Source organism: Flavobacteriaceae bacterium (assembly GCA_014075215.1).
Lineage (GTDB): Bacteria > Bacteroidota > Bacteroidia > Flavobacteriales > Flavobacteriaceae > Polaribacter.
Genome location: CP046177.1, coordinates 173,015 through 288,357 on the forward strand (window position 1 = coordinate 173,015; position 115,343 = coordinate 288,357).

Sequence of the window (115,343 nt, forward strand, 5' to 3'; positions counted from 1 at the left end):
CTTTTCCAACACTAACAGACAAAGCCAAAGAAGTTAATGTATCGACGGAAATGAGCGGAATACCCAATACAAAAGCAAGCCCCTTTGCTGCCGAAACACCAATTCTAAGACCGGTGTATGAGCCGGGGCCTTTACTTATGGCTATGGCATCTATATCTTTAAAAGTACCGTTGCCCTTTGATACTACTTCCAAAATAAACGGATGCAATTTTTCCGCATGCGAATAGTTCACATCCGTTACTTCTTTTACTTCAATTACAACACCGTTTACAGCAATACTTACCGAACAGTTTTTAGTAGCAGTCTCAATATTTAAAATGGTAGTCAATATAAAAACAGATAGGTTAACAAAGATTATAATACCGGAGACCTTTGCAAAATAGTGATATATTCCGTATTTGGATTGATTTGACTTCAAATTTCTTCTTTCTCGAAAATTTTAAATCCTCAAAACCAACAGGTTATTCCGGTTGAAAATTTTCTTCGGGTGTCGAACTTTTTTGTCAAATCAATTCAAAGGTCTCACTGTTTAAAGTTACAAAGTTTGAGAGTTTCAAGTTCAAATTGACATCAAGTAAACTTTTCACTTTGTAACTTTTTCAATTCAACAGACTTGAGATACTGAAGTCAGTTTATTTTCCATTAAAAAAATTCATGGTATTATGTATTCCGTCAGTGCCAAAAGAAATGATTGCTTTTGTCGCTACGGACAAGCGCTCTATCAATCGGATCTCTTCATCTTTTGTCCATGTCCCCAGCACAAAATCAATTTGCCTCCCTTTCGGATAATCACCTCCTATCCCAAATCGGAAACGGGCATATTGCTGTGTATTTAATTTCTCCTGGATATCTTTTAGCCCGTTATGCCCTCCGGAACTTCCTTTAGCCTTGATTCTAATGGTTCCAAAATCAATATGGATATCATCTGTAATGACCAATATATTTTCCAATGAAATTTTTTCTTTCCCCATCCAATAAGTAATCGCTTTTCCGCTTAAGTTCATATATGTACTTGGCTTTAATAGTATAAAACTTCTTCCTTTAAAACGAAAACGAGTGATATCGCCCAGTTTATGAGATTCAAATGTGGCCTCGTGTTCTTCTGCCAAAGCCTCTACAATGCGGAACCCGATATTATGACGCGTATGGGTATATTTTTCGCTAATATTTCCTAATCCTATGATCAAAAGCTTTTTCATAAACTTTTCCGTATTCTTTTTTGAATTTTTAAAAAAGATGTTGCGCAAATGCATTACACAAAAGTAATAAAATAAAAAAGCGTCACATGTGTAACGCTTTTTTCGGTTTTTTTATACTAATTTGTATTATTCTGTTGTAGCCGCTTCAGTTTCTGTAGCTTCCTCCTCTTTAGAAGCATTACGGGAAGTTCTTACCTGTACGACTACTGTATTTTCCGGATGCATAAATGTATAAGCATCATTCATTAGCTCGGTAATAAATAATTTGTTTCCAATGTTTAGCCTGGAAATATCCGCATTTATAAAATCGGGTAGATTGGCAGGCAATGCCTTTACTCTTAGTTTACGATTTGTGAAACGTAAAGACCCTCCGTTTAAAACACCCGGTGAAGTCCCTACTAATTTTACGGGAATATTCATCGTAATTTCTTTATCGTCAAATAACTGATAAAAATCTACATGCAAAATTTTATCCGAAACCGGATGAAATTGAATATCTTGCATAATAACCGGGAGCTTTTCTCCGTCAATGTCAATCGTTGCAGTATATACATTTGGAGTATAAACTAAACTTTTGAACGCTTTTTCTTCTGCCGAAAAATGAACCGGTTTATCTCCTCCGTATAAAACGCAAGGAACCATACCAGCATTACGTAAGGCTTTGGTAGCTACTTTGCCCACGCTTTCTCTTTTTGATCCTTTGATTGTAATTGATTTCATTACTTACGTATACTTATTTACATTAAAAATTGATCGCTAATGGATGTATTTTCCTGAACTTTTTGCATCACATCAGCAAATAAAAGGGCGCAAGATACAACTTTTATTTTAGAAGTACTCTTTTTTAACGGTATGGTATCCGAGACAATTAATTCAGTCAGTTTCGAGTTTTCTATCTTCTGATAGGCATCTCCGGATAATATAGCATGTGTACATATCGCACGCACACTCAAAGCTCCTCTTTCTATCATTAAATACGCGGCTTTGGTTAGCGTTCCTCCGGTATCGATCATATCGTCAACCAGAATGACATTTTTGCCTTTAACCTCTCCTATGAGTTCCATATGAGAAATGACATTGGCTTTTTTACGTTGTTTATAGCAGATAACTACATCGGAATGCAAATATTTGGAATATGCATAAGCTCTTTTTGAACCTCCCATATCCGGAGATGCAATGGTTAAATTTTTTAAATTCAGGTTATTTATATACGGCATAAAAATAGTCGATGCATATAAGTGATCTACAGGTTTTTCAAAAAAACCCTGAATCTGATCTGCGTGTAAATCCATTGTCATAATTCTGGTAGCTCCGGCAGCTTGCAATAAATTAGCTACCAGTTTTGCTCCGATAGCCACTCTGGGCTTGTCTTTTCTGTCCTGGCGAGCCCATCCAAAATAAGGGATCACTGCCGTAATGTGTCTTGCTGATGCCCTTTTTGACGCATCTAACACCAATAGCATCTCCATAAGGTTATCTGCATTCGGAAATGTAGAACCTATAATAAAAACCCTGCGCCCTCTTACGGATTCTTCCAGGGCAGGCTGAAATTCTCCGTCACTGAAATGAGAGGTTTTTACCTTTCCTAATTCCACACCGTACGCTTTGGCAATTTTTTCTGCCAACTCCCTGCTGTGCTTGCATGCAAAAAGTTTTGGAGATAATTGATGTAATCCCATGTAGTTGTATCTTTTTTACCGGTTGTAACTAAACAGGTAAAAATAAAATTATTTTATGAGTTTGATTGGTAATTAAACCACTTATATCCAAAAGAATATGAAAATAATCCAATCTTGCTATGAAAATTCCAAATTCCATCGCTAAAAATACTCGGCGTAACTAAGCCTGTGTTTTTTAACTTGAACTTTGAAATTTTCCTCACACAATCTTTAGACCACTTTAATATTCTTTTTAGTATTAAATCGAAATCGTTTTCGTTTTTTTTTGTCCGAAATAAGTAATATTAAGTATTTTTACATCTGTAAAACAGATGAAAAAAATTAAAAAAATAGCGGTCATGACCTCCGGAGGAGATGCTCCGGGAATGAATGCTGCCATACGTTCGGTAGTGAGGACTTGCGCCTACTACAGAACAGAATGTATGGGTATATACAGAGGATATCAGGGAATGATTGAAGGAGATTTTTTACCACTGACAGCAAGAAGTGTCAACAATATCATCCACAAAGGAGGTACCATTCTTAAATCTGCCCGCTCTGAAAAATTCAGAACCAAAGAAGGAAGAAAAAAGGCTTATGGCCATTTGTTAGAAAACAATATCCGGGCTTTAGTAGTAATTGGCGGTGACGGTTCCTTTACAGGTGGAGTTATTTTTAACCGGGAATACAAGTTCCCGATTATTGGGATTCCCGGAACTATAGATAATGATATTTTCGGATCATCGCACACTCTGGGATATGATACGGCACTAAATACTGCCGTAGAAGCCATTGACAAAATCAGAGATACAGCATCTTCACACAATAGGCTGTTTTTTGTAGAGGTAATGGGTAGAGATGCCGGATTTATAGCACTAAATGCCGGAGTTGGAGCAGGTGCGGAAGAAATTTTAATTCCCGAAGAAGATTTGGGGTTGGACAGAATGCTGGAGTCACTCAAGAAAAGCAGAAGAGCGGGGAAATCATCGAGCATTGTTGTAGTAGCTGAAGGAGACAGATCCGGAAAAAATGTATATGAACTGGCAGATTACGTAGAAAAAAACTTACCGGAATATGATGTAAGAGTCTCAGTATTAGGGCATATGCAACGAGGAGGAAGCCCTTCCTGTTTTGACAGGGTTTTGGCAAGCAGGCTAGGTGTAAAAGCCGTAGAATTAATTTTAGATCATAAAACCAATTTAATGGTTGGCTTAAAAGATAATAAGGTGATTGCTACCGATCTGGAAGAAGCAATAAAAGGAGGCCATACTATTAATATGGAATTATTGAGAGTTTCTGATATCATGACAACATAAAATATAAACCAACTAAAGAAAACACTACACAATGATTAAAATAGGAATAAACGGATTCGGAAGAATAGGAAGGCTTGCTCTTAGATCAGCAATAAGCCGTGAAAACATGAAAGTTGTTGCCATTAACGACCTGTTGGATGTAGATTACCTGGCATACTTATTAAAATACGATTCGGTACACGGGCGTTTTCAGGGAGATGTAGCAGTAAAAGACGGAAAACTCGTAGTAAACGGTAAAGCGATCAGAGTAACTGCAGAAAGAAATCCCGAAAATTTAGCTTGGGATGCAGTGGGAGCAGATTATGTGGTTGAATCTACAGGTTTTTTCTTGACAAAAGAAAAAGCAGGCTTACACATAAAAGGAGGTGCAAAAAAAGTGATTATTTCTGCGCCGTCTAAAGATGCGAATATGTTTGTGATGGGTGTAAACCACACTACACTAGCTGCCGACGAAGATATTTTTTCAAATGCCTCATGTACTACAAACTGCCTGGCACCGTTAGCAAAAGTGATTCATGAAAACTTTGAACTGGAAGAAGGACTAATGACTACGGTACATGCGGCAACATCCGGGCAGGGAATTGTAGACAGCCCGAACGGGAACAGAAGAAGAGGACGGTCGGTATTAAACAATATTATTCCTGCAACTACAGGGGCCGCTAAAGCAGTAACCAAAGTAATTCCCGCACTGGAAGGAAGACTAACAGGAATGGCCGTAAGGGTTCCTTTGGCAGACGTATCGTTAGTGGATTTGACTTTTAGAACCGAAAAAACAACTTCTTTGGAAGCTATTTTAGCAGCTCTGAAAAATGCCTCGGAAAACGAACTAAAAGGAATTTTAGGCTATACGGAAGATGAGGTAGTTTCACAAGATTTTGTATCTGACACCCGGACTTCCATTGTGGACGCAAAAGCTAGCTTGGCATTAAATGGGAATTTCTTTAAGATAATCTCCTGGTATGACAATGAATTTGGTTATGCCACCAAGATTATAGACCTTTTAGAATATTCAGCATCTCTTTAATATTATGAGGCCTTTACAGAATTTATTTGACAAAAAAGTTCGACACCCGAAGAACATTTTCAACCGGAATAACCGGTTGGTTTTGAGGATTTAAAATTTTCGAGAAGGAAGAAATTTGAAGCCAAGTCAATTTCAATACGAAATATATCACTATTTTGCAAAGGTCTCATTATGGTTCCAGATTCCGGGTTTGAAAATTTCGGGAAAATCGAATTAATTTGAAATTTTCACAGATTGGACTACTTTATGATGCTTTTGGGTATCATTTTATATATCCTTATATAAATACGATGCTTTTTAAACTCTTTAATTAATTGATAACGATCAGATAAAAGACTCAAATTCTCATCGGAAACATTATATACATTTGCATGTAAGGCATATGTATGCGGTTGATTAAAACCTACAAAAGAGCGTTGGTCTTCAACCAAATCAATATCTGTAAATCGGCTCAGATTTGGAAAAAAAGAAGCCACATCTTTGATGTCAATTCGGTTGTCTTCCAAATAAGCAATTGCCTGATGCCTTAGTTCATAATAAGGCAGATGTGCTATGGTAGCATCCCACCCTTGAGATATTCTTTGCGGATATATCCAAAAACTTCCGGTAGTAATTGTTAATATCCATATCGCTAAGACTACTTTTCTAAGTGATTCTTTGATATGATTTAAAAATAATAAATGAGCAACGAGTAAGGTAGCAATCAAAAAGACAGGCAATAAATATCTATGAGCAGATAAATTTTTTGCCCAAAGCATATTTACGGTCATAAAAAGAGTCAGAATAACCGTAAAAAAAAGTAACATTGTTGTCTTTTTGTCTTTTCTTTTTTGTTTTACGTACTGTATAAAAAGAATCAATCCTATCATAAAAACCCCCGTATTCTATGATAAAAACAAGTAAAAGTTGAGATATTATTTTTACTAATTTATGCAGCAAATTTAAAAGTATCTACATAGGGTGTTTGTCGTTTGACAACGGCAAACACTCTTGCTATTAATTTGTTTCTAATAATGTTAACGGTACTCATTTTACTTTTGCCTTGTTTTATTCTTTTATGATAGTATAATTTCATTTCTGGGTTATGTTGTATAGCAGAAATAGCGCACATATTAATAATTGCTTTCAATTTTTTATTAGCCAAATGAGAGACTTTTGTACGTCCTTTAATACTAGTTCCAGATTGGTAAGGAAAAGGAGCAACACCACAATAAGAGGCAAACTTTCTCCAGTTTTCAAATTTTGAAAAATTGTCAGTAAACACAATCATCATTATAGCAGTTTGCATTCCTATACCTTTAACACTAGTAACAAGTTTATAGGTTTCTTTTAACATTATATTTTGGTCAATAATAGCTTGCATTTGAGTATTAATCTTGTGTATTTGTTTGGTTAGTTCTGCAATCATTTTTTGTTGAACGTCAAAGATTATTTTATACTCTTTTGCTTTATAAATTCTTTTTTGTTCTTTCAAAGTAACTTTAAAACCAGCTCTTTGTTTGTTAAGTTTTGTCCTTAAAGATAAGAGACTTTTTAGTTGTAATATACTTCTTTTAGGTAGCTTACTGGGTTTAAGTTCTTCTTTTAATCGATACCCATATAGAGCAATGCGTTTGGCATCAATTTGGTCATCCTTTCCACGAGCAATACCAATAGATCTTTTAATTTCTAAACCAGAAGCTATGAAAAAAGATAATTTTTGTTCAGTTAAAGACACAGATAATAAATGAGAGTACATTCCTGTATGTTCAAATACAAACATGGTTTCTTCTTTAGAGAAAGACGAATTTTTAAAACTCCACTTTAGCATTAATTTAAATCCAGATTTACTGTTCTCAAACTGTTGAACAATTTGTTTAGAATAGATACAAACATCAATTAATAATTTACTGACATCGATTCCGATAATTTCATTTGTTTTCATAATTTTGTAATTAGATATTAATAATAGTTACTTAAACTAAGACCTTTAATAAGGGCAGAAACTGAAATTCTATATGGTTCTAAGTAACTTTTAAAAAGAACGGAGACTAATACGGGGGATGGCTCTAAAAAGCTAGCTGGCCGCTAAAGTTCACTCCGTTCTTTTGTGTTTTTGGTTATCAACAAAATAAGAGTTATTAACAAAGAAAAAAAGAAGCAAAAAAAGAAATTTCATCATAACTATTATGTTTTTATTTTAAGTAATTATTTCTATTTGCTAATCTAAAGGCTTTTCCATAGTCTAAAAACCTCCAGATCAAGATAGCAACATTCTTTAAAAACCCTGAAAAATCAACTCTTTCAAAGGCATCGGCCCAAGGAGAATTTGCATGATATCCTATCCAGCCCTTTGCCGTATAATGATACACATTAAAAACAATAAATATCAAAATTGCGGGAGTATAGATCCAAGCTCTTTTAAAAAGGTTCGGAATGAGTATCCTGATATTTTTACTGAATAATTTATTTGCATATCCATCTAATATAAACAAACAAACAGCAATCATCATACCTCTCATACTTGTTAAAAATAAACAAGCAATGGCGCATGAAATCAACCACTTGTTGTTGCTTAACACCGCATTAGCAGCCATCAGAAAGAAAAAAACCAACGGCACATCAGGAGAAACCAACGTTATTTGTCCCAAAAGGGTAGGCGTTAAAAGGATGAGTAGTGTAGTAATTCCTACGTTTTCTTTGGGAACAAATTTTTTAACCAGCAGAACGGTTTGCCAAAACAACCCGACAATAAAAGGTAAAATAGCCAGATGGCTGACAAATAAGGTTTTGTCAAACAGCTTCCAAAATAATGCAATATGACAGCCAAATGCAGGAATATGCCCACTATCTATTTCGTCAGGCAATAAGATAGCCGAAAAATTATTTTCGTAAAAAACCCGGGCATGCTTTGATCCTAACTGAACGGTATCCCAAAAAAAACTGTTTTGACAACTAACTGCCCATAACACGATAAGAAGTACAAGGCTAAAAAATATGGCTATTTTATTTAGAATATCTTTTCTCATGCGGAAGAAACCTTTTGGAAAAGACTATTTTTCAGGTTCATTTTTTTGGATAGAAAATATTGAAAAGAAGTTTTTAAAACCCCTAAGCCATACGTAATACTTCTGTTAAAATTGATAGAGGAGGCCTCTTTAAAATACTTTGTCGGGCAGCTGACCTCTCCAATTGAAAACCCTGCAAAACATATTTGAGCAAGCATTTGATTATCGAAAACAAAATCATTCGAATTCTTTTGATAGTTTATTCCTTCCAGTACTTTTCGGGAAAAAGCCCTGTACCCTGTATGGTATTCTGACATCTTTTGATTCATTAAAATATTCTGAATAAATGTCAAAACCCTGTTAAAGAAATATTTATACAAAGGCATTCCTCCTTTTAACGCTCCTTTCCCCAGTATCCTGGAACCGATTACAACATCGTATACTCCATTTGCAATCATATAGGCCATTGCCGGAAGGATTCTTGGAGTATACTGATAATCAGGATGCAACATAACAATAATATCTGTATTCAACTCCAAGGCTTTATGATAACATGTTTTTTGATTGGCTCCGTAGCCTCTGTTCTTTTCGTGTTTTATAACATGATCGATACCTATTTCCTTTGCAAGCTCAAACGTGTTGTCTGTGCTGAAATCGTCAACTAAAATAACAGTATCTACAATGTCTTTCGGAATTTCTTCATATGTTTTTCGCAGCGTTTTAGTTGCATTATATGCCGGTAGAATAACACTGATTTTTTTTCCATGAATCATTTACGATGATTTGACAGCAATCATACTGATTTCAACATTCACAAATTTAGGTAAGTTCGCAACTTCTACGGTTTCTCTGGCAGGTGCAGTTGCTTCATCAAAATAGCGTGCATAAACACTGTTGATTTCTGAAAAATGATGCATATCCGAAATAAAAATAGATGTTTTTGCCACATGTTCAAAAGTCATTTCAGCAGCTTCTAACACTGCTTTTAAATTTTTCATGACGAGTTCGGTTTCTTCGGCAATACTATTTCCCAATGCCAATGTTCCGTTTTTCGGGTCAATGGCAATCTGCCCGGAGATATACAAGGTATTTCCGCTTAAAACTGCCTGATTATATGGCCCTATTGGGGCAGGAGCTTTGTCTGTTTGGATAATTTTTTTCATAAATGTAGTTTTAAAATAAAACCCTATCCGGTGGTTGGTTTTTATCCCATTTCAAATCACTTAAAACAGAAGATTTAACACCGATAAAGAAGTTATAAGAAGTATTCGTTCCAAAGGGAACCCAATTAAAATTAAACTTCCAGCTATCCAGATCACGGGAGAAATTAAATCTGGAGAAAGTAAACCCGCCTCCCACAATATCATATCCCGAAGAAAACCCTACATTCCATTTTGGAGAAAGTTCCAGGTTACCACTGAAGATTACCGAATGAATGCTAATCCCAATATTTCTGACACCGTTATTAACATATGTTGCCGTATAAGCCAGGTTTACATTCCAAGGTATTTTGGCCTTGTATAATTCTGTCTTTTTTGTTCCGCCGCCTCTATTTTGAGGGGTATTTGCAAACCTGTTTGTAGGGTTTATATTGGCTCCCAGCACATCCGGGGTGTTTTGATTTCCATTTCCACTATTGTTTTGTTGCTGATCTTTATCCTTTTCATCACTTTCAAAATCTTTATTGGATAATGTATAATTGGCCGTAAGATTTGCACTGGCAATTCTAAAAATTCCCGCATTAAATTTATCAATTCGCTGCCCGTTACTATTTACCTGATAAGGGTCCAGGGAAGCTGCCAGATTTACAGCCATTCTATCTTTGAATAGCCGAGTACCGGCAGTTACACTCACCGGAGACCAACGCAGACTGTCTGCTGCAATATTATAGGATGTGCTAAAGTTTAAATTATTTAAAATAGTAATCTTTTTATCTTCTTCATCACTATCCGGGTCTTTAGGTGCCACTTTCCCTTCAACCACATTATTTATTGAAATTCCAATGGAGTTACTCAGCCCGCTACTAGGCCTTCCATACACTCCTTGCTCAAAAGGAGAATAGGTCAGGATATCCGTAGGATCAGAACTTTGCTGTACGGTTCTGTTATAGATACCTGCAAAATCCGGACGGTAAGAATAGGATATGGAGGGCCTGATAGTATGGCGAATAGATTTTAAACGGCCTTTGCTTTTTTTAAAGTTAAACGTACCGTAAATATTTGTAGATAAGCTTAGCCCCGTAGTATATTCCCTAAAACTTTTAAAACCCCTGATAGTATCTGTCACAGTGCCTCCTACGGTATTGTCAGCATTTACGAGATTCGGATCGTATGTTCTGTTGATATAATCAAAGTTCCACACCTCTTTATAATTGATATTTGGAGAGAGTGTAAAATATTTGAAGACTTTTATATTAGTGCTTGTATTGGTCGTATGCTGCATTCCGGCTTTTGCATTTCTAAACATTTCAGGTTTCAAAAATAAGCTGTCAACGGTATTGATCCTATACTCCCCCTGCATCGTATAATTAAACCCCATTTTTTGAATCGGATTCTTTTTTACCCCTCCTTTTCCGGTAAAAGGATAGATTCTGTCCATCGTTAATTGTAGTGATGGCAACGTCATGGAAATACGTCGAGTATTGGTATTTTGAGAATGTGTTGCCGTAATATTTAAATTGAAAGGGCTTCCTACAAATCTTTTTTGGTAAGAAACAGATGAGTTAAAAGTATTTGTTAAAAATTGCGAATTATTGAATTCATTTAATGATTGCCTGAAATACTGGCTACTCCCTAAGTTTACCGAAGCGGAAAATCTGGAATTAGGGCTTGCTTTTGAATCTTGGTTATGCGCCCATCGGATATTAAAATTAGTAGCTTCGGAAAAATCATCAAATCCTCTGAGGCTTTGAATGATATTTTCAAAACGCACACTAAAATTACCATTAAACTTATATCTGACGACATAATTGGAGTCTCCTCTCAACCCCCAGCTCCCGTTTGTATACAAATCACCGGTAACAGTAAAATCAAAATAATCGTTGATAGCAAAATAATATCCTCCATTCTGTAAAAAAAAACCTTGTTGGCTATTCTCTCCCCAGGAAGGAATAATAAAACCTGAACTCCGTCGTTCTCCTATGGGGAAATAAGCAAATGGTAAAAACAGCGGAGTAGGCACATCGGCAATCACCAAATTACTCATTCCGACAATGATTTTCTTTTTAGGAACCAATTTAGCTCTATCTGTTGAAATATAATAGTCGGGCTTTTCTTTTTCCGAGGTAGTGAATCGAATTTTTCTAATATATATGGTAGAATCATTCACTCTTTTGGTCACTTCTCCGTATGTAGTAATCCCCGGATCTTGTATGGTTTTTAAATTGTAAATCAAAGCCTGTTTAGTCTTAAAATTGTACACTAGTGAGTCTTGCTCAGACTCCTGATCTCCCTGCCTAAATACGGGCCTTTGTAAATAGCCTAAACTATCTTTAATACCTTTTGCATATAGTGTATTTTTTTTATAATCAACAATGATAATACCGGCTTTTAAATCAATATCACCATATACAACATGAGCTTCGTTGTATAAAGTTACTGTTTTCTCTTTTGCATTTTGTACCGTATAATCTTTAGCAGTATGTGTAATAATACTCTGAATAGCTTCTTTGGGTTTGACAGAATCCAAAGCAACGGTGTCTTTCTTTTTTAAAAGCAAACTGTTATTTTTCTGAACCCGGGCAGTATCTTTTTTACCCGGTTTTAGCGTGTCTTTAGTTACTCTGGGAATTGCAACTCCTTGAGGCCTTATATCCTGTGCACTTATTTGCAATCCTACAAAAAGAAATATGATATAAAGTATGTAAGATGGGTTTGATCGCAATATTTTAAATACTATTTTTGTTTACAGGTAAAAATATGGTTCAATAATTGAGCCACCAAATTTGAAAACCTCAAAATTAGTTAAATTTTGTTGATAGCATTTGTACAAAATCATAAATTCCAGATGAATCGCCTTTTTAAAGCCTATGTGTTTTTAGCCTTTTTGAATGCTGGTATTTTACCTGTAATACACACTCAAAATAAGCAATATGTAGTGGTGTTGGATGCCGGCCACGGAGGCAAGGACCCCGGTACTTTAGGCAATGGGTATAAAGAAAAAAATATCGCGCTAGAAGTTACCTTACTTACCAGAAAACTACTGGCAAAATACAAAGACATTAAAGTTATTTATACCAGGAACAAAGATGTGTTTGTAGAATTGCATGACAGAGCCAAAATTGCTAATAAAACAGCAGCAGACCTATTTGTTTCATTACATTGTGATTCACATGCTTCAAATGCTTACGGAGCCGGCACTTTTGTATTGGGTTTGAGGGGTAATAAAGAAAACCTGGAGATTGCTAAAAGAGAAAACAGCGTTATTTTTCTTGAAAAAGATTACGAAAAGAACTACGATTATGACCTGGATTCACCGGAATCCATGATTGGATTATCACTTTTACAAGAAGAAAACTTAGATAAAAGCCTGGAGATTGCCAGCCTGATCCAGAATAATTTAGTACACAATTTAAAGCGCCATGACAGAAAAGTAAGACAAGATAATTTCTTAGTACTGAGAAATACGGTAATGCCCAGTGTGCTAATAGAATTGGGGTTTTTAAGCAATAAAAAAGAAGCACGCTACTTAAACTCCAAAAAAGGACAGGCAGCATTAGCAAACACCATAACCTTGGCAATTCGCAAATACATCGACCGGCTAAAGTTAAACACCATTCAAAATACAACTACAGTAGTAAATGACAACACAGAGATCCCTAAAAAAGGAACTTTAGAGTTTAAGGTTCAGATTGCCTCCGGGAAAAGAAAAATAAGCCCAAAGCCGTATAACTTCAAAGGACTAAAAAATGTAGAACGGGTAAAGGTAGGAAACTACTACAAGTATTATTACGGTACTTTTAAAGGCTACCGGGAAGCTCTGAAATACCATAAAAAAGCAAAAAGAAAGGGCTATACTTCAGCATTTATTACCGCTTTTAAAAATGGTAAAAAAATATCAATAGCAGAAGCTATGAAATTAGCTCTAAATTAAGGTAGAACTACCAAAAATTATTAGTAATATTGTAACAAAACCATCAAAATGTCTAAAGAATTTAAAACAGGCATCGCAGCTATTATCATTATTGGGATGTTTATCTGGGGATTCAATTTTTTAAAAGGACAAAATATTTTTGATGGGAATGCCCGACATTTTTTTGTAGAATATAACAATATACAAGGCCTCGATAAATCCAGCACAGTAACTATTAACGGCCTTCAGGTAGGTAAGGTAACGGACATCAGATTTCACAAAGACATTGCTAAAAAAGGACAATTGGTTGTAAAAATCAGTTTGGATAATGATTTTCAATTTGCTAAAAACAGTATTGCTAAAATACATGCTTCAAGCCTTTTAGGAGGCCAGTCTCTGGCAATCATACCCTCTTATGAAGGAGAAATGGCCGTTTCGGGCGATTATTTACAAGGAACAGTGGAGGCAAATATCTTTTCTTCGGTAGGAGAAAAATTAACACCTTTGCAAGCAAAACTTGAGCACGCAATTGTAAGTACAGATTCCTTGTTTCAGGGAATCAATCAGGTGCTAAAAAAGAAAACAAAAGAGAGTTTAAGTAACAGTATCATAGAATTAGGGCATATTATCACAAGTTTTAGAAAAACAATCAAATCTGTGAATCAGTTGCTGGACTCAAGTAGTGCCAATATTAAAGGAACATTAAAAAACACCGAATTACTCACTGCAAAAATTGTCAAAATTTCAGATACTTTACTGAATGCTAACTTAGGTGTCAGCATCAAAAAAATGGACACTACTTTAACGAATATAAACCTGTTAATAAGTGAATTAAAAAACGGAAAAGGAACCTTAGGAAAGTTGATGACAGATGAGCAAATGTATACCAACCTCACTAAAGCTTCCAAAGAGTTAGAGGAATTATTAAGAGAAATAAAATTAAACCCGAAACGCTTTGTGCATTTTTCATTATTCGGAAAAAAAGCTAGGCCTTATAACGGGAATAATAATAAAAAGAATATAAACAATAAATAACGAGTTGTGGTTGATATTCAACGGCATTTGGATAAAAATTTACAATTTTTCATTAAAGACGTATCGTTAACCCTAAATCTGTCAGGGTAAAAATAATAAAGAACAAATTAACTACTTAAAAACAATATTCAAACTGTATATGATCTATAAAAAGCCGTTAGCTAAAATTGAAGATATCTACTTACTAAAATAAGATACTATGGACAGAGATAAAATAGCAAAATTGATATCGAATAGACTAACCAGAGGCAAAGAATTACTCAAACAACAATATGATAAGTCAAAAAATAAAATAGGTTATTTTTATATTGATAATCTCTTACCTGCAGAAATTGTTAATGAAATTGATAATCAGTTTCCATATCAAAATATAGAAGTGGTTAATTGTATTAAACATATTTGTGGAATAGAAAACCTTCAACCCGATGAGTATCTATATGCCGGTGGAATATCTTCCATGAAGAAAAATCAATTCTTGAACCCTCATTTGGACAATTCTCATGATAAGGATAGAAATAGATGGAGGGTTTTAAATTTACTTTATTATGTTACCCCAAATTGGAATGATGAAAACGGAGGGCATTTAGAATTATGGCCTAACGGTCTAAAGAAAAAGCAAATCACCCTATATTCTAAGTTTAATAGATTAGTTGTTATGGCTACACACCAATTGTCATGGCATTCTGTAAGTCCTGTCTTAGTCGATTCTTATAGAAATTGTGTATCTAATTATTATTTCTCGAATAGTCCATTACGATTGAATGATAAATTCCATGTTACAACTTTTAGAGGGCGACCGGAACAAATAATTACAAATCAAATTTTAAAAACGGACTCATTTTTAAGAATGAGTATCCGAAGACTTTTAAGAAAGGGATTAAGGAAAATCTACATGTATACAAAAAGAAGAATTAACTTTTGCTAACAATGTATCAGTAATAGCAGTTTAGGTGATAAAATAAAAGTATAAAACAAATATCCGTGTAAATCTGAAAAATTAGTGAGTAGAAATCTGTTACTAATCATGTACAAGCCCATTTTGAATATGATATTTACCGGAAGCATACAACTTTATAAAAAATGAGTTCAAGTGTATAATTAACCAAACAAAACGATATATGGGGTATATATCAAATATACTTTTTGCCATACTATTGGTTGCAGGTATAGGCCTTTTTATCATACGTATTCGAAAGCTTATCAGAAATATCAAATTGGGTAAACACACAGGTCCTTTTGATCATACATCTGCTCGATGGAGAAATATGATAATGGTTGCATTGGGGCAGTCTAAAATGGTAAGCCGTCCTGTTGCCGGATTTTTGCATATGATGGTCTACATAGGATTTATCATTATCAATATTGAAGTACTGGAAATTATTGTTGACGGTTTATTGGGAACTCATAGAATATTTCTTCCGTTACTGGGCAAATCGTTTTACGGTTTTCTAATAGGAAACTTTGAAGTGTTGGCGATACTGGTGTTTATTTCAGTTGTTTTCTTTTGGCTAAGGAGAAACGTTGTCAATATAAAGAGGTTTGTGAATAAGGAAATGAAAGGGTGGCCCAAAAATGACGGAAACCTTATTTTGTATTTTGAAATGGTATTGATGCTGTTGTTTATTCTCATGAATGCTACAGACCCCGATTTTCAAAAAATGGCCGGTGGAAACCCCATTAGTCAGTTTGTAGCGCCTTGGTTTTCAGGCCTGCCGTTAGCATCAGTACATCTGATAGAAAGGACTGCTTGGTGGATGCATATTACAGGAATTTTCATCTTTTTAAATTATTTATACTATTCCAAGCACCTGCATATTCTCCTGGCCTTTCCCAATACCTATTACGCAAACTTAAATCCAAAAGGACAATTTACCAATTTGGAATCCGTTACCAAAGAGGTAAAAATGATGATGGATCCGGGTGCAGACCCCTATGCTATGCCTGAAGGAGAAACAGAAAACGAAGTACCGGAAAAATTCGGGGCTAGTGATGTTACTGATTTAAGCAGAGTACAATTACTAAATGCCTATACGTGTACCGAATGTGGGCGATGTACATCTGCCTGCCCTGCCCACCTTACGGGAAAAGCATTATCTCCCAGGTCGATTATGATGAAAACACGCGATCGGCTGGAGGAAGTAGGAAGAAATTTAGATAAAAATAAAGGAGTCTTCAAAGATGACGGTAAACAACTATTGAATGATTATATCACTCCGGAAGAATTGTGGGCTTGTACCAGTTGCAATGCCTGTGTAGAAGAATGCCCGGTAAATATAGATCCGTTATCAATTATTACAGATATGCGCAGATATCTGGTGATGGAACAATCCGCTGCTCCACAGGAATTAAATATGATGATGACAAATATTGAAAATAACGGTGCACCGTGGCAATATAGCCAGCAAGACAGGTTGAACTGGAAAGATGAATAATTGAACCAAACAGGTAAACAAGGCCATCATCAACCTAAATATACTGTAGAGGCCTTTGCAAAATTGATTTGGCAAAAAAGTTCGATGCCCGAAGAACATTTTCAACCGGAGTAACCTGTTGGCTTTGAGGATTTAAAATTTTCGAGAAGGAAGAAATTTGAAGCCAAATCAATTTCAATATAGAATATATCACTATTTTGCAAAGGTTTCTTATATTCGAAATGTTCTCTGTAACTTTTGGAAGCATAAAATTAAGAAGAAATTAAAATAAGTAATTAATAAATAAGTTTATATTTGTATTAAACTATAATGATTAGTTAAATATGGACATCAAAATGCATAATTCTATAAAATTTAATAATCAAAAAATAGAAAATTTAAAAGAAGCTAAGTTGATATTTTTTAGAGCAATTGAAAAATTCTTAAAAAATAACCCTGAAATGTCTACAGAGATAGAAGAATTAAAAAGGGAACTTGAAAAAATCTATTTGACAAAGAAAGCTAATTACGTTCTAGAAAACAAGATACAAGTTTTAAATCAATATCTGGAAAACGCTTTCCATTTTGCATTATCAAAAGACAATGAATTGGGAAAAGGATCTTCTAGTCTCTATTATTTAAAACATTCTAAAAGATTTACATTAAGTGAGTAAAGGTACATCAGAAAGCAACGATACCTCTGAAGAATTGAGCAATATCATTCCAAGTCAACCTCAAAGTAAGATTAAAAATATGCTTGAGGAGATTGAGTTATTAGCACTACATAAAGAACGAGGAAGTGGAATTGACATATCTTCATTTAATGAATCTCAAAAAGATAAGTTGTTAGATATCATGGCTAAAAATGAAGAGAATGCTTTTTCTTTTTATTCAAAGCGTTTAGAAACTGAAAAAGATATTGAAATAAAAAGGTTAGATACTTCAATTGTCAACCAAAAAACATTAAAAATAATTGTGTAATTGGAGGTATAATAGCAATCCCATTAGTTACAGTTCTAATTATGTTCTACAAAGATACTTACTTTGTTCCTTGGCTAACATTTTTAGCTGGTTTAGCTGGTGGAACAGGAATCAGCAAATTATCTAAACATATTTTGCAAGCACCTGAAAAAACTAACTTCGGGGAAGAATAGTAAGTCAGGCTACAGAGAACACAGTATAAACTTAATAAGGTCAAAGATTTAAATCAAAGTTATTTATGTGTTTGTGAAAGTAGTTGTTAAACCGAAAATCATAACACATAAATCCCTTACTAAGTTTATATGAGACCGTTGTAGGCAATATTCACTGACTAACAAACTGAATTATAAACTAAAAATACAACGGAAAAAATTATGAAAACAAGAATTAATCAACTAATCAAAATTGGAATTCTAACTTTCGGCATTTCATTATTCTTTTTTACAGCATGTCAAACTGAAAATGAAGTCATCGAGGAAAATTTGACAGCTGAAAAACAAGATTATTCTGTCAACAAAGTCAGGTTTTCAGAATTTGAAAGTAATACTAAACTTGTAGAGGTACTATCTAAATTAAATAGGATCAAGACTAATTGTTGTGTTTATGCAAAAATTGTAGTTAATCTATAGAGGAAGAATTCTGTGTTTTTGACCCCTCTAAATTGTAATCTAAAGGCTTTGATTTTGGCATTGAAAGATTCTGCCGCTGCATTAGTACTTCTATTAATGAAGTAATTCAATATTGATCTATAGTTAAGCCTGATAGAGTTTGCTATGGTATTAAAAGCCTTGTATGCTGTTTGTTCTACATCTTTATACCAATGCGCTAGTTTTGTATAAGCGACTTGTATTGGATATGCAACAAAAAATGGTACAAAAAGTTAAGCTACATTTTTGATTTGATATAATTTTTCAAATTCGATGATATTTTTGTAACCAAGAGCAGAATGTCTTCTGTATCTGTTGTACCAAGTTTCTATGTATTCAAAGACTTTAATTTGAAGACTTTTGTTGGATATAAACTTATTGTCTATCATTAGTTCTGTTTTGATTGTTTTAAAAAAAGATTCAGCTACTGCATTATCCCAACAGTTTCCTTTTCTACTCATACTGGGTGTTACATGATAACTTTTAAGGATATTAACAAACGCATGAGATGCGTATTGTACACCTCGATCAGAATGAAAAATCATACCTTCACAAGGCATTCTGTTGTTTACAGCCATTCTCCATGCAGCAATGATAGTTTGTCTTGCTTTGAGTCCATTGCTCAAAGACCAACCAATGACTTTACGATCAAACAGGTCAATAATTACCGTTAAGTACAGCCATCCTTGTGCAGGCTTTAAATAGGTAATATCAGAAACCCATTTCTGTGCAGCAGCGGTAGCTTTAAAATCTCTATCCAATACATTATCAGCTACTGGATATTGATGCTTAGAATCTGTCGTGACAACAAATTTCTTTTTACGAACTGCTTTAATCCCGTGTTTTTTCATCAATCGTGCTACCCTAGACCTAGATACTTTAAACCCTTTAGCTTTGAGTTCCTCTGTAATTCTAGGACTTCCATAAGTAGATTTACTTCGCTCACAGATACGGTGAATCTCAGAGAGTAGCATACGATTTTTTCCATCTCTATCTGATGGAACATAATTCTTACTCCTGTAATAACTGTTTCTACTAATTTTAAAAATTTTACACATCTTCCCAACCGGATATTCTCTACTGTAATCTTTGATAAATTTCAATACTTCCGATCGCTCTTGGAGAAGATGCTCACGGCCTTTTTTAAGATATCCCGCTCCATGGTAACATCCTTGAGCTGTTTACGTAATCGCTCTAACTCTTTCTGATCTTCTGTGAGTTGTTTGACGCCATTACCGCTAAAAGCTAAATCAGGACGCTGTTCTAATTCTCTACGCCATCTGTAAATAAGATCTGCACTGATTCCCAATTCCATGGCAATCTGCTTTGTGTTACCTCGTACATTGCTTAATTCTACTGCTTTAATTTTAAACTCTTTACTGTATTTTCTTCGTTTCATATGGTTAAGTTATTTTAGATAAAATTAGCTTAACTCTTTGTCACTCTAAATGTAGCAAGTCCATATTGAGTTTGCTGTGTTGAAGATATTTCTAAGTCCTTGTACGAGCTTAAAAGGGATCAAGACTAATTGTTGTGTTTTAGGCAAAAATTTGTGTTAATCTGAACAGGAAGAATTCTACATTTTTAACACCTCTAAACTGCGCTCTAAAGGCTTTAATCTTAGCATTAAAAGATTCAGCAGAAGCATTTGTACTCCGATTGATAAAATAATTGAGTATTGACCGATAATTTATAGAAATTGTATTTGCTATTGTATTAAAAGCTTTAAAACCAGATTTTTCTACATCATTATACCAATGTGCTAGTTTTGTATATGCAATTTGTATTGATTTAGCTGTATTGAATATATTTCTAAGGCTCTGATTTAAGTTAAAAGCCTTTTGAATATCAGGATATTTTTCAAAAAGTATTTTGCTTCTTAGATATTGATTTTGTGTCCATTTTTCAGGAGATTTATAGAGTAAATATCTACTTCTAGCTAAGAGTTGTTTTCTAGTGTCCCCATTGTCAAATATCTCAGGTTGATACTCTTTACCTTTTGTTTTTGCTAACTTGATTAGGTCATTTTCTAGGTCTATTGCATTCCATCGATGTTTTATTCTAATATCTTGTAGCGCTTCTAGAGCTAGTTTTTGCACATGGAATCTATCAGTTACTTGTATGGCCTTAGGGAAACATGTTTTGGCTATATTTTTCATAGAGTTCGCCATATCTAGTGTAATTTCTTTGACTTTGTTTCTTTTTTTAGAGGATATTTTAAGTAACTGTTCTATAATGGGTTCTATCTTAGTGCCTGCAAAAACCCCTACAATAGCTCCTTTTTTACCTTTGGCTTTTTTATTGGTAATAATGGTGTAGAGTTCTCCTTTAGACAATGCTGTTTCATCAATAGATAAATAAGCACCTATATTTTCAGGAAAAACATGCCACTCTTTAGCATGTTTTTTTTGTTTCCATTGTTTAAACTCACTTAAATAATCACGATATTGACGTCCAAGTTTTTTACCATCAACTCCGTAAAATCTACCTATAGTTCTACAATCACTGGTTTCTCTATCTACTAATTTCTTTTAAAAAAGCAGCGAACTGCTCTGTCATTCGAGTCCCCTGTGCTACTAAATTCCAATCTCTTTGTACAATTTGTTTGGTCTTCCTATCTAACCATCTACGACGTTTAATGTGAAGATATACTGTGTTGCCTCGTAATGGAAAGTCTTGAATGGTAAGCTCTTTATGAAATCCGTGAGCTATCAAGATACGTTCTGATTCTTCTTTGGGAACTATGTTACGTTCTTCAAAATACAAATGCATCACTTCATTTTCAACACTATGTTTTGACAAATCAAAATGTTCAACTAACAACTCTGGTAAAATTAATTTTAGTAAATCTATATAAGTATCCAACCTCCTTTTTTTACAAAGATCACAATACTATTTTAAATTCACACACAACTTTTGAGATTGATCCCTTAAAAGCTGTTTTGATATCAGGATATCTTTTAAAGAGGATGTTAGCTCTTACTCTTTGATCTTCTGTCCAATTACTTGGTGCTTTGTAGAGTAAGTATCTGCTTCTAGCCAAGAGTTGCTTTATGGTATCTCCATTTTCTAATATTTCAGGGTAATATTCTTTGTTATTGGTTTTGGCAAGTTTGATCCGTTCATTTTCTGTATCTATGGCTTCCCATCGATGTTTGATCCTAATTTCTTGAAGTGCTTCTAGAGCTAGTTTCTGTACATGGAATCTATCGGTTACTTGTATGGCTTTGGGGAAACACCGTTTGGCAATCAGCTTCATGGAGTTCGCCATATCTAGGGTAATTTCTCTGACCTTGTTTCTTTTCGCAGATGAGATTTTAAATAGGTGTTTGATAATAGGTTCTGCTTTGGTAGTAGCTATGATCGCCACAATACTTCCTTTCTTTCCTTTAGCTTTTTTATTGGTAACGATGGTGTAGAGTTCTCCTTTTGATAAGGCTACTTCGTCGATAGATAATCGAGTTCCTATATTCTCAGGGAAGATCAACCACTCTTTGGCATGAGACTTTTCCTTCCACTGTTTAAACTCACTCAAATAATCTCGATACTGCCTTTGGAACTTCTTCCCATTCACGCCATAGATTCTTGCAATGGTTTTGCAATCACTCTTCTCAGTATCGACTAATCTCTTTTAAAAAAGCAGCAAACTCACCTGTCATGCGAGTTCCCTGAGCTACTAGATTCCAATCTCTTTGAATGATTTGCCTAGTCTCTTTATCTAACCATCTACGTCGCCTTACGTGAAGATACACAGTGTTTCCACGCAAAGGAAAGTCTTCAATAGTAATCTCTTTGTGGAAACCATGAGCAATTACATTAGGATTTATGACTTCTTTAGGAACAACATTACGCTCTTCAAAATACAAATGAAGTTCCTCATTTCGATGAGTGTGTCTTACCAAATCAAAATGTTCTACGAGCATCTCAGGTAAGATGAATTTTAAAAGGTCTAAGGATAATTCCAATCTCTGTTTTTTTTTACAAAGATCAAAACTTTAATTCAATCCACACAAAACTTTTGACCCTGATCCCTAATTGCTTCGTTTCACTCGCAAAGACACACTTCATTCAATCTTCAATTAACAATTAATCTTCATCTGAACTCACACACAACTTTTGTGACTGATCCATTAAATACTTCTTTTAAAAAGAAAAGGAGCGGTTTGACCAGTCGTTCAAATTCATCTGAACAAATTTATGACTTAAATACTGATGAAGCTATATATATTGAAAATAATGATGGTACTCATCATTCATACACATTTTCCATTGAAACAGAAGATGGGAGTTTTAATATTGAAAACATTGTTTTATCTTCCCGAGAAGATGGAAGTTATAAGGCTTATGATTTTGTTTCAGGTTTGGCAAATCATATTAGGGATTTAATTACTAATAATCCGACTTTAAACTCTGGTCAAATAGCAGATTTAATCAGTTTTCCATAAAATATGAAATATTATAAATTAACTTTTAGTAGTAATGTTAAAGAGGTTGGAAAAATACCTCAGAGTGAAGAATGCTTGATGGGAGATATCCAACAAGACTTTATTCCCTGGGAAGGAAAAATAGATTTTGATTTTAAACTTCCTGAACCCAATCTTGAAAAAAAACAAAACAGACTTCTTATATTAATGTTGTTGCCATACCTTCATTCTTTATAGTAATAGATGATGAATTTTTAAACTTTCTTAGAATTTTTAATATTGGAAATTATCAGGATTGGAAAATAAATACTTGGCTTAATAAAAAAGAGGTAATAGAAAATTACAATTTATTTCTTATAAATGATACAAAACAAGCTGAATATATTGATTTCAAAAAGTCTGAATTCTATTCAAAAAAACTAGGAGATTGGAACAATTCAAGCATTCAAAAACCTGTATTAGTAAAAGATTATGAAGAATATGTTTTTGAAAAAGAAAAATTAAGAAAAGATAAATTAATGCTACTTCATAAAAAAGTTAATTGATTACACTTAATTATGCCACTAATTTAAAAATTCGTATCTTAATATAAAGTTTAGAATTATGAATTTACTACATTTTATTGAACAATTTCCAGATGAGTTTTCCTGTAAATCACATATGAAGTTGGCTCGTTCAAAAGAAGGAGTCATTTGCAAAAAATGTCAATCAAAAAAGCACTATTGGTTAAAGTCTAAATGGATGTGGCAATGTTCTTATTGTGGTTTTAGAACTACTCTACGCAGCGGTACTATGATGGAGAACTCCAATTTACCTATTCGTACTTGGTATCTCGCTATGGCATTTATGACTTTTAGTAAAAAAGGTATTTCTGCTGCCGAATTACAACGTCAGCTCAACCATACACGTTATACCACTATATGGTCTCTTATGCACAGAATACGTTCGGCTATGGGAAAACGAGATAATTTATACGACCTTGAAGATATGATTGAGTTTGATCAAGCTTACTTTACTGTGGCAACAAAAGAATCCGACAGACAAAAGCTTAAAATAGGCAGAGGCAGTCAAAAACAATCTAACGTAGCGGTAATGGCAGAGTCTGTACCTTTAGAAGATTTAAAGACTGGGAAACAATCCAAACAATGTCGTTATTTTAAAATGAAAGTTTTGGATACTCATAAAAAAGAAGAAGTCAACACGCTTATTGATAGTAATTTTGATGATACATGCATTGTTTTTAGCGACAAAAGCACGTCTTATGTAGACATAGGTGATTATGTGGAAGTACACATTACTGAAAAATCAAATAAAGAAACCACTATTACCACACTAAAATCGGTGCATATAGCCATAAGTAATGCAAAACGCACTCTGTTAGGTATTTACCATAAAATTAAAGGAAAATATTTGCAGAATTATCTTGACGAGTTCTGCTATAAACTCAACAGACGCTATTTCGCTGAAAGACTATTTGATAGACTGGTAGTAGCTGTCACTCATCAATACTGGTATAAAAGTGGGTAATCAATAAAAGTTATTTTAGATTTAAGAAAAACAAGTGAAGATATGTTTAGAATAATCAATGCTCCACCCGGAGGTTATTTTGTGTCTGAAAAACTTAAAAATGCAATTGAAGAACATGACTTTACTGGAATGGAATTTAAAAAAATAAGTAACTTAGATAAAGTTGAAGTGATTTATTAATACTGGCTACAACAACGTATAAGCATAATAAGGGTTTAAATAAAAAACTAAATGCAGTTTTGTTACTTGTAAAAGTAGTTTCTAAACCGAAAATAGTAGAGTACAAAACCGAAGTATACCATTAAATAAGAATCATATGAAGGTACTGACAATGGCAGAAATGAAAGCTCAGGGAAAACAACCGGAAGTATTGTTTTGGGTAGGTTCTGCAGGTAGTTATGATGATAGAGCAAAGAAAATTACAAGAGCTTTTGTAAAAGTGTTGCATACGGCCCGTGTAGATTTTGCAGTTTTGGGAACCGAAGAAAGCTCAACAGGGGATGCGGCAAAGAGAGCAGGAAATGAGTTTTTATTTCAAATGCAGGCAATGGCAAATATAGAGGTTTTAAATGCTTATGGGGTGAAAACGATAGTAACTGCAGACCCTCATTCATTTAATACCTTAAAAAATGAATATCCGGGTTTGGGAGGAAAATATAAAGTATATCATCATACACAGTATATTAAAAAATTAATAGATGAAGGTAGACTTTCTCCGGATAGTGTTACCCTAAAAGGAAAAAGAGTGACGTTTCACGATCCCTGCTATTTGGGAAGAGGAAACGGAGAATATGAATCTCCTCGGGACATTATTAAAAAACTGGGAGTGAATTTAATTGAAATGAAACGTACTAAAAGTAAGGCGCTATGCTGTGGTGCCGGAGGAGCACAAATGTTTAAAGAGCCCGAAAAAGGGATTATGGATATCAATATCTTAAGAACTCAGGACGCATTGGAAACAACCCCTGATATTATTGCTACAGGATGCCCCTACTGTAATACAATGATGACAGACGGAGTTAAATTCAATGAGAAAGAGAATCACATCTTAGTAAAAGATGTTGCAGAGCTAATTGCCGAAGCTAATCATTTATAATCGTTATAAAATGCCATACATTAAAGAAGAGGACTTAGTAAAGTTACATTCAGAATTAGACCAGTCAGAAAAGGAGAGAAAAAAATTAAAAAAGGGGTTTATCGACTTAAAATTAAAGTCTAATAAAGCGTTCAAGCAAAACAAAAATGAAAAATGGATACTTCTTTTAGTGTTCATTGCATTTATTATTGCTATCGTGTTCTTGTATATGAATCATACGGAAACAAAAAAGCAAGCTAAAAAAGCTAGCCATCAAACTACTCTTTTATTAGATAGTATTCAGAAATTATCTGCTCAAGATCCCGAGGAAATAGATTCGGATGTGATTTATTTTGTTCAGTTGGGAGTTTATAGAAATTTAGATTTGGAATTTGATCCCGAGCAAGTTACCAATTTTAAAGAACTGGAAAAAGACGGCTTGAAAACGTATTTAATAGGCTCGTTTTTAACATATAACACCGCTCGTAAATTTAAAAACGAAATAAAAAAAATAGGGCTAAAAGATGCTTTTCTGGTAGCATATAATAAAAATAAAGACAGGATACACATTAAGGAAGCACTGGTACTCAGTAATGAAGAAGAATATATTAAAGATTAATGCCTTAACAATAAAAGGCCATGCTAAAAAACTATCTCAAAGCTGCCAGATTAAGAACCCTGCCATTGTCAATAGCCGGAATTATAGTCGGATCTATACTTGGGAATCACGATATATATGCCCCGTCTCATACAAGTGTTAAAACACCTGTTTGGGAATCGTTACTTTTTTGGCTAGCTATACTAACCACGATTGGTTTTCAGATACTTTCCAATTTTGCAAATGACTATGGTGATGGTATTAAAGGAACAGACAATCATAGAGAGGGAGAAGAACGTCTGGTAGCTTCGGGAACCGTCACACCCAAACAAATGAAACGGGCAATAATAGTAACCGCTATTCTTACCATAAGTATTGCTTTATGGCTAATTTATACAGCTTTTGGTAAAAATAATTTTGAGCATTTCATGCTCTTTTTCTTACTGGGAATAGCAGCTATGGTAGCAGCCATTAAATATACGATAGGAAAATCTGCCTATGGATACAGTGGTTACGGAGACTTGTTTGTTTTTTTATTTTTTGGTTTGTTAAGTGTAGCAGGAAGCTATTTCTTATTTGCAAAGGAATTAACGTACACTATTTTTTTGCCTGCGTTTTCTGTCGGACTGTTAAGTGTGGCAGTATTAAACTTAAATAATATGCGAGACAGAAACAACGATCAATTAGCAGGAAAAAATACACTGGTGGTAAAGATGGGACCGGAATTAGCAAAATACTATCACTATTACCTGCTTATAGCCTCCCTGCTATTTGCTTTATTATATACGGCTATTCAATATCAAAATCCAAAACAGTTTTTATTTTTAATTGCTTATATTCCATTAACTGTACATTTCATATTTGTAATAAGAAATAAAGAAGAAAAACGATTAGACGGAGAATTAAAAAAAGTGGCTTTGAGTACTTTTTTATTTGCAATCCTTTTTGGATTAGGCCAGGTTTTGTAACTTTAGAATGCTAAAAATGAGTCCATGAAGACAATAAAAATAATCTTAGGGGTTATTATTTTCTTATCAATCGTTTTTTTTTGCAACGGGTCTGATAGTCAAAGAGATTCATTATACGACACAAATAGCAGTCAACAAGCCATTGAATGAGACCTTTACCATGTTTAACGATACATCTGCTTTGAAAGCGTGGATACCGGAATTGAAAAGCATAGAAATACTAGAAGAAAAACCGGGAAAAACCGGTAGTCGATATAAAGTAGTTGTATTAGATGGAAACGGAAATGACATTACTATGGAAGAAAAAGTTCTTGCCTATATAGCAAATGGGAAAGTTACGTTTCAATTCGATTCCCGGGGAATGTTAAAAACAGACGATTATACATTTACATCCGAAGAAAATAAAACGGTCATTAAAAAAAATACTACTTGCAGGAGTACTTCCTATATTTTTAGTTGTATGATGCCCTATTTTAAAGGAGTATTTAAAAACATAGATCAAGAATATTTAACTAATTTTAAGGCATATGCCGAAAAACAATAGATATGGACATTAATATGGTGAGTTGGTTCGAAATTCCGGTGAATGATATGGATCGCGCAAAAAAATTCTATGAATCAGTATTTCAGGTGGAGCTATCCATAAACGATTTCGGAGGCATTTTAATGGGTTGGTTTCCTCCGGCAGAAGACATTACGGTGTTGGGAATCAGTGGTTCCTTAGTAAAACATGAAACCGAATACATCCCCTCTGCAACACATGGGGCGCTAGTATACTTTAATTCGCAATCCGGAGATATAGACAATGAATTAAGCAGAGTAGAATCGGCAGGAGGACGTATTTTAAAACCGAAAACATTGATTTCCAATGAAATTGGTTATATGGCTGTCATCCTGGATACCGAAGGAAACAGAATAGCATTGTACAATAAATAATGTTGATTGCTGCCAGTTATAAAAAATATACACTGCACTTCAAAATTCCCGGTGGCACTTCAAGAGGAGTACTCACCACCAAAGAAACCTGGTTTATCATCTTGGAGAAACAAGGTAAAAAAGGAATTGGCGAATGTGGAATCCTCAGAACATTAAGTATAGATGACAGACCTGACTATGAAGCTACATTACAATGGGTTTGTAACAACATCCATATCGGATTGGAAGAGTTATTGGAAGAAACCACAGCATTTCCCAGCATCCAGTTTGGTTTGGAACAAGCTTTTTTATCGTTACAAAGCCACCCTACACCCTTTACACTGTTCCCTTCTGATTTTACAAGAGGGAAAGATACCATCCCTACCAACGGATTGATCTGGATGGGAGACAAAGCCTATATGAAATCTCAAATAAAAGAAAAATTAAATGCGGGATTCTCATGTATTAAGATGAAAATAGGAGCTATTGATTTTGATACGGAGTTGTCATTGCTGACATCCATAAGAAAAGAATACACATCTGGCGACATAGAATTGCGGGTAGATGCTAACGGAGCATTTCAACCGAAAAACGCTTTGGAAAAATTAAAAAAACTCTCGGAATTTGACTTGCATTCCATAGAACAACCTATTGCGGCAAACCAATTGGAAGAAATGGCGCTACTATGTGAAAAATCGCCGTTAGCCATTGCTTTAGATGAAGAATTAATAGGCGTTTTTTCCGTAACAAAAAAGAAAAAAATACTACAAACCATAAGACCACAATATATTATTTTAAAACCTAGTTTAATAGGGGGATATAAAGGAAGCATCGAATGGATCACATGGGCTGAAAAGCAGCAAATCAAATGGTGGGTTACAAGTGCCCTGGAAAGCAATGTAGGGCTAAACGCCATTGCGCAATGGACCTATACTCTAAAAACAAATATGCCACAAGGACTGGGAACAGGCAACTTATTTACTAATAATATAGAAAGCCCGTTAGAAGTAAAAAACGGAGTACTAAGGCACCATATAACACGAAGTTGGAATTTTAATATAGGATGTTATGTTTCATACTGACCTACCACACAAACAGCACATTTGGTTTTTCTCCGGTGCTAAATGACAATTAATCCGATAATATTTTTATTTTTGACAAAAATTGACAAAATATGTTGGACACATTTGTTTCAATTGGTGACACTCTAAAAGAAATAAGAGAAACCAAAGGTTTTCATCTTCAAGAAGTTGCTAAAAAAACGGCTATAAATTATACGATATTGAGTCGAATTGAAACAGGAAAGCGACTTCCGACCAAACCCCAAGTTCAAAATTTAGCCACTTTTTATAACTACAGTGAAGGGGAGCTAATAAAACATCTAATTAGGGATCAAGCAAAAAGTTTGTGGAGTAGGTTAATTTTTTAGAGTTTTGGTTTAAAAACTCAAATGCATACACAAGAGCTCCTGAAGCATTTTTTACCCGAAGGTATTTTAGATTACTTTGAACTTAAAGAGGTAAAAGATTCAACGAACAAACTTACTTTGGTTTTAGAAGAAAAACCTATACAACCAGATGAGTTATCTCATCGTAAATTACATTCCAAAGGATTTTACCCAGTAGTAGATATTCAAGATTTTCCAGTACGTAACAAGGCTTGTTTTTTACAAGTAAAACGTAGACGATGGTTAGATGTTGATACCTCAGAAGTATTCTCAAGAGATTGGAATTTGGTAGCAAAGGGAACTCGAATGACAGAAGAGTTCTCTCTTTTTTTAAAGAGGCTTGTTAGATAGTATTCCAGTAAGTTGTAAAAGTTTATCTACCTACTATCACCTTAACGGCAAGCGATTAGAAGAACAATATCGCAATCATTTAAGTAACTTTTTGACTTGGGATCAATTAGCTCATGCCGACCAATGGCTGCTTTTTAAGAAGAATATAGGAACTCATTTAAGTATTGATGAAGTAGCATACTCAAGGCGAGCTCTATACAGTGATTACCAACAAAGCAGGTAAAGGAAAACGAGGCAGTTTAGTAGCCATAGTAGCTACCACACAAAGTGAACGAGTCATAGAAGTGTTAAGGAAAATTCCAAGTAAAGACCGATATTTAGTAGAAGAAATCACTTTGGATATGGCACCTACTATGGAAAAGATTGCTAAAAAAGCCTTTCCTAAAGCTACTCAGGTCACAGACCGATTTCATGTACAAAAACGAGCTTATGATGCCTTGCAAGAAATTCGAATACAGTATAGATGGAAAACCATAGAACAAGAAAATAATGAAATAGCATTGGCTAAAGAAACAGGAAAAAACTTTAAACCGAATATCCTTGACAATGGAGATACTCCCAAACAACTACTAGCTAGAAGTAGGTATTTACTCTTTAAAGCCCCTAACAAATGGACAGCCAAACAAAAATTTAGAGCAGAATTACTCTTTGAAAGATACCCCAACTTGGAACGAGCTTATGAGCTTACTAGAGAACTGGCAACGATTTATCAAAAGACAAAAGACAAGGCGGTAGCATATACAAAACTAGCTAGATGGTATGATAAGGTAGAAAAATCAGAGTTCAGTAAAAGTTTTGGAACAGTAGCTAGATCAATACAAAGTCATTATCGAAGCATCTTAAATTTCTTTGATAATAGAAGTACCAATGCTTCTGCTGAATCTTTTAATGCTAAAATAAAAACTTTTAGACTACAATTTAGAGGCGTAAGATCTGTTCCTTTCTTCCTATTCAGACTATCTAAAATTTATGCGTAAAAATCTAAATCCCACAACTTTTTTGCTTGACCCCTAATTAGCGACAAAATACTGTATGAAGTTCAAAATGAAGATTTTGGACTTGAAGGTTTTCATCTTGCTGAACAAAAAATAAAATACGGACTATCTCTTTTCAATGACTATGACCATCTTGAAAAGTTTGAATTGCACAGTCGAAGATACATAGGAAATAAAGCAAAATTGACTAACTGGATAATGAAAATTATTCAGAATGAAACTTCGGGAACCGACACTTTGGATATGCAACAAAAAATGGTACAAAAAGTTAAGCTACATTTTTGATTTGATATAATTTTTCAAATTCGATGATATTTTTGTAACCAAGAGCAGAATGTCTTCTGTATCTGTTGTACCAAGTTTCTATGTATTCAAAGACTTTAATTTGAAGACTTTTGTTGGATATAAACTTATTGTCTATCATTAGTTCTGTTTTGATTGTTTTAAAAAAAGATTCAGCTACTGCATTATCCCAACAGTTTCCTTTTCTACTCATACTGGGTGTTACATGATAACTTTTAAGGATATTAACAAACGCATGAGATGCGTATTGTACACCTCGATCAGAATGAAAAATCATACCTTCACAAGGCATTCTGTTGTTTACAGCCATTCTCCATGCAGCAATGATAGTTTGTCTTGCTTTGAGTCCATTGCTCAAAGACCAACCAATGACTTTACGATCAAACAGGTCAATAATTACCGTTAAGTACAGCCATCCTTGTGCAGGCTTTAAATAGGTAATATCAGAAACCCATTTCTGTGCAGCAGCGGTAGCTTTAAAATCTCTATCCAATACATTATCAGCTACCGGATATTGATGCTTAGAATCTGTCGTGACAACAAATTTCTTTTTACGAACTGCTTTAATCCCGTGTTTTTTCATCAATCGTGCTACCCTAGACCTAGATACTTTAAACCCTTTAGCTTTGAGTTCCTCTGTAATTCTAGGACTTCCATAAGTAGATTTACTTCGCTCACAGATACGGTGAATCTCAGAGAGTAGCATACGATTTTTTCCATCTCTATCTGATGGAACATAATTCTTACTCCTGTAATAACTGTTTCTACTAATTTTAAAAATTTTACACATCTTCCCAACCGGATATTCTCTACTGTAATCTTTGATAAATTTCAATACTTCCGATCGCTCTTGGAGAAGATGCTCACGGCATTTTTTAAGATATCCCGCTCCATGGTAACATCCTTGAGCTGTTTACGTAATCGCTCTAACTCTTTCTGATCTTCTGTGAGTTGTTTGACGCCATTACCGCTAAAAGCTAAATCAGGACGCTGTTCTAATTCTCTACGCCATCTGTAAATAAGATCTGCACTGATTCCCAATTCCATGGCAATCTGCTTTGTGTTACCTCGTACATTGCTTAATTCTACTGCTTTAATTTTAAACTCTTTACTGTATTTTCTTCGTTTCATATGGTTAAGTTATTTTAGATAAAATTAGCTTAACTCTTTGTCACTCTAAATGTAGCAAGTCCAAAAAATGTAAAGTAAAAGCCAAACAACGATTTGAACATTGGTTTGAGGATACAGAAAAATTGGAATTTAAAAATTTCAATACAGCAATGAACAGTATTAAACATCATTTTAATACCATCTTAAACTTTTTTGACAATAGGAATACAAATGCAAATGCAGAGTCTTTTAATTCAAAAATAAAACTCTTTAGAGCCAATCAAAGAGGCGTAAGAGATACACAATTTTTCCTCTTTAGACTTGAAAAATTATTCGCTTAATACCCATAAAATTTACTTGAGCCATTTTTTGATTGAATCGAAAAATAGTAACTTTATTTTTGAGTGCCTGTTTAGATATTCGGGAAAAATGGATAGAACATTTTTTAAATCTTTTAATTCTTGAACCTTTTGATTCATGAAACACCAAATTCAGTTAAAAATATCCAGATATCCTAACGGCCATTTAATTTTATCTTTTGAAAATAGACATTAGTTTTAAGCGAATTAACACTCTTGCCGTACCTGCATTAATTGCCGGTATTGCCGAACCAATTATATCCATTACCGATACTGCCATTGTAGGGAATATAGCGTTTCATGCCACGGAAAGCCTGGGAGCTGTTGCTATTGTGGGTACGTTTATCTCCATGTTGGTATGGGTTTTCGGACAAATCCGAAGTGCCATATCATCTATTATTTCTCAGTATTTGGGTGCTCATAAATTGGATGAGGTAAAAACATTACCCGCCCAGGCTATCATTCTTGTTGTGAGTGCAAGTATTATTTTGGTGGTGTTTACCTATCCTTTTGCAAGAAACATTTTTTCGCTTTACGGTGCTTCGGATCAGGTTTTGGAATATACTACTGATTACTATAAGATCAGAATCCTTGGTTTTCCTTTTTCTCTGTTTGTATTTGCCGTTTTTGGAACTTTCAGAGGTTTACAAAATACATACTACCCGATGGTGGTTGGAATTTTTGGCGCTTGTATGAATGTAGTATTGGACTGGGTGTTGGTTTATGGTATAGAGGGGTTTATTCCTGCTATGAATATCAAAGGAGCCGCCTATGCCAGTTTTATATCTCAGGTATTAATGGCTGTAGCTTCCGGATATTACTTACTTAAAAAGACAAACATCACACTTACCATTGTATTTCCTTTTAATAAAGAAATAAAACGACTGATCGGAATGGTACTCAACTTATTTGTAAGAACGATTGCTTTGAATGTTGCATTGCTTTTTGCCGTATATAAGGCTACCGGTTATGGAAAAGAATCATTAGCTGCGTATGGTATCGGGATACAATTGTGGTTTTTAGGTGCTTTTATTATTGACGGATATTCCAGTGCCGGAAATATATTATCGGGAAGGATCTTAGGAGCAAAAAAATATAATACTCTTATTGCGCTGAGTAAAAAACTGACAGTGTATGCATTGTATACGGGAATTATCTTAATCATCATTGGATTTTTGTTATATACGCCAATAGGTGCTGTTTTTACAAAAGATCCGCTGGTATTAACTCAGTTTTATGATGTATTTTGGATCATCATCATCATGCAACCTTTTTGTGCTGTCACATTTATTTTTGACGCTATATTTAAAGGAATGGGAAAAATGAGGTTTTTAAGAAACGTATTACTCTTTTCAACTTTTTTTGTTTTTATACCTTCTTTAGTAGTATTAGACAAGTTGGGCTATAAACTCCATGCTGTCTGGTTTACATTTTTTTTATGGGTTTTGGCAAGGGGAATCCCCTTGATTATAAAATTTAGAAGAACGTTTTTACCCCTGATTCAAAAAAGTTAACTTTGGTACACCTTGGCAGCTAATAGGACCAAAGATTGTTCAAATACAGAAATATGGGCAAGGGTTGAGCACGTCTTTGGGTTTATGGAAAAATCATGGACAGTATAAAACCTACGCCAGTATTAAAATAAAACCAGCGTAGGTTTTTTATGTTTTTATGGGCAAAAATTAAATAATAGCCATAAATTTAGTGCGAAGTTCTACTTAAAATAGAAGGTGCACATCAATACTGGCTAGTCCACCATCATTAAAAGCTTTACCAAAATCATCTTTCCCGTCACCGTTAAAATTACCGGATAACCATTTCTGTGTGTCCCAAAATCCGCCTTGCCTGGTAACCAATCTGTTGAAACCAAATCCTGATCCACTGGATAGATGTACGTCGATACTGGCTAGCCCGCTGTCATAAAATACTTTAGCAAAATCATCTTTCCCATCACCGTTAAAATCACCGGATAACCATTTTTGTGCGTCCCAGAATCCGCCTTGCCTGGTAGCCCACCTGCTGAAACTAAAACCTGATCCACCGGATAGGTGTACATCAATACTGGCTAGCCCACCGTCATTAAATACTTTAGCAAAATCATCTTTCCCATCACCGTTAAAATCACCGGACAACCATTGCTGTGTGTTCCAAAATCCGCCTTGCCTGGTAGCCCATCTGCTGAAACTAAAACCTGATCCACTGGATAGGTGTACATCAATACTGGCTAGCCCACCGTCATTAAATACTTTAGCAAAATCATCTTTCCCATCACCGTTAAAATCACCGGACAACCATTGCTGTGTGTTCCAAAATCCGCCTTGCCTGGTAGCCCATCTGCTGAAACTAAAACCTGATCCACTGGATAGGTGTACATCAATACTGGCTAGCCCACCGTCATTAAATACTTTAGCAAAATCATCTTTCCCATCACCGTTAAAATCACCGGACAACCATTGCTGTGTGTTCCAAAATCCGCCTTGCCTGGTAGCCCATCTGCTGAAACTAAAACCTGATCCACTGGATAGGTGTACATCAATACTGGCTAGCCCACCGTCATTAAATACTTTAGCAAAATCATCTTTCCCATCACCGTTAAAATCACCGGACAACCATTGCTGTGTGTTCCAAAATTCCAAAATCCTGATCCTTGGTGTACATGGTAGCCCATCTGCTGAAACTAAAACCTGATCCTGAAACTGGATAGGTGTACGTCAATACTGGCTAGTCCACCGTCATTAAATACTTTAGCAAAATCATCTTTCCCATCACCGTTAAAATCACCGGATAACCATTTTTGTGCATCCCAGAATCCGCCTTGCCTGGTAGCCCATCTGCTGAAACTAAAACCTGATCCGCTGGATAGGTGTACATCAATACTGGCTAGCCCGCCATCATTAAATACTTTAGCAAAATCATCTTTCCCATCACCGTTAAAATCACCGGATAACCATTGCTGTGTATTCCAAAATCCGCCTTGCCTGGTAGCCCATCTATAGTGCATAACTGATGGGTATATAGTTTCTAAAGCTATTTTATCATTGTTATTGAAATTGCCGCTCACCCCACTATGAAAACACGCTAACATAAGAGATGTGCTATCATAACCTGTTGGTGTTCCGGAAATATGGTTAGCACCATCATAACCAACACCCTCACTGGCATTTTGACCACAACTCTGTCGGGAGAACCAATCGGTGTGTCGCAAACCGACACTATGACCAATCTCGTGAGTAATCACATGTTCTATCACATTAACACTAGAGTTCCTTAGACCAAAAATTTGATTCCATTTGTGTGGAGCCCCATTACTACTAGGAAATCCTGCTATTCCACCAGGAGAAGATACAGAGGGATTGTTGTACACTACGATATCTGCATTGGTTGAACTACTAAAAGATAATGTAAATGTGATATTAATGTCAAGAGCATTATAATTTTGCACAGCTAATCCCAAAGCTGTACGTTCTTTAGAAGACAACCCGAAGAAACCACCAGTATAGCCAATAACGGAGATCGTTTTTCCTGCAGTGACTAAATTGTTTGTACTATATTGACGGCCATTCTGCTGTCCTAATTCAAATAAGTGTTTCTCAGAAATTGCGATGTCATTCTCAATAAGTAGTAACTCCTCGGAAGTCCCATCAGGATAGTTAAATACTTTATATTCTACAAAATCAGCGTTGAGATTTAATGAAGTTAACTTGTCCTTGATTTCTTGAGAAACTTATTTTGTCGCCTCTACCTGATTAGATAAGTTCTCTATATTCTCATCTTTAGAACAAGAGATGGCTATAAAAATGATGAATAATAAGGTCAGAAATGTAAATGATAATTTCTTCATAATAAAAAATTTAGGGTTAAGTATATTAACAAAGCTAGAACAAATTATCAAAGAAAGAAATCCCAATTTACAATGAAATTTTTACATCACCATAAGTGGTGAATGGTATTAAAAAACGGATATAAAAATTCTTATGGGTTTCCGTAACGCTTTCATTTTAAATTGATTTTGTATAGCACTGCGGACCTGAACACCAATGAAAACTCCGTGCTGTCCGGGTTACATTTTTTTATGGGTTTTGGCAAGGGGAATCCCCTTGGTTATAAAATTCAGAAGAACGTTTTTACCCCTGATTCAAAAAAGTTAACTTTGGTACGTTCTTAATTCTTGATAAGAATATCACAATAATATGAACGGAAATCTATATACACATATTCAAAATAATGTTGGGATCATTAAATTTGGCCATCCGGCAGGGAATTCTTTTCCAAAAGCACTTTTGGAGAGCTTGACAAATGAGCTTGACAAACTTTCGGATAATGATGCCGTATCCGTTATTATTTTAAAATCCGAAGGAGATAGAACCTTTTGTGCAGGTGCTTCTTTTGACGAGCTTATGGCCATTGAAACTCCCGAACAGGGAATCGCTTTTTTCTCCGGTTTTGCCAATGTCATTAATGCGATGAGGAGCAGTACAAAAATGATGATAGGATGTGTGCAGGGAAAAGCCGTTGGCGGAGGGGTGGGTTTGATAGCCGCATGTGATTATGTGTTTGCTACAAAAGATGCAGCAATTAAACTTTCCGAATTTACAATAGGCATTGGTCCTTTTGTAATTGCTCCTGCCGTAGAACGAAAAATAGGCATTGCAGGCTTATCGGAATTAACTGTTGCCGGGCACGAATGGAAAAGTGCCTATTGGGCAAAAGAAAAAGGATTGTATGCAGCAGTATTTGAAACTCAAAAAGAAATGGAATCCGAAGCAGAAGCCTTGAGTATGAAGCTAGCGTCATATAATCCTGCCTCCTTAGAAGAAATGAAAAAAGTTTTTTGGAAAGGAACCGATAATTGGAACAGCCTGTTGAAAGAAAGAGCGGCAATATCAGGTTCTTTGGTCTTGTCAGACTTTACTAAAAAAGCATTGCAAAAATTTAAAAAATAACCATGAGTACCATACGAATTACCAAACAATTTAATTTCGAAACGGGGCATGCTTTATACGGATATGATGGAAAGTGTAAAAATGTACATGGGCATAGTTATAAATTAGATGTTACTGTTATCGGCACTCCTATAGAGGATACCCACCATGTAAAATATGGAATGGTGATTGACTTCTCCGATTTAAAAAAAATAGTGAAAGAAGAAATTGTCAATGTATTTGATCATGCGACGATTTTCAACAAAAATACGCCACATATAGAACTGGCCAAAGAATTAAAAGATCGCGGTCACCATGTAATTTTAGTTGATTATCAGCCTACCAGTGAAATGATGGTTCTTGATTTTGCTGCAAAAATCAAGAAACGACTTCCGGAAAACATTCAATTGTTTAGTTTAAAACTCCGGGAAACCGAAACTTCATTTGCAGAATGGTTTGCTTCGGACAATAATATATAGTTGTTTGGTTAATCCAAACGAAGTTCTCCGTAGTAGAATTGCAGCACTTTTGTTTTAAAAACAAAATCGTATTTTGATCTGATCAAAGCAGACTCTGCACTTACTAACCTGTTTCTGACCAAATCAAAATCAAATAGAGACATGGCTCCCAAACGATAGCTTTCCTGAGCATTTTTAAATGCTTCCCTTTGTGATTCCAAAGATATTGTAGCTGCTTCATATACTTTTGAAGCAGCTTTGGAATCCAGATAGGCCTGCTCTATGGTTTGCTGTAAATTCAATTTTTGACTCTCCAGGTTTAGCTCGGCAGTACTTTTATTAATAATAGATTTTGCTACTGTATTCTTATTTTGAAATCCGCTAAAAATAGGTATGTTAACAGAAACTCCTACTCCATATTGAAGCCTGTCATTTAATTGATCAAAGAAATTAGCATTCCGTTGCCCCGGGAGTAAATTGTTGAATTGATTAAAATAAGAAGTGCTGGTTGCCAAGTTATAAGAAACAGAAGGTAAAAAGGCCGCTTTTGAAATTTCAATGGATAAATCCGCATTTTCTATAGCTAAAGTCGCATTTTTTATTTGAGGTTGTATTTCCAGTGCCTTTTCATAAACTATATTTGAGTTTTCATATGGTAAATTTGCTGACGGAAATCCGACATTAATCTCTAAAACATCAAAATTTTCATAGGGTACCTGAAGTAACTGAGCTAAATTTAATAACGCCAGGTTTAATGCATTTTGCTGAGTAACAACATTCTGAGCATCATTTGCAGCAGTAGATTGTACATTCAGCAAATCTCCTTTCGGTATTACTCCCGCATCAAACCTGTCTTGGGCGGCATCCACTTGTTTTTTGCTTATTTCTGCCTGTACTTCGGCAACAGCAAGATTTTCTTTTGCAAAAAGAACATTCAGATAACCATTCACTACAAATAGAGAAATGTCATTTTGAATTTTTTCTAAGGTCAATTTACTGGCTTCAACCCCTAATTTTGCCTGTTTATAGGTGTTTAGGTTTCTAAATCCGTTAAAAATAGTACCTCTTGCAGATACACTAAAATTAGTATTGAAGTTATCCGTTGTTGTTAAAATTCCGTTTTGATCCGGAGATAAGCCCGACCTGAAATCGACGTTGTTCGAACCGCTTATATTAGGCAAAAAATTCCCTTTGGCAATCTCAACATCTCTTTCGGCCAGTAAAATATTCAACTGGTTCTGCTGAACCGTGATATTTTTTTTCAATGCTTCATCTACACATTCTTTTAAATTCCATTTTTTTTGTGAGTATCCAAAACTGGCCAGAATTAGTAATGCTATGATTAGAAACTTTTTTTTCATGTTGGTTAGGTGCTTTATACTATTCACTATTATTTTTCTCAAAAAACTAAGCCGATTTTCCGGGCGTTTAGAGTTTGTTTATTCAGTTCTTAACTAGGAATTTTTTAAACCCGAAACTATATGAATCGGTATATAGTTAATACATTATCTTTTAAAGTGGTATGGTTTTAAGACGAGTAAAATTAAAATATGTTACAGATTTGAGCTCTTATTAAAATGTTAATTTTTGATTTTTTTGCGATATTTGTAAAGAAAATAAAAAAGAACTCCAACTAAAACATACGGAAAAGCCATTAAATAGGTAATACCCAGATTGATTCCTTCTGCCATAGGTTGGTCTCCGTTTTCTACCACAGCTTTACACATAGCACACTGGGAATAGGAATCATTAGTGATGAATAAGCAGCTACTAATAAAAAAAACATACTTGTATTTATCCATAATATGGCGATATCATTAGATATACAACCACTCCGGTAATGGCAACATATAACCAGAGCGGAAATGTGATTTTTGCTATTTTTTTATGCTTGGTAAATTGTCCCAATTTTGCTCTCATAAATGTAATTAATACAAAAGGAATGACGACAATTGAGAGTAAAATATGAGAGAGTAGCACAAAATAATAGATGTACTTTACAACACTTTTTCCGCCAAATTCTGTCGGGTCCGAAGTCATATGGTAGGCAACATACATGACTAAAAATACTGTGGAGCATACCAAAGCAGTCATATTGAGCCTTTCATGTATTTTTCTGTTTCCTTTTTTGATTGCTATGACAGCCATGATTAAAAGAATAGCAGTAATTCCATTAATGGTAGCGTAAATAGGAGGTAGAAAATGCAAAGGTGCAACATTAGGAATTTTTACTCTGAACAATATCGCAACAACTATTGGAATTAAAACGGACAACATTATAATTCCTCTTTTATATTGCTTTTCTTGTAATTTATTCATTTAATAATGCTTTAATATCTGTTTTTAATTCTTCTATTTGATCAGCAAAACCACCTTCTTCTATTGCTCTGTAATACAATATGGGGTTTCCATAGGCATCTTTCCTCGATCTTATATATCCTTTTTTATCTATCAAAGCAAATAACCCGGAATGTTCAAACCCTCCGTGACTTTCTTCTCCTTTGCCTGCATATAATTTAAACCCTTTGTTGGACAAAGCATATACAACAGTATCCGGTTTCCCCGTTAACAAATGCCAGTTTTTATAAGTAATTTGATTTCTTGCTGCATATTCTTTTAGTATTGCCGGAGTGTCAATACCCGGAGTAATGGAAATAGAAGCTATTCCAAAAGCATCATTGTTGGCAAATGTGCTTTGTATGGTAACCATCTTACCCTTCATAATAGGACAAATTGTCGGGCAAGTAGAGAAAAAAAACTCCACAACATATACCTTACCCGCAAATGTTTTGTTGGTGATGGTATCTCCATGCTGATTGATAAACTCAAAATCGGGCACTTTATTAAATGTATATAAATCCGAAAGAGCTGCCTTTTTATTTTTTTTAACTTTATTTAATCGATTTTCTTTAACAATATCATTATTCTGATATCTGGTAACTATTTTAGGGATAGCATATATCCCAAATATTAAAATGATAAAAGCCACTCCTACATAAGAATATTTATTCTTCATCTTTATAAAGATTAAATTTCTCTGTTTCTTTTATTCTTTTTCAATGCCAATCTATATTCTGCCAAAACCACTTTCACATCGTCTTTCATTTTGTTGTTTAGTTCAGCAACGGATTGCATGTTGTATCCGAATAACAACCCATATTTAGAATCCTTATCATTCGTTCTTCCTCTTAAGTTCAGATCTTTATCTACAATAAATGCTCTTGAAGAATACTTTGTCGGTGGCAGGGAGGATTTCGTTTGTAAGCTGTTGTACAAAGTATCTATTTGAGCATCTGAAGCCGGGATAAAATTCCACTTTATCATATCGGTAAAATTACCTAAATCTGATTTCAAGGTATGTACAGCAGGCGCACTTTCTTTTGGGTAAATGGCTACGATTTGAAAATCTTTAAAATCATAAAACGGTTTGTATATTTTCTGATTTAAGTTAAAAAAACTCCCTTTTACTTTATCTATATCGTATCCTAAAAAGCAAAGAATACTAATTTTATCTTTCAACCGGATGACATTTGCGGTATCAATATTTGAAATATCGTATATTTTGGGAGTTATCACAGGCAATCTTGTAAAGTTATTTATTCCCGTGGAAAGGAGTAGAAAAAAAACTAACGGAAAGATAAATAGTGTAAATAAAACCGCTTTTTTCTTGGATATTTTTTTCATTATGAAAGCTAAAAAAAGGTGGTAAAACCACCTGAATATTAAAAATATGTTACCACTTTACTAATGGTGCTAAGGTGTCATATAAATAATCTCCCTCGATCAATAACAAGGTTATAAGGTAAATAATTAAAAAAACAGCCGTCCATACCACTGCTCTTCGAAGCCATTTTTTCTCACCTTCCATATGCATAAAAGTCCACGTAATTCCGTATGCTTTTGCCAAAGTAAGAATAATAAATATCCAGTTTAGCCAGCTTGTCCCTAAAAAAATACCTAAGTGTAACCCTTTGGGTTTATAAATCCCAAAAGCTACTTCTACAATTGTAATTATTGACAGAATGCCAAATACAACCCATATTCTTTTTGCATTTGATTCGTGTGCGTGTGCCATCGTCCTATTTTTCTTAATTTTTAAATTATACTAAGTAGAAGAAGGTAAAAACGAATACCCATACTAAATCTACAAAGTGCCAATATAAACCTACTTTTTCTACCATTTCATAGTGTCCTCTTTTTTCATAAGTGCCTAGAATAATATTGAAGAAAATAATGATATTGAAGACGATCCCTGAAAAAACGTGAAACCCGTGAAATCCGGTAATGAAGAAGAAGAAATTAGCAAAAATAGTATTTCCGTATTCATTTACTTCCAAATTCGCCCCTTCTGCCACCAACTTGGCTTTTGCGAGTTCGGATGCTCCTGCTTCTCTTGATAAAATGGTTTTTTGTTTTGTATCTAAATTTATTAATTCCGTTCTGATTTGGACATCGGAATCTGCATTATATGCATTTACAATTTGATCAATGGAATAGTTAGGTATGGTACCTTCCGATTCAAACCACAATCCGTTTTTTCGGGTGTGCTGTACCCTGTGGGCTGTTCTTTCTCCAATGACAAAATCAGACAATGCTATTTGATGCCCATCCTTTACAAATTGTAAGATTTTACCATCAGTAGTTTTTACGGCTCCATAAGAACCTTTGATAAACGTATTCCACTCCCATGCTTGAGAACCCACAAATATTAACCCTCCTATGATAGTAGCAAACATATACCAGGCTACTTTGTTTTTCTTCATCTGATGCCCTGCATCAACAGCTAGTACCATCGTAACCGAAGAAAAGATGAGGATAAATGTCATGAAAGCAACATAGATCATCGGAAAACTGCCATGCGTAAAAGGGACATGAGTAAATACTTCATCAGCAATGGGCCAGGAGTCAATAAACTTATAGCGGGTTAACCCGTAAGCAGCTAAAAAACCCGAAAAAGTCAATGCATCCGATACGATAAAAAACCACATCATCATTTTACCATAACTAGCTCCAAACGGCTTTACGCCACCACCATTCCATGTTTGCTTTTTTTCCGAGTGTACAGCAATGTTTGCTTCCATAAAATTTACGTTAAATATATTTTTAAAATACCTGCCAAAATTAATCAATTTTTATTTCCTGATAAAATAGAAAAAGAGAAATAGAAAAGTCCATAAAGCACCTACAAAATGCCAAAATATTGCCCCAAGCTGAAACCCGAGAAAATCAGCAGCCGTATATTTATGTCTGAAATGATTAAACAATATAACCAACAACACTATGATACCTGCCATTACGTGTAGTGCATGCATTAGACTGATACCAATAAGAAATGAAGCTGAGACGGTGCTCCCTTCCCCTGTAAAATACAAGCCCGCTTCTTTTAACTGATGAAACCCTTCATATTGTTGCCAGATAAACAACAGACCCAGCATAAAAGTAATCGCCAGTAGTATAATAGATTCGGGCCTTTTATTTCTCTTTATAAATAGTTGAGATAGGAATAAAGTAGTACTACTTACGATGATGAGTAGGGTGCTTGTAAAAAATGCTTGGGGCAAATCAAAAGTAACCCAGTCGTCCCGTTTCATACTTATAAGGTATGCACTGGTTAATCCTGCAAAAAACATCACCATACTAATCATGGAAACCCACAGCATCGGTTTTGCGGTTTTTCTTTTTGCTACAGTTAATTCTTCTTCAAGTGTTTCTTTGTTCGCCATAATTAATGTAAAAATTTATCTATCACATATACCACCTGCACCATTGTTATGTAAAAGATACTTGACAGCATCAGTTTTCGGGCTTCCTTATCATGACGAGTTTTGTATAATCGATAGGCATAATACAACATAACTCCTCCAAGTAAGGCAATTATGAATGCGGTCACCGGATATATATAGAATTTTCCTGTTACCTTAAATACGGGCGATACGGATACTACTATCATAATAAACGTGTAGAAAATAATTTGTCTGATAGAACCGGCATCTTTTTTGTTCATTGGCAGCATATTGAATCCGGCTTTTTTATATTCTTCGTATTGTAGCCATCCAATGGCCCAAAAATGTGGAAATTGCCAGAAAAACTGTATCATAAATAAGAAACCTGCTTCAATCCCGAATTGATTTGTGGCAGCTACCCACCCTAGCATGAATGGAATAGCACCCGGAAAGGCGCCTACAAAAACCGTTAATGGCGTTACCGATTTTAAAGGAGTGTAAGCGCAAGTGTATAAAAAAATGGAAATAGCACCAAATAACGCGCTTTTCGGGTTGATTCCATATAAGATAGCTAATCCGACAAGTGTAAAACTTATGGCTATGAAAAAAGCCGTATGAACACTTACCCTGCCGGTGGGCAATGGCCTGTTCATGGTGCGTTTCATCAGCGCATCCGTATCTTTTTCAATAATCTGATTAAAAATATTAGAAGCACCCACCATTAAAAATCCGCCTGTAGCCAATAGAAACAAAACAGAATAATCTATAAAATCTACAGCGAGTAAATACCCTGCCACAGAAGAAAAAACTACACTTAAAGAAAGCCCGACTTTGGTTAGCTGTTTTAAATCTGATAAAAAACTTTTTACGGATGATTTATGTTCGATTCCGGTAATAGAATTCATTTATATAACATTCTTTGCAAAGGTATTTCATAATTATGAAAATACCAATGAACTTATCTTAACTTTTCGTTTTAACCGAAAGTGAACTGAAATTTAACTAGATGAGACACTTTTTGAAAGCGATAGCAGCGCTATAGGTAAGAAGAGTAACAAAATATAGGTGAACTTCAGTCATTTTTTAGGAAATAGAAAAAGTAAAGATGATTTCCATATAGAACCATATGAAAGTTTGTTATCGGAATTATTTCATAAAAGTTGGATCATATGTATTTCAACGTATGAGTTAGAATGGTTTATCTAAACGATATACCTATACTATAAACAATACATTTTATTCATGATTCCTTTATTTTCAGGTTTTTTTCTTAATTTAGTAACCAAGCAAATTTGAATTTACGATGCTACATGTTGTTTTAGTAGTAAGGTCCATATGGACTCTGATAACTGTTTTAGTTACGGCGGTTTCAAAAATACATATACACTCATTGCATAACGATTTTTTATTGCTGAATTATTTTAAATATGGTATACATATAGTATTGTTTATTCCTTTTTTTCTTAACAGTCAGGAATTGCCACCTGTTAATATATATGCTTCCAAAGATTATGGAGCCGGAAATCAAAACTGGTCTATTTCTCAATCGAAAGAAAAATTTATTTATATAGGAAACAATAAAGGATTATTGGAATTTAATGGTGAGATTTGGCGGTTATACACATCACCTAATAAAACTATTATTAGATCCGTAAAAGTAGTGGGCGATAAAATCTTTACCGGATTTTATATGAATTTCGGATATTGGGAAAAAGATGATTTGGGGTCTTTAAATTATACTTCTTTAAGTGAGGAATCCAATATACCACTTATAGAGGATGAACATTTTTGGAATATTATTGAAATGGATGGATGGGTGCTGTTTCAGTCGCTTCAGAGAATTTATTTATATCATTTGGATACCCGGGAATTTAGAATCATTGACGCTGAAAGCACTATCTTAAAGATGATGAAAGTTGACAATACCATTTATTTTTGTAAGCAAGGCAAGGGGATTTATAAAATAGAAAATGGCAGATCGGTATTAATATCCGATCATACTGTTTTTAAAAACAATCCGGTAGTGAATATTTTTAAAAAGCAAGAAGATTTATTGGTATTGACTCAGGATGATGGTTTTTTTATCTTGCAACATAATCAGGCCCTTAAATGGAATACCGATGCTGATCTTATCATTTCAGGCAAAAGTGTTTATAGCAGTATCCAACTGTCTAATGGAGATTTTGTCGTAGGCACGATATCCGATGGTTTTTTTTACCTTGAAAAAAATGGTACTGTTAAATATCATATGAATCAGGCTTCCGGCTTGGGCAATAATACCGTATTGGCTGTTTTTGAAGATGAAGATAACAATATATGGTTGGGTCTGGATAATGGGATAAACAGCATTAATATAACATCTCCTTTTAAAATTTTTAGCAATAAAGACGGGAAGCTAGGTACTATTTACGCCTCAAAAGTATATAAGGGATACTTATATTTAGGGACGAACCAAGGGTTGTTTTATAAAAAGAGTATGTCTGACGATGCTTTTACATTTGTCAAAAATACACAAGGACAGGTTTGGAATTTGACCATCATAGACAATCAGTTATTCTGTGGCCATAACAGAGGTACTTATTTAATAGAAAACAGGAAAGCTATAAAAATTGCAGCTATTGAAGGAACCTGGGGAATTAAAAAAACCTCAAGAGAGACTTTTTTGCAAGGCAACTATAACGGCCTTCATATTTTAGAAAAAAAATCCGGAAAGTGGAGATATAGAAATAAGTTAACCGGATTTGATAATTCCAGTAAACATTTTGAAATGATAGGCAATACGATTTTTGTTGATCATGAGTACAAAGGCGTTTTTAAACTTACAGCAAATGATAGTCTCACAAAAATTCTCAGTGTAGAAAAAGACACTACTGTTGAAAAAGGCATACATTCCAGTCTTATACAGTATCAAAATAAACTTTTATATGCTAATGAAAAAGGCGTTTATGAATACGATTTTTTAAATAATCAGTTTAAAAAAGATGCTCTTTTTAGCTCTTTATATGACGAAAAGAGTTATGATTCGGGAAAATTAATTTTCAATAAAAATAGCCTTTGGGTTTTATCCAAAGAAAATATTTCATATGTTTCTCCCGATCCGTTAAGCAATCATCTCAAAGCACATAAAATTCCTTTAACCGTTAAATCAAAGGAAAGGGGTTACTGGCTATGAGAGTATATCATTGATAGAAGACAACAAATATATTATTGGCAAAACAGACGGGTATATTATGATGGACTTAGATAAATTTACGCCTCCTAAAGAATTTGAGGTTTTTGTGAATCAAATAAAGAACAGCGAACATAATAGTAATGTAAAAACGTATATAGATAAGTCAAAAACATCGACATTTGAAAATCGTCAAAACACCCTCGAAGTTGATTTTAGCGTTCCAAACTATACAAAATTCTCAAAAACAAAGTATTCGTACCGGCTACAAGGAGATTCCGAGCAGTGGAGTCATTGGTCTCACCATTCATATGTACTGTTTGAAAACTTAGCCAGCGGAACATATACGTTTTATGTCAAGGCCAAAATAGGAGATAATCTGAGCTCAAACGTAGCATCATATACATTTGAAATATCAAAAAAATGGTATGCATCCAACCCGATGATGCTGTTTTATGCGTTTTGTATTTTGGTTTTTTCCTTTTCTATGCATACGAGTTATAAAAAATACTACAAAAAGCAGGAAGCTAAATTATTGAGTAAAAAACAAAAAGAAATTGAACTAAAAGAACTTGAGGCAACACAAGAAATTATGAAATTGAAAAATGAAAAGCTTTTGACAGATATCGAAAATAAAAACAAAGAACTGGCAAGTTCTACGATGAGCATGATTAAGAAAAACGAATTTTTGAATGATATAAAGAAAGAGTTACAAAAAGAAGAAGGACGAAATATTAGCAATGTTGTAAGAATAATTGATAAAAACTTAAACAATACAAATGATTGGAAAATGTTTCAGGAAGCATTCAACAACGCTGATAAAGATTTCTTAAAAAAGATGAAATCCAAACATGCCAATTTAACCCCTAATGACTTGCGGTTATGCGCATACCTTAGATTAAATCTATCTTCAAAAGAAATAGCACCGCTACTCAATATATCGCCCAGAAGTGTTGAAGTGAAACGATATCGATTACGTAAAAAGATGAATTTAGGTCATGGCTCCGGCCTAACTAGCTATATCTTAGAAATATAGAGGCACAACATGCGTTTGTCATACCTATACAAAAACACAACAATAAAGTTCTTGATGTCTTTTAAAATATCGTAAAACCCAGTAATAAAGGGGTTTTTCCGTGTTTTTTTGTGTTTTTAGGACTGTATGTTTTTTGTAAAGCACTTATTTAACAATTTGATATTGAAGATATTTATATTTTTATGGAAATGATAAAACTAAAATTTAAATATGAGAGGCCTCATTCTATCAACCTTGTTTACATTGAGTTCATTTTTTGTCTCAGCGCAAAATATAACGGTGAAAGGTGTAGTTAAAGATGCAAAAACAGGAGAACCACTTCCCGGAGTAAATATTGCTGTTAAGAATACTTCAAAAGGGGATATTACCGACCTTGACGGAAATTATACCATTGCTAATGTTCCCAGAGGTGCTGTTTTAGTATTTAGCTATTTGGGATACGTAACCAAAGAAGTAACTGTGGATAGTACTACAATTAACGTATCTCTGGAAGAAAGTGCGGAAAAATTGGATGAAATAGTTGTCATCGGGTATGGAACACAGCGAAAAAAAGAAGTGACAGGAGCTGTTTCCGTGGTTTCCAGTGAAACGATTGAAGATTTAAAGCCGGTAAGAATAGAGCAAGCACTGCAAGGGCAGGTGGCTGGTGTCAATATTACCTCAGCTTCCGGTGCTCCGGGAGCGGCTTCCAACATTAGAATCCGGGGAATTTCTACGAATGGAAATAACAATCCTCTGATATTAGTAGATGGGAATCCGATTGAAGACTTAAGTGTGCTAAACCCTGCGGATATAGCATCTATCAGTGTATTAAAAGATGCAACAGCAGGTATTTATGGTGTTAGAGGAGCGAACGGTGTGATATTGATTACTACAAAATCAGGAAGAAAAAATACCGATTATAAAATTATATTCAATTCTTACATAGGATTCCAACAAACCACAAGGGAGATACCACTGTTAAATGCAACGGAATATGCATTATTGGCAAACGAAGCCTATGCGGCAAACGGACAGGCACTGCCTTTTACGGATGTAACCTCACTTGGACAGGGAACAGACTGGCAAAAAGAAGTGTTTAAAACAGCACCCATTTCCAGTGCAGATGTAACTATTAATAAAGGAACCAAAAAATCTACCTATTCTTTGGGAGTATCATTTTTAACACAAGATGGTATTGTTGGGGAAACAAAAGCAAATTTTAACAGGAGAAACGTAAAATTCAATTTCAGTACTGACATTTTAGATAATTTAAAATTTACATCTTCCTCTCTATATATTAACACCAATAGTAAAGGTATTATCCAAAACACAATAGGCTCCATATTGTACAACGCATTAAACATGCCTCCAACCACTCCGGTTAGAAATGATACCGGTGAATTTTCCACGCCTCCCCCCATAGGAGTGGGTATAGAAGTGGCAAATCCGCTTGCGCAAATAGATGATGCACATAACAGAGTCTGGGTAGATAAATTTTCAGGAAGCCATGCTCTAAATTATCAGTTTTCAGATCATTTGAGCGCAGAATCCAGAATTCAATTTAACTATGCAACCGTTCAGGGAAATACATTTACTCCTATCATTAATTACGGAGCAGGAAATGTATTCAATAATGAAAGGCCATCTTTTAATGTTTTTAAGACTGTGTTTAAAGACTATACATTTGATGCTTTTGTGAAGTATGAAAGAACTTTTAATGATATTCATGAAATCAAAGTATTATTGGGAACTTCGGTTTTTAGATCACAAGGAATTAATAAAAGGAATATAACGAGTTTGGATGTTACGGGAACGGATTTAAACTCATCCGGCCTGAATGGGAGTATCATTGACAATCTAGCGTTAAGTAATCAACCCAGGGAATTTTTTGATAGTAGGTTACTTTCCTACTTTTCAAGATTTCAATATAGCTATGACAATAAATATTTGTTTTCTGCTGTGATAAGGAGGGATGGTTCGTCAAATTTTGCCCCTCGAAACAAGTTTGGTTATTTCCCATCAGGATCAATTGGGTGGATAGCCTCTAATGAAGACTTTTTAAAAGGTTCCAATACGATTAACTTTTTAAAACTAAGAGCTAGTTACGGTATTATAGGAAATGACAGGATTCCCAGTTTTAGGTTCGTATCATTAGTATCCGGTGAAGGTGTATATGTATTCAATGACCAAATAACATTTGGTACGGCTCTGGGGGCCATATCAAACCCGGAAATTAAATGGGAAAAAAACAAACCTTTGGATATCGGGTTAGATATAGGGCTGTTTAATAAGGTTGATATTACCTTAGACTACTTCAATAAAAAAACGGAAGATCTTTTGGTGGAACCCCAGGTTTCCGGAATTTTAGGATCTACTGCACCCGGTTCCGGTCTACCTACTATTAATGCCGGTACTGTGGAGAATAAAGGTTTTGAGTTTTCTATCAGCTATAAAGACCATATAGGAGAAGATTTTAACTTTAATATGAACTACAATTTTACTACATTGGAAAACAACGTTTTGTTTGTAGGCAGTGATTCCGGTTTTCTGGCCGGAGGTTCTTTTGGCATTGGCCAGGATCCGCCTTCGAGAATGGAAGCAGGGTTTCCTATAGGGTACTTTTATGGGTATCGAACAAACGGAATATTCCAAAATCAAACAGAAGTAGATGCCCATGCTACACAAATGAATGCAACTCCGGGAGATTTACGCTTTGTAGATGTTAACGGAGACGGTGTTATTAATACGGATGACAGAACATATATTGGCGATCCCATACCTGATATCACTATGGGACTAAATTTTTCTTTCGATTATAAAAATTTTGATTTTAATATGTATGCCTTTGCATCTGTTGGCAATGAGATTGTAAGGAATTACGAAAGAAACCAGCCGCTCACAAACAGGACTGTATATTATCTGGACAGATGGAGAGGGCAAGGGACAAGTACTACTTTTCCCAGAGTAACTACCGGAGCAACAGGAAACACCTTATTCTCGGATTTTTATGTGGAGGACGGCTCTTTTGTCAGATTACAAAATATTCAGGTAGGATACACACTGAATGAAGAAAGTACTCAAAAAGTAGGTTTTGATAAAGTTAGATTTTATCTGTCAAGTAATAATCTCTTTACCTTAACCAAATACAGAGGTTATGACCCAACCACATCTAATGGAGCTCCCATAGGTGGTGGTATAGATCAAGGGTTTTATCCAAACCCTAAGACATTTTTATTAGGCTTAAATGTTAATTTTTAATAGCAGAACAATGAAAAAATTAAACTTAAAGTTTTTAATTACTTTAATAGTGTTAGTAACAGCTACTACTTCATGTAATGATGATTTTGTTGATGTGCCTTCAACTGCAGAAAATTCCGAAGATTATTTTAACTCGGAAGCAGACTACCGGAATGCGCTCATAGGCGCATACGATTTATTGCAAGCTACTTATGTAAATGTACTATTAGGAGAAATAGCTTCTGACAATACGCTGTGTGGAGGGGAAAATGCAACGGATGTTATTGGTTTTCAGGAGATTGATGACATGATACACACCCCTCAAAACAGTAATTTAAGAGATTTATGGAGTTGGATGTTTGCAGGGGTAAACAGAGCAAATTATATCCTGGAGTTCCAAAATAAAACAGACTTTACAGGTAAGGAACAGGTGCTGGCACAAGCTCGCTTCCTAAGAGCTTATTACTATTTTGAATTGGTTAAATGGTTTGGAGATGTCCCTTTAGTAGTAGACAGAAGGTTCTTATTCGGAGATCAATTTACAGTTGACAGAACTCCCAGGACGCAAGTATATGCACAAATAGAGGCAGATTTAATATATGCCGCAGACAACCTACCTTACACACAAGCAGAAACAGGTAGAATTACCAAGGGTGCAGCTCAGGCACTATTAGGTAAAGCTTATTTATACCAAAATAAGTTTATCGAAGCAGCTACCGTTTTAGAAAACTTAATTCAAAATGGCCCTCATGATTTGGTGGCTACTCCAAACGATATTTTTGAATTGGATGATGAAAATAATATAGAGTCCGTTTTTGAAGTACAATACTCGGAATTAGAAGGAGCCGGCTTTGGTTGTTTGCAATGTAGTGAAGGTAATGTTGCTGTCGGATTCAGTGGGGTTAGAAACTATGTTGCCGAACCTAATACTCCGGGAGATATTTACTCTTCAGGGTTTAGCTTTAATGTACCTGTACAGGAAGTGGTAGATGAATTTGAAGCAGGAGATCTGAGAAAAGATGTAGCTATATTAGATATAGATGCCTGGGCTGCACAAACGGGAATTACTTTTGGTACAGGTTACGAACATACAGGGTATTTTAATAGAAAGTATATTCCAAGAAAAAGATCAGCAAATGCATCGGGAGATAGAAATTTAACAAACCCTAACAACTACAGATCCATTCGTTTTGCGGATGTACTTTTAATGGCTGCCGAAGCCTTCAATAGAAGAAGTACTCCGGACGATGCAAAAGCACAAACATACTTAAACAGAGTACGAAGACGTGCATTTGGAGATATGGCACATGACATTTCGAGTACTGGATCTACCTTAACAAATGCTATTTATCATGAAAGAAGAGTAGAACTAATGGGAGAAGGACACCGGTTTTTCGATTTGGTAAGAACAGGTAGGGCTGCACAGGAGATAGATGGTTTTGTCTCCGGTAAACATGAATTATTCCCCATTCCGGCAATTGAAATCCAATTGGCAGGAAACAGATGGGCGCAAAATCCTAATTATTAAAAATGAAATCATGAAAAGTTTAAAAAATATTTATGTTATTCTTTTATTATTACTAACAGCTATAAGCTGTACCGATGATATAAGAGATACTTCATTTGCCAGTACTATTGAAGCGCCGGGTAATGTAAGTGCTTTATACGATATTACTCAGGATAATACAGGAACAGTGACCATTACGCCAAGTGCAAACGGAGCTACTCAATTTGATATCTATTATGGTGATAGTACAGTAGATCCTGTCAGAATTGCAAATGGTCAAAGCACAAATCATGTATATGCGGAAGGGACGTATGACGTGAGAATTGTAGCATATAACTCAAACAATATTACTACGGAAGCTACTCAGCAATTGGTAGTTTCTTTTAGAGCCCCGGAAAATTTAGTGGTAGTTATAGAAAATGATGCTGCGGTTTCTAAAAAAGTCAACATAACAGCCAATGCGGATTTTGCTGCTATGTTTGATTTTTACTCAGGAGAATCTGCAAGTACCACACCTGATGTTTCAGGAAATATCGGGACAACCATATCATATACATATACAAATGCAGGCACCTATGCTGTTAGAGTGGTAGCTAAAGGTGGAGCCATAGCAACTACGGAATACACAGAAAATTTTGTTGTAACAGAAATTTTACAACCGATAGCTTCCGCAGCTACACCACCTGGAAGAAATGAAACAGATGTCATTTCTATTTTTAGCGGTCCATATACAGATGCCTCTGGCACAGATTACAACCCAAATTGGGGACAAGCTACTGTATATAATGCATTTGATTTAAGTGGTGATGCCATACTTCAGTATAGTAATCTAAATTACCAGGGGATACAGTTTGGCAGTGCCCAAGATGTTTCCAATATGGAATTTTTACATGTAGATGTTTGGACAACAGATGTAACAAGAATAGAAACTTCTTTAATTAGTTTAACAAATGGCGAAAAACCTGTTTGGACAAACCTAACTGCTGATACATGGACAAGTGTAGACATTCCGATTTCAGCATTTACAGATCAGGGATTAACCGTTGCAGATATTCATCAATTGAAATTTGTTGGAGATCCTTCCGGAGGAACCGTCTTTATTGATAATATTTATTTTTGGAAAGCACCTTCAAGTGTATCCACACAATCAGTTGAGGATTTTGAAGGCACACCACCTACATTTACTGTTTTCGGAGGTATTGCAGCTACGGAGGTAGTGGCAAACCCGGATGCTACGGGCACTAATACAACAGCAAATGTTGCGAAACTTACTAAAACAAATGGTGGTGAAGTTTGGGCAGGTACATTTTTTGAAATAGCCTCTCCTTTGGATTTGGTAAACTACAGTAAAATAAGCGTCAAAACCTGGTCGCCGAAAACAGGAGCGCAAGTGAAGCTTAAACTGGAAAATGCAGATGCAAGTATCACTCATGAAGTAGATATCAATACAACAGTATCAAATTCATGGGAAGAACTGATATATGATTTTAGCGCGGCACCAACAGCTGATTATACAAGAGTAGTGATATTCTTTGATTTTGGAAACGCAGGTGATGATTCCGTATATTACTATGACGAAATTAATCTGGTAAACGATTCGGGACCTTCACCCTTGCTGTTTCAGGATTTTGAAGGCTCATCACCTACATTTACTGTTTTCGGAGGTATTGCAGCTACGGAGGTAGTGGCAAATCCGGATGCTACGGGAGCTAATACGACAGCTAATGTAGCAAAACTCACTAAAACCAGTGGTAGTGAGGTTTGGGCAGGTACATTTTTTGAGGTAACTTCTCCTCTGGATTTTACAAACTACAGTAAAATAAGTGTCAAAACCTGGTCGCCGAAAACAGGAGCGCAAGTGAAGCTTAAACTGGAAAATGCAGATGCAAGTATCACTCATGAAGTAGATATCAATACAACAGTATCAAATTCATGGGAAGAACTGATATATGATTTTAGCGCGGCACCAACAGCTGATTATACAAGAGTAGTGATATTCTTTGATTTTGGAAACGCAGGTGATGATTCCGTATATTACTATGACGAGCTAACGCTTACAAATTAAGGATAAGAATTTTAAAATACAATTATGAAAAAATTAAAAAATATAATACGTTTGATTGCTGCAGTTCCGATCTTATTCATGGGCTGTCAGGACAATAATTTTACATTTGGCGATATTGTAACACCGTCTAATATTCAAATAACGGCTACTATTGTAGGAGCGGACGCAGCGAATCCTAATGGAGATGGTTCGGGAACTGTTCATTTTTCGGCAACGGCGGACAATGCAGTATCTTTTAAATATGTATACAATGGAATAGAACAAGTTGCACCGTCGGGAAGAATAACCTATAATTTTAGCGTTTTGGGGCTAAACACACACACGGTAACGGTAGTTGCTTCCGGAACAGCAGGCGTAACTTCAAGTGCATCTATACAGGTACAGGTATTAGCAACTTACGAGCCTCCGGCAGACTTAAAAACAAAATTATATGATTTTGATCCGGCGAATCCTACGGCAGCTTCTTCAAGAACATGGAGAATAAAATCTGAAAAAGCCGGGCATTTTGGATTAGGGCCTGTGGGAGGAACTACACCTTCGGAATGGTACGGTGCCGGTCCGAATGAAAAAGTAGGAGTTGGGATGTATGATGATCGCTTTGTTTTTAATTCCGATGGAACATATATGCATATTACAAACAATACAAATGATGCATCCGGAACGGATACTTCTGGAACAATTTTTGGTCGTAACCCACATATAGTTAACGATTTAGGATCAAACACAGGCGTTATAAATGGTGCCGATATAGAAAACTATGTATATAGCGATTATTCAGAAACGTGGTCATTAACAGCTCCTGGAGGTGTTGAAACATTAAGTCTTACGGGACTAGGTTTTATTGGATATTATACTGGAGGAAATCATACATATCAAATTTTTGATCGAAGTGTAGCTAATGAATTACTGTTACGAACTACCGATGCTGCTGGTGAATTTGACTGGTGGTTTATTATTACATCGGATTAGTGAAATCTCTTAAATACTATACTTATAGAAAATCACATTTTAAGTCGAGACCATGAAAAAAAGTAATTTACTACCCCTAACTTTCCTTATATTACTATTTGTAGTTTCATGCGCTACGAAGATAGACCCGGAAACATACAAAAACCCAAACGCTCCTGTTGAAGATCGGGTAAATTCACTCCTGTCTGTAATGACATTAGAAGAAAAAGTGGGGCAAATGAACCAATACAATGGTTTTTGGGATTTAACAGGCCCGGCTCCCGGTAGTGGTGATGCAGCTAAAAAATATGAGCACCTGAAAAAAGGCCGGGTAGGATCAATGCTAAATGTAAGAGGGGTTCAAAATGTAAGAAAAGTACAAAAGATCGCGGTCGAAGAATCCGGGTTAGGCATTCCTTTGATCATAGGCTTTGATGTAATTCACGGGTATAAAACACAATCACCCATACCCTTGGCAGAATCTGCCAGTTGGGATTTGGAAGCTATTAAGAGATCTGCCAGGATGGCTGCTGTGGAGGCCTCTGCAGCAGGAATTAACTGGACATTTGCACCTATGATCGATATTTCCAGAGATGCCCGATGGGGGAGAGTCATGGAAGGAGCAGGGGAAGACACCTATTTGGGAAGTAAAATAGCTGCGGCCAGAGTACGAGGATTTCAGGGCAGTGACCTGAGTCGGCATAATACTATTGCAGCTTGTGCAAAACATTTTGCAGCATACGGCTTTGCAGCATCAGGAAAAGATTATAATACTGCAGATATAGGAACTTCCACGCTGTACAACACTGTTTTCCCTCCGTTTCAGGCGGCTGTAAAGGCAGACGTAAAAACAGTTATGAACTCTTTTAATGAGATAAATGGAATTCCGGCTACCGGTGATTCGTTCCTGCAAAGAGATATTCTGAAAGGCAAATGGGGATTTGAAGGATTTGTTATTTCAGACTGGGGATCCTTGGCGGAAATGATAGCACATGGATATGCGGAAGACAAAGAACACGCTGCGGAACTGGCTGCTAAAGCAGGATCTGATATGGATATGGAATCTTATGCTTATGTAAATCATTTGGCAGGCCTTGTAAAAGAAGGAAAAGTAAAAGAACCTCTAATAGATGATGCAGTAAAAAGGATTTTGAAGGTTAAATTTGAATTAGGGCTTTTTGAAGACCCTTATAAGTACTGTGATGAAGCCAGGGAAAAGGAAGTTATCGGTAGTAAGCAAATACATGATGCTGCTTTGGATATGGCAAAAAAATCGATTGTTTTGCTTAAAAATGAAGGAAATATATTACCACTTAAAAAGAACGGACAGAAAATTGCACTTATAGGTGCGCTAGCTTCAGATAAGAACAGCCCTTTAGGAAATTGGCGATTGGCTGCAAAAGATGATTCTGCCGTTTCTGTCTTGGAAGGAATGCAATCCTATAAAGGAAATACTTTACTATATGCAGAAGGCGCTAAAGTATCTGTCGGTACTACCAATTTTTTTACTGAAGTAACCATTAATACTACAGATACATCCGGATTTAAAAAGGCTATTTCTGTCGCTAAAAAAGCGGACGTAGTAGTGATGGTTTTAGGAGAAGTAGGTTTCCAGAGCGGAGAAGGAAGAAGCAGAGCCAATTTAGGATTACCAGGTGTTCAGCAAAAATTATTGGAAGTGGTTTATAAGGCAAATAAAAACATCGTGTTAGTATTAAATAACGGAAGACCTTTGGCAATTAATTGGGCAGATGAAAATATTCCTGCTATTCTGGAAGCCTGGCAATTAGGTTCGCAAAGCGGTAATGCTATAGCTCAGGTACTATATGGCGACTATAACCCCAGTGGTAAATTGCCCATGAGTTTTCCAAGAGATGTAGGCCAGATGCCTCTTTATTATAATTATAAAAATACCGGAAGACCGGGACCTAAAAAAGAAGTTTTCTGGACACATTATCAAGATATGGAGAACACTCCTCTGTATCCTTTTGGATATGGCTTGAGTTATACTTCTTTTGAATATTCGAATATCAGTGTACAAAATAATTACACCTCTGATAAGACTGTTAAAATAACAGTTGATATAAAAAATACCGGTAAAACGGATGGTAAAGAGGTAGCTCAATTATATATTCGGGATCTTTTTGCAAGTGTTACAAGGCCGGTAAGAGAATTAAAAGGATTTGAGTTAATCCCTTTAAAAACAGGTGAAACAAAAAAAATCTCTTTTACCTTAACAGATGAAGAGCTTGGTTTTTATGATAATGAAGGTGTGTTTTTAGTAGAACCGGGAACATTTAAAGTATTTGTCGGAGGCAGCTCCTATGCAAGTTTAACATCTGAATTTGAATTAGAATGAAAAAATTAACTTCATTTATTACTATACTATTACCTTTCATTATTTCATGTAGTGAAAAAGAAGTAATTTTTGAAGATCATTTTTCTTCTCAAACTTTAGATGAATCTTCTTGGAACTACGATATAGGAGACGGCTGTCCAAATCTTTGTGGTTGGGGAAACAACGAACGTCAGTTATATACCAAAGAGAATGTATCAGTAAAAAATGGAAATTTGGTGATTACTGCAACTAAAAAAGATACAGCGTATTATTCAGGAAAGATTCACACAAAACAAAAAGTAGCATTTCAATATGGTATCGTAGAAGTAAGAGCAAAACTTCCCTTGGGAAGCGGTTTATGGCCGGCAATTTGGATGCTTGGAAACGATATTGATGAGAACGGGTGGCCAAATTGCGGAGAAATTGATATTATGGAATACGTAGGTAAAGAGCCACATACCTTATATACTTCCTTACATACTCCGGATAGCTTTGGAAATACGATTAACTCCAAAAAGACAATAAAAGAAAATTTAGAAGAAGGATTTCACATATATAAAACAAATTGGACAAAAGATGAAATCTCATTTTACTTGGATGACGAGCTAGTATATACCTTTTCTCCTGAAATAAAGAATATCAAAAATTGGCCTTTTAACAAACCTTTCTATATAGTTCTTAATTTAGCTGTTGGAGGGAATTTTGGAGGCCCGGAGGTAGATGATTCTATTTTTCCTCAAAAATTTATAATTGATTATGTAAAAGTGTATAAAAATTAATTCTAAAAACCATTAAATTTAAATTATGAAGAAAATTACTTATTTATTAATGTTATTAACGGTTGTAGGTTACGCACAGACAACACTTATTGATTTTGAGACAGCGACTACGTGGACCGATTTCGACGGAGGCGTTATGACAACCGAGACAAATCCTTACAATAATTCGGACAATAATTCGGCGAATGTGGGGAAGATGGTAAAAAATGCCGGTCAACCATGGGGAGGAAGTTGGACAGATTTAGGTTCACCTATAGATTTTTCAAGTAATAATGCAGTATCCGTAAAGGTGTATTCACCAAGAGTAGGAGCTAAATTATTATTTAAAGTAGAGAATGAAACAGACGGAGGAGTATTTTTCCAGCAAGAAGCTACTACTACTATGGCAAATGCCTGGGAAACATTGACATATGATTTTTCGTCAGTTAATACTGCCAATAGCTATCAGAAAGTAGTGCTTATTTTTGATAATGGAACTGTCGGAGATGGAAGTGCCAATTTTACATTCTATGTTGATGATATTACCCTATACCTAGATAGTAGTGCACTTAGTCAGATAGATTTGCCAGTAAATTTTGAAGGAAGCACTACAAATTATACGGTAACTGATTTTGGAGGTAATGCATCTATGTTAGTAACGGATCCGGCTAATAGTTCAAATAATGTGATACAATCTGTTAAAACAACCGGAGCTGAGATTTGGGCAGGTACCACAATAGGTACGCCTTCAGGTTTTGCTACGGCAATTCCTTTTACAGCTACAAGTACTAAAATGTCCGTAAAAGTGCGATCACCGTTAGCCTTTAGATTAGCAAATAGAAATAATTACTTAAAATAAAAACATAATAGTTATGATGAAATTTCTTTTTTTGCTTCTTTTTTTCTTTGTTAATAACTCTTATTTTGTTGATAACCAAAAACACAAAAGAACGGAGTGAACTTTAGCGGCCAGCTAGCTTTTTAGAGCCATCCCCCGTATTAGTCTCCGTTCTTTTTAAAAGTTACTTAGAACCATATAGAATTTCAGTTTCTGCCCTTATTAAAGGTCTTAGTTTAAGTAACTATTATTAATATCTAATTACAAAATTATGAAAACAAATGAAATTATCGGAATCGATGTCAGTAAATTATTAATTGATGTTTGTATCTATTCTAAACAAATTGTTCAACAGTTTGAGAACAGTAAATCTGGATTTAAATTAATGCTAAAGTGGAGTTTTAAAAATTCGTCTTTCTCTAAAGAAGAAACCATGTTTGTATTTGAACATACAGGAATGTACTCTCATTTATTATCTGTGTCTTTAACTGAACAAAAATTATCTTTTTTCATAGCTTCTGGTTTAGAAATTAAAAGATCTATTGGTATTGCTCGTGGAAAGGATGACCAAATTGATGCCAAACGCATTGCTCTATATGGGTATCGATTAAAAGAAGAACTTAAACCCAGTAAGCTACCTAAAAGAAGTATATTACAACTAAAAAGTCTCTTATCTTTAAGGACAAAACTTAACAAACAAAGAGCTGGTTTTAAAGTTACTTTGAAAGAACAAAAAAGAATTTATAAAGCAAAAGAGTATAAAATAATCTTTGACGTTCAACAAAAAATGATTGCAGAACTAACCAAACAAATACACAAGATTAATACTCAAATGCAAGCTATTATTGACCAAAATATAATGTTAAAAGAAACCTATAAACTTGTTACTAGTGTTAAAGGTATAGGAATGCAAACTGCTATAATGATGATTGTGTTTACTGACAATTTTTCAAAATTTGAAAACTGGAGAAAGTTTGCCTCTTATTGTGGTGTTGCTCCTTTTCCTTACCAATCTGGAACTAGTATTAAAGGACGTACAAAAGTCTCTCATTTGGCTAATAAAAAATTGAAAGCAATTATTAATATGTGCGCTATTTCTGCTATACAACATAACCCAGAAATGAAATTATACTATCATAAAAGAATAAAACAAGGCAAAAGTAAAATGAGTACCGTTAACATTATTAGAAACAAATTAATAGCAAGAGTGTTTGCCGTTGTCAAACGACAAACACCCTATGTAGATACTTTTAAATTTGCTGCATAAATTAGTAAAAATAATATCTCAACTTTTACTTGTTTTTATCATAGAATACCTTTAAGATCTCCGTATTGTACTGTTGTATGTTTTTCTAAATATTTCATACTACAAAAGTAAGTTTATTCTTTTAGTCTACAAATTTCTGTTTTACTACTTCAAAATTCCACTTATTAAAACCTTGATAATATGCCTCAACCCAAAAGTAAGTAGGATTATTATAATCCTGTTGACAATCAAACTCGCAATAGGTTTTTACCAAGAACCCAAAATTGCCTAAATACCGAAGTAAATATGGCTGATAGTTACCCTGACGAGTTACTTTACAATTTGGCTTTTGGTTAATCTCGTATTGAATAAATTTTTTAGTAGCCCTATATGCTGTTTGTCTCCAATAATTTGAGTATTCAAATTCTTCTAATGTAGGTTCTTTGTGCTTCTTATTATATGCCTTTGGGTCTTTCCATAATTCCAGTAAATCTAATTGAGGTTCTGTATTATTTTGAAAAGCTGAATTATCTGTAACATCTAATTCTTCACCTTCTTTCATTTGCTGTAATTGTTTAATTTTTTTTATCCAATCTTCATTGCTTTGATTTTGTGTTTTAGGTGTTTCAGTTATTGTGTTTTGTTCCTTTTCTAGTATTTGGTTGTGTTGTTGTTTAGGTTTATCATTACAACTTATAAGAAGTAATACTAGAGTAGTTGCTATTGATGTTATTTTAAGTGTTTTCACTAAGTACATGACAAAAATTTAGTCAAGTTCATATTGTTTTGATTTACAGGGTTTAATAGCACAGAAGCGATATAATCTAATCCATATTTGAATATGCTTTTAGCCATTCTTCCATGCTTTTTTATTTTGATAGGCTTAATCTGATGTAAATATATACCAACTTTGTAACACCATACGAAAGCCATCATTACAAACAGTACTAATTTTTCAATACGCTTAATATCTTGCAGGTGTGTGTTTTCAATATCAAAGCCACTGGCTTTCATTGCTTTAAAACACATCTCTATCTGCCATCGTTCTTTGTATTGTTCAAAGGCCTTATCAGGAGCGTTGAACGATACAATGATTAAGAAATCAGGCTTTCCATTTTTTGGGTACAACTTGCATCCGGAAAGGAAACAAAGCTGACCATTAACACGTACAATTTTAGGATAATACACAAACTCATTGATCTTATGTGGATTAAACAAGTGAAATACTTTGATGGTTTTGTTCTTATCAGGAAGCTCTACCTTAAAGTTGTTTCGAATGCGGATATAATATTTGATTCCATTTGTATTCAAGAAATCCAACCAATGATTACCTACAAACTCTCTATCGGCTACAATGGATTTAATAACATCTTTGCCAAAAAGTCTTATGAAACGATTCACAAGATCAATACGCTCCTGACTGTTAGAGTTCCCTGGCTTATCTAACATAGTAAATAACAATGGGAAGGCAACACCTTTATAGACAACTCCCAACTTAAAAATGTTGATGTTGGTCTGACCAAACTTCCAATTGGTCCTATCAATACTCAAGATCAATCCCTCTTGCTTAGGAAGGAGACTAAATATAAGACGAGCGATCAAATCTCCATCCAACGAATAATCAGCAATAAATCTTTGAATACGTCTGAGTGATGACTTCGAATCTACTGAGGTCTCAAAAGCGTTGGCTACCTTTTCAAAGGTAACTGTCTGTACCTTACAGAGGGCGATAATGAAATGTGATATGAGTTTGATTCTTGCCAAATTGATCTTACCTTGGAAATGAGAACTTAAAACTGAATTTAATTCACTACTTTTAGTGGAAGCATTGGTTTTTTTCATTAGAAAAATGAGTGATGTTATTCTTCTAATATACTGAAAATCAATGCTTTATTTTAATTATTTAACATTTAATTTACTGATAATCAATTAATTATATTTTTTGTCATGTACTAAAGTGTTTTCATTATTCTAATTCTTGTATTCCGTAAAAAACTAATGTTTGCCCATTTTTAAACTCATAACCAATACTACCAACAGTATCAACCCATATCTGAAAACAGATAGAATTATCGATGTCAAATTCCATTCCTTTTAACCCTAATAAACTTTCCGTTATTTTGGACTTCTTTATTTTAAATTCAAAGGTATTCCAACTCCTATTTTTAGTTTTGGATTTATAAGAAATCAGGTTTTTGTTGAAGTCGAATGTATGATAACTTACTTCATCATTTGTCTGTAATATATCAACCCCTTTTTCGAGGTCATTACTATTACTAACAAATTTAAAAATAGGTTTCTCATTACTTCCCGTCTTGTTTTTTGACGATGAGGTCTTATTGGTTTGAGTGCATCCAATTAGTGTAGTAAGGATAATAATACCAAAGACTATAATCTTTTTTGTATTAGTGTGGTTCATTTGCTTTTCTCATTAATTTCAACCCAGTACCTAAGTTGAGTGATTAACAAAAAATAAGGCATGGTACTAAAGTCCACTCCTTGGACGAGGTACTGGTATACCTATCAAGTAAAGCGAACTAAGCCCATGCCCATAAGGAACACGGGCATTAGTTCATCCTTTCTACTTGATTGATTGAAAATTATCAGTTTTCGTCCAAGTTATTAGATGACTAATGCCTATCTGCGTATTTTATGTAAAGAACGTTTATATCGTTATTCTATATCTTTTGTTTTCTGATTGTATTCCAAATATAATGGATTTCGATTAATCTAAATCTGTATTAAGTAATTTTAATAGTTCCTTTTTTTCATCATCAGTAAAATTATTTCTTATGTATGTGCTAAATGAACTTGGAGTTTTTTCAAGTTTTATTCGTTGCCGTTTAAACCCTCCTTCAATCATTGCTTTGTACACAGATAATTCTTTAGACATGACTTTTTCAAATAAATCTAATCGATGTTTTTCTAACACTTCTAGACTTCTTTGTTTATCCGTCTTTCTTACCCTTTTTATGTCTATATCTAATTCTAATTGTACACTTTTTTGTCTTCCAAGTTCTAATTCTACTTCTGTAAACCCTGAACAAATTTCTTCTATATCTTTAAAATCCATTTGCAAGCCCCAAGGTCTTACTGTTTCTACAAAGTCAGGAAAATAATTAAACTCTTTAGGTTCTAATTCATTTGGAGCAGGGTCTCTATTTTTCCAGTCTTCTGATTTAATAATATTTAATATCAATCTTGGTATATGGGTTTCCCTAAATTTGTGTTCCTTTAATTCTTCTTGAACTTGTTCTATTAAATTTTCCATTTTATTGGCTTTTTAATTTCTCGTATAACTCTTTAGATAGTTCTAATTTTTTCTTGTATTCATCTAAAGTAAAAATAAGGCTATTTTTTTTACCTACAGATTTATTTAATTTTGAATGTATGTCTCTATACTCTAAACCAAAATCAAAATGAATACGCCCAACCATTTTATGGACTAATTTTTTATATCTGTCTTTTTCATCCGTTATTGTTTCTATTTTATGAGGTCGTCTTTCCTCTAATGAAGGTTGCTGACCTGCAATATTTAAAATATCTTTCCACATGCTTAATACCTTATCTTTTGTAACATCGTATTTAGTAGCTAATATTGTAGCTTCTACATCTTCAGTTTGAGAGAAAAGTGCACCTCCATATACATTTCCACTATTTTCACTTGTAGAGCTTAAAACTATATCTTCTATGCTAATTTGAGTTGGCTTTCCACCAATACCCCCTATATGCTCTTCTTCAACGGAATCTATTTCATATCGAATATGTCTTAATTCTTCTTCAATAAATGTAGCATTGTCAATCAATGGTTTATATTCTGGAATGTACATATAACATACATCTGAATTATTTTTAAAATGTACTGGATTTCTAACACCTCGCCCCATAACTTGAACAAACCTAACTCTTGTAGTAACATTTGAAGCATAAACAATAGCCCTTATTCTAGAAATATCTACTCCCTCAGAAACCATATTAATTGAAATAATCCACGTTTTATAACTTTCTTTAAAACGCTCTATTTTTCTATTGGAATCTTTATCATCACTTGTAACCAATTCAGCAAAATCAACCCCGTATTTATTATATATTCTCTCGTATAATGCTTTAGCATCTGCTATGGAATTACAAACAATCAAACCTGCATAGTTTTCATTGCGGTTGGTATTAATCTCATTTAACTGTTGATTAGCCTTTTCAAATGTTTGATATACATAACAATCTCCCTCTGGGCGTACTTTAATTGCATTATTATAAATATTTTTTATTTCAGATGCAGGGTCTTCATTTTTTAATCTTTCATAACCATTTACAGTTTCAACTGTTGACGAATTTCGTTGAAATATTACAGGACAGCAGACTTTATCTTTAACACTTTCAGCATATCCATAAGAATAATCATATTGTAATTCGTATTTTCTATCGCCAATTTTTTTATATGTAACAAAAGGTATTTCTGCATTATCATTTCTGTCTGGAGTACCACTCAATAGTAACACAAAACCTGCTTCGTCTCCAATTTCTCTAATTGCATTGCCCCAAGATTTATCGTCACCTGCATGATGAACCTCATCAACTATTAGAACAACTCTTTGATTTACATATTTTTTTAGAATTTCTAGGTTTAATGGGTTAAGACTTTGAAAGGTAATACTAATGCCATTACAATCTCTTGGCCACGCGTACTTAAATTGATAACCATGGTCTACTCTGATGTTAAAAAATTTCTGAAAAGTAACACTCCAATTCTTTTTAATATTTTCTGTAGGACTAATAACAATTACAGAGTCAAACTCCCCAGATTTTAATAGATAATTAAAAGTATAGCTTGAAAACATAGTCTTTCCCGAGCCAACTCCAGCAACTGCTAAAAAAGAATTTCCGCCTCCTTTTCGTACCTTAATTAATTTTGCAAAACAATCTTGTTGCCATTTTCTTAATTCAATTTCTTTTTGATTTCTCATTTTATTTGATTTTAATAAATTACACTTTGGGCATAAGGCTTGTCCATTAGAAATGTGTGTAATACCGTATTTAGAAAATGGAGTAATGTGATCAGCATGCCAATTTGTTGGTAAAGAAGTACCACAATTTTGACATAAACCCTCAGAAAGAACAAAGAGAGCTTTTTTTTGCTTTGAATTAAAATATCTCATATTTACTAACCGCCTTTCACTTTTTTAGTGACCATCAGCCTTATGGGCTAAAGATAGTAAAAATTATTGAATATCAGATGATTCGTTTTATCGCATACCAGGGCAGAATCATACTTTGTGATACAAAGTAAGTTTTCCAACAAAATCCGCTAATTTTTGTAAATTTTCAAAAATCTCAAAGATTTTTATTAGTGAAATAGCATGTTTTAGACATTTAGAAGAGAAAAATTTGTGTATTTGTAGTAAAAATAAAAGTATGATTTTGCCCTGTATCGCATACGTAAAAATTATCGTATTTAAAAAGGCACTTAGTGTATATAGTAAAACACAACTCTCAAAAATTACTGGGGGACAGATAAATCTAAAAAATTAAATCTTTTACAGACCTAATTTTAATATCTAATTCCCTTACTAGATTCTTTTCTAGTGTATTTTTACTGACTTCTTTTAATAATTCCTTTACGACAGATTTCATTTTACTACGTTTACTTCTAGGGTTTATAACATCAAAATCTAAATCGGATATAATATTTATTACCTTATCAAATCCCAGTTTATCTATACCATGATATGAAAGGTACTGATACAGTCCACTATGTCTATACAATAAATGAACTGGGTCTTTACCTATTGATAATTTATTAACCTTATGATAATCTTTTAACCAAAGTTCCTTCAACTTATTTTGAACAGTATCGTCAAATAAAGATTTTAAATATACTTGCTCTAAATTAAATCGCTGCTTTAAATTCTTTTTAAGCCTTATTTCGTAGCGTAGAATGTTTTTATTATGATATTCGATAGGTATTGAGTAAAACACCTCTTTATTCCCATTTTTTAACTCTTTTATTTTATCATAAAAAATTAATGATTTTGAAGCCCATTTTGTAAAAAATGTGACAGAATCTTTATAACGATTAGTTTCAAGTCGAGGAAAAGAAATTAAAGAACTAATATATTCATGAACTGAATAATCTACCTCAATATTATATCCATAATCAACTCTAGTCAATATTGCCTTTTTCATGTTCACATTAATATTGTCTGAAAGCATATTAACAGCTTCTTTAATTGTCTTTCTGTTTAAATGAAGAAGATTATTACCAAAGTGAAATTTAGACAAAGAACCATTAAAATAAAGTTTATAAGGTTTGTAGTTTTCATTAAGTATAAAAGTAATCTTCATATTTGAAAGATTTAGTGAAGCTGTATAACCACTATCAGATGTAGATATCTTGGCTTCGCTAATTAACTCCTTAAAATTTGAGTTCTCTTTTGGTTTTATGTCTAAATACCCCTTTATTGTATCAATCATAAGTGTTTCCTTTTTATGGAAATTAGTATAGCTTATTATACCGAGTTATATATTCAATAATTTTCATAACGATTTGTTTTTAAGGTTCAACAAATTGTTAGCCACCATTGTTTCAATATCGTCTGTAGATTGAATACGGTTTTTCAAAATGAAATTCTCTAAATCTCTACGCTTAATAAAAATGAGTTTTCCTGAAGGTTTGGAATAAGGAATTTGATTAGAAGTAATCAATTTTTGCATATAAGAGTAACTTACTCCTATTACAAAAGATGCTTCTTTAATTGTATAGATGCGTTTACGATAGAGATGACTTTTTTTGATTTCTCTTTTGAGGCTTCTTATCTCACGAACTAGTTGTGCAATTCTTGCCATAATGAATAATTTAAAAGCTATTATGGCACAAATCTCTTACATAATAGAAGTTTAATTGATAAGTATTAAGGTAGTGGGATAGTAGTACTTATTTCATCTATTATGTCATTTGTAATGTATTCAAATGCTTTGTGCTTATCTTCACTTAAAGCTTTACTCAGTTGGTTATTTTTAAATGGTTCTCCATTTTTATTGATAAAATGATGAATTACTAATTGATGTCTAAATCGTTTAGTTTCATTATTTAGATAGTTGTTTTCAATCAATAAATCGATTAAATTCGTTATCTGAAACTCAGTTCCGAGCCATTGAATTTTTTTATCCCATTGGTTCTCAAAATGAAATTTAAAATCATCATTTTTTTCATCAATTAGTTTGTTTTTAATTAACACTTTGTATAGGAAATTGATAAATTCTTTTTTGTTTAAATCAGGGTTAAGTAAAAAGGATTTTTTTCTATTTATTCTTAATGGATTAGTGGTATCATTATTATTTTCAATTTTTGAAAGTTTTGTATCAATAATTCTTTTCAACTTAATTAACCTCAACTGAAAATCATAATACTTTTCATCTTTATGTTCGATTTTAAGCAGGAGTTCAATTATATCATTTTCATATTGTTCGAAATACTCATCATAAAACCATTCACCAGAAATTCTATCTCTATGACCACCACCATAGAAATCATCTAACACCAAATAACTAAAATGAGTTTCAAAATTGTGTAGTATTCTATCCTCAAAATATTCAACCTTTTTCTTTACTTCTTGTAGTTCTATAATATAAAATTCTAAATTTACCATACTATTAACGGCTTTTTGTTTTTCCTCGTCAATAACTTTTGCATACACTAAAGTACTTTTTATATCTTTATGCCCCATAAGTTTTGAGATAGTAAAAATATTAACTCCAGCAGTAACTAGTAATGTTGCAAAAGTGTGCCTTGCACAATGAAAATGTACTTTTTTATCAATCCCAGTCAGTTTAATAAGTTTCTTAACTGTCCTATTCATTGAACTAATATGGTCTGAAAGATTGAATACAAATTCTTCATTGTGAGTTTGTTTGTTTAAAATATTCCGAGCGTTATTATTTAAAGGTATATAAACCGTATTCTTAGTTTTATTTTGTATTAATTGTATTCTGTTATCCTTAATGTTAGACCATTTCAAATTTTTAATATCCGATGCCCTAAGCCCACTATAACAACTAAATAAAAAAGCATTCTTTGAATCGTTGTCCCAAAAATCGGTAGAAATTATTTTTTGTATTTCATCCTTTGTTAAAAATACAATTTCGGTTTCTTTCTTTTTAGGTCTTTCAATAAATCTAATAGGATTTTCAACAATGATTTTTTCTTTAATAGCTTGATTAAGTGTTGCATTGATTTTATTGGTATAAGTAACAATAGAGTTATTTGCCAACTCTTTACTTTTAAGGTATTCAATGAAATTTTCAATCCAACTAACCGAAATGTTTTCAAAAGTCAATTTTTTGCCTTGAAATTTAATAAGGTGTTTTAAGGTGTTATCCCAAGCTGTTTTTGTCTTTTCACTTTTCTTGTTTCCTAACTTTTCAAAATAGAGTATGAAATTTGCCTTTTGTAATTGCCTTGATACTAAACCATTTTTTGCATTACCCAATTCAATTTCCAATTTTGCTCTTATATTTTCAACTAACCGTTCTTTTTGTTTTCTAACCTCTTTGGTGTCGGTTGTATTAAAGGTTACTTCTTTTATGGTTTCCCTTACTCGTTTTCCGTTTAAGGTATAATCTAATTGTTTTCTATAAGGTCTATTCTTACGAGAGTTATTTTTATTCCCAATATACTTTGTTCTTAAATTTACTGACATATCATTAGGTTTAGTTTTCTAAATTTAAAAGATAAATTCTACTCAAGTGACAGATACGTGACACTTTTTTGTAACAATCTGCTATAATATGCAACAAAAATAGGTTGCCGAATGACAACCTATAGTAAGTATGAAGTGAGTACTTATTTAATACTCATCTTTAAAGTTTATAATATTAAAACACTAAATAACCTCTACAATTAAGCCATTTTCTGTTTTGGAAACTTTAGCTAAGTTATTTTTAGTCAGTTCTTTAATTGCTTTATCCCATTTCTTATTAGATAATTCAGCTTTAACTTTAATGTCACTTAAAGCACTGCCAGAATGTTCTTTTAAAATGCCTAATATCACTTTTGCTTCATCACTAATTGCCACTTGTTTTTTCTCTGGTCTCATTTGCGGAAAAAAAAGCACTTCCTGAATAGACTGATTATTCGTTAAAAACATCACCAACCGATCCATACCAATTCCCATTCCGGAAGTTGGCGGCATTCCATATTCCAAAGCCCGTAGAAAATCATCGTCAATAAATTTGGTAGCCTCATTATCGCCTTTAGCAGCCAGTTGCAGTTGAGCTTCAAAACGTTCTCTCTGATCTATAGGATCATTTAACTCGGAATAAGCATTGGCAATTTCTTTTCCGCATACCATCAGCTCAAAACGCTCTGTTAACTCGGGATGATCTCTATGCTCTTTACATAAAGGGCTCATTTCTTTTGGGTAATCTATAATAAAAGTGGGTTGGATATAATTTTTTTCACATTTTTCACCAAAAATCTCATCAATTAATTTCCCTTTGCCCATCGTATCATCTACCTCGATGTTCATAGATTTTGTAGCTTCGCGGATTTCATCTTCCGTTTTTCCGTTAATATCAAAACCGGTGAAATCCTTAATGGCATCTGCCATCGTAACCCTAGCGTAAGGCGCTTTAAAATCTATTTCATGTGCTCCATAAGTAGCTTTTGAAGTTCCATTTACTGCAATTGCACAATGCTCTAATAATTGCTCGGCAAAATTCATCATCCAGTTATAATCCTTATACGCCACGTAAATTTCCATTGCCGTAAACTCAGGATTATGTGTCTTATCCATTCCTTCATTTCTAAAGTTTTTAGAAAATTCATACACGCCATCAAATCCACCGACAATTAACCTTTTCAAATAGAGCTCATTGGCAATTCTCATATACAGCGGGATTCCTAAAGCGTTGTGATGTGTTACAAAAGGTTTTGCTGCTGCACCACCTGCAATAGGTTGTAAAACAGGAGTTTCTACCTCAAAATAACCGGCATTATTGAAAAAAGTACGCATTGCATTAAACAGCTTGGTTCTTTTAATAAAAACCTCTTTTACATGTGGGTTCACTACCAAATCCGCATACCGTTGCCTGTAACGAAGTTCGGTATCTGTAAAAGCATCAAATACAACACCGTCTTTTTCTTTTGGAAAAGGCAATGGTTTTAATGCTTTACTTAATAAGGTAAAATTTTTAACCAGTACTGTTTTCTCTCCGACTTTAGTGGTAAACAATTCTCCTTCAATACCCACAAAATCCCCTAGGTCTAATAGTTTTTTAAAAACTTCATTGTATTTGGATTTATCTTCCCCCGGACAAATTTCATCACGATTAAAATAAACCTGAATCCTGCCTTTACTGTCCTGCAACTGTGCAAAAGAAGCTTTTCCCTGAATATTAATAGCCATTAACCTTCCTGCAATTACAACGGAGTTTCCTTCTTTAAAAGTTGTTTTTATGGCTTCGGAATTTGTAGTTACCGGGTAAATGCCTGCCGGATACGGATTAATTCCTAAAGCTCTAAGCCTGGAAAGTTTTTTTCTTCTGACAATTTCTTGCTCCGATAACTGCATATCTAATCTGAATATCTTGATAAAGAAACGGCAAAGTTAATCAATTGTAAGAATTGAAGAAGCAAGTAAGATCGGAAAAAAAGTTGCTTTAATTAAAAAAAAGCGTATATTTGCGGGCTACTTATTTTTAACAAGTAGTATTTAGTAGTATTTAGTTGTGTTTAGTGCTTTTCTAAAGTACTGTTGTTTGTTAATCAATAGAAAGCTTCCCTAAAACGGGTTGCTTTTTTATTTTGGATGGGATTAAACGTCATTTAAAAGAAAAGTGTTTTGTGGTCCCAGAATTTTGAGATATACAAGCCGGCAAAAATAAGGCTGACTAAAAATTTTAAGCCTGTAGAAAACAAAAAACCGACAAATGCACCAAAAGCTGCTTTGAAAGCTCTATTTGAATTAGTACTGTCAAACATCATTTCTCCGACAAAAGCCCCGGCGAAAGGTCCGATTATAATTCCCAAAGGCCCGAAAAAGAGTAATCCTATCAGCAAACCTATAGAAGTTCCATAAATTCCATATTTACTTCCGCCAAATTTTTTGGTTCCCAAAGCAGGAATTACATAATCGATAAGCCATATAAAAATGGCAATACCCAAGGTAATTCCCAGGAATACCCAGTTCATTTCTATTACAGAAATCATATGAAAAATTAAAAGTCCGAACCAACTTGTAAGCGGCCCCGGGAGAACAGGTAAAAATGAGCCAATAATTCCTGAAATAATGAGTATAAAGCCTAATAATAGTAGAAAAATATCCATGAAGATTGCTAGTTGTACCTTATATTAACGCAAAAGCAGAAATTTTGTTATCAAAGATTTTAAAAATGTTCTAAATGATTTCTTTTTTTACAGGTTGCTAGCGATTTTATATAACTTTGTTTTTAAGGAATGAATCTGAGGTTATTGACTGCTTACAGCGATGGATAAAAAAATAAAAAAAGTAACCGTACAAAGACGGAGTTATAGTAACGGAAAACTATTGCTGACAGGAGAATATGTTGTTTTAGACGGTGCGGTAGCATTAGCTGTGCCTACTACTTTCGGGCAAGATTTGGTTGTAGAAACAATTGAAAACAAACAGTTGATATGGAGTAGTTTTACCAATAAAGGAGTATGTTGGTTTGAAGCAGTATTTGATGTACCAAAATTGCGATTGGCTACTGCTACATTTAGCTCAAGCCGGGAAGGAAATACTGATTTTATTGCTGAAACATTGCAACATATTTTACAGGAAGCTCAAAAATTAAACCCCTGTTTTTTAAGTTCGGAATACGGGTTTTCAGTAAAAACAACTCTGACGTTTCCGAGAAATTGGGGTCTGGGAAGCTCTTCCACACTCATCAATAATATTGCTCATTGGGCAGAGATAGATGCATATCAATTACTATGGAGTGCATTTTCGGGAAGTGGATACGATATTGCCTGTGCTCAAAACAGTAATCCTCTTTTTTATCAGTTAAAACATCAAAAGCCTGTTGTAAAAAAAGTGAATTTTAATCCGGACTTTAAAGACCAATTGTTTTTTATCCATTTGAATCAGAAGCAAAATAGTAGAGACGGAATTATCCGATATAAAAAAAATGCTGGAAATATTGAAAAAGAAATTCGGAATATTTCGGCAATTTCTTCTGAAATAATTAATACTAAGTCACTTATCGCTTTTTCACAATTAATGGAAGAACACGAACAAATGATCAGTTCTATCGTGAATATAAAACCTGTTAAAGAAAGATTATTTTCCGATTATTTTGGAACCATTAAAAGCCTCGGTGCCTGGGGAGGTGATTTTATATTAGTGACCGGAAATGAAGAGACTCCGGAATATTTTAGAAAAAAAGGCTATAAAACGATTCTTCCTTACAGGGAGATGGTTTTATAATTACTTCGGTAAATTTTAAAGTTGTTTCCGGGGACAACGGTTAGGATAAATATGAATGCGAATAGTCTTATCTTTGTTCAAAAATAAGGACTTTTGAATACGGACCAATTTATTCCAAAAACACTTTCGGAAAGTATTTCCGGATTTAATGTAACTTGGCAGACTCCTAGCAATATTGCATTGGTAAAGTATTGGGGGAAAACAGAACCTCAGATACCAAAAAATGCATCTGTAAGTTTCACTTTGAATAATTGCCATACGATCACAAGTATTGATTTTGTCAAGAAAAAAAAATCGGATTTGGTTCATTTTGAGTTGTACTTTGAAGGGAAGAAAAAAGATGATTTTAAACCAAAAATTGCCACTTTTTTTAAACGAATAACTACCTATTGCCCCTATATCTTTGATTACGAAATGGTCATTCGATCTGAAAACTCATTTCCGCACAGTAGCGGAATTGCCTCTTCGGCAAGTGGTTTAAGTGCTATTGCCATGTGCCTGATGAGCTTGGAAAAGTTACTGACCGGAGAGGGAGCAAGCGAAGATTTTATAAAACGGAAAGCATCATTTTTAGCACGTTTGGGATCGGGAAGTGCCAGCAGAAGTATAGAAGGCCCTGTAGTGGTATGGGGAGAACACCCGGAAATTGAAGGGAGCTCCAATTTGTTTGGAACAAAATTTAATAATGAGGTACATCCTGTTTTTGGCAATTATCAAGATACCATTCTATTGGTAGACACAGGAGAAAAACAGGTAAGCAGTACATTAGGACATAATCTCATGCACAATCATCCTTTTGCCAGGCAGCGTTTTCAGCAGGCAAATGAAAACCTCTCTCAATTAAAACAAATTCTCATACAAGGGAATACAGATGATTTTATTACTCTGGTAGAGAGTGAAGCATTGGCATTGCATGCAATGATGCTAACAAGTGATCCGTATTTTATTTTGATGAAACCCAATACGTTGAAGATTATTAACGAAATATGGGAATACAGAAAAAAACAGGATAGTACCGTTTGTTTTACACTGGATGCAGGAGCTAATGTTCATGTACTATACCCGGAAAATGAAAAAGAGAATATTTTGCAGTTTATTGAAAATCAACTTTCTAAATACTGTAAAAAAAATCAGTATATTTGCGATCATGTAGGTTTAGGTGCTTTGAAAAAATAATTTTTTTGGTTTTAATGAAATTAAAAACAAATGTCTTTTTTATTGTATTTGGGCTGTTGTCCGTAGGTTCTTTTTGTCAGGAAACTATTTGGTTTGATGCAAATTACACCATTACCACAATAGAAAAAGCAACTTATTACAGACCTACTCCAAAGGAAAAAAGAAATAATGTATTGATTATTGATTATTATAAGAACGGTAAAAAATACAGAGAGGGAAAAGCAAAAAGTGTAGTATTAAATAATGAATTATTTCGAGGGGTTGTCACCTATTATTATCCGAATGAAACGATCTTTAAAAAGATTACTTATAAAAAAGGGGTTATAGATGGGGTTTATCAGGAATACTATAAGACAGGCGAATTAAAAGAAAGCGGTAGATACAATAATGGGAAGAAAAACGGAAATTGGAAATTATATAATAAAAGTGGAAAGATAAAGAGTAAAGGCACATACAGAGATGGAGAAAAAGTCGGTATATGGAAAATATTTTATAAAAACGCATACTAAATTGACTCTTAATTATATATAGCGCATTTTGCGCTATTTTTTAGTCGAATAAGGACATATTATGAAAGGACCGTTATTTTATGCTAAAATTTTGCTATTTGGAGAATATGGAATTATAAAGGATTCCAAAGGTTTGGCCATTCCGTATAATTCATACAGAGGCGCTTTAAAATTAGCAGCGAATTTGTCAGGAGAGGCTAAAAAATCTAATGAGAATTTAGTGCGATTTTTTGAATACTTACATCAGTTGGATACAGATGTGGTTTCATTTGATTTTAATGAATTTAAAGCGGATTTAAAACAGGGGTTGTATTTTGATTCCTCTATTCCGCAAGGGTATGGAGTGGGAAGTTCCGGGGCTTTAGTTGCTTCTATTTATGATAAATACGGGCAGGATAAGATAACCGTATTGGAAAACTTAACCAGAGATAAGCTGCTAAAGTTAAAAAAGATTTTTTCCTTAATGGAATCTTTTTTTCACGGTAATAGTTCGGGCTTAGACCCGTTAAACAGCTATTTGAGCTTACCCATTTTAATCAATTCCAAAACCCATATAGAACCGGCCGGAATTCCGTCACAAAAAGAAGGGAAAGGTGCGGTATTCTTACTGGATTCAAAACAAGTAGGAGAGACACAGCCCATGGTAAATATCTTTATGAATAAAATGAAGAATAAAGGTTTTAGGAAAATGTTACATGAAGATTTTGCCACATGTACCGACGCTTGTATAGAAGATTTCTTATACGGAAATGTAAGATCCCTATTCAGCAATGTCAAAAAATTATCAAAAATTGTATTCGCCAATTTTAAGCCTATGATTCCGACACCGATTCACAATATCTGGAAACAAGGCATAGATACGAATGATTATTATTTAAAACTATGCGGTTCCGGAGGAGGAGGTTATGTTTTAGGATTTACCCAAGATTATGAAAAGGCCAAACAAAAACTGCAGGACTACAAACTTGAATTGGTATATAGGTTCTAGTTAAACAGTTGTGATGGCGAATTCTTCTAAGATTTCTTTGCCTTATAAACTATTCAGCCTGCTTTCAGTAGTAAGGGGATACAATATCTTAGTATTGATGCTGGCACAATATCTGGCGGCAATTTTTATATTTTCTCCTGAAAAATCCGTACGAAATGTTGTACTGGATATACATCTTTTTTATATCGTTTTAGCTTCCGTATGTGTAGTAGCTGCAGGCTATATCATCAACAACTTTTACGATGTTAAAGTAGATCAAATAAACAGACCCATTAAATCCAAAATAGATAACTATATAAAACAGGAAACAAAATTATCGCTGTATTTCTTTTTAAATTTTGTAGGATTTTTAGCTGCATATTTAGTATCCTACAGAGCGGCTATCTTCTTTTCGGTATATATTTTTGGGATATGGTTGTATTCTCATAAACTCAAAAAATACCCTTTTACAGGATCTTTGACCGCAACTATTCTGACCATAACACCATTTTTTGCGGTTTTTGTGTACTTTAAAAATTTTTCTAACATTATTTTCATACATGCTGTTTTCTTGTTTTTGGTGATCATGGTAAGAGAATTTATCAAAGATTTGGAAAATATTAAAGGGGCCGTTATTGGAAATTATGATACTTTTCCTGTTGTTTACGGAGAGAAAAAAACAAAGCAATTATCGATATTGCTGTTAGCTTTTACATTCGTTCCGGTTGCCATTTTATTTACCTACCCGGCTATAAGTTATATGAAGTACTATTTTTATTTTGCTGCAGCAGTACTTATGTATGTTGGTTTTTACCTGTGGAAAGCTACTACACGGATTCATTATACCCGACTGCATATCATTTTAAAACTGCTACTGTTAATAGGAATTTTTAGCCTAATATTTATGGATACAAGTTTAATTTTAGAAAAGGTGATCGATCAGCTTGATTGATTTGAATGAAACTTGAGTACCTTTGCAAAAAAATAAAAATGAATTCAAATAAAAACTCGTCGAGAAGACGACAGATACATAAAAGAAACATCTTTCAGAGAGAGAAAAGACATTGGAAACCTGATGAATCTTTAGGAATTAGGTTAAACAAATATATTTCAAATTCCGGGATTTGCTCCCGAAGAGAGGCAGATACCTATATAGAACACGGAAGTGTTACCGTTAATGGAAAATTGATAACGGAAATGGGGTATAAAGTACAGCCAACAGATGTTGTTAAATTTGACGGGAGCATCATATCGCCGGAGCAAAAAAAATACATATTATTGAATAAGCCTAAGAACTATATTACCACGATGGAAGATGAAAGCGGTAGAAAAACAGTTATGGAACTAGTAGCCAATGCAACTCATGAGCGTATCTACCCGGTAGGCAGATTAGATAGGATGACTACAGGGTTATTGTTATTTACGAATGATGGAGAATTAGCCAAAAAATTGACTCACCCTAAACATAACGTTCGTAAACTCTACCATGTTTCTTTGGAAAGAAAATTAGATTTGAAAGATTTACATACCTTAAAAGGAGATGTAATCATTGAAGGGAGAAAAGTATTTATCGATGCCGTTTCTTATATAGAAGGGGAGCAAAAAACAGAGATAGGAATAGAAATCCATTCGGGGAGAAATAGAATTGTCCGTAAAATATTTGAGCATATAGGGTATAAGGTCATAAAATTAGACAGGGTTATTTTTGCAGGCTTAACCAAAAAAAATCTGCCCAGAGGAAGATGGAGGACACTTACCGATCAGGAAATAATCAATTTGCAAATGATGTGATACCGATTAAAGTTGAAAAGTTTACAAACTTTTTCATTTTTTAGGTCACTCCGTTGGTATGGGCCAGACGGACCAGTTGCATATTGGTTTTGGCATCAAAAAGGTCGCGGAGTTTACTCAACCGAGACCTTTGCCGAATTGATTTGACAAAAAAGTTCGACGCCCGAAGAAAATTTTCAACCGGAATAACCTGTTGGTTTTGAGGATTTAAAATTCAAGGTTTCATCTTTCCAAGCCCGGATTTAAGTGTTGATATCGATGTCTCATTTCTCCTCAAAATTTACCTTTAGCCATCTTTTATCATGTTAGTTATACAACAATTTGTTTTACCGTACCGAAGTACTTACAATTCTATTCATATTACCCGGTAGCACCTCACTACTAAGATGCACAATTCTTCAAAATTTGTATGTGTGAAAAACAGAAATAGCTATTTTTTACCACTGCATTTTTAAGGGATACTACTACCTGCAGTATAAATAAATTTTTTAACTCTTAATCCTTTGTTGATGAAATTTTTAACATTTCAAACAAAGAATATTCTAATTTTATATCCTTATTGATATTTGATGAATTGAAAGATTCTTTAATGATTTTTTTTATATTGAACTCGTTTAGACCTTTTGGGTTTAAGCGAAAATTAGAAGTTTTTAGCTCTGTTGAAGGCTTTTTTGAGTTGCATAGCAGTACTACGGAAGGAAAAAAGACAAGAACAGAGCAGAAAACACCCATTTTTTAGCAAATCCAAAAGGTCTAAACGAGTTCATTATTAAACCCAAATGGGTAAAATTTTAAAAGATTTATAGGGTAATTTTAATTTTCTTCTTTAGCTCATTTCCCAGATGATCAACAACTGTTATTACATAGCTCCCTTCTTTAGGTTGAATCCCCAATTCGTGAAACTTTGTAGTCTTCCCCTGATAATGACCATCTATATACCAGAATAAAACAGCATTTTCATCAGAATGAGTAACTTTTAAAACAACATCATTCCTCTGGCCATTAAAATCTTTAGGCAGGTATATTTTGTTTTGATTTTTCGGATATATAAATGCCATTAGCTTTTCATTTACACGCAAACAAGAGTTTTTAAAGTCCGGGAGTTGTTGATAAAAAGGGTTTTTCTTTTTATAATAATATTCCATTACCGGAGGTAAAATAAACCAGGATTTTTGCACAATATCCGTAGCCTTTTCACACGAAGTATTTACCAGGTACTCTCCGGTTTTATTCAGGTGAACTATTTTGTGATATGGACATGGTTTGGAATGTAAACCTGTAATAGAGACATCTGCCGATATTTTCTCTTCACAAAGTTCGGTAGCTCTATATCCGCTTTTGCTGCATACTTCTTCCGTGACCATTTCATTTAGAGGCATATCAAACCATCGGCTTTTTGGAAGTTTATCAAATACTTCAAATAATATGGGAGCTGCTGTTTGAATACCGATCAGTCCGGGTCTTCCTTCCCCGTCTGCATTGCCTACCCAAACACCCACTACATAATCTTTGGAAGTTCCAATAGCCCAGGCATCTCTGTAACCAAAACTTGTTCCTGTTTTCCACGCAATCTCTTTTGAAGAATCAAAATATTCCCAATTCTGATTTGCTCCCGGCCTGTATACCTCTTTCAAGCTCTCAAAAGTAAGGTATATAGATGCTGCATTTATCAAATTTTTTTCCTGCTTTATTTTACCAGGATTCATTTTTTCATCAAAAATATAAGTGGGTTCGCAAAATTCATTGGAGTAGTATCCCAATGTTTCATTATAATGGTTAATAGTAGAGGAAAAAGCAGCGTAGTTTTTACACAAATCCCACAGATTGCTCTCCGCGCCTCCCAGAATTAAAGTAAGGCCATAATGGTCAGGAGGTTGGTTAATATCATGAAAATTTAATTCTTGTAGGTAATGGTGAAATTTATGTAATCCGAATTCTTGTAGCATTTTTACTGCCGGAACATTTAATGAACGGGCAAGTGCTTTTTTTGCGGAAACGGCTCCGGCAAAATCCCGATTAAAATTTTCAGGCTGGTAAGTACCTATTTGTGTAGGTGTATCCGGAATTAAAGTTTCAGGTAAAATAATTCCGTCATCTAACATAGCTCCATATAAAAAGGGCTTTAAAATACTTCCCGTGCTCCTGGGCTTATCAATAATATCCACATCTTTTTGATGTTCTGAAGTTGTGGGCGTATTCCCTATATATGTGAAAACCTGGCGTGTTTTTACATCTAATATCAAAATTGCAGCGTTGTATATTTCATTTTGAGATAATTTTTCATAATGAGCTTTTACTATTTGATTGACTTGCTTCTGTAAGTAATAATCAATAGTGGTTTTTACTACCTTCCCCTCTTTCTTTTTACTGATTTTTTGTAAAAGGTGTGGGGCTATTTGAGGAATAGCATAGGGCTTTGACGGCAGCTTTTCTTGTATGGATAATTGATAGGTCAGAGAATCTATAATGGAGTTCCGCAATAGTTTTTTCAATAGTTGATTTCTCTTCTTTAATAGCTTTTCTTGATTTTTCCCCGGATACATCAAACTCGGTGCATTGGGTAAAATTGCCAATGTTGCAGATTCTGCCCATGACAAATCCCCGGCACTTCTGTTAAAGTAACGCCAGGATGCTGCATCTAACCCAACAATGTTACCTCCAAAAGGAGCATTGTTTGCCCATAAGGATATGATCTTTTCTTTGGACGCTCTAAATTCTAACCGGGTAGCTAAAATAATTTCTTTGAGTTTTTCCATATAGGTTCTGTCAAATTCTTTCCTCGACAATCTGATCACCTGCTGGGTTATGGTACTTCCGCCTCTTTTTATTTCTCTTTGCTTTGCATTTTCTATCAATGCCTTAATGATTGATATGGGATTGAATCCCGGATGCCAATAAAAATATTCATCTTCAAAATGAATTAAACAGTGCCGGAACTTTTTTGGTACTTGTGCGTTTTCCGGAAATCTCCATTGGCCGTCTTTAGCAATTTTTGCACCAAGCAATTTATCTTCTCTACTAAGTATGACCGTAGATGTTGATTCTCGAAATAATTTTTCCGGCAGGCAAAAGGCATACCAAATCATGCCTGCTCCCAAAATAGCTAATTTGATAAAGTGCTTTTTTATGTATCTCTTATTAATCCTCAATTAGTAGTCTTATTGAGCTTTGTCAAACGGAATCCGCTTCCCTGTCAATACTTGTATTCATAGGTATTATGATTCGCACGCTACAACACAGGAATGTTATAATTTTACTTTATAACCGTAACCCATTTTCCTTTACTCCTTGTCAAATAATCATGATCATACATGGCCTCTACTTGTAGTCCGGGTACATAATAAGTACCCAAATAGGATGCATTTAACAAAACGGAAAATGTCTTACTACTGTTTTTTGTTCCTTTTCTCGACAGGTCAAAATAGAAATTCACCCGATCGTCTCTTATATCCGTATACCTGGCCTTACTGTCTGTACCGCCATTATAAGCGGCAAACCTGGTATTAATGATTTCCCAGCCCGAAGGAAAAAATTGTGAAAGAGCGATATCACTCACCTTTTCATTGTTCAAGTTTGTTACCGTAACGGTTGCTTTAAATTCGCGACCTTGTTTCAGTTTACTGATAGTAACGGGTGTTCCGTCGGGCAGGGAATATTGAACATCCGATGATAGTCCCCTGCTTACTGCCAAATCACCTCCCAACGGAAGCTTCCCTTTGGTTATTATACTTACATAAATGGTATTACTTCCCATATTTTTTAGTTTCAACTGATAATCCCCGGTATGGATATTCAGACTTCTTTCAATGATACTTTTTGAGGTTTCGAGTGTTGTTTTTTCTCCTTCAAAATGATATCGAGCTTTGATAGATTTTCCACCGTTTTTAATCATCATTTTCCCCATGACCAGCAAGCTATAAGCCGTTGTTTGTGTACTCATCCATTGATTACCTGACAAATCTTTGGCAATTGATTTCGCTAATTCAAAAGTTTTGGGGTCATCCAATAAAAGCATTGTTTCCAATGCCATGGCTTTATTTCTGGTTACAGAGCCGTAGGTATATTGCGTATCTCTGTCATTAAATTCTATACCGGCTGTATTTGTCAGTTCTTCACTTGCCCGGCCCTGACCGATCAGTGCATAGGCTGCTGCCAGCCTCCATTTGGCTTCATTGGAAAGATCTTTATACTCTCTTAATCTGTTCATCGCTCCCAAATCAGGATTTCCGGACAGTGCTAAAGTGTACAAACGATATGCCTGGTTCATATCTCCCGAATAGCCATCGGGAGCAACTCTCCACTTCCTGGCTGCCTCTTTTTGATAGCGTATCCAATTCTTCTTGAATGAAAAGGGTAGTACATATCCTCTTCTTTCTGCTTCCAGCATAAAATGACCCGCATAAGTAGTTCCCCAATCGTTAGAAGAGATTTCACCCGGCCAATAACTCATGCCTCCATTGGGTCTCTGGAACTCACCTAATCTTTTAATTCCTTCTTTAATATGATTTTCTATATGATTTCTTTTTACCGTAGATAAATCAAACAAATCTGTCATATATAACTGGGGAAAAACACCGGATGTTGTTTGCTCCAAACAACCATGAGGATACTGAATCAAATATTCCAACCGTTTTTCAAAATCAATAGGCGGAATGGATGAAAATTGTAATCTTCCGGAATTACTTCCTGTTGTTCCGAAAGTTGAGAAATCTAACGTTACTTCCTGATGAGCTTGTATTACTTTATTGAGTACTCTTGATGTAACAGGATTAGGGTTTATCACATCGACTTCCACATGGTACTTAGCTGTATTCGCTCCTGACTTTGCTTTAACCAGGATCGTTTGAACTCCTTTTGCTTTGCTTATATCCAAATTAAAGTAAGCCATTTGTTCTCCTGTTTTGCTAAATGCTACAGATGCTTCTTTTTTACCTGTAACTTTAATTCCGCCTGATGTTTGTATGCTTACGGATACATTTTTAATATGATCTTCATTCGCAAAAACGGTAACCGGTAATGTAACTTTCTCTCCCGGGCTTAGCTTTCTGGGTAAAGAGGCTAAAGCCATTAAAGGTTTTTTTACTTTTACGGTTTTATCTGTATTGCCGTATGCTTCGTCATCAGTATTTCCGGCAACGATCATAGCTCTTACGGAACCTATATAATTTGAGAGTTGCAATGTATGTTTATTTTCACCTCCGGGTTTTAAAACAAAAGGCCCTAAGTGTTTTACTACAGGTTTAAAACGGTTGGCTTTTCTATTCTTTGATACCTCTGAAGTACCGTCCCCGCCAATGGCAAATACCTGGTCGATACTTCCGGAATAGGCCCCGAGAACATCATCGTATATATCCCAGGTTCTTACTCCCAGTGCTTCTCTTTTATAGAAGCTTTCATATGGATTTGGTGTTTTAAAGCGCGTAAGATCCAGTAAGCCTTCCTCAACAATCGCCAGTGTATAGGTCATTGGCTTTTGGTTTTTTTCAGAAATGGTTACTGTAAACTCCTTTTCCGGTTCTATAGTATCGGGCATGGAAATTTCAGGCATCAATTTTTTACTGATGTCTTCAACCTTAATGGGAATAGTACCGTACAGCCGAATAGGCAGATCATTTTCTACCCTTGAATGCGGTTGTAACAGCGATATATTGACAAAAAAGTTGGGAATCATATTAGCAGTAATCGGAATTTCAACTACGGTTTTTCCTTTTTTTGTATCTGCCCACAAATGTTTTATTACTTCGTTTCCATTTTCCAAACTTATCAAAGCTTTGCCTATATGTGCGGAAGGCAAGGTGATTTTAGCCGTTTCTCCTACCTGATAGCTTTTCTTATCCGAAGTAAAAACAAGCATTTTAGCTGCTTCTTTAGTATCCGAAGGAGTGTTCTCCCACCAATTATCGTAGAAATACATGACCCTGCCTGTCGCATGTCCGCTTACCGGATCAATTACACGGATGAGGTATCTCCCCCGATCACTTTTCGGAATAGAAATAGTAATATGTGCTTTCCCCTGATGGTCAGTATCAATTTGTAAACTTTTATATGCTTTGTGATAAGCGTCGGAATGATAGCTTGATAAATTATCTCTTCCTGAGTTCCACCACCAGCGCCACTCTAGTTTATACAGTTTGATTTTTACATTCTTTCTCGCAATCGGTTTCCCTTGATCAGACAGTGAAATCACATCGAAACGGTAATTTGTTTTGGTATTATAAGATCCATAAGTGTCTTCTTTGGGTGACTGAAGGCCGACAAATGAAGAATACGGGGCGAATTTTTTTGAAAATGCATCGATCGAAAAGTCTCCTCCGGTCTCAAAAGCTTTCGCCAGAAAATGGATACGTAACATTCCGGGTGCATTTTTTCCTACCGATAGTTTATTTTTGATCTTGGCAAGTCCGGCATCATTTACTTTTCCATCAAAGAGGGTTACTTCTTCGGTTCTGTATTCGCGTGTAGGATCGTGAAATACATATTTTTTGTAACCGTCAAAAACTGTAGAAGTGTGAACAATTTTAGCTTTTATTTGTGCTCTTATATTTCCGGCCGGTGCTCCGTGTAACCAATTTAACTGCAGGTTTCCATTTATTGGCTTATCGTGAGAAAATATCTCTTTGTCAAAATCCAAATGAATTTTTAACCTGTTTGGTTTTACGGCCTCCACATGTAAGTTTTTGGTAAATTGGGCACCTCCGACAGATACTTTCGCCCGATACATTCCCGTAATGCTCTCGACAGATGTCGCAAATGGAAATGCATAAAACCGATTTACATGTTTTGTAATTACTTTTTTATAAACCAACTTTCCATTAGGGTTTATTACTTCTATTTTAACAGGATGTTCTTTTGGGAGCTTATTATTGCTGTCATCCAAAACAAAATTTAAATGAATAGAATCGCCGGGCCTCCAAACTCCTCGTTCGGCATATATATACCCTTTCATCCCTTTTTGTGTTTTAGCTCCCGAAACATCAAATTTGCTCAGAGATAAGGAATTTCCGTCATTAAGTTTGATATATGTAGTATTTCCGGATTTAGTAACCACTGCAAAATAAGCTTCTTTGTCCGAGTCATATCTGGCAATACCTCCTTCATTGGTGGTTAATTGATGAAATTTCTGTTGCTGATAATTATACAAAGAAATTTTGGCCCCACTGACAGGTTGGGCTGTCAGGATATCTGCCACTGCAAAAAAGTAATTATTTGTATGCCCTCTTTTGACAATGACTCCTAAATTGGAAGCAATCAGGTTTTGAGAAATATATGCGTTGTTGTAATAGGCTTTATGGCAAGGGTTATCTCTTTGTTGCCAGTTGTAATAGTAGTTTCTGTATCTGTATAATTTGTTATTCCAGTATTGTTCTTCTTTTTCTTCTTCTCCGTGATACACCTCCGTTAATTCTTCTATTGGTTTCATTTCCGCTCCTTCCTCACATCCATACAAAGAGTATTCTTTTCTGAAGCTCAATTCAACCCTGTATATTGAACCTGCATCTGCTTTAAATAATTTAGACAGATCAATACTATAAGCCTTCCAGTTTTTGGTATGCTCTGATGTATTTTTTATTAATTGAATTGTTTTTTTAGCTACTCTTCTCCCGACTCTTCTAACCTCATTCTTACTATTCAGGTTATTATTCTGGAGAAACTGCAATACATTATCTTGATAAATTTTGATGATGCGAACATCCACCGCTCTGAGGTTTACAGCTTCAAAATTAAATTTCAGATTATCGGAATCAGGTAAAAAATTCCCTGAATTAACTAACTTTACAGCCGGTTTTAATTCCTCAAAAACTAATGAAGTACTAAATTGTTCCTTCAACTTATAACCTCCTGTATTTTCTATTCCCCGAAATACCTCTATAACCGTGTTCCCTGTAACCTGTTCTCCAAAATATACTTTCAACAGGTTTCCATTTACTTCAAATTTTGGATTGCTTATGTTTTTTACAGTTACCAAGCCATTAAAATTTTGGTCTTTTTTTAACGGATCGGAAAAATTGACGGTAATGTATTGCTGGCCTTCCCTAAAGACATTTACACGGGTTACCCGGAAGTTATTTTTTCCGGGAACGACAATAGTATCTTCCCCCGAAACATCTGATTTAATGCCTTTCCCATTCCACGCAATCAATAGGGCATCATCATTTTCAAAGCGTTGTATACTGTCTAACTTGAAATTAAAAAAACGGCCTTCAGGATCAGAATTATCCCATACTATGTTAATATTCTTTTTTCTTTGAGAAGCCTTTACCAGTTTTTTAGCAGCTTCCAATTTTATAATATCGGCAGACTCCAAAGTACCTTCTACAAATTGCCAGTCTTTACTGTAAGACTGTAAGTTATTGACGGAAATAGCAATACCCGGCTTTATCGTTTTACATTGAAAAGTGTAAGTCTTCTTGTCTTTAGGCACTTCTTCAAATACCTTATCCATTTGTATGGTAACAGTATATTCCGTATCAGGTTTTAAAGGAGAACTTGGTAAAAACCGGAGAACATTGCTGTTCTTCAATACCAAATTGCCCGCTACCTCAGGATAAACTGAAAGAATATCTTGAGGAATATGGTCTTCTCCCTTCCATCTTTCAATTGATTTTGTAAAGTACAACTCCAAAGCATCAGAAGTAGAAATAATACCTGTTGTCGTGTAGTTTATGTAATTTCGGTATTTGTATATGTTATCCGGGTTTTTCTTGTTTTTACATGAAAAAACAAAAACGATAAGTAGTGCTGAAATAGCGATTTTTGGCATTGACATAGCTCAAAATTTTTAGTTCCTTGATTAGAAAAATTCTTATTTACGGTTGTAAGTTACTAATTTTTATTGAGAACTCATCTTGAATGTTTTGATATAGTTGTTTCTGATTTTCTTTTACTGCTAACACGTAATCTGCTTTTTTATCGATGATTATCTTTGCTATCTTCTCTTGCCAACCCATTGCCTCTATGGTTACTACTGTATTTTCTAAACAGCGTGCCTTTAGCAATTCTGGAATTGCAGTAATTTCATTTGACTTTTCACTGGTTTTTACTTGACTTGGAACTAAATTTTGTTCACTAGCCCATGCGCTGACAATATGCTAGGGTGATTTCTTACCATAACTTTTTGCTCCTCTGAGGGTTTTATCATCTACTGCAACGACCTCTTTGTCATTCAACTTAGCAAGTTCTTTAACCCAATCTATAAAACAATATTCAAATTGCTTCGGATTGATAGCAGAAAATACTCTGTTGAAAGTGTCGTGAGAGGGGATACCCTTATCTGGTTTGAGAAAGGTTTTGAGAAAATCTTCTTTTTCCAGACCATACTGTTCCATTTCATTCCACGAATCCCCTCCACAAATCACAGAAATAATACCAATAAGGAGGATGTCATTTAAATGGTGTCTTTCCTCAAATCACGACTAGGATCGTCTACTTGACTGAAAATAGTTAATAGTTTATTGTTGTTTTACATTGATGTTAAAATATTGATTACTAGTATAATATACAAATAATCAATCACATAAACAACAATTATTTGATTGAATGTCAAATATTTAAACCGCTCTTTAACATATAGAACCCTATAGAAAAATAAGAATAAAATCTAACTTTCAGAAACTTTTTACGGTGCGTTTGCTCTGATTTTTCAATTCAAAAATTTGGAGATAAAAAATAATTTACATACTTTTGTTTTTGTAATCTGAAGTAAAAAGAGTTGTGGCTTAAAAAAATTGATAGCAATTGTATTTAGTAACCCCGCCTCTAAGTAGATCTTTTTTCATTGTACCGTTTTAACACTGCCTTTTTTTTAGTATCAAACAAAAGGCATAACATATCATTTTAAAATAGTAATTTTATTTTCGGTTTTTACTTTTTATATTGTATTGTGTTATTACAGAGTAATAAAAAGTGAAATTTAGGAAGAAAGGAACATTTTGTAGTCAGTTATAAAAATGTTAAACGAATATCAATGTAAACAGAAGCAAAAAAAATGGTAAATAAATGGATTTTAGTATTTTTAATTTACTAATTATTACCGGTGTAATTAACGGGCTGATCTTTGGAACGGTTGTTTTACTAAACCCAAAATATCAATCGAAACCCAATAGAAATATAACTCAGGTAGCCATATATCTTTCTTTAAATAATTTGTATTATTGGCTAGTTGATACAGGTTATAGTGTCAACATATCTTTTTACGAATATTTGTACGTTCCCTGGAATTTACTAATACTGCCATTTTATATCTATTTTGTTGTTTCCTATTTGAGAATTGAACTCAAAAAAGGAAAATTATTTTTGATTCCTTTTTACGTATTTTTTCTTTTTCATGTCATCATATTAATTAATGATTTAGTACTTGGCGGTTTTTTAAATAAAGAAATCATCCACCTGTGCTACTACATAGAGGAGTATGTTTCAATTTTATATACGGTTTTTCTTATTTATAAAACATTTGAATTAATAAGAAAATATGAAAAAAATGCTGTAAACTCTCTTCATAGTGATGTGGTTATTAGTACAAGATGGTTGAAACAGCTTCTAATAATAGGTGTTATTGTTTGTTCAATATGGGTTTTTTTAACAATGTATAGCCAATATGGAAACCTCAGGCAATTTGATGTTATTGGAAAATATTTTTTATGGCTTTCCATCTCTATTTTAATTTATTGGTTAGGCTATTCTGTTGTTTACCATAACCTTGTCTTTAGACAAAGAACCGATTTAAGAAATACAATTGCGATTAAAGAAAAGAAAACTCCAAAAACCGCATCAAGCCTCAAAATAAATGAAGTTAAAGATTTGATAACAAAGGAACTGCTTTTTTTAAATCCTAATTTCAGCTTAAGTCTTTTATCGGAAAAATCAAACCTAAGTGAAGGATATCTCTCACAATTGTTTAGCGATCATAGTGAAGTTAATTTTTCAAGTTATGTAAACAAACTCAGAATCAGTAAGGCTAAGGAATTTTTAACAAATCCTAAATTTAAGAATTATACGATTGTGTCTATTGGTTTGGAGTCAGGGTTTAACTCTAAATCTGTTTTTTATGACGCCTTTAAAAAATACACGGGAATGACACCTTCCGAATACAGAAAAATGTCCTGATATCTTAGAAACTAAGATAGTAGGATATGGTAATCGTTTTATATTATTTTATTTGTGGCATTACCAACTTTTATTTTATGAACAAATTAAAATTTATTACACTCGCCTTATTTTTACTTAGTACGCTATTTAATTGTACGAAAGATGATAGTTATTTAAGTCAAACTGCCCTAAATTCGAAACTACATATTGAAAAGTTAAATTATGATGAGTTATTGAAAGATAAAGATATAACTCCGGTTTTACAAAAGATAAAAAACAAAGTAAAGCGGAATAAAAACCTTCAGACTCAAATCAATAGAAATGTTACGATTGGTAACGGATTAGTGATTTTGGATGACGAAATAGCAAAAATCACACTCGATAATACCATATCATGGACTTTTATGATAGAAACACCCACACATGAAACTTCAGCTATTGAAAATTTTATGATAAAAAAACATAATGGAGCATTTACATACTTTCTTATAAAATACCGGGAGCGTACGGAAATAAATAATGAATTCTACACTGTAACTCTTGAAGCACTTAACGGAGATGCTCTGGACACCGGCGGTTTGGATCTGTTTTCCAGAGATGCTTTTGACTGGGTTTTTCCGAATGATGGTGGTGGTACGGGTAGTGGTCCTTGTGAAGGTATTTTGGTATATGATCATTGTAATCTGGGAGGCAATCCGGACGGACACTGGCCGGTTTTGCAAAACGACGGGGTTACGTATTGTAGTGGTAGCCCGCTATTGTATATAGATTTTTCACACTGTGAGAACTACGGTGTTCCGGACCCTCCTGTGGGAGACCCGTTGGGAGGAGGTGACGGTTCCAATGGAGATCAGCTTGTTGGAGGAGGTGGAGGAAGCTCCGGTGGTGACGGAGACCCAACGCTTACAACTCTTGTGGGTATCATACATAGTGAAACCCCATGTGATTCCAGACCGGAAGGAGATTTGAATGGGGATTGCCAAATTGACTATTACGAAGCCTGTTTACTAAATGGAAACCCACAAGAAATATGTGAATGTGTCCAAGTAGGTAATAATATAAATGATTGTTTTGATATAGCTTTAAATAGTTATATTGATACACTTACTGATAATGAAATTGCCGAATTTAATTGGTATGAAGATAATCCTTCTCAAAGAGTTGATGTTAAAAAATTAATGAAATGTTTTAAGGATGTAGATCAAAGTTTATTATCGCCTCAAACAACTTATTCTTTAACTATTTTTATTGAACAACCCGTTCCAAATACTGATGAAACGTATAGTGGGACAGATCCAGGTCATACTTTTGTTTCAATGAGTATAAATGATCCAAATTCACCTAATAATAATGTAACTCAAGTTTTTGGGTATTATCCAGCTACTAGTGTAAACCCTCTAATAGGAAATAATACGGCAAATGGGGAATTTAGAGATAATAGTGGGCATAATTATCATGTAAGCGTAACTATCAATTTAAATAATTTAGATTTTTTTAATTTAGTTAATTTTGTTGAAACTTGGAACAACCCTATACCAGGATATGATTTACAAACTAATAATTGTACAGATTTTGGTATTGAATTGGGAAATTTAGCAGGAATGCAATTACCAGATACAACTGGTTCATGGAGTGTAGATATTCCATTAATTGGAGAAGTAGAGTTAGGTTCAGGCAGCAACCCAGGTAATTTAGGGCAAGATGTAAGAAATTTGAATAATTCTAATATCACTGTTAATACTACCTCCGGAAGTCCTGCGCAATCTAGTCAAGGAGAATGTAATTAAAAATAAATATGTAGACATGAAAGTTATATTAATAGGAATAATTTTATTTTGTGCTAGTTGCACACAATTAAAATCAAACAAGATGTATGAAGGCGAGGTATATATAAAGCTAATAGATATTGGCAGTTTATATGGTGCTCCTAAAGAGATGGTTGAGAAGGTTAAGCATGCAACCGCAAAGGATAACACTATTACTGAAGGTAAAAAAGATGAAATTAGAGGATACTTTAAACTTCTTATTAAACACGATTTGTTAGAAAAACCATATTTCAAGATGAAACTTTTTGAAAGTGAAATAGTTAATGTTTTTGTAAATGAAACTAATTATTTAAAAATAAAACCTTTAATAGATAATTTAAATCGAGATGAGGAAAAAATCAAAGTAAAATTTAGGGGTGATAAAAAAGAGAAAGACATTTACTTTGCCAATGAAATAATTTCTATTAATAAAGTTAAAGGTAAAACAGACTGGAAAAAGTAATTCTATACTTTTATATCACTTTCGATGACCGATAGTACTAGCGTATCTATTAATCAGACTATTGGGTTTTATCCAGATCCAGACAATATTCCAAGCATTTCATCCCCATCTACTGGAGGTAGATTTTATGATAATGAACAACATTATTACGATGTAAGTGTATCAAGTGAATTAGATTCTATTCAATTTTCAAGTGTCATAAACGGTTTAAGAAATTTTTCTAATTCACTATATAATTTAAATTCCTTAAATTGTACTGACATTGGAATTCAATCAGCATTAAATGGAGGTATTACATTACCGGATACAACTGGTTCTTGGGGTAATTTTCTATTAGGACAAGGAGCCGGAAGTAATCCAGGGGATCTAGGAGAGGACATAAGAGATATGGCAAATCCCTTAAGCCCTAATCACAATCCTTCTTTAACTATAAAAACAACACCAGGAATTGGGCCAGCCTTTAGATTAGCAAATAGAAATAATTACTTAAAATAAAAACATAATAGTTATGATGAAATTTCTTTTTTTGCTTCTTTTTTTCTTTGTTAATAACTCTTATTTTGTTGATAACCAAAAACACAAAAGAACGGAGTGAACTTTAGCGGCCAGCTAGCTTTTTAGAGCCATCCCCCGTATTAGTCTCCGTTCTTTTTAAAAGTTACTTAGAACCATATAGAATTTCAGTTTCTGCCCTTATTAAAGGTCTTAGTTTAAGTAACTATTATTAATATCTAATTACAAAATTATGAAAACAAATGAAATTATCGGAATCGATGTCAGTAAATTATTAATTGATGTTTGTATCTATTCTAAACAAATTGTTCAACAGTTTGAGAACAGTAAATCTGGATTTAAATTAATGCTAAAGTGGAGTTTTAAAAATTCGTCTTTCTCTAAAGAAGAAACCATGTTTGTATTTGAACATACAGGAATGTACTCTCATTTATTATCTGTGTCTTTAACTGAACAAAAATTATCTTTTTTCATAGCTTCTGGTTTAGAAATTAAAAGATCTATTGGTATTGCTCGTGGAAAGGATGACCAAATTGATGCCAAACGCATTGCTCTATATGGGTATCGATTAAAAGAAGAACTTAAACCCAGTAAGCTACCTAAAAGAAGTATATTACAACTAAAAAGTCTCTTATCTTTAAGGACAAAACTTAACAAACAAAGAGCTGGTTTTAAAGTTACTTTGAAAGAACAAAAAAGAATTTATAAAGCAAAAGAGTATAAAATAATCTTTGACGTTCAACAAAAAATGATTGCAGAACTAACCAAACAAATACACAAGATTAATACTCAAATGCAAGCTATTATTGACCAAAATATAATGTTAAAAGAAACCTATAAACTTGTTACTAGTGTTAAAGGTATAGGAATGCAAACTGCTATAATGATGATTGTGTTTACTGACAATTTTTCAAAATTTGAAAACTGGAGAAAGTTTGCCTCTTATTGTGGTGTTGCTCCTTTTCCTTACCAATCTGGAACTAGTATTAAAGGACGTACAAAAGTCTCTCATTTGGCTAATAAAAAATTGAAAGCAATTATTAATATGTGCGCTATTTCTGCTATACAACATAACCCAGAAATGAAATTATACTATCATAAAAGAATAAAACAAGGCAAAAGTAAAATGAGTACCGTTAACATTATTAGAAACAAATTAATAGCAAGAGTGTTTGCCGTTGTCAAACGACAAACACCCTATGTAGATACTTTTAAATTTGCTGCATAAATTAGTAAAAATAATATCTCAACTTTTACTTGTTTTTATCATAGAATACGAGTAATGGGCCTTGTAATTAAAAATAACTTATTATGAAAATAATTTTAATTCTGATTATTACGGGTCATTATTCATATGTTAATTCACAAAATAATACAGAAATATTAATTATTCCTTCAAAGAGTGTAGGGAACTATATACTAGGAGAAAAACTTAAACACTCATATAATGAACAGGAATTAGAAATCAAGACTCAAGAAGGTATAATAAAAGAAATCATTGTAAAATCTTCAAAATATAGAACAAAAGATGGTTTTGGTGTTGGTACTAAATTTAAGAAAATTAAATCAAGAATGGGAGATACGCAGAAAGAGTTAAAAATGAGTAAAGACAATGTTTCAATAGGTAAAGTAGTTTATGGTTTATTCTATAAAGGGATTTGGTTTATTGATACAAATAAGGATAATGTTGTTGATGGCATCTGGTTGGTAGAATAAATTTTGACACTAGTTTGAAAGAGGGGTAATAAGATAAGGGTAAAACAAATTAAATGATTAGCAACACAAACTTATTAGTAGTACTGAAAAGTATCCTGTTATTGGTAGTATTAAATAGTTTTAGCATACAAGAAAAGACAAGGGTTGCTAATGCACGAATAGAACGAGATTTAAAAAATATTATAAATACTAAAGAACCAAGAAATTATAAAAACATAGCTTCTTTAAATGTTGTTGCAAGCTATATAAAAAATGAATTAAAGAAAGTTTGTGATGCTGTTTTTTTTCAGGTGTACAATATTAATGGTAATGAATATAAAAATGTAATTGGGTCTATTGGAACAACTCATTCTACCAGAATAATAATCGGTGCTCATTATGATGTATTTTGTGAAACACCCGGTGCTGATGATAACGCAAGCGGGGTAGCAGGTTTGTTAGAATTAGCCAGGTTATTAGCTAAAGAAAAATTGAAATACAGAATTGATTTTGTGGCATATATGCTTGAAGAACCCCCTTTTTTTAGAACAAAGAATATGGATAGTTATAAGCATGCCAAGTATTGTATGATAATCATATTGATGTAAAAGGAATGATTTGTTTAGAAAGTATTGGGTATTATAGCGATGCAGATCATTCTCAAAGATTTCCTTTAAAAGAAATGGAGTCAATGTATGGAACAAAAGGGAACTTCATTGCTGTTGTTCAAAATGATAAAAATGAGAAATTTAGTTCTCAAATTGCCAATTTATTGCTCAATCAAAATTTAACAGAAACTGAGCTTTTAAAATCAAATGCTTCTATATCGGGGGTTGATTTTTCCGATCATCTAAATTATTGGAAATTCAATTATGAAGCTGTCATGATTACCAATACAGCTTTTTACAGAAACAAAAATTATCACACGGATAAAGATCTTCTTAAAACGCTCGATTTGAAAAAATTAAATTTAGTTATTTTACAGTTATATAATGCAATAGTAAAATTAAATGAATGAGACCTTTGCCAAAATGAATAGTATAAATGCCCCTATAAGTTATAAAATGAAATAATTTTTTAGAGGTCAGTAGTTAGTTACATATAATTTCACTTTGATAAATTTTATCACTCATGACCATTTTAGTTATTAAGTTATTGAATATTGTGTTTTTGTTTTGCGAGCGATTAATTCTAAAACAAAACTCATTAAAGTATCGGTTTAGATTAAACTCACTTACCCAAGAATAAGTTGTCCTAATCCATGATTTTATTTGATGAATCATCGTATGTAAGGCTTTAAAGTTTAATCCTTTGTCGCTATCAATCTGGGTAATGTTATAGGCTTTTGCAATAGGCCTGTAGCCTTTCCATTTGTGAGTGATTACTTGAGCCTTTCTATCAATATGCTTAATGAACATATATTGCAACGATTGTGCAGAAAAATCTTTGATGTTTAAAGCATACATACGCTTTACTTTGCCCTGGTCTGTGAACTCAACAGCAGTAATAGCCTTCTTTTTCTTAGCATCATAACTACGACCTATCTTGTTTTGCTCATAACCACCCAACACAAATTCATCAACCTGTACATTACCATCCATAGGGTTATTTTCACTAGAAGCCATAGCTTCTCTTACTTTAAGCATAAACAATCGTGCTGTCTTTTCTGTAATACCATAGCGTACACCCATTTGTGTAGCTGATAAACTCTTGGTGGTAGTTGCCATTTCAAAACAGATAAAAAAGGCTTTTCGTACACCAAATCGCACTCTGTGAAAAATGGTGTTAGCCGTTGGGCTTTCTGTATCACCACATTTATTGCATGTTCTTGAAAAGTTCTTACGTACTTGGTAACTGGTATTACCACATTTACGACATACATAACCCTCTTTCCACTTGATTTGACCTAGATATGCTTTGCAATCTACATCTGTTTTAAAGCGTTCAGCGAACTCTAAAAGGTTTTGACCCTTGAAAATTTCCATAAAATCCCTATTTTTATTGACATACAAGTTATGAAATTATCTACTGACCTCTATAATTTTTTATAATTCTATGAAAATAAAAGAAACAAATATTCAAAAAATAATTACCCTAAGTAAAAATAACCCCTCTAATTATATTGTTTTGGAAGATGGTGGAGTAGTGTATAATGGTTATATTTTTAAAGACTATGGGGAATTAGTTGACTACTTTACTTTACACAAAAAAACACTATTGTTTATTGATAATTTAAAACCTTTATAAGTCAGTTTTGAAAGTTCCCGGTAAAGGCTGGGAATACATGGTATATGATGCACTGGATCGTCCTGTTTTGGTACAAGATGCTGTTCAGCGAACCCGTGGCGAGTGGGCTTTTACCAAATACGATGCCTTTGGCAGAGTGGCCTATACGGGAATTTTTTCACATCCTACTCCGGGCAGAGTATTTTGGCAAAACTATGCCAGCTCCGTAAATCACCAATACGAAGTGCGGGTAAATCCGGGAGTGGTAAGAAGAGGTACGCTGATCTACTATACCAGCAGGGCATTTCCTAACGATTTTAAGCAAATCAACACCATCTACTATTATGATGACTATGCTTTTGATAGGGCCGGACTTTCTGTGCCTACTACGGTATATGGCATCGCTACCACTACCAATGTAAAAAGTATGGCTACGGGTGTCAAAGAGCGGGTATTGATAGCCGGGACAGAAAAATGGATCACCGTCTTTACCGGATATGACGATAAGGCAAGGCCCGTATATACGGCAAACAAAAACGAATACCTGAACACTACGGACACCGGGAGGTCTAAGCTGGATTTTAGCGGTAGGGTACTGGAAACCACGCTGCATCATACCTCCAATACTACGGTGAGCATTGTAGAGAGTTTTACTTATGACCACGCCTTTAGATTAGCAAATAGAAATAATTACTTAAAATAAAAACATAATAGTTATGATGAAATTTCTTTTTTTGCTTCTTTTTTTCTTTGTTAATAACTCTTATTTTGTTGATAACCAAAAACACAAAAGAACGGAGTGAACTTTAGCGGCCAGCTAGCTTTTTAGAGCCATCCCCCGTATTAGTCTCCGTTCTTTTTAAAAGTTACTTAGAACCATATAGAATTTCAGTTTCTGCCCTTATTAAAGGTCTTAGTTTAAGTAACTATTATTAATATCTAATTACAAAATTATGAAAACAAATGAAATTATCGGAATCGATGTCAGTAAATTATTAATTGATGTTTGTATCTATTCTAAACAAATTGTTCAACAGTTTGAGAACAGTAAATCTGGATTTAAATTAATGCTAAAGTGGAGTTTTAAAAATTCGTCTTTCTCTAAAGAAGAAACCATGTTTGTATTTGAACATACAGGAATGTACTCTCATTTATTATCTGTGTCTTTAACTGAACAAAAATTATCTTTTTTCATAGCTTCTGGTTTAGAAATTAAAAGATCTATTGGTATTGCTCGTGGAAAGGATGACCAAATTGATGCCAAACGCATTGCTCTATATGGGTATCGATTAAAAGAAGAACTTAAACCCAGTAAGCTACCTAAAAGAAGTATATTACAACTAAAAAGTCTCTTATCTTTAAGGACAAAACTTAACAAACAAAGAGCTGGTTTTAAAGTTACTTTGAAAGAACAAAAAAGAATTTATAAAGCAAAAGAGTATAAAATAATCTTTGACGTTCAACAAAAAATGATTGCAGAACTAACCAAACAAATACACAAGATTAATACTCAAATGCAAGCTATTATTGACCAAAATATAATGTTAAAAGAAACCTATAAACTTGTTACTAGTGTTAAAGGTATAGGAATGCAAACTGCTATAATGATGATTGTGTTTACTGACAATTTTTCAAAATTTGAAAACTGGAGAAAGTTTGCCTCTTATTGTGGTGTTGCTCCTTTTCCTTACCAATCTGGAACTAGTATTAAAGGACGTACAAAAGTCTCTCATTTGGCTAATAAAAAATTGAAAGCAATTATTAATATGTGCGCTATTTCTGCTATACAACATAACCCAGAAATGAAATTATACTATCATAAAAGAATAAAACAAGGCAAAAGTAAAATGAGTACCGTTAACATTATTAGAAACAAATTAATAGCAAGAGTGTTTGCCGTTGTCAAACGACAAACACCCTATGTAGATACTTTTAAATTTGCTGCATAAATTAGTAAAAATAATATCTCAACTTTTACTTGTTTTTATCATAGAATACAGGGGGATTTTGGAAGTGTTGTTGTAGAACTTAGAAAAAAGCAGGGTATATCTCAAACTGATTTAGCCTCTAGGTTGGGTATTCATAAAAACGTACTTGGTAGATACGAACGTAACGAGGTTTTCCCATCCATTGAGATAGCTCGTAAGATTGCCGATATTCTCGATGTAAGTTTAGATTACTTAACAGGCAAAGCAGATGTACAAATGGATAAAAACACTCGTAAGCGCATCTTAGAAGTATCGAAGTTTGAAGAAATTGACAGAGAACATATTTTCTCCGTGATTGATGCTTTTATTGCTAAACGTAAGATTCAGTCTATTTTATAATAAAAAGCCACAACATTTCTGCTGTGGCCTTTCTGCTATGAAAAAGAAAAATTATTTTCTTATATACTCTTTACCATCCCAAAGTAACTTATTCTTATTAAGAATTTTTACATAATCATCGTCCAATCTTTTATAACTTAAAAACCCATAACTTAATTCAGGGATATCAATCTTAAAAACATTAGATTTTCCATTTTTAACATCATAAGGCAAAGTATATACATATCTTGCCTCGAGCTTTTTTATAGAAATATCACTTTTTACTAATATTTCAATTTCAAGTTTATCAATATTTACATTCTCCTTTCGTGATAAAACTATTAAATTACTATTGTATCTTTTACCAAGCATAGAGCTATCAAAATTGATGTCATTAGAAGATATTGAGACTGTATACTCTATTTCTCCCACTCTTTTACTTTGTTGTTTGTAAAAATTCTCAATAGGATTATTAATAATAATAGTTATAGAATCACTTTGAGGTTTAAGTTCCTCGATTACATCCATATTGAGGTAATACGAATCATATATATTTGAGGCATCTCCTAATTCTTCTGGGGTGGATAATATTAATAATGGTAACTTTTTATCTATTTCCCATTTCCCATAAGCAAGGGTATCACAACAATTATAAGGAGGTAAGTGTTCTTGTTTATACGTATCTATTAATACAAAAGAGTTTTCTTTTAAGAATAACTTTATTCCTTTATCGCCTTTTTGTTCATATTCTCCTTTTATTTCACTTTTAGATATAATATCATATTTACTAGCACATGAGTTTAAAATAATAGCTAATACTACAACAAATAAAGAAGTGTAAAAATTTGATTTGTAATTTTCCATAATCTAATTTTTATTTTGTTTTTTCTGTTTCTTACTGTTTTTTATACGCTTTTGTTTTTGTTTCCAAATACGATTGATTATAGGGTAAACCAATGTACCATCATCTTTTCTTAAGTTTCCGATATACTTTAAATCTATACCACTCATATTGCTAACCGAACCAGGTAAAGAACTTGGTTCATAACCATACTGTGCTCTATATCCTAAGATTTCATCTTTAAGACCATTTCCTGAAACAGGTTTTAGTAGATTCTGAGAATTAAATTTTAATCCATTTCTAGATTTTAAAGCTAGCGCAACATGTTTTATCTCATGAACATGTAAAGCATCAGTAGATCCTTGAATACTAATAACCCCATCTTTTCCTTCTTTTACATGATTTGTATCTCCACTATTACTTACTAAATCAAAAACATGATCTTTGTCTGCTCCTAATGCAACTACATCTGATATAGTCCCTTTAAGGCTTTCTGTACGAGATGTTAAGCCATCTATCCTTTTCTTTAATTTAGCTTTTTTCTTATCGCTTAAATCTCCATTATCAAGTTTATATTGAAGTTTTGCTATCTTTCCTGTTACACTTTTTAACCTGTTTTTAACCTTTTCAATAAACCTGTCTGCTTCCTCTTGGTCTTTCCATATCATTCCATCAGGGTCAACAAATTTTACAGGATTGTTTTTAACGTAATGATAAGGGCTAAATTGTCTTTGACTAATTTCAGCAAGTGGGTCTATCTGCATAAATCTACCTAAGTCTGCTTGATAGTTTCTGGCTTCGTAATCATATAGGTTCAGTCCTAAATCTTCATCTATCTCCTTGCCATTATACTTAAACTTCTGTGCAACACTATTTCCATTGGAAGAAACAACATTATTATACCCTTTGTGTTTGAGTCCAAAGAGGAAATAACTACGTGCTTTTAAAACACTTTTTTTTGAGGTTAGTACTTTTTTAGAACTAATTAATTTTGGTTCAGTACTTTGATGATATGTTAATTTTAAACAGCCCAAATTTTTTAAAACCTTTTTGTAAAAAGAATTGTTTCAAAACTACAAAAAAAATATCGTAAGAGAAAAAAAAGGAAACGACCAAAAAAACCGCTTTAAAAAGACCAAAAACAAACTAAAAAAACATCTGAAAAAAGCCCCACCGCAAAGCGGTAAAAAAACCCAATCGCCTTTGGCGGAAAAGCCACAAAAAAACACGCCGTTAGGCGTGTTAAAAGCAATATATAAGCAAAGTGAAGCTAATGATTAAATTCTTCGTTTAAACGGTAGGTTTTCATTCCCCAGTGGTCTGTTCCTATGCAAATCACAGCTTTGTATTGTATCAGCCGATGCAGTACCTTATTGATTAGTTTTTTGCTATGTACGGTATCATAAGCAACCTGCTCGGAAGTAAAATAATCTTGGTCGTAAAAATCCAGTAACTCGCCGTAAAGTTCCCAAATGATTTGACGGTTCTTAAAATCGTTAAAAGTATCTTGGCACAGTGTTTTCATTTTACATCGGTTTTTACTATTTGATAGCGATAATGAACTCCTATTTTACGGCAACGTTTTATTTTGTGTTCGCCTTTAAATTGGTTTAAAAACTGGTTTACAGTACTGCGGTCTATGATTGTTTTGGCAAAAAGTTCTTTCGTTTCAAAAGGTTCAGTAGGAAAATATTTGAGTATTAATATCCATACCTGCTCCTTTTGGTTTATGCGTTTCTTTTTGGGTCTAGCATCCTGTAATTTAAAGAGTTTAAAAGCGGTTAAAAAATCTTCATCATCGGTTTGTAAAACATCGTTTATCAGTTCAGCTCGGTTGGTACTTCGTATCAAAGCAAAGGTTTTAACCCAATCTAAAAACAACAAAGCGTGTTTTTTGTGATAGGTGCTAAAAATTGCGTTTACGTAGTCCGTATTGTGAAACACTACTTTGGTGTTTTCCAGTTCCTCAAACAAAAGCGGAACGGTCTGTAAAAAATCATTTTCTACTACTTTACGCAATTTAAAAACGGCTTTTTCTGTGATTTTTGTAAAATCAAAATTAGCTTCACGTATGCGTGTGTGCGTGTGAGGATTTTGGTTTTGCTGTCCTCCTACTGTTAATCCCTTGTAATTACTAGGTTTTTCAGTAGGAAATGGGCTTTTGGCTAACTGACCGACCGAAAGTGAAAAAGGGAGGGCATTTTGCGGAGTTTCTAGCTTTACATTTTTCATAAAAAAAGGGTTTTAAAAGATTAAAATTAGGCACTAAATAAGGCAAAAAAGCAAAGCGAAAAAGAAAGAGATATGCACAGAAAAAAAAAGACGACAAGCCCTATTCCGTCCTCATTTCAGGGGTTTTTGTGGGGGATTTTTTGTGTTTTTCGTTTGGGTTTTTAGGTTTTTTTGTTGGTGGTTTTTCTTTGACTTTTTTTCGTTTCGTTTTTGGTCTTTTTAAAGCGTTTTTTACGTTAAATTTCATTTTTTTAATGCCCATAGGCAAAAGGACTTTTTTTGACTGGAATAGTCATTTATTTACCAATTTTTAAGCCGATTATTCGGCTTCATCACGCCAAAGTCGAACTCTTTTTTTTGGCTTTTTGTGGTGAGCCACCACAGGCATTTTTTTTGGGTTTTTTTCTTTTCTTTTTTTGCTCTGTTTTGCAGGACAATTTTTGGACTTTTTTAGTGAGCCGACACAGGGAGTTTTTGACAATTATTTGTTTAAATTTTTAAACCTCATTTTTTTTACTCTGCTTTTGTGATTTGACTGCTCTTTTAATTTTGGGCGTTTATTTGCTCTACTTCTTCTAAATATTGACTGTCTTTAGGCTTTTACTTACTAGCAATTACACCATTTTATTGATGCTGATTGCTTGTGGTTCTGCGACTCGTTTTGTAAATTTATTTTTGCCGATTTATTGGCTAAATTGACTTTTATACTCCGAAAATAGGAGTATTTTTTTTTTGCTTTTTTTTACCGCTTTGCGGTGGGGCTTTTTTCTTTTTTTTGCTCTGCTTCGCAGTGCAATTTTTTGAACTTTTTTTAGGGTTTTTAACCCAATTTATTTTCGTTTTTAAACGAACTATTTTTGATATTTCGGAAAACTCAATACAAGTTTTAGGCAGTTCTTATTTGTTCACTTTTTTGTCAATTTAGTATTTGATTTTTAAAAGCAATTTTAAGCCTGTTTTTTGCTCTTTTTTAGCCGTTTTTCGGCTCTCAGATTTAGGGCTTTGTTTCTGTTCTTTTTTGTGTGCTTTTTCCTCTCTTTTTTGCTTTGGTTTTGGGCTGTTTTTGGTTTCGTTTTTCTATGTTTTTCGCCCCCACAAAAACCCCTGAAATGAGGACGGAATAGGGCTTGTCGTCTTTTTTTTTCTGTGCATATCTCTTTCTTTTTCGCTTTGCTTTTTTGCCTTATTTAGTGCCTAATTTTAATCTTTTAAAACCCTTTTTTTATGAAAAATGTAAAGCTAGAAACTCCGCAAAATGCCCTCCCTTTTTCACTTTCGGTCGGTCAGTTAGCCAAAAGCCCATTTCCTACTGAAAAACCTAGTAATTACAAGGGATTAACAGTAGGAGGACAGCAAAACCAAAATCCTCACACGCACACACGCATACGTGAAGCTAATTTTGATTTTACAAAAATCACAGAAAAAGCCGTTTTTAAATTGCGTAAAGTAGTAGAAAATGATTTTTTACAGACCGTTCCGCTTTTGTTTGAGGAACTGGAAAACACCAAAGTAGTGTTTCACAATACGGACTACGTAAACGCAATTTTTAGCACCTATCACAAAAAACACGCTTTGTTGTTTTTAGATTGGGTTAAAACCTTTGCTTTGATACGAAGTACCAACCGAGCTGAACTGATAAACGATGTTTTACAAACCGATGATGAAGATTTTTTAACCGCTTTTAAACTCTTTAAATTACAGGATGCTAGACCCAAAAAGAAACGCATAAACCAAAAGGAGCAGGTATGGATATTAATACTCAAATATTTTCCTACTGAACCTTTTGAAACGAAAGAACTTTTTGCCAAAACAATCATAGACCGCAGTACTGTAAACCAGTTTTTAAACCAATTTAAAGGCGAACACAAAATAAAACGTTGCCGTAAAATAGGAGTTCATTATCGCTATCAAATAGTAAAAACCGATGTAAAATGAAAACACTGTGCCAAGATACTTTTAACGATTTTAAGAACCGTCAAATCATTTGGGAACTTTACGGCGAGTTACTGGATTTTTACGACCAAGATTATTTTACTTCCGAGCAGGTTGCTTATGATACCGTACATAGCAAAAAACTAATCAATAAGGTACTGCATCGGCTGATACAATACAAAGCTGTGATTTGCATAGGAACAGACCACTGGGGAATGAAAACCTACCGTTTAAACGAAGAATTTAATCATTAGCTTCACTTTGCTTATATATTGCTTTTAACACGCCTAACGGCGTGTTTTTTTGTGGCTTTTCCGCCAAAGGCGATTGGGTTTTTTTACCGCTTTGCGGTGGGGCTTTTTTCAGATGTTTTTTTAGTTTGTTTTTGGTCTTTTTAAAGCGGTTTTTTTGGTCGTTTCCTTTTTTTCTCTTACGATATTTTTTTTGTAGTTTTGAAACAATTCTTTTTACAAAAAGGTTTTAAAAAATTTGGGCTGTTTAAAATTAACATATCATCAAAGTACTGAACCAAAATTAATTAGTTCTAAAAAAGTACTAACCTCAAAAAAAAGTGTTTTAAAAGCACGTAGTTATTTCCTCTTTGGACTCAAACACAAAGGGTACAATAATGTTATAACTTCCACAAATCCAGCACAGAATTATAAATACAATCAGGGAACAAAAGGTAAAAATTTCCAAGGAAAAGAAGGGAAGTATTTTAAAGTAGAACGACAAGAAGAATTAGGTCTTAATGTTGATATGACCAAATTCAGAATGTATGATTATGCATTAGGTAGATTCACTAGTATCGACCCGTTAGCTGATGCCAATCCTCAAGAGAGTTGGACTCCTTATCAATACGCTTATAATAACCCTATTAGGTACAATGACCCTTATGGTGATTGTCCTTGGTGTGTTGGAGCTTTAGTAGGAGCTTTAGTCGATGTTGCTATTCAAGCTGTTGAGATTTCGCTTGATGATACTAAATCGGCAAAAGATTTTAGTTGGACATCTGTTGGAATATCTGCTGCTGCAGGAGCTACGGGTGTTGGATTGGCTAGCAAACTGAAAAAAGCAGGAACTATTACTAAATTGGCAATTGAAGCTACTACAGATGCTGCTGCTAGCGCAGGAACACAATTAGCGAAAGATGGGGAGGTTGATGTAGTAGATGTGGCAATTGATGTTGTTGGTGGACAAACTGCTGGAAAAATAGCAGGAGATTTTGCTGAAAGTAAATTCTTAAAATCAGGTAAAGGCAAAAAACTACAAGAGGGAGTAAACCAGCAAAAAAATGCTAAAAGAGGTAAATCAAATACTATTTCAAAATCAAAGGCAGATGTAAAAGGTGCTGAAAATAAATTAACTCGTGCAACAGCAGCTAGAGGTGTTGGTGCTTCTACAGCAGCTTCGGGTGCAGCTTCTACAGCAGTTAGTGAAACAAATAAAAAACTCGATGAGGAAAATAAAAAATGAATTGATTAATTGGATAAAGGATAAAAAGAATTTTCCTTATGTAATATTTTTAGTTATAGGGGTAGCGATGGCTTCTTATAAATATAGTTTTGTATCTGCTGTAATAGGTTTTTTCATAATTATTATATTTGGCTTAATCGTTGGTTTTGTAATTAATAGGTTGATAAAATGAAATCAAAAACCACTCTTCGGAGTGGTTTTTTTATGCTTTTTTAAGAAGCAATAAGATTGCCCCGTATTCTATGATAAAAACAAGTAAAAGTTGAGATATTATTTTTACTAATTTATGCAGCAAATTTAAAAGTATCTACATAGGGTGTTTGTCGTTTGACAACGGCAAACACTCTTGCTATTAATTTGTTTCTAATAATGTTAACGGTACTCATTTTACTTTTGCCTTGTTTTATTCTTTTATGATAGTATAATTTCATTTCTGGGTTATGTTGTATAGCAGAAATAGCGCACATATTAATAATTGCTTTCAATTTTTTATTAGCCAAATGAGAGACTTTTGTACGTCCTTTAATACTAGTTCCAGATTGGTAAGGAAAAGGAGCAACACCACAATAAGAGGCAAACTTTCTCCAGTTTTCAAATTTTGAAAAATTGTCAGTAAACACAATCATCATTATAGCAGTTTGCATTCCTATACCTTTAACACTAGTAACAAGTTTATAGGTTTCTTTTAACATTATATTTTGGTCAATAATAGCTTGCATTTGAGTATTAATCTTGTGTATTTGTTTGGTTAGTTCTGCAATCATTTTTTGTTGAACGTCAAAGATTATTTTATACTCTTTTGCTTTATAAATTCTTTTTTGTTCTTTCAAAGTAACTTTAAAACCAGCTCTTTGTTTGTTAAGTTTTGTCCTTAAAGATAAGAGACTTTTTAGTTGTAATATACTTCTTTTAGGTAGCTTACTGGGTTTAAGTTCTTCTTTTAATCGATACCCATATAGAGCAATGCGTTTGGCATCAATTTGGTCATCCTTTCCACGAGCAATACCAATAGATCTTTTAATTTCTAAACCAGAAGCTATGAAAAAAGATAATTTTTGTTCAGTTAAAGACACAGATAATAAATGAGAGTACATTCCTGTATGTTCAAATACAAACATGGTTTCTTCTTTAGAGAAAGACGAATTTTTAAAACTCCACTTTAGCATTAATTTAAATCCAGATTTACTGTTCTCAAACTGTTGAACAATTTGTTTAGAATAGATACAAACATCAATTAATAATTTACTGACATCGATTCCGATAATTTCATTTGTTTTCATAATTTTGTAATTAGATATTAATAATAGTTACTTAAACTAAGACCTTTAATAAGGGCAGAAACTGAAATTCTATATGGTTCTAAGTAACTTTTAAAAAGAACGGAGACTAATACGGGGGATGGCTCTAAAAAGCTAGCTGGCCGCTAAAGTTCACTCCGTTCTTTTGTGTTTTTGGTTATCAACAAAATAAGAGTTATTAACAAAGAAAAAAAGAAGCAAAAAAAGAAATTTCATCATAACTATTATGTTTTTATTTTAAGTAATTATTTCTATTTGCTAATCTAAAGGCTCGTCCTAGAATGTTACGCAACCGCTACCGCTAGCTTGTAGCTAGTGGCGTTTGTGAGTAAAACAGCGAAAAAAAGCTACTTTAGAGATTAGGGTCATTTTTTTATGCAAATTATTTTTGAATATCTTTTTAATTTTTTACTACTTTAGGATGTAAAATTAAAAACTTATTAACAACTCCCTTTTTCTTCTCTACCCTTTGTTACGCCTACCTTTTCGCCGTTTTTTCTTCCTTTTTATTTTTCGCCCTATTCCGTCCTCATTTCAGGGGTTTTTGTGGGGGCGAAAAACATAGAAAAACGAAACCAAAAACAGCCCAAAACCAAAGCAAAAAAGAGAGGAAAAAGCACACAAAAAAGAACAGAAACAAAGCCCTAAATCTGAGAGCCGAAAAACGGCTAAAAAAGAGCAAAAAACAGGCTTAAAATTGCTTTTAAAAATCAAATACTAAATTGACAAAAAAGTGAACAAATAAGAACTGCCTAAAACTTGTATTGAGTTTTCCGAAATATCAAAAATAGTTCGTTTAAAAACGAAAATAAATTGGGTTAAAAACCCTAAAAAAAGTTCAAAAAATTGCACTGCGAAGCAGAGCAAAAAAAAGAAAAAAGCCCCACCGCAAAGCGGTAAAAAAAAGCAAAAAAAAAATACTCCTATTTTCGGAGTATAAAAGTCAATTTAGCCAATAAATCGGCAAAAATAAATTTACAAAACGAGTCGCAGAACCACAAGCAATCAGCATCAATAAAATGGTGTAATTGCTAGTAAGTAAAAGCCTAAAGACAGTCAATATTTAGAAGAAGTAGAGCAAATAAACGCCCAAAATTAAAAGAGCAGTCAAATCACAAAAGCAGAGTAAAAAAAATGAGGTTTAAAAATTTAAACAAATAATTGTCAAAAACTCCCTGTGTCGGCTCACTAAAAAAGTCCAAAAATTGTCCTGCAAAACAGAGCAAAAAAAGAAAAGAAAAAAACCCAAAAAAAATGCCTGTGGTGGCTCACCACAAAAAGCCAAAAAAAAGAGTTCGACTTTGGCGTGATGAAGCCGAATAATCGGCTTAAAAATTGGTAAATAAATGACTATTCCAGTCAAAAAAAGTCCTTTTGCCTATGGGCATTAAAAAAATGAAATTTAACGTAAAAAACGCTTTAAAAAGACCAAAAACGAAACGAAAAAAAGTCAAAGAAAAACCACCAACAAAAAAACCTAAAAACCCAAACGAAAAACACAAAAAATCCCCCACAAAAACCCCTGAAATGAGGACGGAATAGGGCGAAAAATAAAAAGGAAGAAAAAACGGCGAAAAGGTAGGCGTAACAAAGGGTAGAGAAGAAAAAGGGAGTTGTTAATAAGTTTTTAATTTTACATCCTAAAGTAGTAAAAAATTAAAAAGATATTCAAAAATAATTTGCATAAAAAAATGACCCTAATCTCTAAAGTAGCTTTTTTTCGCTGTTTTACTCACAAACGCCACTAGCTACAAGCTAGCGGTAGCGGTTGCGTAACATTCTAGGACGAGCCTTTAGATTAGCAAATAGAAATAATTACTTAAAATAAAAACATAATAGTTATGATGAAATTTCTTTTTTTGCTTCTTTTTTTCTTTGTTAATAACTCTTATTTTGTTGATAACCAAAAACACAAAAGAACGGAGTGAACTTTAGCGGCCAGCTAGCTTTTTAGAGCCATCCCCCGTATTAGTCTCCGTTCTTTTTAAAAGTTACTTAGAACCATATAGAATTTCAGTTTCTGCCCTTATTAAAGGTCTTAGTTTAAGTAACTATTATTAATATCTAATTACAAAATTATGAAAACAAATGAAATTATCGGAATCGATGTCAGTAAATTATTAATTGATGTTTGTATCTATTCTAAACAAATTGTTCAACAGTTTGAGAACAGTAAATCTGGATTTAAATTAATGCTAAAGTGGAGTTTTAAAAATTCGTCTTTCTCTAAAGAAGAAACCATGTTTGTATTTGAACATACAGGAATGTACTCTCATTTATTATCTGTGTCTTTAACTGAACAAAAATTATCTTTTTTCATAGCTTCTGGTTTAGAAATTAAAAGATCTATTGGTATTGCTCGTGGAAAGGATGACCAAATTGATGCCAAACGCATTGCTCTATATGGGTATCGATTAAAAGAAGAACTTAAACCCAGTAAGCTACCTAAAAGAAGTATATTACAACTAAAAAGTCTCTTATCTTTAAGGACAAAACTTAACAAACAAAGAGCTGGTTTTAAAGTTACTTTGAAAGAACAAAAAAGAATTTATAAAGCAAAAGAGTATAAAATAATCTTTGACGTTCAACAAAAAATGATTGCAGAACTAACCAAACAAATACACAAGATTAATACTCAAATGCAAGCTATTATTGACCAAAATATAATGTTAAAAGAAACCTATAAACTTGTTACTAGTGTTAAAGGTATAGGAATGCAAACTGCTATAATGATGATTGTGTTTACTGACAATTTTTCAAAATTTGAAAACTGGAGAAAGTTTGCCTCTTATTGTGGTGTTGCTCCTTTTCCTTACCAATCTGGAACTAGTATTAAAGGACGTACAAAAGTCTCTCATTTGGCTAATAAAAAATTGAAAGCAATTATTAATATGTGCGCTATTTCTGCTATACAACATAACCCAGAAATGAAATTATACTATCATAAAAGAATAAAACAAGGCAAAAGTAAAATGAGTACCGTTAACATTATTAGAAACAAATTAATAGCAAGAGTGTTTGCCGTTGTCAAACGACAAACACCCTATGTAGATACTTTTAAATTTGCTGCATAAATTAGTAAAAATAATATCTCAACTTTTACTTGTTTTTATCATAGAATACGGGGCAATCTTATTGCTTCTTAAAAAAGCATAAAAAAACCACTCCGAAGAGTGGTTTTTGATTTCATTTTATCAACCTATTAATTACAAAACCAACGATTAAGCCAAATATAATAATTATGAAAAAACCTATTACAGCAGATACAAAACTATATTTATAAGAAGCCATCGCTACCCCTATAACTAAAAATATTACATAAGGAAAATTCTTTTTATCCTTTATCCAATTAATCAATTCATTTTTTATTTTCCTCATCGAGTTTTTTATTTGTTTCACTAACTGCTGTAGAAGCTGCACCCGAAGCTGCTGTAGAAGCACCAACACCTCTAGCTGCTGTTGCACGAGTTAATTTATTTTCAGCACCTTTTACATCTGCCTTTGATTTTGAAATAGTATTTGATTTACCTCTTTTAGCATTTTTTTGCTGGTTTACTCCCTCTTGTAGTTTTTTGCCTTTACCTGATTTTAAGAATTTACTTTCAGCAAAATCTCCTGCTATTTTTCCAGCAGTTTGTCCACCAACAACATCAATTGCCACATCTACTACATCAACCTCCCCATCTTTCGCTAATTGTGTTCCTGCGCTAGCAGCAGCATCTGTAGTAGCTTCAATTGCCAATTTAGTAATAGTTCCTGCTTTTTTCAGTTTGCTAGCCAATCCAACACCCGTAGCTCCTGCAGCAGCAGATATTCCAACAGATGTCCAACTAAAATCTTTTGCCGATTTAGTATCATCAAGCGAAATCTCAACAGCTTGAATAGCAACATCGACTAAAGCTCCTACTAAAGCTCCAACACACCAAGGACAATCACCATAAGGGTCATTGTACCTAATAGGGTTATTATAAGCGTATTGATAAGGAGTCCAACTCTCTTGAGGATTGGCATCAGCTAACGGGTCGATACTAGTGAATCTACCTAATGCATAATCATACATTCTGAATTTGGTCATATCAACATTAAGACCTAATTCTTCTTGTCGTTCTACTTTAAAATACTTCCCTTCTTTTCCTTGGAAATTTTTACCTTTTGTTCCCTGATTGTATTTATAATTCTGTGCTGGATTTGTGGAAGTTATAACATTATTGTACCCTTTGTGTTTGAGTCCAAAGGGATAGTAGCTACCCATCTTTTTTGAGGACTTTTGCTCTTTTTTTGAGTATGCCAACCTTAGAATTGGCTCAGTTTCAATATGTAGTTTTAAACATCCCAAGTGTTACTCTATTCTTAATTTTTTGTTCTTAATCATTCTCTTATCCAATTTTGGCTCATCCCAATTATGTGGAAACTCACGATTACAATATTCAAAAAAACTTCTTTTTCATCCTTATATTTTTGCCCTAATAAAATTTCTAAATAAGTATATAACCTATTCGTAACTTCTTTATTAAATGTCTTCATTTCCATGTCGTTGATTTTAGCAACTTCATTCCATGCTATTTCACCGTAAGGAGTTACCACCTTTACATCTGAATAATCTCCAGTTTTAGACTGCGGGATTTTCCCCTCGTGATAACTTTCAATTACCGTATTTCGAACACACGTTACTGCCATTTTAAGAGCTTCTTCTTTAAATCCTTTAGTCAATGTACTTTCATTAAGGTTTTCTGTCATTGTTAAATAGATTTACGGTTCATTTTACGGTTCATTTTTTTCAAAAACCCTGTAAATCAAGGTTTTTTACGGTTCATTTTCGATTCATTTATCGTCTTGTATTATAGCCTTCCACATCAATAATATATTTTGTAGCTCTACCAACACCTTCTGGTTTTATAATAGAAAGTTCTAGTAATTCTTCAATATCCCTTCTAGCAGTTGCTTTAGATACATTTAATTTATCTTGATATTGACCACTAGTTATGTCTTTATTTTCTTTTATATATTTAATAGCCTCTTTTTGCCTTTCATTAATATCTAATTTGGATATGTATTCTTCATTATATATATCGTTGAATATAGTAATTGAAAAACCGCTAGAATGATTCTCAATTTTAGGCTCTACTAATCCGTGTTTTTCGCATTCTTGATATATCTTTAGGGTACCCCTTCCCCAAGCCTCTATATATCCAGCTTTATAAAATACATTCGCCATCAATTTGTTTCTTGGATGAGATGTATGAGTTTCTTTTAAATCTTCTATTGATAATTTTTTTGTTAACTCTCCTTGATTCCAAATATTAATTCGGTCGTGATACACACTAATAAATACAGGAGTGTTTTCATACTCTCTATGAATAATTGCATTATATAAGACTTCACGAATAGCATCATAAGGATACGGTGGAGTTTCATTTCTATTCATCCCATCGTAACTAATAGGCTTTATAAAATACTTCAAATCAAGTACTTCAAGAACCTTATTTGTCAACTGAAACGCATTACTTTCTACTTCTTCTTGAAATATCAAATCTGTTGCAGATTTACCAAATTTACCTATCTTAACAAATCCACTAAAAGCAACCTTTCTAGGTTTTTTCCCAAACAATAGAATACATGCTCTCGTGTATTTATCATTCACATCTATTAAATCAAGATTTTTTAAAATAGCTTCAGTGTCTTTTGATTCTTCAATAAATGGTAATCGTCCACTACTTTTCGCTCGTTGTATAAAATGGTCAATCGCATCTTGGTCTATGTCTTCTATTGATATATTAGGAACTGTAACTTCTTCCCAATCTTTCCCATCACTCTTTGATATAAAATCATTTAATGAAGTTCCTGTTAATAGCTGATTCGTGCTACCACTACGCATATAGAATTTCCCTTTATATGAAATAGCAGAAGACATCGAATTAACCACAATTTCAATAAAGTGTTTATTATTTTCTTCTTGTAGATTGACATCACAAACAACACCTGTAGTGTCTTTGATTTTGTTAGGAAGCTCGTCCATAAGTTTTTTATACTTATCAACTCCTGTAATCTTTCCACTGTCATCTTTTCCAATATAAAGTACACCGCCATTAGCGTTGGCAAACCCACAAATCCATTGTAGGTATTCGTCTCTCCAAGATTGTTTCCATTCTATGTTCTGTTGTTCAGGCATACCTTTATTCTAATACAGAATTAAAATCAAAGATATAATAATTTTGAAAAGAGAGTGTAGAAATATATGTAGTTTTAAGCGATTATTTTTTTACCAGAATACCATTTATTACTTGTACAACTATTTTAAAATTAGCTTCAGCACTTTCATCTTCAGAAGTTTCATTAGCCAACATCAAAGTAAGAGGATGATTTGAGAAAATTTCGTGTTTTAACAAATACAATTCATTTTCAGAGAGTTTCTTTTGAGTTCCATCTAAAGAATCAGCAACTCGAGTAGCAATAACACAATCTGTGTCTTTTGTCGAACATACTTTTCGAACAATATCTTCTGCTTTAATCATATCTATTCCATAAACGGCTAATTGAACAGCTAAGTCACCCCTAGCTATCATTATACCGTCACTAACATCACATATTTGATTTATATTTTCTAAAGAAGTTTTAGTTTCTATTTTAGCCATTAGCTTGATATCAAAATTTCCTAAAGTTTTAATATAATTTTTTACTTCATTTATAATTTTACTAGAGTTAGCGAACGATATACAAATCCAATCAAGATAATTAAGTACATTAGCCAATAATAATGTTGACAAAGTATCTTGAGATATTATTTGCATTGGTAGTTCCCTATCATACATCCCAACGATATCAATACCTCTTTGATTATATAATATAAATTCATGTAGTGCCTCACAATAATATATTGAGTCTAATTCTTTAATAATTTTAAATTGATTCCAACCATCAGAAACTAAAAGAAAATCTGATTTTACTGATTTATAAATCTCCCCCTTATAAGGAACTACTTTATAATTTTGATGTCTTTTTAAGAAATCTTCATTTAGGTTGTTTTCTGGAACAAAAACAACCTTATCACCATTGTAAATATTAAGTTTATTTTCCTGTGATAATTTGTTTATAGCACTTATTCTGACTTTTGGACCTGATAAATCTAATGCTATTTCAATTTTTTTAATACCAATTATTTTCCTAATTCGTTTAATTTCATCTACGATTGCTAGATCTGATTTATATTTTGACGAACTAATTCGAATCACTTTAACTAAATTGTTTTTTAAAATTCTTTCTATTGTTTTATTTGAGATACTTGGATTAATTGTAATCCAAAAATCTACTTTTTTAATAGGTTTTTTTTTATTTACACTATCAGCTGTATCAAACAAATTAATTGGAACTGGAAGTTTTTTTGAGTTCCAAATTATAACTGGTTGTCTAGAAGAATCATTGGTGTTAAGTGGATGATAATAGTTTTTCATAATAAATTTATTATGGGAGTTTAAAACCCCATGTTAAAGGAAGTATAGCAGAATTATGTAACTTATTTAATTGTAATTCAATTAAACTCGAAGCAATTACCAAGCATTCATTAGCAATTCTATAATTTGGTTTTTCTTGAATTTCCATATTATATTTTTTAGCTGTTTCATAAAAAAAATCAGGAAGAGGTAGTTCTTTTCTTGATAAATGAAAAGAAAAAATCTTAGATAAATCTCTTGCAGCTTCAAGTACATCTACTGATGATTTTATTGCTCTACTAAAAGTTATATAATTATACTCAATATCAAAATAATTTTGAAGATAGTTCGCATTATCTAAAGTAAGAAGCTCCTTAATACTTCTATTATAAGTAGGTAAATCATTTTTAATGTAACATAAACAAGTTAAAAAAACACCCGCTTGAGCAGACTTCCACTCTTCTGATATATAAATCTTATCCGTTAAGACTATTCCATATTTTTTATGTAGCCTATTCATAGAAGATATAATTAAAGCTTCTTTATTTTTATTTATCTTAAGTTCTAAAAAATCGGAGAATTTAAAGTTATTATTCATAATAAAAATAGCTTCAAGAAGATAAATATTAATTCCACCTCTTATTTGGGGCCAAAAAGAACCTCCTTTTAAGTATGCACTTACAAGTGAGTTATCTGAATTTTTATTCATAAATAATTATTTTTAATATTCTTGTTACTCAATTAGTATTGAATATTAGCAATGTAAGTAATTTTATTTAGTACATGACAAAAAATATAATTAATTGATTATCAGTAAATTAAATGTTAAATAATTAAAATAAAGCATTGATTTTCAGTATATTAGAAGAATAACATCACTCATTTTTCTAATGAAAAAAACCAATGCTTCCACTAAAAGTAGTGAATTAAATTCAGTTTTAAGTTCTCATTTCCAAGGTAAGATCAATTTGGCAAGAATCAAACTCATATCACATTTCATTATCGCCCTCTGTAAGGTACAGACAGTTACCTTTGAAAAGGTAGCCAACGCTTTTGAGACCTCAGTAGATTCGAAGTCATCACTCAGACGTATTCAAAGATTTATTGCTGATTATTCGTTGGATGGAGATTTGATCGCTCGTCTTATATTTAGTCTCCTTCCTAAGCAAGAGGGATTGATCTTGAGTATTGATAGGACCAATTGGAAGTTTGGTCAGACCAACATCAACATTTTTATGTTGGGAGTTGTCTATAAAGGTGTTGCCTTCCCATTGTTATTTACTATGTTAGATAAGCCAGGGAACTCTAACAGTCAGGAGCGTATTGATCTTGTGAATCGTTTCATAAGACTTTTTGGCAAAGATGTTATTGAATCCATTGTAGCCGATAGAGAGTTTGTAGGTAATCATTGGTTGGATTTCTTGAATACAAATGGAATCAAATATTATATCCGCATTCGAAACAACTTTAAGGTAGAGCTTCCTGATAAGAACAAAACCATCAAAGTATTTCACTTGTTTAATCCACATAAGATCAATGAGTTTGTGTATTATCCTAAAATTGTACGTGTTAATGGTCAGCTTTGTTTCCTTTCCGGATGCAAGTTGTACCCAAAAAATGGAAAGCCTGATTTCTTAATCATTGTATCGTTCAACGCTCCTGATAAGGCCTTTGAACAATACAAAGAACGATGGCAGATAGAGATGTGTTTTAAAGCAATGAAAGCCAGTGGCTTTGATATTGAAAACACACACCTGCAAGATATTAAGCGTATTGAAAAATTAGTACTGCTTGTAATGATGGCTTTCGTATGGTGTTACAAAGTTGGTATATATTTACATCAGATTAAGCCTATCAAAATAAAAAAGCATGGAAGAATGGCTAAAAGCATATTCAAATATGGATTAGATTATATTGCTTCTGTGCTATTAAACCCTGTAAATCAAAACAATATGAACTTGACTAAATTTTTGTCATGTACTTAGGTAATTTTATTTAAAAATACAACAAAAATAACACGTACAAATAGGTGTTTTCCCCTGTTCTCAAGAAATCGGATGCAAATTCTCAATCAATTCATGTAAGTTCTCTAGGTCATCTTGCTGATAGCGTTCTGTGGAAGAAATATAGCGATGCCCAGCCATATATTGTACTTCTCGAATATTGTACTGGCTTAACCAATGGGTGATGACCGAAGCTCGAAGTTGCTTTGCATTTTTGACTTTGTGGTTGAGTTTTTTCAATTCAAAAAACAAACGGTCGTTAAGGAAAAAACGATCGCCCTTTAGCGGAAATAAGCCCTGTGTGTGGCAATCTATTTTTTCTTGCAACACTTCCCTGTCTCGTTCGAGATAACGAAGCAGGGGCAACATTTGCCACGATTTTAGTTCCAGTGTTCTACTGTTGGTTTTCCGAGTAGATGGCACGTAAATAGTCCCTTTGGTAATATTGACGTGTTCGTATGTCAAGGATTTGAGTGCCGTAGCATTCAAACCTTGATATACCATGAGTCCAGTAATGACCTTATTGCG

At 33.7% G+C, this 115,343-nt stretch carries 106 protein-coding genes and 6 pseudogenes (2 of these 112 running past the window's edge); 58 read left to right on the forward strand and 54 right to left on the reverse strand.

Annotated elements, in window-relative coordinates; genetic code table 11:
• The 4 genes from tsaB to prs form a co-directional block, all read right to left on the reverse strand.
• Positions 1 to 328: the 5' end (the start) of a tRNA (adenosine(37)-N6)-threonylcarbamoyltransferase complex dimerization subunit type 1 TsaB gene (gene tsaB, locus GKR88_00935; GenBank protein ID QMU66604.1), read on the reverse strand. The gene continues 344 nt to the left of window position 1, outside the view; 328 of the gene's 672 nt are visible here — the first part of the coding sequence; its start codon is at positions 326 to 328; the stop codon falls past the left edge of the window.
• A gap of 304 nt (positions 329 to 632) precedes the next feature.
• Complete coding sequence (locus GKR88_00940; protein QMU62975.1) at positions 633 to 1,199, reverse strand: aminoacyl-tRNA hydrolase; 567 nt, start codon at positions 1,197 to 1,199, stop codon at positions 633 to 635.
• A gap of 126 nt (positions 1,200 to 1,325) precedes the next feature.
• Positions 1,326 to 1,919 (reverse strand): 50S ribosomal protein L25/general stress protein Ctc, encoded by a 594-nt coding sequence (locus tag GKR88_00945; GenBank protein QMU62976.1) that lies wholly within the window; start codon positions 1,917 to 1,919, stop codon positions 1,326 to 1,328.
• Positions 1,920 to 1,936: 17 nt separating this feature from the next.
• Positions 1,937 to 2,878, reverse strand: a complete 942-nt coding sequence (gene prs / locus GKR88_00950; GenBank protein QMU62977.1) for a ribose-phosphate diphosphokinase — start codon at positions 2,876 to 2,878, stop codon at positions 1,937 to 1,939.
• A 311-nt stretch (positions 2,879 to 3,189) separates the two neighbouring features.
• On the opposite strand from prs, the gene pfkA reads away from it, so the two are divergent.
• Both pfkA and gap read left to right on the forward strand, forming a co-directional pair.
• Positions 3,190 to 4,173: a 6-phosphofructokinase gene (gene pfkA, locus GKR88_00955; protein ID QMU62978.1), complete on the forward strand. Its 984-nt coding sequence runs from the start codon at positions 3,190 to 3,192 to the stop codon at positions 4,171 to 4,173.
• 31 nt (positions 4,174 to 4,204) lie between these two features.
• Positions 4,205 to 5,197 (forward strand): type I glyceraldehyde-3-phosphate dehydrogenase, encoded by a 993-nt coding sequence (gene gap, locus GKR88_00960; protein QMU62979.1) that lies wholly within the window; start codon positions 4,205 to 4,207, stop codon positions 5,195 to 5,197.
• Positions 5,198 to 5,436: 239 nt separating this feature from the next.
• Here the strand turns inward: gap and GKR88_00965 are convergent, their stop codons facing one another.
• From GKR88_00965 to GKR88_00990, 6 genes are all read right to left on the reverse strand, one after another.
• Positions 5,437 to 6,003, reverse strand: a complete 567-nt coding sequence (locus tag GKR88_00965; protein QMU62980.1) for a hypothetical protein — start codon at positions 6,001 to 6,003, stop codon at positions 5,437 to 5,439.
• Positions 6,004 to 6,125: 122 nt separating this feature from the next.
• Positions 6,126 to 7,121, reverse strand: coding sequence for a transposase (locus GKR88_00970; protein ID QMU62981.1), 996 nt, complete (start codon positions 7,119 to 7,121; stop codon positions 6,126 to 6,128).
• Between the two features lie 250 nt (positions 7,122 to 7,371).
• A complete protein-coding gene (locus GKR88_00975; GenBank protein QMU62982.1) occupies positions 7,372 to 8,205 on the reverse strand; it encodes a hypothetical protein in 834 nt (277 codons plus the stop codon).
• A complete protein-coding gene (locus tag GKR88_00980) occupies positions 8,202 to 8,957 on the reverse strand; it encodes a glycosyltransferase (GenBank protein QMU62983.1) in 756 nt (251 codons plus the stop codon). The genes GKR88_00975 and GKR88_00980 overlap by 4 nt, the downstream gene beginning before the upstream one ends.
• A complete protein-coding gene (locus GKR88_00985; protein QMU62984.1) occupies positions 8,958 to 9,347 on the reverse strand; it encodes a RidA family protein in 390 nt (129 codons plus the stop codon).
• 10 nt (positions 9,348 to 9,357) lie between these two features.
• Positions 9,358 to 11,973, reverse strand: a complete 2,616-nt coding sequence (locus GKR88_00990; protein QMU66605.1) for an LPS-assembly protein LptD — start codon at positions 11,971 to 11,973, stop codon at positions 9,358 to 9,360.
• 216 nt (positions 11,974 to 12,189) lie between these two features.
• Between GKR88_00990 and GKR88_00995 the strand changes: the two genes are divergently transcribed.
• The 7 genes from GKR88_00995 (at position 12,190) to GKR88_01025 (ending at position 18,310) form a co-directional block, all read left to right on the forward strand.
• Positions 12,190 to 13,275, forward strand: coding sequence for an N-acetylmuramoyl-L-alanine amidase (locus GKR88_00995; protein ID QMU66606.1), 1,086 nt, complete (start codon positions 12,190 to 12,192; stop codon positions 13,273 to 13,275).
• Positions 13,276 to 13,323: 48 nt separating this feature from the next.
• On the forward strand, positions 13,324 to 14,289 hold the full coding sequence (locus GKR88_01000; protein QMU62985.1) for an MCE family protein: 966 nt from the start codon (positions 13,324 to 13,326) through the stop codon (positions 14,287 to 14,289).
• 199 nt (positions 14,290 to 14,488) lie between these two features.
• Positions 14,489 to 15,214: a 2OG-Fe(II) oxygenase gene (locus tag GKR88_01005; protein ID QMU62986.1), complete on the forward strand. Its 726-nt coding sequence runs from the start codon at positions 14,489 to 14,491 to the stop codon at positions 15,212 to 15,214.
• Positions 15,215 to 15,407: 193 nt separating this feature from the next.
• Positions 15,408 to 16,721: a 4Fe-4S dicluster domain-containing protein gene (locus GKR88_01010; protein QMU62987.1), complete on the forward strand. Its 1,314-nt coding sequence runs from the start codon at positions 15,408 to 15,410 to the stop codon at positions 16,719 to 16,721.
• A gap of 323 nt (positions 16,722 to 17,044) precedes the next feature.
• Positions 17,045 to 17,374: a hypothetical protein gene (locus GKR88_01015; GenBank protein QMU62988.1), complete on the forward strand. Its 330-nt coding sequence runs from the start codon at positions 17,045 to 17,047 to the stop codon at positions 17,372 to 17,374.
• Positions 17,367 to 17,681 (forward strand): hypothetical protein, encoded by a 315-nt coding sequence (locus tag GKR88_01020; protein ID QMU62989.1) that lies wholly within the window; start codon positions 17,367 to 17,369, stop codon positions 17,679 to 17,681. The genes GKR88_01015 and GKR88_01020 overlap by 8 nt, the downstream gene beginning before the upstream one ends.
• Positions 17,682 to 18,055: 374 nt before the next feature.
• Positions 18,056 to 18,310 carry a hypothetical protein gene (locus GKR88_01025; GenBank protein QMU62990.1) on the forward strand — a complete coding sequence of 85 codons (255 nt, stop codon included), beginning with the start codon at positions 18,056 to 18,058 and terminating at the stop codon, positions 18,308 to 18,310.
• Here GKR88_01025 and GKR88_01030 read toward each other — a convergent pair.
• The 6 genes and pseudogenes from GKR88_01030 to GKR88_01055 form a co-directional block, all read right to left on the reverse strand.
• Positions 18,283 to 18,531, reverse strand: coding sequence for a transposase (locus GKR88_01030; protein QMU66607.1), 249 nt, complete (start codon positions 18,529 to 18,531; stop codon positions 18,283 to 18,285). The two genes, GKR88_01025 and GKR88_01030, sit on opposite strands and share 28 nt — an antisense overlap.
• A 30-nt stretch (positions 18,532 to 18,561) precedes the next feature.
• A protein-coding gene (locus tag GKR88_01035) for an IS3 family transposase (protein ID QMU62991.1) occupies positions 18,562 to 19,727 on the reverse strand; the annotation gives its coding sequence in 2 pieces (ribosomal slippage) (positions 18,562 to 19,478 and positions 19,478 to 19,727; 1,167 coding nt in all).
• A 139-nt stretch (positions 19,728 to 19,866) separates the two neighbouring features.
• On the reverse strand, positions 19,867 to 20,820 hold the full coding sequence (locus GKR88_01040) for a DDE transposase (GenBank protein ID QMU62992.1): 954 nt from the start codon (positions 20,818 to 20,820) through the stop codon (positions 19,867 to 19,869).
• A gap of 22 nt (positions 20,821 to 20,842) precedes the next feature.
• Positions 20,843 to 21,193: a transposase gene (locus tag GKR88_01045; GenBank protein ID QMU62993.1), complete on the reverse strand. Its 351-nt coding sequence runs from the start codon at positions 21,191 to 21,193 to the stop codon at positions 20,843 to 20,845.
• Positions 21,194 to 21,260: 67 nt separating this feature from the next.
• Positions 21,261 to 21,920: pseudogene (locus GKR88_01050) on the reverse strand (DDE transposase).
• A 19-nt stretch (positions 21,921 to 21,939) separates the two neighbouring features.
• The gene (locus GKR88_01055; GenBank protein QMU62994.1) at positions 21,940 to 22,293 is read right to left on the reverse strand and encodes a transposase; all 354 of its coding nucleotides are present in this window, start codon (positions 22,291 to 22,293) and stop codon (positions 21,940 to 21,942) included.
• Positions 22,294 to 22,446: 153 nt separating this feature from the next.
• Between GKR88_01055 and GKR88_01060 the strand changes: the two genes are divergently transcribed.
• The 13 genes and pseudogenes from GKR88_01060 to GKR88_01120 all read left to right on the forward strand — a co-directional run bounded on the left by GKR88_01060 (position 22,447) and on the right by GKR88_01120 (position 30,610).
• A complete protein-coding gene (locus GKR88_01060; GenBank protein QMU62995.1) occupies positions 22,447 to 22,773 on the forward strand; it encodes a hypothetical protein in 327 nt (108 codons plus the stop codon).
• A 3-nt stretch (positions 22,774 to 22,776) separates the two neighbouring features.
• Positions 22,777 to 22,989, forward strand: coding sequence for a hypothetical protein (locus tag GKR88_01065; GenBank protein QMU62996.1), 213 nt, complete (start codon positions 22,777 to 22,779; stop codon positions 22,987 to 22,989).
• A gap of 366 nt (positions 22,990 to 23,355) precedes the next feature.
• Positions 23,356 to 24,279, forward strand: a complete 924-nt coding sequence (locus GKR88_01070; protein ID QMU62997.1) for an IS1595 family transposase — start codon at positions 23,356 to 23,358, stop codon at positions 24,277 to 24,279.
• A 42-nt stretch (positions 24,280 to 24,321) separates the two neighbouring features.
• Entirely contained in the window at positions 24,322 to 24,459 is a 138-nt protein-coding gene (locus tag GKR88_01075; protein ID QMU62998.1) for a hypothetical protein, read from the forward strand.
• A 136-nt stretch (positions 24,460 to 24,595) separates the two neighbouring features.
• The gene (locus GKR88_01080; GenBank protein QMU62999.1) at positions 24,596 to 25,375 is read left to right on the forward strand and encodes a (Fe-S)-binding protein; all 780 of its coding nucleotides are present in this window, start codon (positions 24,596 to 24,598) and stop codon (positions 25,373 to 25,375) included.
• Between the two features lie 10 nt (positions 25,376 to 25,385).
• Positions 25,386 to 25,973 (forward strand): hypothetical protein, encoded by a 588-nt coding sequence (locus GKR88_01085; protein ID QMU63000.1) that lies wholly within the window; start codon positions 25,386 to 25,388, stop codon positions 25,971 to 25,973.
• Positions 25,974 to 25,993: 20 nt separating this feature from the next.
• The gene (menA, locus tag GKR88_01090) at positions 25,994 to 26,920 is read left to right on the forward strand and encodes a 1,4-dihydroxy-2-naphthoate octaprenyltransferase (protein QMU63001.1); all 927 of its coding nucleotides are present in this window, start codon (positions 25,994 to 25,996) and stop codon (positions 26,918 to 26,920) included.
• 142 nt (positions 26,921 to 27,062) lie between these two features.
• A complete protein-coding gene (locus tag GKR88_01095) occupies positions 27,063 to 27,464 on the forward strand; it encodes an SRPBCC family protein (protein QMU63002.1) in 402 nt (133 codons plus the stop codon).
• A 2-nt stretch (positions 27,465 to 27,466) separates the two neighbouring features.
• On the forward strand, positions 27,467 to 27,856 hold the full coding sequence (locus GKR88_01100; GenBank protein ID QMU63003.1) for a VOC family protein: 390 nt from the start codon (positions 27,467 to 27,469) through the stop codon (positions 27,854 to 27,856).
• Positions 27,857 to 27,858: 2 nt separating this feature from the next.
• A complete protein-coding gene (locus tag GKR88_01105) occupies positions 27,859 to 28,917 on the forward strand; it encodes an o-succinylbenzoate synthase (GenBank protein QMU66608.1) in 1,059 nt (352 codons plus the stop codon).
• Positions 28,918 to 29,009: 92 nt separating this feature from the next.
• The gene (locus GKR88_01110) at positions 29,010 to 29,264 is read left to right on the forward strand and encodes a helix-turn-helix domain-containing protein (protein QMU63004.1); all 255 of its coding nucleotides are present in this window, start codon (positions 29,010 to 29,012) and stop codon (positions 29,262 to 29,264) included.
• A 21-nt stretch (positions 29,265 to 29,285) separates the two neighbouring features.
• Entirely contained in the window at positions 29,286 to 29,633 is a 348-nt protein-coding gene (locus GKR88_01115; GenBank protein QMU63005.1) for a transposase, read from the forward strand.
• Between the two features lies 1 nt (position 29,634).
• Positions 29,635 to 30,610: pseudogene (locus GKR88_01120) on the forward strand (DDE transposase).
• A gap of 286 nt (positions 30,611 to 30,896) precedes the next feature.
• Here the strand turns inward: GKR88_01120 and GKR88_01125 are convergent.
• A protein-coding gene (locus GKR88_01125; protein QMU63006.1) for an IS3 family transposase occupies positions 30,897 to 32,062 on the reverse strand; the annotation gives its coding sequence in 2 pieces (ribosomal slippage) (positions 30,897 to 31,798 and positions 31,798 to 32,062; 1,167 coding nt in all).
• A gap of 167 nt (positions 32,063 to 32,229) precedes the next feature.
• Here GKR88_01125 and GKR88_01130 point away from each other — a divergent pair.
• A pseudogene (locus GKR88_01130) lies at positions 32,230 to 32,382 on the forward strand (DDE transposase).
• A gap of 197 nt (positions 32,383 to 32,579) precedes the next feature.
• On the forward strand, positions 32,580 to 33,914 hold the full coding sequence (locus tag GKR88_01135; protein ID QMU63007.1) for an MATE family efflux transporter: 1,335 nt from the start codon (positions 32,580 to 32,582) through the stop codon (positions 33,912 to 33,914).
• A 204-nt stretch (positions 33,915 to 34,118) separates the two neighbouring features.
• On the opposite strand, the gene GKR88_01140 is transcribed toward GKR88_01135, so the two are convergent.
• Entirely contained in the window at positions 34,119 to 35,036 is a 918-nt protein-coding gene (locus tag GKR88_01140; protein QMU63008.1) for a hypothetical protein, read from the reverse strand.
• 41 nt (positions 35,037 to 35,077) lie between these two features.
• Positions 35,078 to 36,112 carry a hypothetical protein gene (locus GKR88_01145; GenBank protein QMU63009.1) on the reverse strand — a complete coding sequence of 345 codons (1,035 nt, stop codon included), beginning with the start codon at positions 36,110 to 36,112 and terminating at the stop codon, positions 35,078 to 35,080.
• Between the two features lie 478 nt (positions 36,113 to 36,590).
• Between GKR88_01145 and GKR88_01150 the strand changes: the two genes are divergently transcribed.
• Positions 36,591 to 37,343, forward strand: coding sequence for an enoyl-CoA hydratase/isomerase family protein (locus GKR88_01150; GenBank protein QMU63010.1), 753 nt, complete (start codon positions 36,591 to 36,593; stop codon positions 37,341 to 37,343).
• Positions 37,344 to 37,345: 2 nt separating this feature from the next.
• On the forward strand, positions 37,346 to 37,801 hold the full coding sequence (locus GKR88_01155; protein ID QMU63011.1) for a 6-carboxytetrahydropterin synthase QueD: 456 nt from the start codon (positions 37,346 to 37,348) through the stop codon (positions 37,799 to 37,801).
• A gap of 8 nt (positions 37,802 to 37,809) precedes the next feature.
• Here GKR88_01155 and GKR88_01160 read toward each other — a convergent pair whose 3' ends face one another.
• The 9 genes from GKR88_01160 to cyoE form a co-directional block, all read right to left on the reverse strand.
• Complete coding sequence (locus tag GKR88_01160; protein ID QMU63012.1) at positions 37,810 to 39,141, reverse strand: TolC family protein; 1,332 nt, start codon at positions 39,139 to 39,141, stop codon at positions 37,810 to 37,812.
• A 219-nt stretch (positions 39,142 to 39,360) separates the two neighbouring features.
• The gene (locus GKR88_01165; protein QMU63013.1) at positions 39,361 to 39,582 is read right to left on the reverse strand and encodes a hypothetical protein; all 222 of its coding nucleotides are present in this window, start codon (positions 39,580 to 39,582) and stop codon (positions 39,361 to 39,363) included.
• A complete protein-coding gene (locus GKR88_01170) occupies positions 39,575 to 40,099 on the reverse strand; it encodes a DUF420 domain-containing protein (protein QMU63014.1) in 525 nt (174 codons plus the stop codon). Before GKR88_01170 ends, GKR88_01165 begins: the two co-directional genes overlap by 8 nt.
• The gene (locus GKR88_01175; protein ID QMU63015.1) at positions 40,092 to 40,796 is read right to left on the reverse strand and encodes a redoxin domain-containing protein; all 705 of its coding nucleotides are present in this window, start codon (positions 40,794 to 40,796) and stop codon (positions 40,092 to 40,094) included. Before GKR88_01175 ends, GKR88_01170 begins: the two co-directional genes overlap by 8 nt.
• Before the next feature lie 11 nt (positions 40,797 to 40,807).
• Positions 40,808 to 41,464: a hypothetical protein gene (locus GKR88_01180; protein ID QMU63016.1), complete on the reverse strand. Its 657-nt coding sequence runs from the start codon at positions 41,462 to 41,464 to the stop codon at positions 40,808 to 40,810.
• 49 nt (positions 41,465 to 41,513) lie between these two features.
• Positions 41,514 to 41,855, reverse strand: coding sequence for a cytochrome C oxidase subunit IV (locus tag GKR88_01185; protein ID QMU63017.1), 342 nt, complete (start codon positions 41,853 to 41,855; stop codon positions 41,514 to 41,516).
• 25 nt (positions 41,856 to 41,880) lie between these two features.
• Positions 41,881 to 42,861 carry a cytochrome oxidase subunit III gene (locus GKR88_01190; protein QMU63018.1) on the reverse strand — a complete coding sequence of 327 codons (981 nt, stop codon included), beginning with the start codon at positions 42,859 to 42,861 and terminating at the stop codon, positions 41,881 to 41,883.
• A 51-nt stretch (positions 42,862 to 42,912) separates the two neighbouring features.
• Positions 42,913 to 43,503 carry a heme-copper oxidase subunit III gene (locus GKR88_01195; protein QMU63019.1) on the reverse strand — a complete coding sequence of 197 codons (591 nt, stop codon included), beginning with the start codon at positions 43,501 to 43,503 and terminating at the stop codon, positions 42,913 to 42,915.
• 2 nt (positions 43,504 to 43,505) lie between these two features.
• Positions 43,506 to 44,408, reverse strand: coding sequence for a protoheme IX farnesyltransferase (cyoE, locus tag GKR88_01200; GenBank protein QMU63020.1), 903 nt, complete (start codon positions 44,406 to 44,408; stop codon positions 43,506 to 43,508).
• A gap of 398 nt (positions 44,409 to 44,806) precedes the next feature.
• On the opposite strand from cyoE, the pseudogene GKR88_01205 reads away from it, so the two are divergent.
• The 9 genes and pseudogenes from GKR88_01205 (at position 44,807) to GKR88_01245 (ending at position 60,648) form a co-directional block, all read left to right on the forward strand.
• A pseudogene (locus GKR88_01205) lies at positions 44,807 to 47,708 on the forward strand (LuxR family transcriptional regulator).
• Positions 47,709 to 47,918: 210 nt separating this feature from the next.
• Positions 47,919 to 50,948 carry a SusC/RagA family TonB-linked outer membrane protein gene (locus GKR88_01210; GenBank protein QMU63021.1) on the forward strand — a complete coding sequence of 1,010 codons (3,030 nt, stop codon included), beginning with the start codon at positions 47,919 to 47,921 and terminating at the stop codon, positions 50,946 to 50,948.
• Between the two features lie 10 nt (positions 50,949 to 50,958).
• Positions 50,959 to 52,455, forward strand: a complete 1,497-nt coding sequence (locus GKR88_01215) for a RagB/SusD family nutrient uptake outer membrane protein (GenBank protein QMU63022.1) — start codon at positions 50,959 to 50,961, stop codon at positions 52,453 to 52,455.
• A gap of 10 nt (positions 52,456 to 52,465) precedes the next feature.
• Positions 52,466 to 54,022 (forward strand): annotated as a pseudogene (locus GKR88_01220) (PKD domain protein).
• Positions 54,023 to 54,523: 501 nt separating this feature from the next.
• The gene (locus GKR88_01225) at positions 54,524 to 55,468 is read left to right on the forward strand and encodes a glucan endo-1,3-beta-D-glucosidase (GenBank protein ID QMU63023.1); all 945 of its coding nucleotides are present in this window, start codon (positions 54,524 to 54,526) and stop codon (positions 55,466 to 55,468) included.
• Between the two features lie 52 nt (positions 55,469 to 55,520).
• Positions 55,521 to 57,806 (forward strand): beta-glucosidase BglX, encoded by a 2,286-nt coding sequence (gene bglX / locus GKR88_01230; GenBank protein ID QMU63024.1) that lies wholly within the window; start codon positions 55,521 to 55,523, stop codon positions 57,804 to 57,806.
• Complete coding sequence (locus GKR88_01235) at positions 57,803 to 58,564, forward strand: family 16 glycosylhydrolase (protein QMU63025.1); 762 nt, start codon at positions 57,803 to 57,805, stop codon at positions 58,562 to 58,564. The genes bglX and GKR88_01235 overlap by 4 nt, the downstream gene beginning before the upstream one ends.
• Before the next feature lie 25 nt (positions 58,565 to 58,589).
• Positions 58,590 to 59,402 carry a hypothetical protein gene (locus GKR88_01240; GenBank protein QMU63026.1) on the forward strand — a complete coding sequence of 271 codons (813 nt, stop codon included), beginning with the start codon at positions 58,590 to 58,592 and terminating at the stop codon, positions 59,400 to 59,402.
• Between the two features lie 250 nt (positions 59,403 to 59,652).
• The gene (locus GKR88_01245; protein ID QMU63027.1) at positions 59,653 to 60,648 is read left to right on the forward strand and encodes a transposase; all 996 of its coding nucleotides are present in this window, start codon (positions 59,653 to 59,655) and stop codon (positions 60,646 to 60,648) included.
• A gap of 121 nt (positions 60,649 to 60,769) precedes the next feature.
• Here GKR88_01245 and GKR88_01250 read toward each other — a convergent pair whose 3' ends face one another.
• The 10 genes from GKR88_01250 to GKR88_01295 form a co-directional block, all read right to left on the reverse strand.
• Positions 60,770 to 61,384, reverse strand: coding sequence for a hypothetical protein (locus tag GKR88_01250; protein QMU63028.1), 615 nt, complete (start codon positions 61,382 to 61,384; stop codon positions 60,770 to 60,772).
• Positions 61,375 to 62,469: an IS4 family transposase gene (locus tag GKR88_01255; protein ID QMU63029.1), complete on the reverse strand. Its 1,095-nt coding sequence runs from the start codon at positions 62,467 to 62,469 to the stop codon at positions 61,375 to 61,377. Before GKR88_01255 ends, GKR88_01250 begins: the two co-directional genes overlap by 10 nt.
• Before the next feature lie 124 nt (positions 62,470 to 62,593).
• The gene (locus GKR88_01260) at positions 62,594 to 63,046 is read right to left on the reverse strand and encodes a hypothetical protein (GenBank protein ID QMU63030.1); all 453 of its coding nucleotides are present in this window, start codon (positions 63,044 to 63,046) and stop codon (positions 62,594 to 62,596) included.
• Between the two features lie 306 nt (positions 63,047 to 63,352).
• On the reverse strand, positions 63,353 to 63,898 hold the full coding sequence (locus GKR88_01265) for a hypothetical protein (protein QMU63031.1): 546 nt from the start codon (positions 63,896 to 63,898) through the stop codon (positions 63,353 to 63,355).
• A 1-nt stretch (position 63,899) separates the two neighbouring features.
• The gene (locus GKR88_01270; GenBank protein ID QMU63032.1) at positions 63,900 to 65,783 is read right to left on the reverse strand and encodes a DEAD/DEAH box helicase; all 1,884 of its coding nucleotides are present in this window, start codon (positions 65,781 to 65,783) and stop codon (positions 63,900 to 63,902) included.
• Between the two features lie 361 nt (positions 65,784 to 66,144).
• Positions 66,145 to 67,098: a hypothetical protein gene (locus tag GKR88_01275; protein QMU63033.1), complete on the reverse strand. Its 954-nt coding sequence runs from the start codon at positions 67,096 to 67,098 to the stop codon at positions 66,145 to 66,147.
• Positions 67,099 to 67,161: 63 nt separating this feature from the next.
• Complete coding sequence (locus GKR88_01280) at positions 67,162 to 67,470, reverse strand: excisionase family DNA-binding protein (protein QMU63034.1); 309 nt, start codon at positions 67,468 to 67,470, stop codon at positions 67,162 to 67,164.
• Positions 67,471 to 67,535: 65 nt separating this feature from the next.
• Positions 67,536 to 69,323 (reverse strand): tyrosine-type recombinase/integrase, encoded by a 1,788-nt coding sequence (locus GKR88_01285; protein QMU63035.1) that lies wholly within the window; start codon positions 69,321 to 69,323, stop codon positions 67,536 to 67,538.
• A gap of 183 nt (positions 69,324 to 69,506) precedes the next feature.
• Positions 69,507 to 71,195, reverse strand: a complete 1,689-nt coding sequence (gene lysS / locus GKR88_01290; GenBank protein ID QMU63036.1) for a lysine--tRNA ligase — start codon at positions 71,193 to 71,195, stop codon at positions 69,507 to 69,509.
• A 254-nt stretch (positions 71,196 to 71,449) separates the two neighbouring features.
• Positions 71,450 to 71,950 (reverse strand): DUF456 family protein, encoded by a 501-nt coding sequence (locus GKR88_01295; protein ID QMU63037.1) that lies wholly within the window; start codon positions 71,948 to 71,950, stop codon positions 71,450 to 71,452.
• A 160-nt stretch (positions 71,951 to 72,110) separates the two neighbouring features.
• Here GKR88_01295 and GKR88_01300 point away from each other — a divergent pair, with 160 nt between their 5' ends.
• The 7 genes from GKR88_01300 (at position 72,111) to GKR88_01330 (ending at position 78,252) form a co-directional block, all read left to right on the forward strand.
• Positions 72,111 to 73,070 carry a GHMP kinase gene (locus tag GKR88_01300; protein QMU63038.1) on the forward strand — a complete coding sequence of 320 codons (960 nt, stop codon included), beginning with the start codon at positions 72,111 to 72,113 and terminating at the stop codon, positions 73,068 to 73,070.
• Between the two features lie 93 nt (positions 73,071 to 73,163).
• Entirely contained in the window at positions 73,164 to 74,246 is a 1,083-nt protein-coding gene (locus GKR88_01305; GenBank protein QMU63039.1) for a diphosphomevalonate decarboxylase, read from the forward strand.
• A gap of 14 nt (positions 74,247 to 74,260) precedes the next feature.
• Positions 74,261 to 74,755, forward strand: a complete 495-nt coding sequence (locus GKR88_01310) for a hypothetical protein (GenBank protein ID QMU63040.1) — start codon at positions 74,261 to 74,263, stop codon at positions 74,753 to 74,755.
• Between the two features lie 61 nt (positions 74,756 to 74,816).
• Positions 74,817 to 75,743: a mevalonate kinase gene (locus GKR88_01315; GenBank protein ID QMU63041.1), complete on the forward strand. Its 927-nt coding sequence runs from the start codon at positions 74,817 to 74,819 to the stop codon at positions 75,741 to 75,743.
• 13 nt (positions 75,744 to 75,756) lie between these two features.
• A complete protein-coding gene (locus GKR88_01320; protein QMU63042.1) occupies positions 75,757 to 76,674 on the forward strand; it encodes a ubiquinone biosynthesis protein UbiA in 918 nt (305 codons plus the stop codon).
• A gap of 38 nt (positions 76,675 to 76,712) precedes the next feature.
• Positions 76,713 to 77,513, forward strand: coding sequence for a pseudouridine synthase (locus GKR88_01325; protein QMU63043.1), 801 nt, complete (start codon positions 76,713 to 76,715; stop codon positions 77,511 to 77,513).
• A gap of 589 nt (positions 77,514 to 78,102) precedes the next feature.
• Positions 78,103 to 78,252, forward strand: coding sequence for a hypothetical protein (locus tag GKR88_01330; protein ID QMU63044.1), 150 nt, complete (start codon positions 78,103 to 78,105; stop codon positions 78,250 to 78,252).
• A gap of 61 nt (positions 78,253 to 78,313) precedes the next feature.
• On the opposite strand, the gene pbpC is transcribed toward GKR88_01330, so the two are convergent.
• From pbpC to GKR88_01350, 4 genes are all read right to left on the reverse strand, one after another.
• Positions 78,314 to 80,599 carry a penicillin-binding protein 1C gene (gene pbpC / locus GKR88_01335; GenBank protein QMU66609.1) on the reverse strand — a complete coding sequence of 762 codons (2,286 nt, stop codon included), beginning with the start codon at positions 80,597 to 80,599 and terminating at the stop codon, positions 78,314 to 78,316.
• 167 nt (positions 80,600 to 80,766) lie between these two features.
• Positions 80,767 to 86,280 (reverse strand): hypothetical protein, encoded by a 5,514-nt coding sequence (locus GKR88_01340; protein ID QMU63045.1) that lies wholly within the window; start codon positions 86,278 to 86,280, stop codon positions 80,767 to 80,769.
• A gap of 40 nt (positions 86,281 to 86,320) precedes the next feature.
• Positions 86,321 to 86,599 (reverse strand): ISAs1 family transposase, encoded by a 279-nt coding sequence (locus tag GKR88_01345; protein ID QMU63046.1) that lies wholly within the window; start codon positions 86,597 to 86,599, stop codon positions 86,321 to 86,323.
• 3 nt (positions 86,600 to 86,602) lie between these two features.
• A complete protein-coding gene (locus GKR88_01350) occupies positions 86,603 to 86,893 on the reverse strand; it encodes an ISAs1 family transposase (protein QMU63047.1) in 291 nt (96 codons plus the stop codon).
• A 616-nt stretch (positions 86,894 to 87,509) separates the two neighbouring features.
• On the opposite strand from GKR88_01350, the gene GKR88_01355 reads away from it, so the two are divergent.
• The 7 genes and pseudogenes from GKR88_01355 to GKR88_01385 all read left to right on the forward strand — a co-directional run bounded on the left by GKR88_01355 (position 87,510) and on the right by GKR88_01385 (position 94,092).
• The gene (locus GKR88_01355; GenBank protein QMU63048.1) at positions 87,510 to 88,616 is read left to right on the forward strand and encodes a helix-turn-helix domain-containing protein; all 1,107 of its coding nucleotides are present in this window, start codon (positions 87,510 to 87,512) and stop codon (positions 88,614 to 88,616) included.
• A 77-nt stretch (positions 88,617 to 88,693) separates the two neighbouring features.
• Positions 88,694 to 90,385, forward strand: a complete 1,692-nt coding sequence (locus tag GKR88_01360; protein QMU63049.1) for a hypothetical protein — start codon at positions 88,694 to 88,696, stop codon at positions 90,383 to 90,385.
• Positions 90,386 to 90,467: 82 nt separating this feature from the next.
• Positions 90,468 to 90,866, forward strand: coding sequence for a hypothetical protein (locus GKR88_01365; protein QMU63050.1), 399 nt, complete (start codon positions 90,468 to 90,470; stop codon positions 90,864 to 90,866).
• A 24-nt stretch (positions 90,867 to 90,890) separates the two neighbouring features.
• A complete protein-coding gene (locus tag GKR88_01370; GenBank protein QMU63051.1) occupies positions 90,891 to 91,361 on the forward strand; it encodes a hypothetical protein in 471 nt (156 codons plus the stop codon).
• A gap of 250 nt (positions 91,362 to 91,611) precedes the next feature.
• Positions 91,612 to 92,607, forward strand: coding sequence for a transposase (locus GKR88_01375; protein QMU63052.1), 996 nt, complete (start codon positions 91,612 to 91,614; stop codon positions 92,605 to 92,607).
• Positions 92,608 to 92,690: 83 nt separating this feature from the next.
• Positions 92,691 to 93,095 (forward strand): hypothetical protein, encoded by a 405-nt coding sequence (locus GKR88_01380; protein QMU63053.1) that lies wholly within the window; start codon positions 92,691 to 92,693, stop codon positions 93,093 to 93,095.
• A 53-nt stretch (positions 93,096 to 93,148) separates the two neighbouring features.
• Positions 93,149 to 94,092, forward strand: a pseudogene (locus GKR88_01385) (M28 family peptidase).
• Positions 94,093 to 94,165: 73 nt separating this feature from the next.
• Here GKR88_01385 and GKR88_01390 read toward each other — a convergent pair.
• On the reverse strand, positions 94,166 to 95,059 hold the full coding sequence (locus tag GKR88_01390) for an IS1595 family transposase (protein QMU63054.1): 894 nt from the start codon (positions 95,057 to 95,059) through the stop codon (positions 94,166 to 94,168).
• A 70-nt stretch (positions 95,060 to 95,129) separates the two neighbouring features.
• On the opposite strand from GKR88_01390, the gene GKR88_01395 reads away from it, so the two are divergent.
• The 4 genes from GKR88_01395 (at position 95,130) to GKR88_01410 (ending at position 97,627) form a co-directional block, all read left to right on the forward strand.
• Positions 95,130 to 95,321 carry a hypothetical protein gene (locus tag GKR88_01395; protein QMU63055.1) on the forward strand — a complete coding sequence of 64 codons (192 nt, stop codon included), beginning with the start codon at positions 95,130 to 95,132 and terminating at the stop codon, positions 95,319 to 95,321.
• Between the two features lie 7 nt (positions 95,322 to 95,328).
• A complete protein-coding gene (locus GKR88_01400) occupies positions 95,329 to 96,003 on the forward strand; it encodes a hypothetical protein (GenBank protein ID QMU63056.1) in 675 nt (224 codons plus the stop codon).
• 250 nt (positions 96,004 to 96,253) lie between these two features.
• Positions 96,254 to 97,249 (forward strand): transposase, encoded by a 996-nt coding sequence (locus GKR88_01405; GenBank protein QMU63057.1) that lies wholly within the window; start codon positions 96,254 to 96,256, stop codon positions 97,247 to 97,249.
• Between the two features lie 45 nt (positions 97,250 to 97,294).
• The gene (locus GKR88_01410; GenBank protein QMU63058.1) at positions 97,295 to 97,627 is read left to right on the forward strand and encodes a helix-turn-helix domain-containing protein; all 333 of its coding nucleotides are present in this window, start codon (positions 97,295 to 97,297) and stop codon (positions 97,625 to 97,627) included.
• Positions 97,628 to 97,678: 51 nt separating this feature from the next.
• Here the strand turns inward: GKR88_01410 and GKR88_01415 are convergent, their stop codons facing one another.
• The 4 genes from GKR88_01415 to GKR88_01430 form a co-directional block, all read right to left on the reverse strand.
• A complete protein-coding gene (locus GKR88_01415) occupies positions 97,679 to 98,470 on the reverse strand; it encodes a hypothetical protein (GenBank protein ID QMU63059.1) in 792 nt (263 codons plus the stop codon).
• Positions 98,471 to 98,473: 3 nt separating this feature from the next.
• Positions 98,474 to 99,481 carry a hypothetical protein gene (locus GKR88_01420; protein QMU63060.1) on the reverse strand — a complete coding sequence of 336 codons (1,008 nt, stop codon included), beginning with the start codon at positions 99,479 to 99,481 and terminating at the stop codon, positions 98,474 to 98,476.
• Between the two features lie 236 nt (positions 99,482 to 99,717).
• Positions 99,718 to 99,972 (reverse strand): hypothetical protein, encoded by a 255-nt coding sequence (locus GKR88_01425; GenBank protein QMU63061.1) that lies wholly within the window; start codon positions 99,970 to 99,972, stop codon positions 99,718 to 99,720.
• Positions 99,969 to 100,679, reverse strand: a complete 711-nt coding sequence (locus tag GKR88_01430) for a hypothetical protein (GenBank protein QMU63062.1) — start codon at positions 100,677 to 100,679, stop codon at positions 99,969 to 99,971. Before GKR88_01430 ends, GKR88_01425 begins: the two co-directional genes overlap by 4 nt.
• 1,224 nt (positions 100,680 to 101,903) lie before the next feature.
• On the opposite strand from GKR88_01430, the gene GKR88_01435 reads away from it, so the two are divergent.
• The 3 genes from GKR88_01435 (at position 101,904) to GKR88_01445 (ending at position 104,087) form a co-directional block, all read left to right on the forward strand.
• Entirely contained in the window at positions 101,904 to 102,614 is a 711-nt protein-coding gene (locus GKR88_01435; protein ID QMU63063.1) for a hypothetical protein, read from the forward strand.
• Positions 102,611 to 102,865 (forward strand): hypothetical protein, encoded by a 255-nt coding sequence (locus tag GKR88_01440; GenBank protein QMU63064.1) that lies wholly within the window; start codon positions 102,611 to 102,613, stop codon positions 102,863 to 102,865. The genes GKR88_01435 and GKR88_01440 overlap by 4 nt, the downstream gene beginning before the upstream one ends.
• A 235-nt stretch (positions 102,866 to 103,100) precedes the next feature.
• Positions 103,101 to 104,087 (forward strand): hypothetical protein, encoded by a 987-nt coding sequence (locus GKR88_01445; GenBank protein QMU63065.1) that lies wholly within the window; start codon positions 103,101 to 103,103, stop codon positions 104,085 to 104,087.
• Between the two features lie 284 nt (positions 104,088 to 104,371).
• Here the strand turns inward: GKR88_01445 and GKR88_01450 are convergent, their stop codons facing one another.
• A complete protein-coding gene (locus tag GKR88_01450) occupies positions 104,372 to 105,367 on the reverse strand; it encodes a transposase (protein QMU63066.1) in 996 nt (331 codons plus the stop codon).
• A 2,096-nt stretch (positions 105,368 to 107,463) separates the two neighbouring features.
• Between GKR88_01450 and GKR88_01455 the strand changes: the two genes are divergently transcribed.
• Positions 107,464 to 108,459, forward strand: a complete 996-nt coding sequence (locus GKR88_01455; GenBank protein QMU63067.1) for a transposase — start codon at positions 107,464 to 107,466, stop codon at positions 108,457 to 108,459.
• 284 nt (positions 108,460 to 108,743) lie between these two features.
• On the opposite strand, the gene GKR88_01460 is transcribed toward GKR88_01455, so the two are convergent.
• The 5 genes from GKR88_01460 to GKR88_01480 all read right to left on the reverse strand — a co-directional run bounded on the left by GKR88_01460 (position 108,744) and on the right by GKR88_01480 (position 113,521).
• On the reverse strand, positions 108,744 to 109,637 hold the full coding sequence (locus GKR88_01460) for a hypothetical protein (protein ID QMU63068.1): 894 nt from the start codon (positions 109,635 to 109,637) through the stop codon (positions 108,744 to 108,746).
• A 116-nt stretch (positions 109,638 to 109,753) separates the two neighbouring features.
• Positions 109,754 to 110,122, reverse strand: a complete 369-nt coding sequence (locus GKR88_01465) for a hypothetical protein (protein ID QMU63069.1) — start codon at positions 110,120 to 110,122, stop codon at positions 109,754 to 109,756.
• An 88-nt stretch (positions 110,123 to 110,210) separates the two neighbouring features.
• Entirely contained in the window at positions 110,211 to 111,554 is a 1,344-nt protein-coding gene (locus GKR88_01470) for a DeoR family transcriptional regulator (protein QMU63070.1), read from the reverse strand.
• 82 nt (positions 111,555 to 111,636) lie between these two features.
• On the reverse strand, positions 111,637 to 112,833 hold the full coding sequence (locus tag GKR88_01475) for a hypothetical protein (GenBank protein ID QMU63071.1): 1,197 nt from the start codon (positions 112,831 to 112,833) through the stop codon (positions 111,637 to 111,639).
• A gap of 10 nt (positions 112,834 to 112,843) precedes the next feature.
• Positions 112,844 to 113,521: a hypothetical protein gene (locus GKR88_01480; protein ID QMU63072.1), complete on the reverse strand. Its 678-nt coding sequence runs from the start codon at positions 113,519 to 113,521 to the stop codon at positions 112,844 to 112,846.
• Between the two features lie 181 nt (positions 113,522 to 113,702).
• On the opposite strand from GKR88_01480, the gene GKR88_01485 reads away from it, so the two are divergent.
• Positions 113,703 to 114,797, forward strand: a complete 1,095-nt coding sequence (locus tag GKR88_01485; GenBank protein QMU63073.1) for an IS4 family transposase — start codon at positions 113,703 to 113,705, stop codon at positions 114,795 to 114,797.
• Positions 114,798 to 114,857: 60 nt separating this feature from the next.
• Here the strand turns inward: GKR88_01485 and GKR88_01490 are convergent, their stop codons facing one another.
• On the reverse strand, positions 114,858 to 115,343 hold the 3' portion of the coding sequence (locus GKR88_01490; protein QMU63074.1) for a tyrosine-type recombinase/integrase. It continues 411 nt past the right edge of the window; only the last 486 of its 897 coding nucleotides appear in the window; its start codon lies off the right edge, out of view; the stop codon is at positions 114,858 to 114,860.

Bases quoted from the DNA above. Each gene is read 5' to 3' on its own strand.
- GKR88_00940 (QMU62975.1), bottom strand. From the start codon at position 1,199: ATGAAAAAGCTTTTGATCATAGGATTAGGAAATATTAGCGAAAAATAT.
- GKR88_00945 (QMU62976.1), bottom strand. From the start codon at position 1,919: ATGAAATCAATTACAATCAAAGGATCAAAAAGAGAAAGCGTGGGCAAA.
- prs (QMU62977.1), bottom strand. From the start codon at position 2,878: ATGGGATTACATCAATTATCTCCAAAACTTTTTGCATGCAAGCACAGC.
- pfkA (QMU62978.1), top strand. From the start codon at position 3,190: ATGAAAAAAATTAAAAAAATAGCGGTCATGACCTCCGGAGGAGATGCT.
- gap (QMU62979.1), top strand. From the start codon at position 4,205: ATGATTAAAATAGGAATAAACGGATTCGGAAGAATAGGAAGGCTTGCT.
- GKR88_00965 (QMU62980.1), bottom strand. From the start codon at position 6,003: ATGTTACTTTTTTTTACGGTTATTCTGACTCTTTTTATGACCGTAAAT.
- GKR88_00970 (QMU62981.1), bottom strand. From the start codon at position 7,121: ATGAAAACAAATGAAATTATCGGAATCGATGTCAGTAAATTATTAATT.
- GKR88_00975 (QMU62982.1), bottom strand. From the start codon at position 8,205: ATGAGAAAAGATATTCTAAATAAAATAGCCATATTTTTTAGCCTTGTA.
- GKR88_00980 (QMU62983.1), bottom strand. From the start codon at position 8,957: ATGATTCATGGAAAAAAAATCAGTGTTATTCTACCGGCATATAATGCA.
- GKR88_00985 (QMU62984.1), bottom strand. From the start codon at position 9,347: ATGAAAAAAATTATCCAAACAGACAAAGCTCCTGCCCCAATAGGGCCA.
- GKR88_00995 (QMU66606.1), top strand. From the start codon at position 12,190: ATGAATCGCCTTTTTAAAGCCTATGTGTTTTTAGCCTTTTTGAATGCT.
- GKR88_01000 (QMU62985.1), top strand. From the start codon at position 13,324: ATGTCTAAAGAATTTAAAACAGGCATCGCAGCTATTATCATTATTGGG.
- GKR88_01005 (QMU62986.1), top strand. From the start codon at position 14,489: ATGGACAGAGATAAAATAGCAAAATTGATATCGAATAGACTAACCAGA.
- GKR88_01010 (QMU62987.1), top strand. From the start codon at position 15,408: ATGGGGTATATATCAAATATACTTTTTGCCATACTATTGGTTGCAGGT.
- GKR88_01015 (QMU62988.1), top strand. From the start codon at position 17,045: ATGGACATCAAAATGCATAATTCTATAAAATTTAATAATCAAAAAATA.
- GKR88_01025 (QMU62990.1), top strand. From the start codon at position 18,056: ATGAAAACAAGAATTAATCAACTAATCAAAATTGGAATTCTAACTTTC.
- GKR88_01065 (QMU62996.1), top strand. From the start codon at position 22,777: ATGAAATATTATAAATTAACTTTTAGTAGTAATGTTAAAGAGGTTGGA.
- GKR88_01070 (QMU62997.1), top strand. From the start codon at position 23,356: ATGAATTTACTACATTTTATTGAACAATTTCCAGATGAGTTTTCCTGT.
- GKR88_01075 (QMU62998.1), top strand. From the start codon at position 24,322: ATGTTTAGAATAATCAATGCTCCACCCGGAGGTTATTTTGTGTCTGAA.
- GKR88_01080 (QMU62999.1), top strand. From the start codon at position 24,596: ATGAAGGTACTGACAATGGCAGAAATGAAAGCTCAGGGAAAACAACCG.
- GKR88_01085 (QMU63000.1), top strand. From the start codon at position 25,386: ATGCCATACATTAAAGAAGAGGACTTAGTAAAGTTACATTCAGAATTA.
- menA (QMU63001.1), top strand. From the start codon at position 25,994: ATGCTAAAAAACTATCTCAAAGCTGCCAGATTAAGAACCCTGCCATTG.
- GKR88_01100 (QMU63003.1), top strand. From the start codon at position 27,467: ATGGACATTAATATGGTGAGTTGGTTCGAAATTCCGGTGAATGATATG.
- GKR88_01110 (QMU63004.1), top strand. From the start codon at position 29,010: ATGTTGGACACATTTGTTTCAATTGGTGACACTCTAAAAGAAATAAGA.
- GKR88_01115 (QMU63005.1), top strand. From the start codon at position 29,286: ATGCATACACAAGAGCTCCTGAAGCATTTTTTACCCGAAGGTATTTTA.
- GKR88_01150 (QMU63010.1), top strand. From the start codon at position 36,591: ATGAACGGAAATCTATATACACATATTCAAAATAATGTTGGGATCATT.
- GKR88_01155 (QMU63011.1), top strand. From the start codon at position 37,346: ATGAGTACCATACGAATTACCAAACAATTTAATTTCGAAACGGGGCAT.
- GKR88_01160 (QMU63012.1), bottom strand. From the start codon at position 39,141: ATGAAAAAAAAGTTTCTAATCATAGCATTACTAATTCTGGCCAGTTTT.
- GKR88_01165 (QMU63013.1), bottom strand. From the start codon at position 39,582: ATGGATAAATACAAGTATGTTTTTTTTATTAGTAGCTGCTTATTCATC.
- GKR88_01170 (QMU63014.1), bottom strand. From the start codon at position 40,099: ATGAATAAATTACAAGAAAAGCAATATAAAAGAGGAATTATAATGTTG.
- GKR88_01175 (QMU63015.1), bottom strand. From the start codon at position 40,796: ATGAAGAATAAATATTCTTATGTAGGAGTGGCTTTTATCATTTTAATA.
- GKR88_01180 (QMU63016.1), bottom strand. From the start codon at position 41,464: ATGAAAAAAATATCCAAGAAAAAAGCGGTTTTATTTACACTATTTATC.
- GKR88_01185 (QMU63017.1), bottom strand. From the start codon at position 41,855: ATGGCACACGCACACGAATCAAATGCAAAAAGAATATGGGTTGTATTT.
- GKR88_01190 (QMU63018.1), bottom strand. From the start codon at position 42,861: ATGGAAGCAAACATTGCTGTACACTCGGAAAAAAAGCAAACATGGAAT.
- GKR88_01195 (QMU63019.1), bottom strand. From the start codon at position 43,503: ATGGCGAACAAAGAAACACTTGAAGAAGAATTAACTGTAGCAAAAAGA.
- cyoE (QMU63020.1), bottom strand. From the start codon at position 44,408: ATGAATTCTATTACCGGAATCGAACATAAATCATCCGTAAAAAGTTTT.
- GKR88_01210 (QMU63021.1), top strand. From the start codon at position 47,919: ATGAGAGGCCTCATTCTATCAACCTTGTTTACATTGAGTTCATTTTTT.
- GKR88_01215 (QMU63022.1), top strand. From the start codon at position 50,959: ATGAAAAAATTAAACTTAAAGTTTTTAATTACTTTAATAGTGTTAGTA.
- GKR88_01225 (QMU63023.1), top strand. From the start codon at position 54,524: ATGAAAAAATTAAAAAATATAATACGTTTGATTGCTGCAGTTCCGATC.
- bglX (QMU63024.1), top strand. From the start codon at position 55,521: ATGAAAAAAAGTAATTTACTACCCCTAACTTTCCTTATATTACTATTT.
- GKR88_01235 (QMU63025.1), top strand. From the start codon at position 57,803: ATGAAAAAATTAACTTCATTTATTACTATACTATTACCTTTCATTATT.
- GKR88_01240 (QMU63026.1), top strand. From the start codon at position 58,590: ATGAAGAAAATTACTTATTTATTAATGTTATTAACGGTTGTAGGTTAC.
- GKR88_01245 (QMU63027.1), top strand. From the start codon at position 59,653: ATGAAAACAAATGAAATTATCGGAATCGATGTCAGTAAATTATTAATT.
- GKR88_01250 (QMU63028.1), bottom strand. From the start codon at position 61,384: ATGTACTTAGTGAAAACACTTAAAATAACATCAATAGCAACTACTCTA.
- GKR88_01255 (QMU63029.1), bottom strand. From the start codon at position 62,469: ATGAAAAAAACCAATGCTTCCACTAAAAGTAGTGAATTAAATTCAGTT.
- GKR88_01260 (QMU63030.1), bottom strand. From the start codon at position 63,046: ATGAACCACACTAATACAAAAAAGATTATAGTCTTTGGTATTATTATC.
- GKR88_01265 (QMU63031.1), bottom strand. From the start codon at position 63,898: ATGGAAAATTTAATAGAACAAGTTCAAGAAGAATTAAAGGAACACAAA.
- GKR88_01270 (QMU63032.1), bottom strand. From the start codon at position 65,783: ATGAGATATTTTAATTCAAAGCAAAAAAAAGCTCTCTTTGTTCTTTCT.
- GKR88_01275 (QMU63033.1), bottom strand. From the start codon at position 67,098: ATGATTGATACAATAAAGGGGTATTTAGACATAAAACCAAAAGAGAAC.
- GKR88_01280 (QMU63034.1), bottom strand. From the start codon at position 67,470: ATGGCAAGAATTGCACAACTAGTTCGTGAGATAAGAAGCCTCAAAAGA.
- GKR88_01285 (QMU63035.1), bottom strand. From the start codon at position 69,323: ATGTCAGTAAATTTAAGAACAAAGTATATTGGGAATAAAAATAACTCT.
- lysS (QMU63036.1), bottom strand. From the start codon at position 71,195: ATGCAGTTATCGGAGCAAGAAATTGTCAGAAGAAAAAAACTTTCCAGG.
- GKR88_01295 (QMU63037.1), bottom strand. From the start codon at position 71,950: ATGGATATTTTTCTACTATTATTAGGCTTTATACTCATTATTTCAGGA.
- GKR88_01300 (QMU63038.1), top strand. From the start codon at position 72,111: ATGGATAAAAAAATAAAAAAAGTAACCGTACAAAGACGGAGTTATAGT.
- GKR88_01310 (QMU63040.1), top strand. From the start codon at position 74,261: ATGAAATTAAAAACAAATGTCTTTTTTATTGTATTTGGGCTGTTGTCC.
- GKR88_01315 (QMU63041.1), top strand. From the start codon at position 74,817: ATGAAAGGACCGTTATTTTATGCTAAAATTTTGCTATTTGGAGAATAT.
- GKR88_01320 (QMU63042.1), top strand. From the start codon at position 75,757: ATGGCGAATTCTTCTAAGATTTCTTTGCCTTATAAACTATTCAGCCTG.
- GKR88_01325 (QMU63043.1), top strand. From the start codon at position 76,713: ATGAATTCAAATAAAAACTCGTCGAGAAGACGACAGATACATAAAAGA.
- GKR88_01330 (QMU63044.1), top strand. From the start codon at position 78,103: ATGATTTTTTTTATATTGAACTCGTTTAGACCTTTTGGGTTTAAGCGA.
- pbpC (QMU66609.1), bottom strand. From the start codon at position 80,599: ATGATTTGGTATGCCTTTTGCCTGCCGGAAAAATTATTTCGAGAATCA.
- GKR88_01340 (QMU63045.1), bottom strand. From the start codon at position 86,280: ATGTCAATGCCAAAAATCGCTATTTCAGCACTACTTATCGTTTTTGTT.
- GKR88_01355 (QMU63048.1), top strand. From the start codon at position 87,510: ATGGATTTTAGTATTTTTAATTTACTAATTATTACCGGTGTAATTAAC.
- GKR88_01360 (QMU63049.1), top strand. From the start codon at position 88,694: ATGAACAAATTAAAATTTATTACACTCGCCTTATTTTTACTTAGTACG.
- GKR88_01365 (QMU63050.1), top strand. From the start codon at position 90,468: ATGTATGAAGGCGAGGTATATATAAAGCTAATAGATATTGGCAGTTTA.
- GKR88_01370 (QMU63051.1), top strand. From the start codon at position 90,891: ATGACCGATAGTACTAGCGTATCTATTAATCAGACTATTGGGTTTTAT.
- GKR88_01375 (QMU63052.1), top strand. From the start codon at position 91,612: ATGAAAACAAATGAAATTATCGGAATCGATGTCAGTAAATTATTAATT.
- GKR88_01380 (QMU63053.1), top strand. From the start codon at position 92,691: ATGAAAATAATTTTAATTCTGATTATTACGGGTCATTATTCATATGTT.
- GKR88_01390 (QMU63054.1), bottom strand. From the start codon at position 95,059: ATGGAAATTTTCAAGGGTCAAAACCTTTTAGAGTTCGCTGAACGCTTT.
- GKR88_01395 (QMU63055.1), top strand. From the start codon at position 95,130: ATGAAAATAAAAGAAACAAATATTCAAAAAATAATTACCCTAAGTAAA.
- GKR88_01405 (QMU63057.1), top strand. From the start codon at position 96,254: ATGAAAACAAATGAAATTATCGGAATCGATGTCAGTAAATTATTAATT.
- GKR88_01415 (QMU63059.1), bottom strand. From the start codon at position 98,470: ATGGAAAATTACAAATCAAATTTTTACACTTCTTTATTTGTTGTAGTA.
- GKR88_01425 (QMU63061.1), bottom strand. From the start codon at position 99,972: ATGAAAACACTGTGCCAAGATACTTTTAACGATTTTAAGAACCGTCAA.
- GKR88_01430 (QMU63062.1), bottom strand. From the start codon at position 100,679: ATGAAAAATGTAAAGCTAGAAACTCCGCAAAATGCCCTCCCTTTTTCA.
- GKR88_01435 (QMU63063.1), top strand. From the start codon at position 101,904: ATGAAAAATGTAAAGCTAGAAACTCCGCAAAATGCCCTCCCTTTTTCA.
- GKR88_01440 (QMU63064.1), top strand. From the start codon at position 102,611: ATGAAAACACTGTGCCAAGATACTTTTAACGATTTTAAGAACCGTCAA.
- GKR88_01450 (QMU63066.1), bottom strand. From the start codon at position 105,367: ATGAAAACAAATGAAATTATCGGAATCGATGTCAGTAAATTATTAATT.
- GKR88_01455 (QMU63067.1), top strand. From the start codon at position 107,464: ATGAAAACAAATGAAATTATCGGAATCGATGTCAGTAAATTATTAATT.
- GKR88_01460 (QMU63068.1), bottom strand. From the start codon at position 109,637: ATGGGTAGCTACTATCCCTTTGGACTCAAACACAAAGGGTACAATAAT.
- GKR88_01465 (QMU63069.1), bottom strand. From the start codon at position 110,122: ATGACAGAAAACCTTAATGAAAGTACATTGACTAAAGGATTTAAAGAA.
- GKR88_01470 (QMU63070.1), bottom strand. From the start codon at position 111,554: ATGCCTGAACAACAGAACATAGAATGGAAACAATCTTGGAGAGACGAA.
- GKR88_01475 (QMU63071.1), bottom strand. From the start codon at position 112,833: ATGAAAAACTATTATCATCCACTTAACACCAATGATTCTTCTAGACAA.
- GKR88_01480 (QMU63072.1), bottom strand. From the start codon at position 113,521: ATGAATAAAAATTCAGATAACTCACTTGTAAGTGCATACTTAAAAGGA.
- GKR88_01485 (QMU63073.1), top strand. From the start codon at position 113,703: ATGAAAAAAACCAATGCTTCCACTAAAAGTAGTGAATTAAATTCAGTT.